We start from the raw sequence: 113,239 nt of genomic DNA, 5'->3' as shown, positions 1-113,239 counted from the left end.
CAGCGCCCGCAGCTCGGCCAGCGTGTCCCGGGTCTGGGTGACCGCCTCGTCGATGGTGATGCCGGCTGCCTCCGGATCCGAGGCGAGCTGCATCCGGGCTCGGCTGAGGTCCATCGCCAGCCGGACCAGGCGCTGCTGTGGGCCGTCGTGGATGTCCCGTTCCAGCCGGCGTAGCGCGGAGGCCTCGGCGGACACCGCGGCCCGCTTCTGCTCCTCCAGCACGGTGATCCGGTCGCGCATCTCGGCCACCCCGGTCAGCATGGCCTTGGCGAAGCTGGCCTGCAGCAGTGCGCAGCCCCGCACCACGATCGGCAGGGTGATCAGGAAGAACACCCCGAGCGCGGTGTACAGGCCGATCCGGGCGGTGGTCGAGTCGCCCAGGCCGAGCAACTGCGCCAGGTCCTGGTCACCCTCGCCGTCGGCCCGGGGCAGCGCCCAGTCGTACGCCCAGTAGAGCGAGCCGGCGATGGCCGCGGCCCACCAGGCCATCGTCACCACGAAGGTGGAAACCGCCGCGATCAGCCGCAGGATGCCGTGTGCCAGGTCGAGCCAGGACTGGGCGTCCCGTATCGGCACGAAGATCCGCCGCCAGGCGTTCGCGCCGGCCTCGGGCAGCCGGTAGTGCGGCCGGATCCGAGGTTGGTGGAGGACCGCGGGCAGCCGCAGCCGCTCGACGTCGGCCAGCCCACGGGCGGCGTACAGGGTGCCGCTGAGGATCGGTAAGCCGATCACCGTGACCACCAGGCCGATGCCGACCGCGAGGCCGACGACGAGGAGGACGAAGCTGGCCACCGCCAGGGGCAGGCCGAGCACCACGTACCCGGAGTCGACGAAGAGTTGGCGGGGGATGCTCGGTGCCAGCGTCGGTCGGTCGCTGGTGGCGGCAACGGCGGTCATGCCCAAAGGCTAGGCAGCCGGGCGCGGTGTCCCCATCCCGAAACCCCGTCTCTCCTCCGTAGTGCTGCCCCTACCACCGCCGGGACGCCCCGGACAGGACCGGCGCGGGATTGGTCAGAGAAGTCGGGATTGAGCAATAATCGCCCCGGCGGTGAGCGGACCAGGCCGTTCAATCGATCTTGTGGGATGGAGGTGCTGGTGAGGTCGCGCCACGCAGCGGCAAGATCGCGATTTGTGCACGTCTTCACAAGCGCCTACGCTGTGACTCCGACGCGCCCTGCTAGCACAGCCGGCAATCTCGGTCGCCAGCGGGAGTCCACAAACGGCCGACCAGCGGAGTTGGCCGAGGATCGCACCGCACGGAGTCTCATGAGTCAGCACCGTCACCCAGGCGCGCCCGGCCGCGCCGGTGCCGTACCGGCGCTCCCGGACCTGCCCGAGGCGACCGTCGCTCGGCTCCCGGAGTACCTGCGCGCGCTGCACAACCTGGCCGACACCGGGCACGAGACGGTCTCCAGCGAAGGCCTCTCCGCCGCCGCCGGCGTCAACTCCGCCAAGCTCCGCAAGGACCTCTCGCACCTCGGCTCGTACGGCACCCGGGGCGTCGGCTACGACGTCGCGCTGCTGATCGAGCAGATCGAGTATGTGCTCGGGCTCACCCAACGCCGGGCTGTCGCCCTGGTCGGCGTGGGTAATCTCGGTCACGCTCTGGCCGGCTACGACGGCTTCGCCAGCCGAGGCTTCCGGATCGCCGCACTGCTCGACGCCGATCCCTCCCGGGTCGGTGAAGAGATCAACGGCCTGGTGGTCCGGCATGTCGACGACCTGCCGACGGTCGCCGCCGAGGAATCCCTGGCGATCGGCGTGATCGCCACCCCGGCCGCCGCCGCCCAGCAGGTCGCCGACCAACTGGTCGCCGTCGGTGTGACGAGCATCCTCAACTTCGCGCCGTGCGTACTCTCGGTTCCGGAGGGGGTCGACGTGCGCAAGGTCGACCTCGCCATCGAGCTGCAGATTCTGTCCTTCCACGAACACCGCAAGGCGTCGCTGACCGCGCTGCCCGCCACCGGCGGGTCCGCTCTCACCGCCCTGCCCGGCGGGTTCGCGGCCACCGACACCCAGGAGGCGATCGGCACGTGAAACTGCTTGTCGTCGGCGCGTCCTACCGGACCGCCCCGGTCGCCACGCTGGAGCAGCTGGCCGTGCCCCCCGCTGACCTGACCCGCACCCTGGACCGCCTGGTCGCCCAGCCGTACGTGGCCGAGGCGGTGATCGTCTCCACCTGCAACCGGGTGGAGGTGTACGCCGCCGTGTCCGGTTTCCACGGTGGGCTCGGCGACATCTGCGCCGTACTGGCCGAGCAGGCCGGCAGCACGCCGACGGGGCTCGCCAGCCACCTGTACGTGCACTACGACACCGCTGCCGTGGACCACGTCTTCCGGGTCGCCACCGGTCTGGACTCGATGGTGGTGGGCGAGGCGCAGATCCTCGGCCAGCTGCGCGACGCGTACCACTGGGCCACCGGCGCCGACTCGGCCGGCCGGCTGCTGCACGAGCTCATGCAGCAGGCGCTGCGGGTCGGCAAGCGGGCGCACGCCGAGACCGGCATCGACCGGGCCGGCCAGAGCGTCGTCACCGCCGCGCTGGAGCTGGCGGCCGGGCACTTCGACGGCGACCTCGTCGGCCGTCCGGCCCTGGTGGTCGGCGCTGGCGCGATGGGCTCGCTCGGGGTGGCCACGCTGTCCCGGCTGGGTGCCGGGCCGCTCATCGTCAGCAACCGGGGTGCCGACCGGGCCGTCCGCCTCGCCGAGTCGTACGGGGCGAGCGCCGCGCCGATGACCGAGCTGGCCGACACTCTCTCCACAGTGGACATCGTAGTGGCCGCCACCGCGTCCACTGAACCGGTCCTCACCCGGGCGGTGGTCACCACGGCGCTGGCCGAACGCGACCCGGCCCGGGGCCCGCTGGTCCTGCTCGACCTGGCCGTCCCGCGCGACGTCGAGGAGGGCGTCGCCGAGCTGCCCGGCGTCGAGGTGATCGACATCGACCGGATGGCGGGGCTGCTCGCCGACGGTCCGGCAGCCGCCGACGCCGCAGCCGTCGAACGCATCGTGCTCGGCGAGGTGGAGGGCTTCCTCACCTGGTTGCGCGGCGCCGACGTGGCGCCCACCGTGGCCGCGCTGCGCGGCCGTGCCGACGACGTGGTCAGCGCCGAGCTGCGCCGGCTGGCGCAGCGCCGCCCCGACCTCGGCGACGACCTGCGGGCCGAGGTGGCCCGCACCGTGCACCGGGTCGTGCAACGGCTGCTGCACCAGCCCACCGTCAAGGTCCGACAGCTGGCCGCGGAGCCCGGCGGCGACCAGTACGCCGCACTGCTGCGCGAGCTGTTCGACCTCGAGGTGCCGCAGACCTCACCGGTCGACACCGTCCCCGACGTGCTGACCCCCGACCTCGGCCTGGCGCTCCCCGGCACCGGCCCGGGGTCCGCTGCCGACAGCGCCGAACCGACCCCACCAACCGGAGGTGCGCGATGACCGCCCCCCTGCGCCTCGGCACCCGGGGCAGCACCCTGGCGATGGCCCAGTCCGGCCAGGTCGCCGAGGCGGTGACCGCCGCCACCGGCCGCCCGGTCGAGCTGGTCGAGGTGGTCACCGCGGGCGACCGCTCCACCGCGCCGGTGCACCGGCTGGGCGTCGGGGTGTTCGTCTCCGCCCTGCGCGACGCGCTCACCGCCGGGACGATCGACTTCGCGGTGCACTCGTACAAGGACCTGCCCACGGCCGGTGCCGGCGGGCTGCACATCGCGGCGGTGCCGGCCCGGCAGGACCCGCGCGACGCGTTGGTGGCCCGCGACGGCCGCACCCTCGCCGAGCTGCCGCCCGGCGCCACGGTGGGGACCGGCGCGCTGCGCCGGATCGCCCAGTTGCACGCCCTCGGCCTGCAACTGGAGGTCACCCCGATCCGCGGCAACATCGACACCCGCCTCGGGCGGGTGCTCGGTCCGGACGCCGACCTCGACGCGATCGTCCTGGCCCGGGCCGGTCTGGCCCGCATCGGCCGGACCGATGCGATCACCGAGACGTTGGACCCGATGCTGATGCTGCCCGCCCCCGCCCAGGGTGCGCTGGCAGTGGAGTGCCGGGTCGACGACCAGGACCTGGTCGGGCTGCTCGCGCTGCTCGACCACGCACCGTCGCGTGCCGCGGTCACCGCGGAACGCGCGTTTCTGGCAACCCTGGAGGCCGGGTGCAGCGCACCCGTCGCCGCCTATGCCGAACTCGCCGAAGGCGAGACCGGCGATGAGATCTACCTGCGCGGGGCGGTGATCAGCCCGGACGGCACTCGTGACCTCCGGCTGTCCCGCACCGGAACGCCCGCCGACGCGGCGGAGATCGGTAAGGCACTCGCCGCCGAACTCCTCGACCTCGGCGCCGACTCGATCCTCGGCCACGAAGGACACACCGGCCCGGGGACCCAGCAATTTGGGAGCACAGAATGACCCGCACCCGTAAGCCCGTCGGCCGTATCGCGTTCGTCGGGGCTGGCCCCGGTGACCCGGGCCTGCTGACCCGTCGGGCCCACGACGCCCTGGTCGACGCCGACCAGGTGATCTACGACCGGGGAGTCCCCGAGTCGTTGCTCGCCGTCGTGCGCGCCGAGGCCAGGAACGATGCCGAGTTCACCCCGGCCGAGGGCGCGCCGGGGGACGTGGCGAAGGTGCTGATCTCCGCGGCCCGCTCCGGGCTGAACGCGGTGCACCTGGTCGCCGGCGACCCGTTCGGGCACGACTCGGTGGTCAAGGAGGTGCAGGCGGTGGCCCGCACCGCCGCCCACTTCGAGGTGGTGCCCGGCGTCGGCCAGGCCGAGGGTGTGGCCACCTACGCCGGGGTGCCGCTACCGGGTGTGCGTACCGCCGCCGACGTCGAGGACGTCAGCGCGCTGGACTTCGAGGCGCTGGCCACCGCGGTCGGCCGGGGCTCGCTCGCGCTCGCCGTGGACGCCGGTGACCTCGCCGCCGTCCGGGACGGGCTGCTCGCCGCCGGGGTCGACGGCACCACCGGCGTCGGGGTGACCGGCGACGGCACCGGCGAGACCCAGTACACGACCACGTCGACGGTGGACAGCTTCGTGGCCGCCGCGCTCGGCTTCACCGGCCGGGTGGTGCTCACCGTCGGTGTCGGGGTGGGGCAGCGCGACAAGCTGAGCTGGTGGGAGAACCGCCCGCTGTACGGCTGGAAGGTGCTCGTACCCCGCACCAAGGAGCAGGCCGGCGCGATGAGCGCCCGACTGCGCGCGTACGGGGCGATCCCGTGCGAGGTGCCGACCATCGCGGTCGAGCCGCCGCGTACCCCGGCGCAGATGGAGCGGGCCGTCAAGGGCCTGGTCGACGGCCGGTACGCCTGGGTGATCTTCACGTCGGTGAACGCGGTCCGCGCGGTGTGGGAGAAGTTCGCCGAGCACGGCCTGGACGCCCGGCACTTCGGCGGCGTCAAGATCGCCTGCATCGGCGAGGCCACGGCGGACGCGGTCCGCGCGTTCGGCATCCAGCCGGAGCTGATCCCCGCCGGCGAGCAGTCCTCTGAGGGTCTGCTGGCCGAGTTCTCGCCGCACGACGAGATCCTCGACCCGGTGGGCCGGGTGCTGCTGCCGCGCGCCGACATCGCCACCGAGACGCTCGCCGCCGGGCTCACCGAGCGCGGCTGGGAGGTCGACGACGTGACCGCGTACCGGACGGTGCGGGCCGCGCCGCCGCCCGCCGAGATCCGCGACGCGATCAAGTCGGGTGGCTTCGACGCGGTGCTCTTCACCTCGTCCTCCACCGTGCGCAATCTGGTCGGTATCGCCGGGAAGCCGCACGCCCGGACAGTTGTTGCCGTCATTGGGCCCAAGACAGCGGAGACCGCGACGGAGTTCGGCCTGCGGGTCGACGTCCAGCCGCCGCACGCCTCGGTGCCCGACCTGGTGGAGGCGCTCGCCGCCTACGCCGTCGAGCTGCGCGAGAAGCTGGCCGCCATGCCGGCCAAGCAGCGCCGCGGCTCGAAGGTGCAGGGGCCGACCGCCCTGCGCTTCCGGTAGTCGTTCGAGGAGGCCCTTCCATGTCGTACCCCGAGATCCGGCCCCGCCGGCTGCGCCGCACCCCGGCGGTCCGCCGCCTGGTGTCCGAGACCCGGGTCGACCCGGCCGAACTGGTCGTGCCGATGTTCGTCAAGGAAGGGCTCACCGAGCCCCGGGCCATCTCGTCGCTGCCGGGAGTGCTTCAGCACTCCCGGGACTCGCTGCGCAAGGCGGCGGTCGAGGCCGTCCAGGCCGGTGTCGGCGGGATCATGCTCTTCGGCGTACCGGAACAGCGCGACCCGACCGGCTCCGGCGGCATCGACCCGGACGGCATCCTCAACGTCGCCATCCGGGACGTGGTGGCCGAGGTGGGTGACGCCACCGTCGTGATGAGCGACCTGTGCCTCGACGAGTTCACCTCGCACGGACACTGCGGGCTGCTCACCCCCGACGGCGCTGTCGACAACGACGCCACCCTGGCCGCGTACGCCGAGATGGCGGTGGCCCAGGCCGCCGCGGGGGTCGGCATGGTCGGGCCGTCCGGGATGATGGACGGCCAGGTCGGTGTGGTACGCAAGGCCCTCGACGCCGCCGGGTACCAGGACGTTTCCGTGCTGGCGTACGCCGTGAAGTACGCCTCCGCCTTCTACGGCCCGTTCCGTGAGGCGGTGGAGTCGGCGCTGGAGGGCGACCGGCGCACCTACCAGCAGGACCCGGCCAACCTGCGGGAGTCGCTGCGCGAGGTCGCGCTCGACGTCGCCGAGGGCGCCGACCTGGTCATGGTCAAGCCGGCGCTGCCCTACCTCGACGTGGTGTCGGCGGTGCGGGCCGCTGTGGACGTCCCGGTCGCCGCCTACCAGGTCTCCGGCGAGTACGCCATGGTCGAGGCGGCCGCCGCCAACGGCTGGATCGACCGGGAGCGGGTGATGCTGGAAACCCTCACCTCGATCAAGCGGGCCGGCGCGCAGGTCATCCTCACCTACTGGGCGGTCGAGGCCGCCAACCTGCTGCGCGAGCGCTACTGACGCCGGCTGGCGCACCCGTGCCGGGCGCGTCCTGACCACCTCGCCCTGGGCCGCGTGGGTGGCGCGGTGAGTTTTGCCGAACCACTGGTTCGTCGGTCAACCGACCACGGACCAGTCGGCCACGCCGGCTTGCGCAGCGTAATCATCTGCCAATCACCCAACACCCCCTCCCGCCCTTTGCTCTGCACCCACCACGGCGACACCTGCGCTCCGTCACTGGCGCATATCGAACTGCAGAGCAAAGGGGGCGGCCACTGTGGTGGGCGGCTGGCAGCTGGAATTAGGTTCCCCCTGGTCGAGCAAGGGGTCGGGCTCGGTCTGGTGCTGCCGGTCCGACCGAGCAGCATGAGTCCGTGACTCCGCGTGATGGCGATACGTGTCGGGGCTCGGAACACGGACAGTGATCTGCCAGCCATGGGAGTTATCCACAGGCCAGCTCGTTGTCCACAGCTGAGGCACTCGGGATTGCCGCCCAGCCCCACCAGGCGGAACGGTGAGGACATGAGCGATTTCTCGGCCGAGCCCGTCCTGATCACCGAACCTTCCGACGCGCTCTGGCCAGCCGCCGGAATCGTCCGTGCGGTCCGCCGCCGTGCTGACCTGAGCCAGCGCGAGCTGGCTCGGTGGGCGGGCGTGCACCATGCCACCATCGGCAGGATCGAGGCCGGGCGGATGGTGCCGAGCATCGTCCTGCTCCGGCGCATCATCAGCGTGGTGGGCTGCCGGCTGGCCGTGGTGGATGAATTCGGTCGGGTGTTGAAGCCGATGCGTGACTGGCAGGACACTCGCAACGGCGCGGAGCGTCGCTACCCGTCGCACCTGGACACCATCCTCGCCCCGGAGCCGGGCGAGTGGTGGGGGGACATCTACGGGCTGGCTCGCCCGCCGGAGACGTTCTATCGCGACAGGGCGGTTCGCGACGCGATGCGCCGACGCAGCCAGTGGGAGGTGCGTGTGGCCCAGCATCGGCACCTGCCCCGGCCGCCCTGGCCGCCGCGCGGAGTGCTCTGACCCCGGCACGAGAGAGGCCCGCCGACCCGGAACGGGTCGACGGGCCTCGCCGGAACGCGCGACGTCAGTCGTCGTTGATGATCGTGCCGACCGCGAGCGGGTCGGCCAGCCGCAGGCCGGGTACGCCGGCAACCAGCAACGTCAGCTTCTCGTCCGACTCCCGCTTGCGGTCACCCCGCACGGTCACCGGGAACACCACCGATGTCTGCCCGGCCGCCAACACCTTGCAACCGGCGTACGCGTCGAAGTCCGAGCCGACCTGCGCCGTGACGCCGACGGTCGCGGCGCAGAGCAGCACCGGCTGCGACAACGGCCGCGACACGGTGGCGGTGAAGGTGAGCTGCCGGGTGCCCTGGTCGCCCTCGACCACCGTCGCGTCGGCGACTGTCAACGACGCCCGGGACCGGAAACGGGCCACCTGCGGGTCGTGGTCACTGGAACCCCGTGACCCGTCGCCGGTGAACTCCGCCGGCCAGTCGGCGTTGATGTGCGCCGCCCGCACCTGCACCAGGTCGCCGTAGAACGCGTCGTTCACGAACAGGTGGTCCAGCGTCTGCGCCTGCCCCTCGAAACTGTACGAGTAGGCGGAGGACGGCACCTCGGCGACGAGGTTGTCCCACAGGTTGTGCAGACCCGCCTCGTACAGCGGGGCGAGCTGGTCCGACGGCGTGGGCTGGTCACCCGTCGCGATCGGGTCGTCCGGGCGGGGGAACACGTTCAGGTCCCCGCCGTAGACCACCCGGGCGGACCCGTCGGCCGCCTCGATCGCGGTGACGATCGCCGCACCGTAGCGGGCCTGCTCCCGCCGCTGCCCGACCCGGCTGTCCGGCCCGGACGAGTAGTGGTTGCTGAGCGCGTACAGGGTGAACCGTTCGGCGGAACCCGGCGCGGCGGCAACGCTGAACTTGCCCAGCTGCGGGGCACGGGTGAAGACGTTGGTCCCGTCCCGGCCGGTCGAGGTGTCCACATCCGACGGCAGCACCGCGTTGAGGGCCTTCGGGTTCTGCACATCGGCGTTGGTCGGCAGGCCCGGAGCCCGGTACTGAACGGTCGGTGCCGAGCCCAACAGCGGATCGTTCGCCGTCGCGGCGGCCAACGACAGCCGGTCCGTGCGGTACAGGAACGCGGCGGTGATACCCCGGGCGTCCGCGCCGGTGCGGTCATAGGCAGCGGCGTACGCGGGCCCACCCGCCGCCGCCACCGTGAGCGCCAACTCCTGGATGCTGTCCGGGGCGCCGTCGGCGTTGTTGGTGTCGCCGCAGCTCAACGCGGCCCCGGAGACCGTGCAGATGTCCTGGTCCTCAGCCTCCTGCACCAGGATCAGGTCCGGCGCGTGCAGATCCTTGACGATCTGGTCGGCGAGCGCGGCCAACTGCTCGCGGTACTCCGCCTCGCTGCCCGGGACGTAGTCGAACGGCGGGGTGACGCCAGGGCAGCCGGCGTTACCGGTGAAGTCGCAGCCGTCGAACGGGTCGTCCCGGTAGTCGTACAGGTTCTCCACGTTGTAGGTGGCCACTGCCACCTCCTGGGACCGGTCGGCCGGCTTGGGCGGGTTGTTCCTCGACGGGTCGGCCCCGGCGGCGAACTCCGCCCGCTCGACCTGTACGCCGTACTTCTCGAACGAGTAGTAGACCCCGCCCACCGCGTCCGCCCGCAGCGTGTCGAAGGTGTGCGCCGGCGGGAGCAGCGCGGCGCTGTCCCCGGCGGTGGCCTTCACGCCCATGCTGCCGAGCAGCGTCCGCTGGCCGTTGCCGTCGTCGAAGCGGCGCGTCGGGTCGTTGTCCAGCGGGTGCGAATCGCGGAAGACCCGCCGGGAGTACGGGTCGGCGCGGTCCAGCAGCGGGTCGTCACGGTCGACCACCCACAGCTCCGCGTCGGCGGTGGAGGAGAAGACGTCCCGGCCGCTCACCGCGCCGCTTCCCGCGCGGACCCGCATCCGGGAGCCCTCGTGCCGCTCCCAGAAGCGCTGCGCGTCGGTCAGCGCGGCCGGCGGGACGGCGTCGGTCACCGCGACAGCGGTGTCCACGGCCAGGCCACCGCCGATCCGGCGGACCAGCGACGCGCCGGAGAGTTGGGTGAAGTTGTAGTACTCCGACACCCGGGCCCGCAGCACGACCTCGTCGCCGACCGTCGGCACGTAACCGCCGATCAGCGAGGTGAACGCGCCCATGAACACGAAGATCCCGTCGGAACTGGTCGGGTCGTCGTCGGTGTCACCAACGCGGCTCTGCAGGAAGAACCCGTGCTGATCCGCCCCTGCCGACGTGCGGGCCAGGGTCAACTGGGTGATCACGCCGCGGACGTCGTACATCGTGCTGCTCGTGCCGTTGCCGCTCGCCGGCGCGAGCGGTGACCGATCGGCGGGCCCGGACTCGGCGTCGGTGGTCGGACCCTGCACCTCGCCGACGGTCAGCTCCCGGGTCACCTGCACGGCCAGCGCGCAACTGGCGGTGCCACCGCCCGCGTCGGTCGCGGTGAGGGTGACGGTGTACGCCCCGGCGGCGAGGTCGGCGCTCACCCCGACAGTGGCGCGGGCGGTGCCGCCCACCCCGTCGGCCGGGGTGAACGCGGTACGGGTGATCGAGCCGGCCGACGGGGTCGGGCTGACCGCTGTCACCGCCAGGTCGACGATCGTGTCGTCCGGGTCGGTGCCGGTCACCTCCCGGCTCGCCGCCGTGCCGGCCGCGGTGACAAGTGCGCCGCCGCAGGTCAGCGTGGCCGGTACGTCGACCGGGCCGCCGCCGTCCACGGTGTGCGCGCCCAGCCCGTCGAACGTGTCGACGGGGAAGCCGGCCCACTGCGCGGCAGGGTCGAACGCGTCCGACGGGTCGGTGTCACCGGCGGTCACGCTCGGCATCCGGCGCAGGGTGTTGTCAGCGGTGCTGGTGACGCCGGCACCCCACTCGGTGCCCGGGTCGACGCCGACCTGCCCGATCGAGTCGAGCACCGTGCTGCCCCGGCGCAGCACGATCGCGTCGTCGCCGTTGAAGAGGCTCGCCCCGGTGGTCTGATCGGCCTGGGCGAGGATGGCGGCCCCGGCCGAGGCGCTGGCGAACACGAACGCGTCGCCGGCCGGCACGCTGCCGGTCAGGGCGATCGTGGTCGCCGTGGTGGAGCCGTTGAAGGAGAGCTGCAACTGGTAGCCGCCGGCCGTCAGGTCGATGGCGGAACCGGTGCCGTTGAACAGCTCGATCGCCTTGTTGTTCGACGAACCCTCGACGTACTCCGAGATGAACAGGTCGGTGGGCGCGGCGCTGGCCGCGGTGGGTGCGACGCCGAGCGCCGTGACAGTCACGGCGACGGTGGCGGTCGCGAGCGCGGCGATTGAGCGGCGCGGGCGCATAGGGCCTCCACGATGGGTGGACGGGGTCAACGCACGTTAAGGTGCGCGACTGTCCACCGTCCATCCCCTAATGGACAGTTTCGTGAATTCCTCACCGTGGCGGATCGAGGCGGTGCACCAGCTCAGCGACGTCGACGCTGTATTCGCACCAGTCCCGGTCCGGCCGGTAGCCCAGCTCCGCGTTGACCTTGAGCATCGCCTCGTTGGCCTGGGCGTTCCAGGTCTGCACCTCGATCAGCTCCGGCTCGGCGGAACGCAGCTCCAACAGCATCCTGGCCTTGATCGCCCGATCGATGCCGTAGCCCCGGTGATCCTGCGCGACGATCGTGTCGTACTGGTCGGCGCGGGTCGGGTGCTGCGCCGGCACCACCACCTCGGTCAGACCGGCCACCTCGCCGCTCTGCTCGTGCCGGGCGAGGACGATGTACGGCTTCATGCCCCGCCGGTGCAGCGTGTCGAGGCTGTCGCGCAGCCGCTCCGGGTCGTACGAGCTGGGGCGCAACTCGCCGTCGTCGACGTCGCGCACCTCGGCCTTGGCCCGCGCGTACGCCCCGAGCAGGTCGTCCGGCGGCCCGCCCGGGAAGAACTCCACCTGGTAGCCCGCGCTGATGCCGGTGGCCATCTCGGCCAGCTCGGCCCAGTCCACCGCGGTCAGGTCGAGCACGCTGCGGGTCTCCACGTACTCCCGGTTGAAGCCGAGCGACTCGTAGAACCCGACGGCGGGCGTGTCGCCGACGACCTCGACCCCGATCGACTGGAAGCCCTCCTGGTAGACCCGTCGCGCGGCGCGCAACACCAGGTCACGGCCGAGGCCGGTGCGCCGCACGGACGGGTGCACCAGCACCTCGAGAACACCGATGTCACCCAGAAGGAGGACGTGCACCTGGCCGAGCACCTCGCCCGTGTCGCCCGGAGCGGTCGGCTCGGCCTGGGCGATCCAGGAGATCCGCCGCTCGCCGGGCATCACCTCGGCGAGGTATTCCCGCAGCGAAGTCTCCCGCCAGGGCGGGTCCTGCGGCAGATCAGCCGCCAGGACCGCGTTCAGCGTGGCCAACAGCGACGCGATCTCGGCGGACGACGCGGTCCTGGGGTCCCACTCGCGCACCATCACCCGTCTAGCTTGCCGCTAACAGAGGCCTGGGGGAAGTGTCCAGTTCTCCAACGTATCGAGACGATCACTTCATGACCGACTGGCCCGTCCGTACCGGTTCGCGGTGTCGTAGACGTCCTGGGCGTAGCGCCGTACATCGTTGTAGGAGAGGATCGCGTTCCACCAGTCGCCCGGGATGCTGAGGTTCCGACCGCCCTTGCAGAGGTAATTTCCCGCTGCCAGGGCGGCGTCGTCCAGATCGTGCGGGTCCTTGCGGCCGTCGTTGTCGGCGTCCGCGCCGATCTCCTGCCAGGTGGTCGGGATGAACTGCATCGGTCCGATGGCGTGGTCGAGGGTCCTGTCCCCGTCGAGCGCGCCGTCGTCGGTGTCGATGATCCGCATCCGACCCTCCTTCCCGTCCAGCGGCAGCCCGATGATGGGGGGCAGCGCCTTGCCGTCCTGCCCCAACCGCGCGCCGTTGGCCGAGCCGTGCCCCGATTCGACCTGACCGATAGCGGCCAGCGTGGTCCAGCTCAGCGCACAACTGCGGTTGGTCTGGGCGAGCACCAGCTCGGCGTAGCCGTACGCCTGCATGGCGATCGCGGGGACACCGACCTTGGCGCCGACCTGCTGCGCCCATCCGGCCAGGGCGTCCGACGGCCGGCCGCCGGTCACCGTGCCGGGCGGCAGCCCGGTGCCGGGCAACCCGGCGCTGGGCAGTGGGATGGTGGGCAACGGGCCGGTGGGCAGTGGCCCGGTGGGTAGTGGCCCGGTGGGCAGGCCGGACGGTGCCGCCGTCGGTGCGACAGCGCCCGGCGCGGCCGAGGCGTCGACCGCCACCGGACGCGGTGCGCGGATCGTGGCCGGCACGAGCAGCGCCCCCGCTGCGGCGGTCGCCGCCACCAGCGCCAGCAGGAAGACGCCGGGCAGGGTCAGCCGACCACTGGGCCGGCGGGCCCAGGCCCGGGCAGCCCGGGTGGCGGCTGCTGCCGCCTGGCGCGGCGGCATACGTACCGCGTGCGCGAACTGCACCCGCCGCCGACGGGCCGGGTCGGACGCCGGCACCGCCGGCAGCTCATCCACAGTGGTCTTCGCCAGATCCGTCGCACCAGCGGTGGCCCCGGTCTTCGCGTCGCCGGCCTTGACCGTCCCGGTCTTCGTGGTCTCGGCCTTCGCGTCGTCCGACTTGACCGTCTCGGCCTGCGTGGTCTCGGCCTTCGCGTCGTCGGCCTTTGCGGTCTCGGCCTTTACTTCCTCGGCCTTGACCGTTTCGATCTTCGCGTCGTCGGCCTTGGGCGTCTCGGCCTTTGCGTCAGCGCGTTTGGGCGTCGCCGCCGCGGTCTTGGGAGCCGCGGTCTTGAGGGCCTCGGTCTTGGCCTCGGGCGCGGTCGGCGGGGCGGGCACAGTGGCCGGTGGGGTGGCCGCCGCGCCCTTCGAACGTGCGCTCAGCCAGGGGCGGCGCGGGCGGGGCACCGCGCGCACCGGATCGGGCGCGGCCCCGGAACCTTCCAGTGGCCCCTCCAGCGGCGCGGCCGGTCGTAACGGTTGCACACGCGTGTCGTCCTCGCCGTCCACCACCTGTCGAGTATCACCCATGCTCCGCCAACCGTCAGACCACGTACCCTGGGTGGCATGCCCCGGTACGAGTTCCGCTGCCGCGCCTGCGGCGACACCTTCGAGGTCAACCGTTCGATGGCGGCGGCCGGTGAGCCGGCCAACTGCCCGCAGGGACACGCCGACACGGTCAAGCTTCTTTCCGCGGTCGCGGTCACCGGCCGGGGTGGTGCCGCCGGTGGTGCCCCGGCCCCCGCCGCCGGTGGTTGCTGCGGCGGTGCCTGCGGCTGCTGATCGGGCCAATTCGCCGCCGCCTGATGGTCCGGCCTTGCCGGGAGCGGGTCCGAGTGGCACGTTGAGGCGGCATCTGCCCGGCCGTTCTCACGATGCGTGATCGCTCGAACTCAGGCAGCATGAACCCGACGTCACGGGCGGAGGTTCCTCGCATGTCGCCACGGATCCAGCTCCCGAGCGGTTGGGTGACCTTCGTGTTTACCGATATCGAGGGCTCGACCCGGCTGGCCCAGCTGCTGGGCCCGGACTACCGCCCGGTGCTCGCCGAGCATCGACGGTTGCTGCGCCGCACGCTGGCCAGCACGGGTGGCGCGGAGCTGCTGACCGAGGGCGACTCGTTCTTCCTGGCCTTCGAGGACGCCACCGCGGCGATGACCGCGTGCCTGACCGCCCAGCGGGCACTGGCCAGCCACGACTGGCCCACCGCCGAAGCCGCGCCGCGGGTGCGGATGGGCCTGCACACCGGCTACGCCGAGCCGCGCGACGGCGAGTACGCCAGCCCCGAGGTGCATCGGGCCGCCCGGGTGGCCGCCGCCGCGCACGGCGGGCAGGTGCTCTGCACGGCGTCCACCGCACGTCGGGCCGAGCCGATGCCGCCGGGTGCGACACTGCTCGACCTCGGTCTGCACCGGCTACGCGGCTTCGACGACCGGGAACGACTGTTCCAACTGGTCGCCCCGGGTCTGGAGCGGCAGTTCCCCCGGCCCCGCACTGCCGACGCGGTGGCGCACAACCTGCCCACCCAGGTGACGTCGTTCGTCGGTCGGCAGGCCGAACGCATCGAACTGGGCCTGCTGGTGCGGCAGCACCGCCTGGTCACCGTGCTGGGCGCGGGTGGCGCGGGCAAGACCCGGCTCGCTGTGGAGTTGGCCAGCGGAGTTGTCGAGGCGTACCCGGACGGGGTCTGGTTCGTCGACATCGCCTCGGTGACCGACCCGGGGCTGGTGGCGTTCGCCATCGCCGCCGTGCTGGGCCTGCGTCCCGAGCCCGGCCGGCCGATGCTGGACACCCTCGTGGAGTACGCGGCCAACCGCCGGATGCTTGTCGTACTGGACACCTGCGACACCCAACCGGCCGCCTGCGCGGAGGTGATCGCGCGGTTGCTGTCCGGCGGGAGCGGCGTGCGGGTGCTGGCGACGAGTCGTGAGTCGTTCAGCCTGCCCGGCGAGGTGGTGTGGCGGATTCCGCCGCTCTCGGTCGACCCGCGCGCCGACGGTGTGGAGAGCGACGCGGTGGCGCTGCTGCTGGACCGCACGGCGGCGGCGCGCGGCGGGCGGCAGCCGGACCCGGCCGAGTCGGCCGATCTGCGTCGAGTGGTGCAGCGGCTGGACGGCCTTCCGCTCGCCATCGAGTTGGCGGCCGCCCGGCTGCGGGTGCTCTCGGTCGGCCAGCTCGCCGAGCGGCTGGACGATGTCCTCGGCACCCTGGACGCCGGCCGGGAGGACCCCGATCCGCCGCCGGTGGAGCGGGGCTGGTCCGGCAACCAGCAGGACACCGTGGACCTGGTCGCGGCGGCGGCTGGCGCGTCGCCGCCCACCCCGGCGAGCCGGGCGGTGCAGCGCTCGGCCACCGAACGGCATCTGACCATGCAGGCCACCGTCACCTGGTCGTACCGGACGTTGGGGCCCCGGGCCGCCCGCCTGCTGCGGTGGCTGGCGGTCTTCGCCGGCCCGGTGGATCTGGAGACGGTGGAGTGGCTGCTGGGTGACGATCCGCTGGACCCGCTCTCGGTCCTGGTGGACAAGTCGATGGTGTTGGCCGAGCCCCGGGCTGCCGGCAGCACCTACCGGATGCTCGACCCCATCCGGGCGTACGCGGCACGTCGGCTGGTCGAGGCGGGTGAGGAACAGGCCGCTCGGGACCGGCACGTCGCCTGGTCGGCCCACGCGTTGGACCGGGCCCACCTGGGCCAGGACGGCCGGCCGGTGACGCTGTCGTTGTATTCCCTCGACCCACTGGCGGGCGAGCTGCGCGCCGCGTTGCGGTGGTGCGCCACCGGTGGCAGCGCCCGCGCCGGTCTCGGTCTGGCGGGCGGGCTGGACCAGTGGTGGCTGGAGCGGGGCCTGGCCCGGGAGGGGCGGCTGTGGCTGTTCCGGCTGTACGGGCGGATCGCGGAGACGGGGGAGCGGATCCCGGAGGCTGAGCTGGCGGCGGCGTACCACATGCACTCGCTGCATGCCAGCGCCGATGGCGAGTTCGCCGAGGAACTGCGCTACTCGCAGCGGGCGGAGGCGGCGGCCCGGCAGGCCGGTGACGCCGGTCTGCTGGCCCGGGTGCTCGCCGGCCGGGCCGCGCCGCTGGTGGACATGGGGCAGTTCGTCGAGGCCGAGCGGGTGTGCCGGGAGGTCATCGACTGGGCGCACGGGCAGGACGTGGTCGGCGAGGCGCTGTTCGCGGTGTTCAGCCTGGCTGAGCTGCTCTGGCGGCGGGGTGCCCTGGAGGAGGCGGCGGAGCTGTTGGGCGCGGTGCGTCCGGTGGAGGCGGCCCGGCCGGTGGAGCGCGGCCGGCGTTCGGTGGACATGTTGCTCGGGATGGTCGCGTTGGCCCGCGGCGATGTGATCGCCGCCCACGAGCACCTGCTGGTGGCGTTGCGTTCCCGGATGGGCCACGGCTACCACGGCCGGGCGTGTGACACCTTGAACGCGATCGCGGTGCGCTGTGCGATCGGCGGGGAGCGGTTGACCGCCGCCCGACTGTTCGGTGCCGCGCAGGCGACCCGGGCGAGCATGCGGGCCACCCCGGGGATCTTCGGCGGTTACTGGGCCGAACAGCAGGGGGAGTTGCGCGCGGTGCTGGGCGACGCGGCCTTCGACGACGCGTACGGCGAGGGTGCCGAACTGGGGCTGGACGAGGCCGCCGCGCTCGCACTGGACGTGGAACACCCGGACCTCGCGGCGGATTCGACCCGCTTCAGTACGGGCCTGTCCCAGCCGACCCCGCGCCGTCCCGCCGACCCCGACCGCCACCCGGCCACCCGCACCGAAGGCGCCTGACCCACCCTTGGCCCCCCACTTGGTTGATCATGAAGTTATTGCCAGAAACGCCGGGCGCACGGGCAATAACTTCATGATCACCGCGGGTTGGGTGGGGTCAGGGGTCGAGGGTGGGGTTAGAGGCGGGCTTTGGCTTCGGCTTCGGCCTTCATGCGGGCGGCGCGGTCGATGTCGGCCTGCTGGACGGCTGCCACCGAACCGAAGATGCTGACCGCCTGGTAGTAGGTCCAGGCCAGGCTGTAGCAGGCCGGCCGGACGACCGAGTTGTACGTGGCGCAGACGCGCTTCAGGTCTTCGTAGAAGGCGCTGTCGAGGCGGGACTTGTTGGCGGGGAACTGGCCGACCGCCTTGTAGTTGCGGTAGCCGAAGTCGTGCCGGTAGCAGCCCAGGTTGAAGGTGAACCCGAGCGGGTTGTCGGGGCTGGACGAGCAGTAGTCGGTGGACCAGTTGAAGTTGTACTCGGCCCAGGGGGCCCGGTTGACCCGGGCGCTGTTCCACGAGTTGTAGCTGGACGCGCTGGTCTGGGTCCAGCTGGACAGCACGGAGAGCTTCTGGGCGGGGGTGACGGCGGCGGCGGGGGAGGCGATGGTGAGGGTGGCGAGCAGCGCTAACGCGCCCGAGGCGAGCAGGGTGGCGAGACGTCGGGGCACGGGTTACCTCCGCGGGGGGTGAGCGGTGGGACGGAAGTTACCGGCGGGTTACCGGATGTCGATGAGTGTCGATCAGCTGATCAACTGCGCGGTATGTGCCTCGCCAACTATTGGTGACATGCGTTGAAACAGACGAATGCCCCGGACGCGCGTGGCGTCCGGGGCATTCCGAAACCGGGTCAGCGCAGCACGAAGGCTGGCGGGCTCGTGGGGCTCTCGTTGGCGGTCCGGTCCAGGGCGGTCAGCTGGTAGGTGTAGCGCCGGCCGGGCTCGGCCGAGGTGTCCACCCAGGACTGGCTGGCCCCGGCCGTGGCGCGGACGGTGCCGACCAGGTGCGCCGCGTCGGCGGTGGCGCACCGCCCGGGCACCGTGGTGCCGTCGAACCGGTAGATCGCGTACGCGGTGGCGGTGCCGAGCGGGCCGACGCCGTCGGCGGGCTGCCGCCAGGTGAGCCGGACCCCGTCGGCCTGCCGGGTCGTCCTGGTGACCACCGGGAAGAGCAGCGGGCGGGCCGGCAGGTGGGGCATGGCCGGCACCAGCGCCGGGCGGGAGTAGTGCTCAGCCGCGTAGATGTCGGTGGCACCGAGCCGGTTGGCGCGTACCTGCACGGCGGAGAAGTGCACGTTGCCCTGCACCTCCGGGTACGACCGGTTGAGCGTCAGGTGGTCGGACAGCTCGCGCGGGTTCTGCCAGAACGACCCGTATGCCGGGTCGCCACTCTTGTAGTCGGCCTGGCCGATGTAGAGCTGTACCCGGGTGCCACGCACCGTCTCGGCCCACCACGGCACCAGGCGCGCGTAGTCCGCCGCCGGGTACTGGCCGATGTACCAGTAGAGCTGCGGCACCACGTAGTCGATCCACTCCTGCTTGATCCATTTGCGCGTGTCGGCGGAGATGATGTCGTACGACTGGCTGCCGGTGGTGTCCGAGCCGAGCGGGTCGGCGGTCTTGTTGCGCCAGATGCCGAACGGGCTGACCCCGAACTTCACCCACGGCTTCGCCGCCTTGATCTTGCGGTTCATCTCCTGGATCAACAGGTTGATGTTGTCCCGCCGCCAGTCGGCCCGGTCGGTGAAGCCCCGGTTGTGGGCCGCGAAGGTCGCGTCGTCCGGCACCTGGTAGGTGCCGCTCGGGTAGGGGTAGAAGTAGTCGTCGAAGTGGACGCCGTCGATGTCGTACCGCTTGACCGCGTCCATCATGGCGGTCTGGACGAACTCGCGGACCTCGGGGATTCCCGGGTTGTAGTAGAGCCGGCTGCCGGCCACGCCGGCCGGTGGGTAGGCGAACGTCCACTCGGGGTGCTGCTGGGCCGGGTGGCCGGGGGCGAGCTGGGCCAGGTCGGCGCCCGCGCCGCCGGGGGCCGGCATGGAGACGCGGTACGGGTTGAACCAGGCGTGGAACTCCAGGTTCCGTTTGTGCGACTCGTCGACCAGGAAGGCCAGCGGGTCCCAGCCGGGGTCCTGGCCGCGTACCCCGGTCAGGTATTCCGACCACGGCTCGTACGGCGAGGGCCAGAGCGCGTCGGCGGTGGGCCGGACCTGCACCACGACGGCGTTGTGGTTCAGCCGACCGGCCAGGTCGAGCAGTTCGCGGTACTCGGCCTGCTGCGCGGCGATCCGGTCCGGCGCGGTCTGGGACGCCTTGCTGGGCCAGTCGATGTTGACCACCGACGAGATCCACATGGCCCGGAACTGCCGCTTGGGGGTGGCCGGGTCGGTGGCGCAGGCGGCGGTGGTGGTGTCGGCCGCGCTGGGCGCGGCGCTCGCGGGGGTGGCGCTGACGAACGTGCCGAGCAGGGCTGCGACCAGCCCGACGGCTCCGATTCGGGTGGATTTCATGCGGTGTGTCCCTTCGGTGGGGCTCCCGGATGTTCACGCGGGGCTCGGCAAGATTCGCCGTCGGTGTCCGCGTTACTGGTAGGAAATTTTCACAATCTGGCGGTCGCCGCAAGAGTTCGGGGTTGACCAATCGCGCCGCTGGGTAGCAACGGCGGTCACCGGCCGCCACGGAGGTGGTCGCACGGTGGGAGGGGTGACCGGGTGTCCGTGCTGCGCACAAAACCAATCAAGGACGTGATAGCCCAGGGTGAGGCGGACGGCAGCGACGGCCAACTGGGGCTGAAGCGACGGCTCGGCGCGATCGACCTCACCGGCTTCGGCATCGGCATCGTGATCGGCACCGGCATCTTCACCCTCACCGGGATCGAAGCCCGGGACAGCGCCGGGCCGGGCGTGGTGATCTCCTTCGCCATCGCCGGCGTGGTGGCCCTGCTCGCCGCCCTCTGCTACGCCGAACTGGCCTCCAGCGTGCCGACCGCCGGCAGCGCCTACACCTACGCGTACGCCACGATGGGCGAGATCGTCGCCTGGATCATCGGCTGGGACCTGCTGCTGGAGTTCGCGCTCGGCGCCGCGGTGGTGGCCCGGGGCTGGTCCGGCTACCTTGCCGAACTGCTCGACCTGCCGACCCGGTGGTTCGGCGAGGAGGGCAGCACCGTCAACGTGGGCGCCATCGCCATCGTGCTGATCCTCGGCGTCGTGGCGATCGTCGGCATCCGCGAATCCGCCCGGATCACCAACCTGCTGGTGCTGGTCAAGGTGGCCATTTGCGTCTTCGTGGTGGTCGCCGGGCTGTTCTTCGTCAAGGCCGCCAACCTCACCCCGTTCATCCCGCCGGCCGAGCCCGCCGGAAGCGGCGACGACGGCATCAAGCAACCGGTCACCCAGGCGCTGTTCGGGCTGGAGCCGTCGGTCTTCGGCTTCGTCGGGGTGCTCAGCGCCGCCGCGGTGGTCTTCTTCGCGTACACCGGGTTCGAGGCCGTGGCCAACCTCGGTGAGGAGACGCGCAAGCCCAAGCGGGACCTCACCCTGGGTCTGCTCGGCACGCTGCTGATCTCCACGCTGCTCTACATCGGCGTGTCGCTCGTGGTGGTCGGGATGGTGCCGTACACCGAGATCGACCGGGGCGCCCCGATCGCCTCGGCCTTCGAGTCGGTCGGCGCGGGCTGGGCGGCCGTGCTGGTCTCCATCGCCGCGGTCGCCGGCCTGACCAGTGTCATCCTGGTCGACCTGGTGGCGATGGGCCGGATCGGTTTCGCCATCGCCCGGGACGGGCTGATCCCACCCGCGATCGCGACGGTGCACCCGCGCTGGGGGACCCCGTACCGGATCTCGGCGATCATGACGGTGGCGGTCGCGCTGCTGGCCGGATTCCTGCCGCTGTCCGCGCTGGCCGACCTGGTCAGCATCGGCGCGCTCTGCGCCTTCGTGCTGGTGTCGGTGGCGGTGCCGATCCTGCGTCGGCGGCGTCCGGACCTGGAGCGGCCGTTCCGGGTGCCGTTCTCGCCGGTGCTGCCGATCATCTCGGCGTTGGCCTGCCTCTACCTGATGCTCAACCTGTCGGTGGAGACCTGGCTGCGGTTCCTGGCCTGGATGCTGCTCGGCGCGTTGATCTACTTCGGTTACGGCTACCGCCGCAACCGGTTGGCCCGACACGAGCCCGCAGTCGCCCCGGGTCCCCGCGAGCCGGCCGCCGACAGCTGATCCGACGGGACGAGGAAGGGCCTCTTGCCGCTGCGAGGGGCCCTTTTCCCTGTCGCTGGTACCCCTGGCAGCGGGGGCGCTGACGGTATGGTGCGCCCGTCACCTCGGGGAGGTTGCGGCGTGCGACACAGACTCAAGGACGTGGCCGAGCGAGCCGGCGTCTCCGTGAAGACCGTCTCCAACGTGGTGAACGGCCACGCCCATGTCCGACCGGACACCCGGGCGCGGGTCGAGGAGGCCATCAGCGAACTCAACTACCGGCCCAACCTCTCCGCCCGGCACCTCCGCAAGGGGCGTACCGGCGTGATCGCGCTAGCCGTTCCGGAACTGGACATCCCGTACTTCGCCGAACTGGCCCGCTACGTGGTCAGCGCCGCCGCCGAGCACGGCTGGACGGTGCTGATCGACCAGACCGGCGGCCGGCGGGAGCAGGAACGGGTCGTCGCCTCCGGCATCACCGGCCACCTGATCGACGGGCTCATCATCAGCCCGCTGGGGCTCAGCGCGGCGGACCTGGCCGGGCTGGACGGCACCCCGATGGTGCTGCTCGGCGAGCGGATCGCAGACGGCCCGGCGGATCGCGTGGTGATCGACAACGTGGCGGCGGCCCGGGAGATCACCAACCACCTGATCCGGTTGGGGCGTCGCCGGATCGCGGCCGTCGGCGCGCAGCGCACCGACGAGGGCGCCAGCGCCCGGCTGCGCCTGGCCGGTTACCGGGACGCGCTGCGCGCCGCCGGGCTCGACCACGACCAGGCCCTGGTGGCGTCCGCGCCGGCCTGGCACCGCGCGGACGGCGCGGCCGCGATGCGCGGCCTGCTCACCTCCGGCGTACGCCCCGACGCCGTCTTCTGTTTCAACGACACGCTGGCCCTCGGTGTCCTGCGCGCGCTGTACGAGGCCGGCCTGCGGGTGCCCGAGGACGTGGCGGTGGCCGGCTTCGACGACATCGAGGACGGCAGGTTCGCCATCCCGGCCCTGAGCACCGTCGCCCCGGACAAGGAGCAGATCGCCCGGCTGGCCGTCCAACTCCTCGCCGACCGCCTGAACGGCAATCCCGCCCTCCCTCCCACCCAGCGCCTCGAGGCCCCCCACCGCCTACACCTCCGCGAATCCACCCGGACCGGTTAGTCGAAGAAGCGGGCCAGGTGGGATTGGGGTGCCGGGTCGGCGTCCGGGGGGAGGGGGGTCAGGTCGGCGAAGATCGAGGCACCGTCGCAGCCGGCGTGCAGTGGGTACCAGCGCGGGGTACCCGGGGGCCGGAGCTGGCAGATCCCCTTGAACGTCTGCACGTCCATCAGCCGCACGTGGGTCGGGTCGGCCACCGCGTTCACATGACCCCACCAGGGGCTCATCACGTGCAGCACGCCGCCGGGGCGGAGCACCCGATGACACTCGTCGACCAGCGGCAGGAAGTCGATCAGGTGCTCCAGGATGTGCACAGCGAAGAGGACGTCCACCGAGTTGTCGGCGAGCGGTAGTGAGCCGGACAGGTCCGCGACGGCGTCCACGCCGGGCGCCGGGTAGATGTCCAGCCCCAGGTTGCTCGACCACTGCTTGGTCGGCCCGCAACCGAGGTCCACGACCACCGGCGCCCGCCCGCCGATGCCGACCCGGCACCAGACGCCGTAGACCCCGGCGAGCCGCCCCACCAGGTCCCGCACCAGCTGCAGTTGGGCGGGCTCGGCCACCTCGCCGCTCAGATGGGCCACTCCCCGGTCGAAGCGCACCTCGACCGTCAGGTCCCGCAACCGTTCATCGTGGCGGACCTGGTCCGCCCATGCCTGGGCGAGGAATTCGTCGATCGCCCGCAGCCGGTCGGCCGAGGGTGGAGTCTGCGCCAAAGCGACCATTCGGGTCACCTCCCGCCGCGCGATACCCGCAATCGCGCCCGTTATGCCCCTCTCGTCCACCTCGCCGCTCGCTGGGTCGAGGCCATCCGTGTGCGTGTCGCGGGATGCGGGCGCGGCCGTATCACCTCGCCGCTCGCTGGGTCGAGGCCGCCCCACGGGCGTGTCGCGGGATGCGGGCCCGGGCCGCAATCATCTTGATGCCACACCGGCATCAAGATGTCTCACGGGCATCATGCTCAACGCAGACACCGGCTTCGCGCCGGCACCGGCTTCGCGCCGGCACCGGCTTCGCGCCGGCACGGGTCCAGCCGCGAGTCAGCCGGAGATGGTGCGGCGGCCGCCGCGCATCCGCTGGCGAGGCGGCGGGTCGGCGGGCTTCGGCCGTTTGAGGTGATAGCGGTGCAGTTCGTGGTTGCCGGGCAGGGACGGGTCCTCGCTCATCGCGACCAACTCCCAGCCCTGGTCGCCGGCCCGGTTCAGGTGGGCCAGCGAGGTGTCACCGTAGGGCGTCACGTCGACCATCGAGCCGTCCGGGCCGTACCAGACGAAGACGACCTCCCAGCCGAGGTCGTTGGTCGCGGCCTGGCGGCGGCGGACCAGCAGCGCGTACTCCCACTTGAGCATGGCGTCATTCTCACCCCGCGCCGGCCCGCCGGCACGGATCAATCCTCGGCGATCCGCCCGGCGTCCACCCGCAGTCGCCGGTTGGTCTCGATGGCGGCCAGCATCCGCCGGTCGTGGGTGACCAGCAGCAGCGTTCCGGGGTAGCTGGCCAGCGCCGATTCGAGCTGCTCGATGGCGGGCAGGTCCAGGTGGTTGGTGGGCTCGTCCAGCACCAGCAGGTTGACCCCACGGCCCTGGAGCAGGGCCAGCGCGGCCCGGGTCCGCTCACCGGGGGAGAGGGTGGCCGCCGGTCGGGGCACGTGCGCCGCGCGCAGGCCGAACTTCGCCAGCAGGGTCCGCGCGTCGGCCGGCGACATGTGGGGTACGGCCGCGTGGAACGCGTCGATCAGCGGCGCGTCGCCGAGGAACAACCCGCGGGCCTGGTCCACCTCGCCCACCACCACGCCGGGCCCGAGCGAGGCGGTGCCCTCGTCCAGCGGCAACCGCCCCAACAGCGCGGCCAACAGGGTGGACTTGCCCGAGCCGTTGGCCCCGGTCACCGCGACCCGGTCCGCCCAGTCGATCTGGAGGTCGACCGGGCCGAGGGTGAAGCCACCCCGGCGTACCACGGCACCGCGCAGCGTGGCCACGACGGCGCCGGCGCGGGGCGCGGCGGCGATCTCCATCCGCAGCTCCCACTCCTTGCGGGGCTCCTCGACTACCTCCAACCGCTCGATGAGCCGTTCGGTCTGCTTGGCCTTGGCAGCCTGCTTCTCGCTCGCCTCGCTGCGGAACTTACGGCCGATCTTGTCGTTGTCGGTGGCCTTGCGGCGGGCGTTCTTCACGCCCTTCTCCATCCAGCCGCGCTGGGTGCGGGCCCGCGCCTCCAGGCCGGCCTTCGTGTCGGCGTACTCCTCGAAGTCCGCGCGGGCGTGCCGGCGGGCCACCTCGCGCTCCTCCAGGTAGGCCGCGTAACCGCCGCCGTAGTGATTGACCTGCTGCTGCGGCAGGTCCAGCTCCACCACCCGGGTCACCGTGCGGGTGAGGAACTCCCGGTCGTGGCTGACCAGCACCGTGCCGGCCCGCAGCCCGGTGACGAACTCCTCCAGCCGCTCCAACCCGGCCAGGTCCAGGTCGTTGGTCGGCTCGTCGAGCAGGAACACGTCGTACCGGCTGAGCAGCAGCGACGCCAGCCCGGCGCGGGCCGCCTGGCCGCCGGAGAGCCCGGTCATCGGGTGGTCCAGGTCGACAGCGAGCCCCAGGTCGGCGCTCACCTGCTCGGCGCGTTCCTCCAGGTCCGCGCCGCCCAGGGCGAGCCAGCGCTCCAACGCGTCGCCGTACGCGTCGTCCGCACCCGCCGCCCCGGCGGTCAGCGCCTCGGTCGCCGCGTCCAGTGCCGCCTGCGCGGCGGTCACCCCGGTCCGGCGGGCCAGGAAGTCGCGGACCGTCTCACCCGGCCGCCGTTCCGGCTCCTGTGGCAGGTGTCCGACGCTCGCGGTGGGTGGGCTGAGCCGCACGCTGCCGGCCTCGACCGGCAACAACCCGGCGAGGGTACGCAGCAGCGTCGACTTGCCGGCCCCGTTCGGCCCGACCAGCCCCACCACGTCGCCGGGGGCGACCACCAGGTCCAATCCGGCGAAGAGCGGGCGGTCGCCGTGCCCGGCGGCCAGGTCCTTGACGATCATCGTGGCGCTCATCAGGACGGCAGCCTATCCGGCCGCCCGCATACCAACCGCCGGCAGCGGGCAGACTCAACGACGTGGTGACCACACTGGCGATCGACTGCGGCGGCGGGGGCATCAAGGCGTCCGTGCTCGACGAGGCGGGAACGATGCGGGCCCGGCCGTTGCGGGTGCCCACCCCGTACCCTCTGCCGCCCGCGTTGTTTGTCCGGACCCTGCTGGATCTTGGCGGGCGCCTGCCGACGGCGGACCGGCTCACGGTCGGCGTACCCGGGATGATCCGGCACGGCGTGGTGGTGAGCACCCCGCACTACGTGACCCGCAACGGCCCCCGCACCCGGGTCGACCCGGACCTGCTCGCCGAGTGGTCCGGCTGGGACGCGCGCGGCGCGCTGGCCGACGCCTTCGGGGTGCCGGCGCTGGTGCTCAACGACGCCGAGGTGCACGGCGCCGGGGTGGTCGCCGGCACCGGTTGCGAGCTGGTGCTGACCCTGGGGACAGGGCTGGGCAGCGCGCTCTTCGACGGCGGGGTGCTCGCACCGCACCTGGAGCTGTCGCACGCGCCGGTGCGGTGGGGCACCACCTACGACACGTACGTCGGCGAGCCGGAACGTCGACGGCTCGGCGACGCCTTCTGGTCCCGGCGGATCCGGCAGGTGGTGGACGGGCTCCGCCCGGTGTTCCGCTGGGACCGGCTCTACCTGGGCGGGGGCAACTCCCGACTGATCCGGCCCGAGCAGCTGGCCCGGATGGGCGACGACGTGGTGGTGGTGCCGAACACGGCCGGGATCGTCGGCGGCGTCCGCGCCTGGGAGCTCTCCGCCGGACGCCGGGACGCCCGCACCTGACCGTTCGACGCCCGTCGGCGGCCTTCGGCGGCCGGAACTGACCCGATCTCGACCTCGGGAACAGTCGCCAAACTTCCAGCGTTGTGCCAGCGTCGGAACAGGTGACGGTGCGACCCGAGGAGGTGGCAGATGGATCTTCTGGCGGACTACCGGCGGGCGACCATGTTCTTCGAGACCGGTGACCCCAGCGGGGCAGCCCGACTGCTGGAGCCGATCATCGACGCCGAACCCGGCAACGCGGCGGTCCGGCAGTTGCTGGCCCGGGCGTACTTCCAGTCGGCCCAGCTCAGCCGGGCCGAGGAGCACCTGCGCGAGCTGATCGAGCGGGACCCCAGCGACCACTACGCGCACCACGTGCTCGGTCGGACGCTGGAGCGCCTCAACCGGCACAACGACGCGCTGCGGCACCTGCGCATCGCCGCCGCGATGTACGCGGCCAACGACGACTACCGGACAGCGCTGGAGCGGGTGGAGACCCGCCTGGGCGGCAGGCGCTGAGCCTGACCCGGTGACGAGTGCGGGGGCGGTCCCACGGGGCCGCCCCTTCGTCGTCGTCGGGCGACCCGCCGGACGCGCCTAGGATGGCGGACATGGGACCTGACCGGCCGGGGGCTGCGGCATGAAGCTCAAGCTGGACCTGCACGAGATCTTCAACAAGGGCCACGACATCGACCGCGCCCTGCGCGGGATCATGGACGAGGCGGTGGCGAAGAAGGCCACCCTCGTCGAGATCATCCCGGGTAAGGGGTCCGGCCAGCTCAAGAAGCGGGTGCTGCGGTTCCTCGACCAGAAGGACGTCAAGCAGCTCTACCACCGGGTGGAGAAGGACTCGAAGAACTTCGGCCGACTCTTCGTCCACTTCCGCTGGAAGTAACGGCCAACGGCCGGTGTTCTGCGGCGACTGGCCATATGGCCATCGACCTTGGTTTAGGTAGATCGCGTCGAAGTTAGATTCCATCTAGCTTCGGAGGGATCGGTTCGGTTGGGCGTCGGATGGATCTTCGTCGTGAGGGGCGGCGATGCGTCTGCGCCAATGGTCGGATACCGGGCGGGTGACGGACGAGCAGGTTACCGAGTCGACGCGGTGGACGATTCACGGTGAGCGGGTGGTGGACGGTAGCCGCCGGGCGCGGTTGAGCATTGCCGACGTGGAACTGTCCTTCGGCGGGGCGACGAGAAGTTCCACTACAGCGACGGCTCTCACAAGTGGATTCCGCCGGACCCCGACTACGACCAGGAAGTCTGGGACGAGCAGATTCGCCGGCACAAGCACGGCCACCTGCGAAACGAGCGTCCGAAGATCCGGATTCAGCGGCTGATCTTATGGTCAGAGGCTGGCGGTGAGGAGGCCGCACACGGTCAGCGGCAGCACCGCGGACAGGGTGCCCACCACGGCCGACGAGCGGATCCGGGTGCGGGCGATGAGCCCCGCGAGCATGGCCAGGCTGACCAGCAGCGCGAGGAACAGTGCGGGCGTGGCCACGTAGAGCCCGAAGAGCAGCGCCCGCGACCGTTCGGAGTCGCATGCTTCGCCGCAGCCCACCGGGACCGACCCGGAACGCGTGCTCAGAAACAGGCCGAACGACACGACGACGGCCGCGTACCAGCCAGCCAACACGAGGAAGGAGGTGCGCGCGTCAACCCGGTGGGTGCGTGACGGTGCCAGAACCATGAGCGGAGTATCCATCGTCGCGCGCCTCGGCTGAAGGACCATAGGCGTCAGGTCTGATCTCGGCGACCATCGTGTCCGCGTCCTCGAACGACTCGACAGTGCGGAACCCTTCGGCGGCGTAGAGCCGCGCGGCGAAGTTCGCCCGCTCCACGCTCAGCGACACAGTGCTGATGCCACGCGCTCGTGCGGCCTGCAGAACGGCGCGCAGAAGCGTACGGCCCACACCCCGGCCCCGCCAGGTCTTCACCACGCCGATAGTCAGCTCTGGCACGTCGTCACTCACGTACCCGTAGCCCGGATCGGCGGCGGTGAGGAATCGAAACCAGGCCGCGCCGACTGAACGACCAGTCGGGTCGACCGCAACCAGGCCGAAGTCGTCCGGCCGCATCCACCCGGTGACGTAGTGGGCCAGCGCGGGATTCGCCAGGATCTGCTCGCGGGACCAGTTCCGCTCAGGCAACCAGTTCACGGCCTCCACGAGCATGTCGATCAGGAATTCGGAATCAGCCGGGGTGGCCGTGCGAATGCCGAGGTCAGTCACCGCCGAAGCCTCGCACACGACTCGGATCAGGTCAGCCCTGTGGGCGCTGCGCCCAGAAGAGCGTGTGCCCGCTGTTGCCCTCCGGGACGAAGTCCTCGGCGATGATCGTCAGCCCCGCCTGGTGCAGCCACGAGCCGTAGCTGGACGCGTCGGCTTGGCTCCACCACATGGTGGCGGGGCCGCCGAGCCAGTTGTCCTCGGTGCCTGTCCAGGCGTCGGTGCCGACCGTGGTGACCAGCCAGCCGCCGGGGCGTAACCAGGTGGCGATGCTCTCGATGAGCTGCGGCTGGTCGGCCAGGGGCATGTGGATGAGGGCGTACAGGCAGACCACGGCATCGAACGAGGCCGGCGGCAGGTCGAGCCGGGTGGCGTCGGCGCGGAGAAAGGTGCCGTCGGGCACCACGCGGCGCGCCCGCTCGATCTGCACGTCGCTGATGTCGACGCCGGTGACGTGGTGTCCGGCGTCGGCGAGGAAGCGGGCGACCGGCACCCCGCAGCCGCACCCGAGGTCGAGGACCGCTGCCGAGGCAGGTAGGCGCTGGTGCAGGTCGGCGAGCCAGGGCGCGTACTGACCGTCGTCGGCGTCGTCCGGTCGATAGTGGTGGGAGAGCGCGTCGTACCCCCGCCGGACCAGGTCACGCTCATCACCCTGGGTCATTCCCGGAGCGTTTCGAGGTCCCGCCAGCGGTAGAGGTCGCGCAGCAGGGAGATCTCGGCGCCGTGATGGATCAGCTCCCTGTTGACGTGCAGGACGATTCCCTCCATGGGGAACCGCTCCGAACCCACTGTGGGCGGGTTCTCCAGGTCGGCGTCCGAGAGGTCGCGGACGCCCGCGTCCCATCTCGCGTACATCTCGTCGAGCTGTTTCAGCGCCTCGTCGGCGGTGCCCGCATAGGGGAATGTCTGGTAGTCGACGTCCTGCCCGCCGAAGTGCCATGCGACCCGATAGCCCAGGCAGGAGACGATGATGTGCGCCATCCGCCAGGCGATCGTGGTCATTGGCGCGGGCACCGGGGCAGTGGGAGCGCCGTCCATCGTCCAGGTCCCCGAACCCGCTGACATGGGTGCTGCCGACGTGCCACGGGGGCGAATGCTCCAGCAGTCACGCACCGGCTCCCAGAGGTACTCCTCATCGGCGAGGCCGTGCAGCCTTGGTCGCAGGTTCTTCTGCCAGTGCCGGTCCAACTGGTCCGCGATGCGCTCGCCCCGTGTCATGTCCGCACGCTACCGACAGCGGAGGCCGCTGTGCCGCCCGTGCGGTCGCCAGCGTCGAGCGCCTCATCGCGAAGATCCGCGCAACATCAGGGATGTTGGTGTCTCCCGCAGGTCGGAGGCAGCAACATCCGGGAAGTTGCGCGGATCTAGACGCCACGCGATCGCCGAGCGGCGTCGGTCGGTGGTCCGGCGTGGCCTATCGCCGCGCCGGACCACCTTACTTCCGTCAGAGGGAGTAGGTGCGGGCGACCGCCAGCATCTCCGAGCTGTGCGACCCGACGACGCCGACGGCCGGCGGCCGGGGGCGGAAGCCGGGCAGCTCGTCCAAGCCGTCACTGGCGTCCATTGCCCGCAGCGCCACCTGCCCGGCGATCGGCCGCACCGTCAACGTGACCTCGATGCCCTCGGCCGGCGGGGCGTGGAACACCAGCCCGAAGCCCCACTTGCCGTCCCGGGGCTCCACCGGCACCGACCGCCCCGCCACCTCGGCGCGCAGCACCGTGGCGGTCGACGTGTCGACGTGCAGTGTGGCGATCCGGGCGACCCGCTGCGGGGTGAGCCGCAGCCGCAGGGTGCGGTCGCTACCGTCGGCGGCGTCGGTCTGCACCAACTCCAGCTTCGGCGCCGGCAGGTTCGCCGCCTGCGCCGGGCCGGCCCGCAGCTCAGCGTCGCCGAGCCCGGGGAAGTCGTCGCCGACGTCGGTCACCCCGTCCACGTAACCGTCGGTCCACGGCTGCGGGTCGCTCTCGTGGCTGAGCCAACGGGCCTGACCGGTGCCGGCGTCCATGGCGTACATCAGGTGGGTCGGCACCGGGTGGGCGGCGTCGAACCGGTCCACGGCCAGGCCGACCCCGGCGAGCACCACCGTCGCCACGGCGGCCGCACCGGTCGGCAGCACCGCGAGCCGTCGGGCCCGCAACGCCAGCATCCCGCGCTGGCCGCCGGCCTGCGGGTGCAGCAGGTCGACCACCGGCAGGGCGACCAGGCCGAGCAGCACCGCTACCAGCGCGGCCACCCCGCCCATCGCCATCCCCAGCGCGGGGAAGAGCAGCACCACGGTGGGCAGCAGGATGACCACACCGACGGCCGCGGCGGCCGTCACCGCCACCACCGGCCACGGCCCGGTCTGGCGGGTACGCAGCGCGACAAGCCCGCCGACGGCGCCGGCCAGCGCCGGCAGTGTGGTGAGGTACGCCCCGCCCGGCACCGCAACGGCGAGCAGTACCCCGAGCACTGCCAGCCAGGCCAGCCCGCCGACGGCGAGCGCGGCCGGGCCGATCCGGCGGCGGGTCAGCGCGTACCAGGCGAACAGGATGGCGGCGGCGAGCGCCACGACGGACAGCCGGTACCAGATCGGCCGGTACGGGTCGAGCAGCTCCGCGTACCCCGGTCGGATCGTGGTGATCGCCAGCCAGAGCAGTTGGGCGGCGACCGGCGCGGCGATGATCGGCACCAGGGCCAGCGCGAAGCCGGCGGCCAGCCGGCCGGTACTGGCCCGGCCGCTGCGGCGGGTCAGCCAGGCCAGGGCGGCCACCGCGGCCACCGCGAGCAGTGCCAACGGCAGGGTCAGGGTGCCCGGGTAGCGGACCAGCCCGCCGGGGACGGGGAAGTAGGTGGCGTCGTGCCCGGAGCGCAGGTCGGTCAGGTCGGTGCCGCCGAACTCCCGGGCCAGGCCCAACGCGTTGTCCCCGTGCTGCTGGAGGCTGCCCCGGTCCAGGGCGGCCGGAGTGTCCAACGGCGTGTGGTAGATCGCACCGCCGTCGATGTACGCCGAGTTCAGCCCGACGAACTTCTCATCGAGGAAGGCGGTGAAGTCGGTGTCGTTGGGCAACGCGCGGTAAATCTCCACCGCGAACGAGGTGCCGACGGGGTGCGGGGCGGCCCGACCGAAGATGTCCACCAGCTTCGCGTTGTTCCGGGACGTCTCGAACATGATCACGGGCCCGGTGGAGCCCCGCGCCTCCAGGTTGAGCACCACCCCACCGTCGGCGGCGAGCGGATGACTGGCGGCGAACGCGGCGGCCCCGCAGAGGCACGCCTCCTCGGCGTCGGTCAGCACGAAGACGATGTCGTTGCGGGGTCGGGGGCCGGTGGTCAGCGCGCGCGCCACCTCCAGGATGGCCGACGTGCCGGCCGCGTCGTCGTTGCCACCCGGCCCGGTCTGCACCGAGTCGTAGTGGGCGACCAGGAAGACCCGACCCGTCGAGTCGGTGCCGGGCAGCCGGGCCACCACGTTGCGGACCCGGGCCACTGTCGCGCCGCCCGCCGCGCCGCTGAGCTGACCGGCCTCCGGCGCCACGGTGTCCTGCACCTCGGTCTCCAGGCCCAGCCCGCGCAACTGCTGCTCAAGGTGCGCGCGGACCTGCTCGTTGGCCTCGCTGCCGGCGACGTGCGTCCGGGCGGCGATCACCTGGACGTCCTCGTACGCCCGGTCGGCGCTGAACGCGTCCGCCGGCGCGTCGGTCGGCCTGGGGGTCGGGGTGCGCAGGTCGAGCAGACTGCCGGCGCCGAGCGCGGTCAGCGCGACAATCGCCGCCGCGGCGGCCACGAGCCGCCGGCGTGGCCGGGTCAGCGCGCGGTCGGCAGGGGGTACGCCCGGATTCGGACGGGGCGGCGTGCCCGTCTCGGCCGGGGTGGTGGGTGCGCCCACGGGGACTCCTCGGGGGGTGGTGGGGCCTGGGGTGGGACCATCCTGCCCGGCAACGGTCACGGATGGGATGGCCGGTCGCCCGACGTCCGCCAGCCGCCCGGTTTGTCATCGGTCGGGCAGTGATGCGGCCCATCCCCGCCCGCGCCGCAGGCGTCGTGTTGTGTGCGACCGTTGTCTAATACAGGATCAGCAGGGCACTCGGAAGGAGCCCGACATCACCAGCGAACTCCCGCGTCTCGCGGCGGTGGCCCGGCCGCACCGGGGGGCCGGCTTGGCCGGTTCCCCAGTTGTGCCGTACCCGCACGGTGGCCTGGCGCGGCACGCCAACCTCCCGCCGGCTGAGCGGTTGCGGGTGCTGCTGGTCGAGGACGACGAGGGCGACGCCTTCCTGGTCGGTGAGCTGCTCGCCGAGACGAACTCGATGATCGACCTGATGGTCGCCACCAGCCTCCGCGAGGCCCGGCAGCGGATCGGCGACGTCGACTGCGTCCTGCTCGACCTGGGCCTGCCGGACGCGCAAGGGCTGGACGGGTTGCGCCAGTTGCTGGAGATGGCCAGCGGCGCCGCTGTCTGCGTGCTGACCGGCCGCACCGACGAGCACCTGGGCGTGGTGGCGGTCGCTGAGGGCGCACAGGACTACCTGGTCAAGGGCCAGGTCGACGGTGTGCTGCTGACCCGGGCGCTGCGCTACGCCGTGGAGCGTAAGCGCGCCGACGAGAACGCCCGCCGCCTGCGTGAGGTCGAGCTGCGCCAGGCCGAGTCGGCCCGCCTCGAACGTGGCCTGCTGCCCCAGCCGTTGATGACGACCGACCAGGTGACGGTGCACACCTTCTACCGGCCCGGCCGGCACGCCGCGTTGATCGGCGGGGACTTCTTCGACGTGGTGCAGACGCACCCGGACCGCCTCGACCTGATCGTCGGCGACGTCTGCGGGCACGGGGTGGACGAGGCCGCGCTCGGGGTCGAGCTGCGGGTGGCCTGGCGGGCCCTCGTGCTCGCCGGGGTGCCGGACGACGAGGTGCTGCCCGCCCTGGAGCAGGTGCTGATGAGTGAGCGCCGCCTCCAGGAGATCTTCGCGACGGTGGCTTCCGTCAGACTGGATCTGGACGCCAACCGGGCTACCGTCCGACTGGCCGGGCACCCGCCACCGCTGCTGCTCTCCGGCGGTCGGGTCGCTCCGGTGCCCGCCCCCGGCGGCCGGCTGCTGGGCGTACGACCCCGCCGGCCGATCGCCTACGACCTGGAGTTCGACACCGATGACTGGTCTCTGCTGATGTACACCGACGGCCTGATCGAGGGGCGGGTGGATGCCGGCGACGAACGGCTCGACGTGCCGGGCCTCAGCGGGTTGCTGGGTGAGCCGGCGAACCGTTCGGTGTCGCTGCCCGAGCTGCCGGCCTGGCTGGTCGGCCGAGCCGAGCAGCTCAACGGTGGCCCGCTCGCCGACGACGTGGCCATGCTGCTGGTCAGCCGGGGTGGTGGCCGGTGAAGCCGGTTGTCGGCGGCTGGAGTCTGCGCCGCCGGGTGATCACCCTGCTCACCGTGGTGGGCCTGTTGCTGATCGGCCTGGCCGGCGCGGAGGCGGCGGTGGCCGCCCGCAACCGCACCCAGATCGACGCCGTGCTGAACCAGACCGGTCCGTTGCGGGTGCAGTCGCAGGAACTGCTCAACGCGCTGCTCGACCAGGAGACGGCGATCCGGGGGTACGCGGTCAGCGGCGACCCGGCCGACCTGACCCCCTACGAGGAAGGGCTGGATCAGGAGAAGAGCGTTGTCGCCTCGATGCGGACGCTGCTCGACGACTATCCACAGATCGGCCATGAGCTGCGGATGGTCGAGGAGCAGACGGCGCAGTGGCGGCAGTCGGTGGCGGAGCCGGTGATCACCACCACCGAGCAGAGCGGCACCCGCGCCGGCCAGGCGTTGGTCACCGAACAGGCCCGGCAGCAGTTCGACCAGGTGCGGTCGGCGGTGAACGATCTCCAGGAGGAGATCCTGGCCGCCCGGGAGCAGGCCGCCGCGAACGTGCGCACCAGTAGCAACGTGCTGGTCGTCCTCCTGATCGTGGCCGCGCTGGTGGTGGTCGTGGCCGGGGCGCTGCTGGTGCTGTCCCTGGACCGCATGGTCATCCGGCCCCTGATCGGGCTGGCCGGCCAGGTCCGCGAGGTCGCCGAGGGTGACTACCAGCACGGCATCGCCACCACCGGCCCGCCGGAGTTCGTCCGGCTCGGCGAGGACGTCGACGCGATGCGGCAGAAGATCGCCGCCGACCTGGCCGAGGTCCGGGCCGCCCGCGAGCGCATCGAGTGGGTCAACAGTCAGCTCCAGAAGCAGGCCGAGGAGCTGACCCGGTCCAACCGTGACCTGGAGCAGTTCGCGTACGTGGCCTCCCATGACCTGCAGGAGCCGCTGCGCAAGGTCGCCAGCTTCTGCCAGCTGCTCCAGCGCCGGTACGCCGGGCAGCTCGACGAGCGGGCCGACCAGTACATCGCCTTCGCGGTGGACGGCGCGCAGCGGATGCAGCGCCTGATCAACGACCTGCTCGCGTTCTCCCGGATCGGGCGACTCACCACCGGTTTCGTCGAGGTCGACCTCAACAAGGTGATGGGCGACGTGGCCGGCCAGACCGAGGCCGCCCGGCAGTACGCCGACGCCGAGCTGACCTGGTCCGAGCTGCCGGTGATCTCGGGTGAGGAACCGCTGCTCACCAACCTGCTGGCCAACCTGGTCAGCAACTCGATCAAGTTCCGCCGTCCGGACGTGCCGCCGAAGGTGCACATCTCGGCCCGGTTGGTGGGCGCCGAGTGGGAGATCACCTGTCAGGACAACGGCATCGGGATCGAGCCGGAGTTCGCCGACAAGATCTTCGTGATCTTTCAGCGGCTGCACTCGAAGGACGCGTACCCGGGCACCGGCATCGGGTTGGCGATCGTCAAGAAGATCGTCGAGTACCACGGCGGTCGAGTCTGGGTGGACACCGACGTGCCGGAGGGCACCGCGATCCGGTTCACCCTGCCGGCACTCCCCGGGGACGTCGAGGCGGCCACCGCAGCCGAGTCCGAAGCGCAGCCGAACGCCCTGACCGTGGGCGACTCGACGGCCTCGACCGAGGCTCCGGCAGCGCCGACGGAGCAGGCGGGCGAGGCGGACCAGCCGGACCGGGCCGACGAGGCGACGGAAAGCGGTAGAACGGGTGACATGAGGGAGACGGTGGGATGACCGCGCCGGCGGATGGCAAGAGCCCGATCGAGGTCCTGCTCGTGGAGGACGACCCGGGTGACGTGCTGATGACCCAGGAGGCGTTCGAGGAACACAAGCTGCGCAACCGGCTGACCGTCGTCTCCGACGGGGCCGAGGCGCTCGCCTACCTGCGCCGGGAGGGCCAGTACGTCGACGCGGTGGCGCCCGACCTGATCCTGCTCGACCTCAACCTGCCCCGGCGCGACGGCCGGGAGGTGCTGGAGGAGATCAAGAAGGACGAGACCCTGCGTCGGATCCCGGTGGTGGTGCTCACCACCTCGCAGGCCGACGAGGACATCCTGCGCAGCTACCAGCTGCACGCCAACGCCTACGTGACCAAGCCGGTGGACTTCGAGCGCTTCATCTCGGTGGTCCGTCAGATCGACGAGTTCTTCGTCAGCGTGGTCAAGCTGCCGCCGCGTGGCTGACACCCTGCTGGACGACGTCGGCGACCTGCTCCGGGAGGCCGCCGACCAGGTCGTGCTGCCCCTGTTCCGCAAGCTCGACGACGACGACGTGTCGGAGAAGGCGCCCGGAGAGGTGGTCACCGTCGCCGACCGCCGGGCCGAGGAGCTGCTCTCGGCGGGGTTGCGGCGACTGCGGCCGGGCTCGATGGTGGTCGGCGAGGAGGGCGTCGCCGACGACCCGGGGTTGCTGCGGCACCTGCGCGACGGCGGGGACGTCTGGCTGGTCGACCCGGTCGACGGCACCGCCAACTTCGCCGCCGGTCGCCGCCCGTTCGCCCTGATGGTGTCGTTGCTGAGCGACGGTCGGCCGAGCGCCGGTTGGATCCTCGACCCGCTCGCCGACACGCTCGCCGCGGGTTGGGCGGACGAGGGCACCCTGCTCAACGGTCGGCCGGTCGACGGCGCCGGCGCGGTGCCGCCGCTCGGCGAGCTGCGCGGCGCGGCGATGACCAAGTTCCTGCCGCCGGAGACCCGTGATCGGGTCCGCGCGGGCGGTCGGCGGCTCGGTGAGCTGTTGCCCGGCCTGCACTGCGCCGGTCGGGAGTACCTGGACATCCTCACCGGCGAGCAGCAGTTCGTCCTCTTCTGGCGCACCCTGCCCTGGGATCACGCCCCGGGCACCCTGCTGGTCCGGGCCGCCGGGGGTGTCGCACGCCGGTTCGACGGCGTCGACTACCACCCGGCCGACGACGGCCGCGGTCTGCTGGTGGCGGCCAACGAGCAGGTCTGGGCCGAGGTGCACGACGCGCTGCTCACCACCTGATCAGCGCGCTGCGCGAGCGCGTCGGGACGCTGCGTCGACATCGGGACTGCTGGCGGGTCAGGGGGCTGGTCACCGGCCCACAGTCCGGTATCGTGACCGGCGGTCTCCGCCAGCAGGCCGCCGACCGGCGTCGCCGTGCAGTGTCAATCGGGGGCCGGCGGTCTACGGAAGGACGCTTTCGTGCCCAGGACCAGGCTCAGCCCGCGGCTCGGTCGCCGCGCTCTGTTCGCCCTGCTCGCCGCCGTCGCGCTGGTGCTCGGCGGTGCCGTTGCGCCCGCGTACGCGGAGCCTGGCGAGGGCGGCAGCAAGAAGCTGCAGGACGCGCTGGAGCTGACCGCCCGGGGGCACATCGAGGCGAAGGCCAAACTGGACAATTCCAAGCGTCGCCAGACGGCGCTGACCGGCGAGCTGACGACGCTGGAGGGTCGGCTGGTCGGGCTCAGCGCGCAGGTGGGTGAGGTGGCCGCCCAGTCGTACCGGGTGGGTCGGCTGAGCGCGGTCTCGATGCTGCTGAACACCGCCACGCCGGAGGCGTTCCTGCAACGCGCCGGTGACCTCGACCTGATGGCCCAGCGGGACAGCAAGCGGCTGCGTGACCTCACCGAGGCCCGGCAGCAGGCGCAGCAGGCCAAGGTCGCCATCGACGCCGAGGTCCGCGAGCAGCAGAAGCAGCTCGCCGTGATGGCGAAGAAGAAGAAGGAAGCCGAGGAGGCGCTGGCGGAGGTCAGCTCCGGCGGCAGCAACGGTTTCAGCGGTGGCAGCTCCGCCTCGGCGAAGCCCGCGCCGCGTAACTCCGACGGGTCGTGGCCGCCGGAGTCCTGCTCGGTGAAGGACCCGACCACCTCCGGGTGCATCACTCCGCGCACCCTCAACGCGCTCAAGCAGACCCAGGCGGCCGGCTACAAGCGGCACGTCTCCTGCAAGCGCAGCGGCGGCAGCGGCGAGCACCCGAAGGGCAGGGCCTGCGACTTCTCGGCCGCCACGAACGGCTTCGAGGACAAGAACGCGACCGGCGGCGACAAGGCGTACGGGGACAGCCTGGCCGCCTGGCACGTGCGCAACGCCGACCGGCTGGGCGTGCTCTACGTGATCTGGTATCGGCAGATCTGGCATCCCGGCACCGGGTGGCGTTCGTACAGTGGCAGCGGCTCACCGGCGGCGTCCCACACGAACCATGTTCATCTCTCGATGTACTGACCCGAAGCACCAGCTTCGCTGCGTACCATCGCGACGATGAGCTCCCCACCGTCCGACGTAGCGGCCCTGCCAGCACACCCGGCCCCGCCCGTGCCGACAACCGGCCGGGCGCTGCCCAACGGCCTGGCCGCCTTCCTGGTCTTCTTCTCCAGCGGTGCCGTGCTGGTGCTGGAGACCGTCGCGCTGCGCCTGGTCGGCCCGTACGTCGGGGTGACCCTTCAGGTGACCAGCTCGGTGATCGGCATCGCGTTGGCAGCGATCGCCTACGGGGCGTGGTCCGGCGGCTGGCTTGCCGACCGGCGCAACCCGCGAGGTCTGCTGGCGCCGGCGTTGGTGCTGGCCGGCATCGCCACAGCTGTCACCCTGCCCGTCGTCCGGTACGCCGGTGAGGTGCTGCGCGGTGGTGCGGCCAGCGGCATCCTGCTGCTCGTCGCGCTGGCGGTGTTCGTGCCAGCCGCGTTGCTGGCCGCGGTCACCCCGTTGGTGGTGAAACTCCAGCTCGCCGACCTGCGCCGCACCGGCCAGGTGGTCGGTCGGCTCTCCGGGATCGGCACCCTGGGCGGCATCACCGCAACCCTGCTCACCGGGTTCGTGCTGGTCGCCGCCCTACCCAGCACCGTCATCCTGCTGGCCCTGGCGCTCGCGCTCGGGCTGGTCGGCATCGGCCTCGGCTGGTACCTGCGCCGCCAGGAGCCCACCGAGCTGCCCGGTCCGGCCCGGGCCCGGGCCGCGCTGGCCGTGCTCGGCCTGGTCGGGGCGGGGCTGAGCACCGTGGCACCCAACCCGTGCGACATCGAGACGGCGTACCACTGCGCCCGGGTCACCTCGGACCCGGCCCGGCCCAGCGGGCGGACGTTGCTGCTCAACTCCGCCCAGCACTCGTACGTGGACCTCGCCGACCCGAAACACCTGGAGTACGCGTACACGAAGTGGATCGGCGCGGTCGCCGACGTCGCCGCGCCGGCCGGTCAGCGCCTCGACGCGCTGCACCTGGGCGGCGGTGGCTTCACCGTGCCCCGCTACCTGACCGCCACCCGGCCGGGTACCGACAACCTGGTGTTCGAGATCGACGGCGGGCTGGTCGAGCTGGGTGAGCAGGAACTGGGCGTACGGCCGGGGCCGCAGCTGCGGGCGGTGGTGGGTGACGCCCGGATGCTGGTCGCCGGCGAGCCGACCGACAGTCGTGACCTGGTGGTCGGTGACGCCTTCGGGCACCTGGTGGTGCCCTGGCACCTGGCCACCCGGGAGATGGCCGCCGACGTCCGGCGGGTGACCCGCCCCGGCGGCGTGTACGTGCAGAACGTCATCGACTACCCGCCGCTGCGGTTCATCCGCGCCGAGCTGGCCACGGTGGCCGCCGAGTTCCGGCACGTCGCGTTGATCGCGCCGCCGGAGGCGCTCGCCGAGGAGCAGGGCGCGAACTTCCTCATCGTCGGCTCCGACGCGCCGCTGCCGCTGGAGGGCGTCCGGGCCCGGTTGGACGAGGTGGACCAAAAGGTCAGCCTGCTCAGTGGCGCGGCGCTGACGGACTTCGTCGGTAGCGCGATGGTGTTGACCGACGACTACGCCCCGGTGGACCAACTGCTGGCCACCGCCTGAACGGGTGACATCCTGACCGATTCCGATCGCCCAGGTGTAGGTGGGGCGTTCCTGGGCAACAACGCTCACCATGGGTGGTGGGGACCGGAACGGCGCGCAGCTGCTCGATGAGCGGTACCGGCTGATCGAGCAGCTCGGCGCGGGCGGGATGTCGGTGGTCTGGCGTGGCTACGACGAGGTGCTCGGCCGTCAGGTCGCGGTGAAGGTGCTGGCCTCCCGGCTGGCCAGCGACCGGGCGTTCCGCCACCGCATCCGGATCGAGGCGCAGGCCGCCGCGCGGCTCTGTCACCCCAACATCACCAACGTGTACGACTACGGCGAGTCCGAGCAGGTCGGGCTGACCGTGCCGTACGTGGTGATGGAGCTGGTCGACGGCGGTTCGTTGGCCAGCCGGTTGGGCCGGGAGAGCCGGCTGCCGTGGCGGGAGGCGGTGACCATCGGCGCCGAGGTCAGCTCGGCGCTGGCCACCGCGCACGCCCGCGGTGTGGTGCACCGCGACGTCACCCCGGGCAACGTCATGCTCACCTCGACCGGGGTGAAGGTGGTCGACTTCGGCATCTCCGCGCTGGTCGGGGAGAGCGAGAAGGGCCCGGACGGCGCGCTGTTGGGCACTCCCGCGTACCTCGCCCCGGAACGGCTGGACAACGGCCAGGTCTCCCCGGCCACCGACGTGTACGCCGTGGGGCTGCTGCTCTACCGGATGCTCACTGGCCGGCTGCCGTGGCAGGCCAGCACCACCACCCAGATGCTGCGCGCCCACATGTACAACGACCCGGACCCGATGCCCCCGGTGCCGGGACTGCCGGACGAGGTGACCGACCTGGTCCGGCGGTGCCTGGCCAAGCAGCCCGGTGACCGCCCGCCGACCGCCGAGCTGGCCCGGACCCTCGCCGAGTCGGCCGGGATGCTGGCGGCGGTGCCGGTCTCGCCGGCCGCCGGAACGGTGGACCCGGAGACGCTGGCCAGCGCGGGGACCACGATCCTGCCCTGGTCCGCGGCGACCGACGCGTTGCCGTTGTCGCGGACCCGCAACCGGGCCCGGCGGGGGCAGCGGCGTCGTCGGCGGGTGGAGGCCGGGGTGGCCGCCGTCGGGCTGATCGCGGTCACCGGGGCGATGTGGGGGTTCACCTCGCGCAGCCCGGCCAGTGGTGAGGACCGGCCGACCACCGAGGCGCGGATGGGTCTGCCGACGACGGTGCCCTGCGAAGTGGCGTACGCGCTGCGCAGCGACTCCGGCAAGGACTTCGCCGCCGAGCTGATCCTGACCAACAGTGGCAAGCAGGAGTTGCGGGACTGGACGATGAGCTTCACGTTCCCCGGCCAGCAGACGGTGACGAAGGCGGATCCGACGCCGGTGCAGCAGCAGGGGAGGACCGTGCTGATCCGGCCGGCCGCGCAGCGCACCACCCTGGCGCCCGGCGCGGCCGAGAAGCTCACCCTCACCGGGAAGTACACCGGCGCGAATCCGCTGCCTGTCGAGTTCCGGCTCGGTGACGCGACCTGTGGGGTGCGTGTCTCCGGGGTGGCCGGCAGCATGCCCGCCGCCGTCGCGCCGACCAAGGCGGCCACCACTGCGAAGGCCCCGCCGAAGAAGACGACGGCACGCAGCGGTGGCGGTTCGGGCGGCGGTGCGACGAAGGCGAAGCCGCCGAAGGCTCCCGCGAAGCCGGGCAAGGGGAAGGGACCGGGCGGGGGTGGTCCGGGAAAAGGCTGAAGGACCCCGGTGGCCACGGGGTGAAGGGCCCCAAGGGCCACGGCCGCGACACCTGACCGGTCAGCGCAGGCCCGCGAACCGCTGCACCTGGTCGATCCCGCCCTCGACGATGAGCACCCCGCCCTGGGGAAGCGCGGTGTCGTCGGAGGTGTACCGGAAGCGCTCGCCCGGCAGCTTGGCGCCGACCACGCGTACCCCGTAGCGCTCCTCAGGTCTCAGGTCGATCAGGGTGCGTCCGACCAGGGATTCGGGCACCCGGACGGTGGCGATCGCGAAGTCGTCGTCGAATTCGATGAAGTCGAGCAATCGGCTCACGATCAGGTGGGCGACCCGGTCCCCGGTCTCGGCCTCCGGGAAGATCACGTGGTGCGCGCCCACCGACGCCAGGATCTTGGCGTGCTTCTGCGAGGTGGCTCGGGCCCAGATCTGCGGCACACCCAGCTCGACCAGTGCCAACACGGTGAGCACACTCGCCTCCACCGAGGCCCCGATGGCCACCACGGCCCGTCCGAAACCGGTGATGCCCAGTTGCCGCAGCGCACCGTCCTCGGTCGAGTCGGCCTGAACCACCCGGTCGAGCTGCGCCGACCAGCGCTGTACCTTCTCCGGGCTGCGGTCGATGGCCAACACCTCACGGTTCATCCGGCTCAGCGACCCGGCCAGGTGGCAACCGAACCGACCCAACCCGATCACCACGATGCCGCCGTTGTCCGCCTGTCTCATCGACGGCCCTCCTCGCTGCTAGGGCCTTTTTCAGAACCCGCTCTTATGAAACAAGCCCTAGCCGACAATTGGTTGCTCCTGTGGATAGCGGTAGAGCCGGCGTCGGGTGTTCAGGGCGATCGCCGACCCCAGGGTGAGCGTCCCGACCCGGCCGATGAACATCAGTACGGTCAGCACCAGTTGGCCGCCGGTCGGCAGGTCGGCCGCCAGACCGGTGGTCAGGCCGGTGGTGCTGAACGCCGAGGTGATCTCGAACAGGGCCGAGACGAAGCGGGTGCCCTCGGTGAGCAGCAGCAACAGCATGGTTCCGGCCGTCACCAACGCGACGCTGAGCAGCGCCACCGTGACCGCCTGCCGTTGGCTTGCGGTGGCCACCCGCCGGTGCCCGATCGTCACGTCGGGCTCCCCCCGCAGTTCCGCCCAGATGGTGAACGCGAGCAGGAAGAACGTGGAGACCTTGATGCCTCCGGCCGTGCTGGCGCTGCCGCCGCCGATGAACATCAACACGATCAGCAGGGGGTAGCTCTCCTCCTGGAGGGCGGCGATGTCCAGGACGCTGAAGCCACCGGTGCGACTCAGTGCGATCTGGGAGAACGACGCGAGGATCTTGCCCGGTACGTCGTACTGGCCGATCGTGTCCGTGTTGGTCCACTCGGCGGCGAGCAGACCCATGAAGCCGACCAGCAGCAGCACCACGCTGCCCCAGATGGTCAACTTCGTCGCCACCGCCCAGCGCGTCGGCTGCCGCCACTCGCGGACCGCCTCGAACAGCGCGGGAAACCCGAGCCCGCCGACGATCGCCCCGAGCGCCAGGGGCAGCGACACCCACGGGTCACGGCTGAAGGCCAGCAGGCCGTCGGTGTAGAGCGCGAAGCCACCGTTGTTGAACGCCTGCACGGCGTGGAAGACACCCGACCAGAGGGCCTGCCCGAACGAGTAGTCGTAGGCCAGCCAGAGCCGACCGGTGACCAGCACGGTCATCACCGCCTCGCAGGCGAAGACGGTCAGCGCGATCCGGCGGAGCAACCGGCCCACCTCGGCGATGCCGAACTCCGCCGTCTCGGCCTGCACCAGCAGCCGGTTGCGCAGCCCGAGCTGACGGGAGACCACCAGGATGACCAGCGCCGCGACGGTGAGGATGCCGAGGCCGCCGAGCTGGGTGAGCAGGGTGATCACCACCAGTCCCCAGCCGGACCAGTAGTTCGGCGTGTCGGTGATCGCCATACCGGTGACCGACACGGCCGAGGTGGCGGTGAAGAGCGCGGTGACCACTGGTGCGTGCTGGTGCTCGACGGTTGCCCAGCGGGCCATGAGCAACCCGGTCCCGAACAGGATCGGCACCAGGAACGCGAACGGCACCAGCCGCACGGGGTTGCGGAGAAACCGGCGCACCAGACAATCTTCCTGTCCGCCCACCGCTCTGGAGCGGGAACGGGCATTCCGGAGATTCACCTGCCCCCGCCGACGCTGCCCGCCCGGCGCGGACCACGACGGGCCCGGCGGCGGCCGAATGGGGCGAATGGCGCGGGGCGACACACGGCTCGGGTGGTCCGTGGAGGTTCGGGCCATCGAGAACGTGGACTGCCGGCTGGTAGTGCGGGCCGTTGTAACCCTCGGCCACCTCATTCCTGTTACTTGTGTGTTTCCGCCACATAGCTCGTGGGTGACGTCACTTCTAGCGTGAGCCGTCACAAAGAAGTTCTCTCCCTCCGAGTCCTCATGTGGAGTCGCAATGACGGTCCGGACGACGCGGCGGGTGTTCCTCTCCGCCGCCACGATGATGGCCGCGGCGTTGGCCGCCACGGCCTGTGGTAGCCCGCAGGACACCGCCACCGGCGGCGGCGACAGTGCCGCGCCGGTCAAGGTCGGCCTGGTGTACTCCCAGTCGGGTGCCCTGGCCAGCTACGGAAAGCAGTACATCGAGGGGTTCAAGGCGGGGCTGGACTTCGCCACCGACGGCACCGGCAAGGTCGGTGACCGGAAGATCGAGCTGACCGAGGTGGACGACGCGGGCGACCCGGCCAAGGCGGTCTCCGCGGCGAAGGACCTGATCGGTAAGGGCACGAAGATCATCGCCGGTTCCACCGCTTCCGGCGTGGCGCTCCAGGTCGCGCCGATCGCGGCGCAGAACAAGGTCCTGTTCATCTCCGGCCCGGCCGCCACCGACGCCGTGACCGGCGCGAACAAGTACACGTTCCGCTCCGGCCGGCAGTCCTACCAGGACGTGGTGACCGCCAAGTCGTTCATCGGCGACCCGACCGGCAAGAAGGTGGTGGTCTTCGCCCAGGACGGCGCGTTCGGCGACGCCAACGAGGCCGCCGTCAAGGCCGTCATCGGTAGCGCCGGTGCCACCGTGAGCAGCGTCCGGGCCCCGGCCAGCGCCACCGAGTTCACCCCGTTCGCCAGCCAGATCAAGGCGGCCAAGCCGGACCTGCTCTTCGTCGCCTGGGCCGGCACCACCGCCCCGGCCATGTGGCAGACCCTCGACCAGCAGGGCGTGCTCTCGTCCACCACCGTCGTCACCGGCCTGGACATCCGCGCCTCCTGGCCGACCTTCGGCGCCGCCGGCGCGAAGATCTCCTTCCTGTCGCACTACTTCGACGGCGCCAGCGACACCGAGGCCAGCAAGGCGCTCAAGGCCAAGGTGAACACCATCGACCTGTTCCACCCGGACGGCTTCGCCGCCGCCCAGATGGTGGTCCGCGCGGCGCAGGAGGGCGGGGACGACGTCGACAAGATGGTCACCGCGCTGGAGGGCTGGAGCTTCGACGGGGTCAAGGGCAAGATGACCATCCGCGCCGCCGACCACGCCCTGCTCCAGCCGATGTTCCAGGCCAAGCTCACCGGCAGCGGCACCGACTTCACGGCGACCGCGCAGAAGAGCCTCACCGGTGACGAGTCGGCGCCGCCGGCCGTGGCGATGAAGGGCTGACCCATGCTCGCCACCCGCGGTCTGACCTGGCGGATCGGTGAGGTCGCCATCGTCGACAGCGTCTACCTCGACCTGGCGCCCGGGGAGTTCCTGGGCGTGATCGGGCCGAACGGCGCCGGCAAGACCTCACTGTTCAACTTGATCACCGGCCTGCGTCGGGCCACGGAGGGCCGGATCACCCTGGACGGGCAGGACATCGGCGCGCTCGCGCCGCACCGGCGGGCCCGCCTCGGTCTGGGCCGTACCTTCCAGGCGTCCTCGGTCTTCGGCTCGCTGAGCGTGCGGGAGAACGTCCGGCTCGCCGTGCAGGCGCACCGCGGGGGTTCGATGGCACTGTGGCGGCGGGCGGCGGCCGACCGGGAGGTCGCCGCCGCCGCCGACGCGGCGCTCGACCGGGTCGGCCTCGCCCACCGGGGTACGGCCCTCGCCGGCACCCTGGCCCACGGTGAGAAGCGCAAGTTGGAGATCGCCCTGCTGCTCGCCGGTGAACCGCGGGTGATGTTGCTGGACGAGCCGATGGCCGGGGTCAGCGCAGAGGACGTGCCCGAGCTGGTCGCCGTCATCAAGTCGTTGACTGGCGACGGCGGCCGGGCGGTGCTGATGGTCGAGCACCACATGGACGTCATCCTGGAGTTGGCCGACCGCATCGCCGTCATGCACCACGGCGCGCTGCTGGCCTGCGACACCCCGGAGACGGTGATGGCCAACCCCACAGTGCAAGAGGCCTACCTGGGGGAGTCGCTCTAATGATGGAACCGATTCTCAGTGTGGAGGACCTGTCGGTCCGGATCTCCGGGCTGCACATCCTCCAGGGGGTGTCCTTCACCGTCGCCCCGACCGGCGTGACAGTCCTGCTCGGCCGCAACGGCGTCGGCAAGACCACCACGCTGCGCGCGATCGTCGGTCTCACCCCACCCGCCGGGGAGGTGCGCGGCACCATCCGGATGGGTGCGCAGAGCCTGCTGGCCCGCCCCACGCACCGGCTGGTCCGCGGTGGGCTCGGCTACGTGCCCGAGGACCGCTGCGTGTTCGCCGGCCTCACCGTGGCCGAGAACCTGCGGCTCGCCGAGCGGCGTGGCACCACCCCGGCGTACGACAAGGTTTTCGCGCTCTTCCCGGAGCTGGACCGGCGCGGACGGCAACGGGCCGGTTCGCTCTCCGGCGGGCAGCAGCAGATGCTCGCCATCGGCCGGGTGCTGCTCAACGACAACCGGCTGCTGCTCGTCGACGAGCCGACCAAGGGGTTGGCCCCGAAGGTGGTGACCGAGGTGGCCGAGGTGTTGGAACGGGTCGCGGAGTCGGTGCCGGTGCTGCTCGTCGAGCAGAACCTGGCAGTGGTCCGTCGACTGGCCCGCGCCGCGGTGGTGTTGGCCGCCGGCAAGGTCGCCTGGACCGGCGACGCCCATGAGCTGCTGTTGGAGACCGCGTTGACGAAGTCGCTGCTCGGTGTCGGCTCGGCGGAGGTGTCCGCGCCGAGCGCGAGGAGTGAGCTTGCGAGCCCCGCAGTCGCGAGGAAGGACCAGCTCTGATGGGGACCGTGATCCTGTTGACGTTGACCGGGCTGGGCCTGGCGGCGCTGTACTTCCTGGTCGCCTCCGGTCTGTCCCTGGTCTTCGGCCTGGCCGACGTGCTGAACTTCGCGCACGGGCTGTTCCTCGGTGTGGGCGCGTACGGCACCTGGTGGGCGGCGGGCAACCTGCCGGGCGCCGGCCCGGACGGGTTCGGCTTCGTGTTCGCTGTCGCCTTCGGAGTGGCCGCCGGCACGCTGGTGGCGATCCTGGTCGAGCTGGTGCTGATCCGCCCGTTGTACTCCCGCACCATCGAGCAGGTGCTGGTCACCGTCGGCCTGTCCCTGGCCGGGGTGGCGTTGTTGCAGGCCACCTGGGGTGCCGACGCCCGGCCGTTCCCACGTCCGGACTGGACCCGGCAGGTGACCGGGATCCTCGGCGCGCAGGTGCCCAACGGCGGCCTGCTGCTGATCATCGCGGCGGTGCTGGTGCTCGGCGCGATCCTGGCGTTCCTGCGCTGGACCCGGTACGGCCTGGTGATCCGGGCCGGGGTGGAGAACCGGGAGATGGTGACCGCGCTCGGCATCGACGTCCGCAAGGCGTTCACCCTGGTCTTCGCGATCGGTGGGGCGGCGGCCGCGCTCGCCGGCGCGCTCGGCGGGGTCTACTTCGGCACCGTCTCGCCCGGACAGGGCGGCTCACTGCTGATCTTCGCGTTCATCGTGGTGGTGATCGGCGGGATGGGCTCGGTGGTCGGTTCCGCGTACGCGGCGGTCGTGGTCGGGCTGGTGCAGCAGTTCGTCAACTACTACGGCACGTCCGGGCTGGGCGACATCTGCGTGGTCGGGCTGCTGGCCGTCGTGCTGCTGCTCCGCCCCCAGGGCATCGCCGGAAAGGTGGCAACGGCATGACGGTGATCGACGCGCCTCGGGCGCAGGTGCCCGACGAACTGAGTCCGCAACGGGGGCGGTGGCACCGGGTCCGGCCGTTCCTGCCGCTGGTAGCGCTGGTGGTGCTGGCCATCCTGCCGTACTCGACGATCTCCCTGCCCGGGATCTTCGAAGGGCCGGTCAACTCGCCGGGCACCCTGCAACTGCTCGCCATCTGCCTGATCTTCGGCGGCTTGGCGGCTGGGTACGACCTGCTCTTCGGCCGCACCGGGATGCTCTCGTTCGGGCACGCGCTCTACTTCGCGGCCGGCGTCTACGGCACCGACATCCTGGTCACCCGGGCCGGGCTGCCGCTGTGGCAGGCGGCGCTGCTGACGATCACCGGCGGTACCATCCTCGCCGCGCTGCTCGGCGCGGTGGCGCTGCGGACCGTGGGCATCGCGTTCGCCATGGTCACCCTCGCGTTCGCCCAGGTCGGGGCGATCCTGGTGGCCCGCGACTTCGGTGGGCTGACCGGCGGCGAGGAAGGCCTGCCGCTGGACGTGTCCGGGTTGCCCGCCGGGCTGGTGGGGGTGACCAACACGGTCAACCTCTACTGGCTGGCACTGGCGTACCTGACGCTCGTGGTTTTCGTGGTGCACCGGGTGAGCGGGTCGCCGACCGGGCGGGTGCTCGCCGGGCTGCGCGACGACGAGCGGCGGATCGGCGTGCTCGGGCTGGATCCGTACCGCTACAAGCTGGTGGCGTTCACCCTGGCCGGCGGGTTGGCGTCGGCGGGCGGGGTGGTCTACGTCCTGATCGTCGGCGGCGCGTCGCCGCACATCACGTCGTCCGAGCTGACCCTGTCGCTGCTGGTGATGGTGGTGCTCGGCGGGCCGGGCACCCGGTGGGGGCCGGTGCTCGGCGGTGTCCTCTACATGTACCTGGACCACCGGCTCACCGCGTTCGGAACCAGCGACGCGGTCGACAACCTGCCGGCGGTCCTGAGCCGCCCACTGAGCCAGCCCCTGTTCGTCCTAGGCACGGTATTCATCTTGGCCGTCTACTTCTTCCCCGGCGGCATAACCAGCCTGGCCCCCCGCCTGTCCCACCTGACCCGCGCCCTCCGCCCCCGCCCCTAACCCCCACCCCGCCCGCCCCTAACCCCCACCCCGTCGATCATGAGGTTATTGTCGCGACACGCCGCGTCGGAGGTCGCTAACTTCATGATCGACGGGGTTCTGTGGATGGGGAGGTAGCGGAGATGGACTCGCGGGTTGCGGTTGTCAGTGGGGGCGGGACCGGGATCGGAGCGGCTGTGGCGGCAGCGCTCGCCCGGGACGGGTACGACGTGTTGATCGTCGGGCGGCGGGGCGACGTGGTGGCGGATGCCGCCGCGCGGATCGCCGCGGACTGCGGTCGTCCGGACGCTGTCACCGCCGTCACCGCGGACCTGACCGACCCGGAGCAACTCGACCGGGTACTCGGAGCGGTCGGTGACCGGCCGGTCGACGTGGTGGTCAACAATGCCGGCGGCTACCTGAGCGGGGACACCGACACGTTGGCCGGGACGGCCGCGTACTGGCGGGCGAACCTGGACGCCAACGTGCTCACCGCGGTGCTGCTGACCGAGGCGCTGCGCCCGGCTCTGCGTCGACCCGGCGGGCGGGTGATCCTCATCAGCTCGATCTCCGCACAGCGGGGCGGCGGTGGGCCGTACTCGGCGGCGAAGGCGGCTCTGCACGGCTGGGCGTACGACCTGGCGGCGCAGCTCGGTCCGGAGCAGATCACCGTCAACGTGGTCAGCCCCGGCTACGTCGCCGAGACCGAGTTCTTCGGTGACCGGATGACCGCCGAGGGGCACGCGAAGCGGGTGGCGGCGACCCTGGTCGGGCGGGCCGGGCTGCCGGACGACATCGCCGAAGCGGTCCGCTATCTCGCCAGCCCGACGGCCGGTTTCGTCACGGGTCAGGTCCTGGGCGTGAACGGCGGCTCGGTCCTCGGTCGCTGACCGGGCCCCACCCCTGTTGATCAAGGGAGATGCGTCAGGATCCGGCACGGGAATGACGCAAACCTCTTGATCAACAGGGGGATGACGGACGGCGCTGGTAGAAATGCCGGGTGGAGACAGCAGAGCGGGCAGGCGTACGGGACCGGGCCGAGGCGGTGCTGCGCCGGCTGGCCGGTGACCACGCCCGGCTGCGCGAGGATCAGTGGCGCGCCATCGAGGCGCTGGTCGTCGACCGGCGACGGGTGCTGTGCGTCCAGCGGACCGGCTGGGGCAAGTCCGCTGTCTACTTCGTGGCCACCGCCCTGCTCCGGGACCGCGAGCACGGCGACCAGGCCGGGCCGACGGTCATCGTCTCGCCGCTGCTCGCGCTGATGCGTAACCAGGTCGAGGCGGCTGCTCGGGCCGGCATCCGGGCCCGCACGATCAACTCGGCGAACCTCGACGAGTGGGACGAGATCACCGCCGAGATCCAGACCGGCGCGGTGGACGTGCTGCTGATCAGCCCGGAACGGCTCAACAACCCGGACTTCCGCGACAGCGTCCTGCCGAAGTTGGCCGCCACCACCGGTCTGCTGGTGGTCGACGAGGCGCACTGCGTCTCCGACTGGGGGCACGACTTCCGGCCCGACTACCGGCGGCTGCGGACGTTCCTCGCCGAGTTGCCCGAGCGCACCCCCGTGCTGGCGACCACCGCCACCGCCAACGCCCGGGTCACCCAGGACGTGGCCGAGCAGTTGGGCGACGCCCTCATCCTGCGCGGCACGCTGGACCGCGAGTCGCTGCGCCTCGGGGTGCTCGACCTGCCCAGCCCCGCACACCGGCTGGCCTGGCTCGCCGACCACCTGGACCAGCTCCCCGGCTCGGGCATCATCTACACGCTGACCGTGGCGGCAGCGGGGGAGACCGCCGAGTTCCTGCGCTCGCGGGGCTACCCGGTCGCCTCCTACAGCGGGCAGTCCGACGACGCCGACCGGCGGGCCGCCGAACAGGACCTGCTCGACAACAAGATCAAGGCGTTGGTCGCCACCAGTGCCCTGGGCATGGGCTTCGACAAGCCCGACCTGGGCTTCGTCGTCCACCTCGGCGCACCACCCTCGCCCATCGCGTACTACCAGCAGGTCGGCCGCGCCGGCCGCGCCGTCGAGCACGCCGAGGTGCTGCTGCTGCCCGGCGTCGAGGACGCCGCCATCTGGCGCTACTTCGCCTCCCTGGCGTTCCCGCCGGAGCAGCAGGTCCGCGCCGTGCTGGCCGCCCTGCACACCGACCGTCCGCTCTCCACCCAGGCCCTCGAACCCCTCGTCGACCTGCGCCGGGCCCGGCTGGAGCTGATGCTCAAGGTGCTCGACGTGGACGGCGCGGTCCGCCGGGTGCGCGGTGGTTGGCTCGCCACCGGCGAGCCGTGGGTCTACGACGAGGCCCGGTTGCGCCGCGTCGCCGAGGCACGCACCGTCGAGCAACAGGCCATGCGGGAGTACGCGACCACGTCCGACTGCCGGATGCGGTATCTACGGGAACGCCTGGACGACACCGGGGCGGCCGACTGCGGCCGGTGCGACAGGTGCGCCGACCCCCTCTTCGCCGCCGACGTGTCGACGGCCGCGCTCGCCGCCGCGCAGACCTTCCTGGGCCGCCCCGGTGTGGAGATCGCCCCGAAGAAGCTGTGGCCGACCGGGCTCGACGCGGTCGGCGTACCCCTCAAGGGCCGGATCGCCCCCGCCGAGCAGGCGCTGCCGGGCCGGGCCGTCGGGCGCCTCTCCGACCTGGGCTGGGGTGGTCGGCTGCGTGAGCTCGTCGGCCCGGACGCACCGGACACGCCGGTGCCCGACGACGTCGCCGGCGCGGTCGTGGAGGTGCTGAAGGCGTGGGCGCACGGCGACGACCCGTGGCCCCGCCGGCCGGTGGCGGTGGTGGCCGTCGGTTCCCGACGGCGGCCCCGGCTGCTCGGCTCACTCGCCGAACGGATCGCCACCGTTGGCCGGCTGCCGCTGCTCGGCGAGGTCACCACGGCAGGCCCCAGCGGCCCGTCCGGGCCGCGCGGCAACAGCGCCCAACGGGTACGCGCGCTGCACGACACCTTCACCGTGCCCACCGACCTGGCCGACGCGCTGGCCGGGCTGGACGGCCCGGTGCTGCTCGTCGACGACCTGATCGACTCGGGTTGGACGATGACGCTGGTGGCCCGTGCGCTGCGCCGGGCCGGTGCGACCGACGTGCTCCCGCTCGCCCTCGCCGTGGCCGGCTGACCCCGCTGCCGCTGCCGCTGCCGCTGCTGCCGTTACCGGTGACGGCCAGGCGGTGCCGCGGGGTCGATGGTGCAGCTCCGCTCGGTCGGCGGAAAGTTCCCGGGTGCCGGTGAATGCGACAGTCGCCACGCCGTCCGGGCGTCGGCCTGGACCTGCCGGCGGCGGCGGTAACGTGGGCAGCATGACCGACCAGCAGCCCGTCACCCGCGGCGTCGACGCCGTCATTGACGTGACCGCCGGCCACCCGCTGGGCGCTGGCGGTGCCTGAACAGCTCTCCGCGGTGCCGGTCCCGGACCAGGCGGCTGCGGCTCCGGTCGTCGACGAGGTTCCCGCCGGGCCGGACCGGAGCACTCTCCGGCTGGCGCTGGTGGTTGGCGGGCTGGTGCTCGCGGTGCTGCTCGGTTTCGGCCTCGGCCGGCTCAACGCAACCGGCGCCGCCACCGGCAGCCCTTCGCTGGCGGCCGAGCACACCGATCCGCCGGGCGTCGCGCCGCACAACCACGGCTCCGCCACAGCCGCCGATCAGGGCGCGGCCATCGAGGCGGGTGGTCTGGCAGTCGGCTCGGCCGGGCTCACCCTGGCGCCCCTGGGCACCGAGTTCGCGGCGGGCCGCGCCGGTCAACTGCGCTTCCAGGTGCACGACGCGCAGCGCCGGCCGGTCACCCGGTTCGCCATCGTGCACGACAAGCCGATGCACCTCATCGTCGTCCGGCGGGATCTGACCGGTTACCAGCACCTGCACCCGACGATGGCGGCGGACGGCACCTGGTCGGTGCCGTTGACCCTCCCGCAGCCCGGGGTCTGGCGCGCGTACGCCGACTTCACCGTCGTTGCCGACGACGGCACGCAGACCGCGGTGACCCTCGGCACGGACCTGGTCGCGCCCGGCGACTACCGACCCCGTCCACTGCCGGAGCCGGCCACCTCGACGACGGTGGACGACTTCACCGTGGGCTTCCAGGGCACCCCGCAGCCCGGGACGACAGTGCCGCTGACCTTCCGGGTCGACGGTGCCGGTGGTGCCGCCGCGCTGCAGCGATACCTCGGGGCGTACGGGCACCTGGTGGCGTTGCGCGAGGGTGATCTCGGCTATCTGCACGTGCACCCGGAGACCGAGCTGGTGGACGGTCAGATCAAGTTCTGGCTGACCGTTCCCGGCCCGGGCCGCTACCGCCTCTACCTCGACTTCCAGGTGAACGCCAAGGTCCAAACCGCCGAATTCACCCTAACCACCCCCTAACCACCCCCTAACCACCCCTAACCGCCCCCCGGCGCTCTCGGTGTTGATCATGAAGTTATTGCCTCCCGGCGCGGCGTGTCGTGGCAATAACTTCATGATCAACGGCGCTGGAGGGCCGGGGTGAGCGCTGGGGCGGTGTGGGTTAGCCGGCTCGGCGGATGGGGCGGCGGGCCAGGTAGCGGAGCAGGTCGCGGATGTGGTGCTTCTCCTCGGCGGGGACCGTCGGGTCGGCCAGCCGGTCGAGGATGGCCCGGACGTCGGCCTCGACCGGGCCGTCGTCGTGGCGTCGGCGGGGTGCGGGGCCGGCGTCCGGCAGCCCGAGTGCGCGGAACGCGGCGGCGACCGGCAGATCCAGGGCGGCGCAGAATCCGCGCACCTTGGCCAACTCGGGATAGTCCTGCCAGTCACCGGCCAGCCAGCGGAACACTGTGGAGCGCCCCACGCCCGTGTGCGAGGCAAGATCAGTCACGGTCCAGCCGCGTTCGTCACGAGCGTCATCGATAGCGCGCCGGACGAAGCGGGCGAAGGCCATCTGCGGTGATACCTCGGCTGATCCCATCCCTGTGTGTCTTCCCCTCCCACCGGAGCACCGGGACGATGCGCCTTCCGAGGGTAGTACGCCCACAGCCGGAAACAATTGACTGACCGCACAAACTGTCCCGTGGATGAGACTTTTCTCTGCAAATGTGTGTGCAGAACGAAAATTGCATCCGGCGATCATCATCGTTCTTCGATTAAGCTCGGTCCCCGTCCCGACAGGGCTCTCTGCCAGCCGCGTCCGACTGGACCACCGCCGAGGAGCACCATGGCCGAACCGAGTCGCCCCCAGCCGTACCAGCCTGGTGCGGTGAGCCTGTTCTTCGTCGCCAAGGCCGGCGTCTTCGCGGCCGCGTTCTGGATCTGGTTGCTGGTCCTGGTGCTCCGCACCGACTCCGCTACCGGTCTGCAGGTGCTGGCCGCCACCGGCACCATCACCACCACGCTGGTCGCGGTCCTGCTCGGTGCCCGGATGGCGTTGCAACACAACGCCGCCGTCCGGCACGCCGAGGTGAAGAAGCTGCTGGTGGACATCTCCTGGAACGCCTTCGCGGCAGCCGGCAACGCCGAGGCCGGCGGCAAGGTCGTACCGTTCCCGATCGCACCGGGCGACGGGGAGCGGGCCGCCCATCGGCCCGGCGCCGACCGGGTGTCGGTCCACGACCGTGGTGCCGGCGAGCGCAACGGTGGCCGGGACCGTCGGCGTTAGCCAGCCGGGCCTGGCCGGCGCTAGGAGCCGGACGCCTCGTCGGCGGCCAACAGGGTCTCCAGTCGGGGCGTGACCTGCCACTGGTCCACCAGCTCGCGGTACTCCGCGCGCTGCGCCCCGGTCGCCCCGGCACCGGTACGGCGCGCGCGGATCAGCAGGTTGCGGGGCGTGTGCTGCGAGTCCACGAACTCCACCACCTCGGCCCGGTACCCGTGCAGCCGCAGCAGTCCGGCGCGCAGGGCGTCGGTGAGCACGTCGGCGAATCGCTCGCGCAGGATGCCCTGCCGGGTCAGCAGCTCGTACGGGGCCGGGGCGGGGTGGGCGCGCAGCTGCTTCGCCAGATCGTGGTGGCAGCACGGCGCGGCCAGCACCCAACGGGCCTCCCAGCGCACCGCGCGGGCCAGCGCCTCGTCGGTGGCGGTGTCGCAGGCGTGCAGTGCCAGCACCAGGTCGGGGGTGGGGTCGACGACGGCGTCGGCGATCGTCCCGGCCACGAAGCTGACCTGGTCGGCCCAGCCGAGCCGCTGCGCCAACTCGGTGTTGCGCCGCCGCTGGTCCTCGCGGACGTCCACGCCGACCAGCTGGACGTCGAGCCCGCGACTCGTCAGGTAGCGGTACGCGGCGAACGTCAGGTAGGCGTTGCCGCAGCCCAGATCGACCACCCGTAGCGGACCGGTCAGGTCGTCGGGCAGGGTCGCGGCCAGGGCTCGCAGGAACGCGTCCACCTGACGGCGCTTGGCCGCCGAGCCGCCGATCTCGGCGAAGATGGGGTCACCGGGGTCGAGGAGGTACTCCTTCGTCCGGTCGTTTCCGGCCGGCGTCGCCGCCGGGCGGGACGTCGCGGCCCGGTGCACCTGCGCTTCGCCGGACTTGGTCACCCGCAGCTGGAGCGTCGCGTCGGCCGTCTCGACGTGCCAGTTGCCGAACGGCTCGGCCAGCAGTTCGTCGACCGCCGCGGCGGCCTCCGAACCGGCGGCGATGTTGCGGGTGTACGGGCGAGCGCCGTCGGACGTGGTGATCTGGATCCGGGGCCCGGCCTTCAGCGTCACCGGCCGCAGTTCGGCCCGCTCGACGGTGGGGCGACGTCCGCGGCGGCGTCCGGCGGCGACCGCCCGGGTCAGCGCGGGGTCGAGCAGCAGCGCCCGAACCTCGGTCAGGGCGGCGTCCAGTGGTTGCGGCATCGTTCCATCTTCAGCAGGCGGGGTGGGAGACGGGAACATCCCCCACGCCGCGCGAGGCGGTGCGGGGGATGTCAGGTGTGGCTGGTCGTCAGTCGGCGGTCGCCTCGGCCGGCGTACCCGCACCGGAACCGCTACCACGGCGGCGTCGGCGGCGGCGCGGCTTCGACGGCTCGCCGTCGGACGCGGCGGTCGGCTCGGCGGGGCCGGCGTCGGCGGAGATCACCGCGGTGGTCTCGCCCGCGACCACCTCGCCGGCGCGGCGGCGACGCCGGCGGCGGGGGGTACGGGTGCCTTCCTCGGCGGCATCGGCAGCGGGTGCGTCGGCGGCGGCCGGCGTGCCGGCGTCGGAGCGGTCGCGGCGACCATCGCCCCGACCACGACGTTCGCCGCGACCCTCACCACGGCTCTCACCGCGTCGGGAGCCTCGGCCGCCGCTGTCGCCCCGGCGGGAGCGGGTCGTCCCACCCAGGTCCTCTTCGATCTCGGCGGACAGCCCGGCCCGGGTGCGCTCGGCCGTGGGCAGGGTGCCGCTGACCTCGGTGGAGATGTGCAGGTCGGTGTAGAGATGCGGCGACGTGTGGTACGTCTCCGGTGGCTCCGGCATCTCCAGGCCGAGGGTCTTGTCGATGATCCGCCAGCGCGGCATGTCGTCCCAGTCGACGAAGGTCACCGCGACACCCGTCGCGCCGGCCCGGCCGGTACGACCGATCCGGTGGGTGTAGGTGTCCTGGTCTTCCGGGCAGTCGTAGTTGATGACGTGGGTGACGCCGGTGACGTCCAGCCCGCGGGCCGCCACGTCGGTGGCGACCAGGATGTCGATCTTGCCGGCCCGGAAGGCCCGCAGGGCCCGCTCGCGGGCACCCTGGCCGAGGTCACCGTGGACCGCGGCGACCGCGAACCCACGGAAGTCGAGGTCCTCGGCAACCCGGTCGGCGGCCCGCTTGGTGCGCGTGAAGATCATGGTCAACCCACGCCCCTCCGCCTGGAGGATGCGCGCCACCACCTCGACCTTGTTCATCGAGTGGGTGCGGTAGACCAGCTGCTGGGTCTGCGGCGATGGGCCGGTCTCGGCGGTGTGCCCGGCGTGGATCGTCATCGGCTGACGCAGGAAACGCCGCGACAGGGTGACAATCGGGTCCGGCATGGTGGCCGAGAAGAGCATCGTCTGCCGGTCTTCCGGAAGCATCGCCAGGATCTTCTCGACGTCGTCGAGGAAGCCCAGGTCGAGCATCCGGTCAGCCTCGTCGAGGACGAGCGCGCGCACCCGGTCCAACCGGAGGTGCTTCTGCTTCTGCAGGTCCATCAGTCGCCCGGGCGTGCCGACCAGAATCTCGACACCCTTGCGCAGCGCGTCGATCTGCGGCTCGTACGCCACGCCACCGTAGATCGGCAGCACCCGGACGCCGCGCGTCCGGCCAGCGGCGGCCAGGTCCTTGGCCACCTGGATGCCCAGCTCGCGGGTCGGGACGACGACAAGTGCCTGGGGGACGCCATCGCCGCCCTCACTCGGCGCGAAGACGCGCTCCAGCAGTGGGACGCCGAAGCCGAGGGTCTTGCCGGTGCCGGTGGGTGCCTGACCGATGAGGTCGACGCCGCGCAGCGCGATCGGGATCGCGTACTCCTGGATGGCGAAGGCGCGGGTGATGCCAGCCGAGGCCAGCGCCTCGACGGTCTCGGCGCGGGCGCCGAGTGCGGCGAACGTGGGGGCCTCCGGTCGGACCGGGGCGGTGGGGGCCAGTTCCTGGCCGTCCAGCAAATCTTGAGTCAGGTCGCTCATGTGGATGTGGGGGTGCCCTCTCGTGGGTGCGCCCGTCCTGTCCTCAGGGCGCGTTCGGTATGACGCGGGCCACACGGTCGGCGGCAGATTGCCGAGCTGGACCGGGCCGCACGCGCGCCGCAGGCTGAGCTTCGATCAGATCGGCGCCCACGGCAACTGCTCTATGCTACCTGAACAGGCAAGCCTGCGTCCCGATTCCCGGGCGGCCATCCGCCACGCGGGGCAAGCAAATGTGATCTACGTCACAACGCGTGCCCTGGATTGCGGGCGCGCACCCGGTAACCTGCCGCTCGTGTCCGCCTCCGCCGTCGTCGATCTTCTGGGTCTCGTCGCCTTCGGCGAGCTGCTGGCCTTCGAGCGGATGGCCGGCGACGCCCGCCTCGCTCCCGACCTGCGCCGCCGGGCCGCGCTGAACGAGATGGCCGCGGCCGAGATCGCCAACTACCGACGCCTCGCCGACCGGCTCAGCGAACTGGGCGTACCGCCGGAGGACGCGATGGCACCCTATGTCGAGCCGGTGCAGGCGTACCACGACTCGACCGAGCCGCGGGACTGGGCGGAAGTGGTCACCAAGGCGTACGTCGGTGACGCGATCACCGACGACTTCGTCCGCGAGATCGCCGACGCGCTGGCGGAACCGGACCGGGCGTTGGTGCTGGACGTCCTGCACGACTTCCGGTACGCGGACTTCGCCGCGGCGGAGATCCGGATGGCCGTCGCCGACGACCCCCGGGTGGCTGGCCGACTCTCGATGTGGGCCCGGCGGCTGGTCGGAGAGGCGTTGTCCCAGGCCGGCCGGGTCGCCGCCGAGCGGGCCACGCTCACCGCGCTGATCGCGCGGGACGGCCGGGTCGACGTGCCGGGGCTGTTCGGCAGGCTCACCGCCGCGCACACCGCACGGATGACCGCCGCGGGGCTGAACAACTGACCGGTCGACTGCTCGGCGCACGCCTGAGCATCGGCTGGTCGGAGTCGGTGCCGGCCTGCGGCAGGTGGGCCGGGCGCCGACCTGCCGCTAAGGCCGGACCGGTCAGCGGACGGTGAAACCGACCGCCCGGGGCGACGCCTCGGCGATCTCGACGTAGGCGACCTTCTCGACGGGAACGATGACCCGCCGGCCCTTCTCGTCGGTCAGGGAGAGCGTGCCGCCGTTGCCGGCGAAGGCGTCGGTCACGATCTGCTCGATCTCGGCCGGCGACTGCGCGCTGTCCAGAACCAGCTCGCGCGGCGCGTACTGCACGCCGATCTTGACCTCCACTGTGCCTCCTCAACTGGGGCGAAAGAACCGCCCTGCGAAGGCTATCCGATCACGGGGTCGACGGTCAGGCTGACTCACCTTGCAGCGGGAAGCTCGCGATGCCCCGCCACGACAGCGCAGCCACCAACGCCTCGGCCTCGGCCTTCGGCACCTGCCGCCCGCCGGCCAGCCAGAACTGCGCGGCCGTCTCGGCGGCCCCGACCAGCCCGGAGGCGAGCAACTCGGCGTGTGCCCGGCTCACCCCGGTGTCGGAGATGATGGTGTCGGTGATCGCCGCGATGCAGCCCTGCTCGACCCGCTCCACCCGCTGCCGCACCGCCGGGTCGTTACGCAGATCCGACTCGAAGACGAGCCGGAACGCCTCGCTCTCGTGGTCGACGAAGTCGAAGTACGCCCGCACCGACGCGCTGACCCGCTCCTTGTTGTCGCTGGTGCCGCGCATCGCATCCTGCACCTGAGCGACGATGGCGTCACAGTGCGTGTCGAGCAGCGCCAGGTAGAGATCCATCTTTCCGGGAAAGTGTTGGTAGAGCACCGGCTTCGAGACCCCGGCCCGCTCGGCGATGTCGTCCATCGCGGCGGCGTGGTAGCCCTGCGCGACGAACACCTCCTGCGCCGCAGCGAGAAGCTGCTTACGACGCGCGGAGCGGGGCAGGCGGGTTGGCCGGCCGGCGGTCTGTGCACCGTTCCCCGCAGCGGTCATGGGATCCTCCGAGTTCTCCGTACGAGCCGGCATTTTCCCCCCAGACCGGGCGAGGCCCGTGACCTCCGTTGTGGAAATGGCCCGCCGCTGTAACTTATCGCCACTCTCGGCACACGGTAGCCTCAGCGGGGGCGACCAAGGAGCGCGCGGTGAGTGAAACAGGGCAACCCGGAGCCGCCACCCCGGGAGAGCACGGTGACGGAGCGGGTCAGCACGACGACCCGGGCCGTTCCGTCAGCGGGTGGGCGCCACCGGCGGGAGGGTGGCCCCGAGCCGCCGACCGCGAGGACGCCCGGGATGAGGCGCCGCGCTGGCAGCCCGACCCCGCGTCCGGCTGGCGGGCCGCCTCGGCGCGACACGGTGACCTGCCATCGCCGCTGGTCGGACGACCGGACGACCCGGAGCCGCCGGCCCGCGCCAACGGCCACCGCGTCAACGGCGTGCATCCCCCGGACGATGTCAACGGCATCCACCGCCCCGGTCTCGAACCGCCGGCGGGACGCCAAACGCCGGTGAGCGCCCCACCCGGGCTGCCCGCCGAGAATCGCCCCGGGGCGGCCAGCGACCGGCTCGTGGTGCCCGCCCAGCGTCCCGCGCCGTCGGCGGAGCAGGGTGTCGCCGAGCCCGACCCCGGCCCCGCCCCGCAGCCCACCGTCGATCCGGCCGCCGCACACCGGGCCCGCTGGGCCGAACCCGGTTTGCCCACCTCGGCCCCACCTGCCGTCCAGGTGCCGCCCGTCGGCACCGCGGCGTCGGGTTTCGAGGTGCCGCCCGGCTTCCACGCTCCGAGTGCCGAGCGGCTGGCCGCCGACGACAGCCCGAGCGCGCCACGCGACTGGCGGGACCCGCTCGCACCGGACCACGCGGCGAGTTCGGGACGCACCCCGGGCCCGGCCGGGCAGGCCGACGACGCCGAGCCCGGTCGCGCTGCCGAGGGTTCCCGGCCGGCCGACCCGCACCGGGCCGGGGACGTCCACCGTCCCGGGGACACCCACCGGGCCGGGGAGTCGTCGGCCATCGAGCCCGACTGGTCGGGGCCGAGCTGGAACCGTCCGAGTTGGGGTGGGGGATGGGCCCCGCCCTGGTCCCGGCAGGACGACGAGCCGGCAGCCCGGGACGAGTCGGCGCCGGGTTGGGTCGCCGAGCCCAACCAGCCGTACGAGCCGGTGCGTGCCGAGGTGCCCCGCCCGTACGAGCCGGTGCGCGCCGATCCGGCCCGTGGCTACGAACCCGGCCGGGGCGAGTCCGAGTCCGCGCCGGAGCCTCCCGCCGAACCGACGAGCGCGCCACCCGCCGACCGGCCGTCCTGGGCTGGTGGCGGTGCGACGCCAACCAGCGGTCCGCCCGCCGACCGGCCGTCCTGGGCGGCGTCCGGGGCGACCGGCAGACCTCGGGCCGACCCGCCGTCCTGGGCGGGTGGGGGCGACCCCGACCCCACCAGCGCGCCGCCCGCGCGGCCCTCCTGGGCGGCGTCCGATCCGACCCCACCCGGTCCGCCGCCGGTGCGGCCGTCCTGGGCCGGCGGGTCCGAGGCGGCGACCAGCGTGCCTCCGGTACGACCGTCCTGGGCCGGCGGGTCCCCACCGCCCGCGACCAGCGCACCGTCGACGCGGCCGTCCTGGGCCGGGGGTTCCGATCCGGCACCGGCCAGCTCACCGCCCACGCGGCCCTCCTGGGCCGCCAGCCCGTCACCGGCCGACCCCTCGGTACCGGTCGACGCGCCGGCCGGACCGCCGCCGGCACCGGCCGGACCACCTCCCACGCTGGCCGACGCGCCACCGGCCCCGGCCGGCCCGTCGCTGGTGTCAGAGCGCCCGTCCTGGACCGGCGGATCGTCTGCGGCGAGCAGTTCCCGGGCCGAGCGGCCGGACTGGTCCGAGGGTCGGCTTCCCGCGACCCCTGTCGAACGCCCGTCCTGGCCGGCCAGTCGATCGGCCAGCACCGGCGCGGGCGACGGCGGTGAGCCGCCCGGCCGGTCACGGCCCGCCGAGACCCGGCCGACCGCCCCGTTCCGGCTCCGGCCGGCGACACCCGAGCCCGGTCCGTCGTCCGTCGAGTCGCCCCAGCCGGCCGCGCCCGCCAGCGACCTGCCCTCGAAGGACGTCACACCGTCCGCCGCCGCAGCGGTCCCGCCCGCCGCCACGGAGGGTTCCGGCCGTCCCGGTCAGCCCGCACCGTCGTCCGTCTCTCCGTACGCGGCGCGCCGATCCGCCCCGGACCCGACGTCGCCGGCCGACGACGGCCGGCAGTCGGCCCCGAGCGCGGTGGTGCTGCCGCAGCGCGTCCCCGCGGAACCGGACGTGCCCGTCGTGCCGGAGCCGCCAGCCGTGGAGCCCCCCGCCGAAACCCCGGAACTCGCCCGCATCGCCACCCACCTGCGTCGGGACGACGAGCCAGCCCCGCTGCGGGAGCGCCCCGAGGGGTTCGACGTCAACGCCATCCTGGACGCCGTCCGGGAGGTGGCAGGTGTCCGCGACGCGGCCCTGCGCCGTACCCCGGCCGGGGCGCACAGCCTGCGACTGGACCTGGCCGACGGCGCCGACCCGGCCGAGGTGAGCCGGCAGGTGGCCCGGCTTCTCCAGGAGCGGATGGGGTTGGCCGCGGCCCCGCAGAACGTGCCCGGCCTGCCCAGCACGCCGCCTCCGCCGGTGCGCCGCCGCGCTGCCGAACCCCGACCGGCTGAGCGGCGTACCCCGGAAACTCAGAACGCCGGCGAGGTTCGGGCGGCCACGTCGCCGACGGCCGCCCGCCCGAGCGGTGGCCGACCCGAGGCCGGCCCGGAACAGCGGACCAGCACGGACCCGACGCGTCGGCGGCGGTCGAACGCTCCGCATCGGGGCCGGGCGACGGTGGAAGAACCCGGATCGGTCTCCGCCGCGCCGGCCGGCGCGGCGACCGGTAGCCCGGCGACGCTCGGCACGTCGTACTCCGGTGGTCAGGTGACCACGACGGAGTCCGCGCCGTCCCGGCCGCTGGAGACCGGCGGCGTCCCAGGGCCTCGGGTGGTGATCGACCACGTGCAGGTCAGCACCTTCGGCCTGGACGCGAACGTCGAGGTCCGGCTGCTGGCCGGGGGCGACAGCGCCTCCGGGTACGCCACCGGGCCGGCGGTGGACGGCTACGTGCTGCGGCTCTGCGCGGTGGCGGCGGCCGCCGCCGTGGACGAGTTGTTGCGTGGCGCGGACAACGCCGAGCGGGGGCGCTGCTTCGTCGAACACGCGGCGGTGGTGCCGTTCGGCAACTGCGAGGTGGCCACCGTGGTGGCGTTGCTGGTCTGTGAGGGCTGGGTCGAGCAGCTCGCCGGGTCGGCCCTGGTCGCCGGTGATCCCCGTCAGGCGGTGGTCCGGGCGACGTTGGCGGCGGTCAACCGTCGGTTGGAGGCGCTGCTGTCCTGAGTGGTCCGGGGCAGACTGGAGCAATGAGACGCGCCACCCTCTGGCCGGACCACCTGCTCCCCGACGACCGCGTCCCGCCACCGTGGCCGGGCCGGGAAGTCCGCCTCGACGGCCGGGTCACGTACGTGCGGGACACCCCGGCCACCGCCGCTGGCGCACAGCCGGCGCTGTACGTGCACGGGCTGGGCGGGTCGTCGCAGAACTGGACGGACCTGGCCGGGCTGCTCGCCGACCGACTGGACGGTCAGGCCATCGATCTGCCCGGCTTCGGCCGGAGCGAGCCGGGCCCGCGTTACACGATTCCGGCCTTCGCCGATCTGGTGGTCCGCTGGATCGAGCACTCCGGTAGGGGGCCGGTGCACCTGTTCGGCAACTCGCTCGGCGGCGCGGTCGCGGTCCAGGTCGCCGGGCTCCGGCCGGACCTGGTCCGCACCCTCACCCTGATCTCCCCGGCGCTGCCGTTCCTGGACTTCCGGCGCTCGTTGCAGGGGCGGATGCTGCCGGTGCTCGCCATTCCGCGTGGTGAAAGGCTGGTCGCCCGGCACCTCACCCAGCTCGCGCCGGAGGTGATGGCCCAGCAGGTGCTGGAGGCGTGCGTCGCCGACCTCAGTCGGATCTGTGATCAGCGTCGGGCCGAGGCGCTGGAGGAGATCCGGGTGCGGTACGAGGCCGAGCACTACGCCGCCGCGTACGTCCGGACGTTCCGTGGGCTGGTCTCCAGCTTCCTGCGGGCGTACCTGCCGGGGCCGGGGTCGCTGTGGCGCCTCGCCGCGGCGGTACGCGCACCGACCCTGGTGGTGGGCGGCCGGCAGGACCGGCTGGTCGACGTGCGGGTGGCGCCGCAGACCGCCCGGGTCATTCCGGACAGCCGATTGATGATGCTTGGCGGTGTCGGCCATGTGGCGCAGTTGGAGGTTCCCCGGCTGGTTGCCCGCGCGGTGATCGGCCTGCTCGCCGAAACGGCTGACGCGGTGGGGCGCTCTGATCTGGCAGGCTGACCCGGATGCCCAGCTCAGCCCTCCACCCTGTGCGCCGTCGACGGCGTTTCGCGTTGCTCGCCCAACTGGTGGCGGTGGCGGTGGCCGTGGGTGCGGCGGCGACGGTGGTCGCCGAAGGGCGCGGCGGGCAACCCGGTGACGAGCGGCTGGCCGCGGAGGAGGTGGGCACGCCTGCGCCGCTGGTGGCCGGGCCGCTGCCGCCGTCGGCCGCCCCGTCGCCCGTCGACGCGGTTTCGCCCAGTCCGTCGCCGGTGTTGCGGTTGCCCGGGCCGGTTCCGAGCGCCGGTACGGGCAGGTTCGGCTACGACGCGCGCTCCGGCCCGGTGCTGGGTCGGGCGGGTGAGGTGCGGCGGTACCGGGTCGCTGTGGAGTCGGGCAGCGCCGAGGACGCCGCCGAGTTCGCCGATGCGGTCCAGGTGGCACTGGCCGGGCCGGGCAGTTGGGTCGACAGCGGCAGGTTGCGGCTTCAGCAGGTGCCCGGGGCTGCGCCTCGTGACTTCACCGTCTACCTGGCCACCGCCCGTACCGCGGGGCGGATGTGCGCACAGGGTGCGGTGGACATCCGGATCAACGGTAAGCCGTACACGTCCTGTCGGGCACCGGGCAAGGTGATCATCAACCTGGATCGGTGGCGGTTGTCGGTGCCGCACTACGTCTCGGCCGGTGTGCCGTTGGCGGTCTACCGCACGTACGTGGTCAACCACGAGGTGGGCCACCAGCTCGGGCATCGGCACGAGCGTTGCCCCGGTGCGGGCCGGGCGGCGCCGGTGATGATGCAGCAGACGCTTTTCCTCAACGGGTGCCGGGCCAACCCGTGGCCGTATCTCAACGGGCGTCGGTACGCCGGCCCGGCGCTCTGAGCCGATCAGCCCGACTCGCCAATATCCGTCCCCATCAGGCGTCTTGCGGCAATAGCGATAAAAACGGTTAAAAGCCCGAATAATCTGGCAGGCTCGACGGTATGACGCCGTCGTCCCCTTACGGCCCGGCCCGGCCGCCCGACCACCGCTCGGCGCGGCGGGATGAGCGTCCCACGTTCGTCCGAATGCACCGACGGCGTCGCCGCAGCATGCTGCTCGGCCTGCTCGTGCTCACCGTGGGCATCGGCGTGACGGTGAGCCGGGGCGGCGAGCCGGCCGCCGAGCCGCCGGCCGCCACCCAGGGCGGAATGGGCCACGGCGGTGGGGTGGCCGCGCACCCGACGCCCACCAGCTACCCGTCGGTCGGAGCGGGACGCTTCACCGCCGCCGACGGCGAGACTCCCGTGCACGGCACGGACGGTCCGCTGCGCCGTTACCGGGTCGTCGTCGAACGCGACGCCGGCCAGGACCCCGACGTCTTCGCCGCGACTGTCGACGAGGTGCTGGCCGACCCGCGTAGTTGGATCGCCTCCGATGAGCTGCGGGTGCAACGGGTGGCCGACCCGGAGGACGCCGACTTCACCATCTACCTGGCCACCCCGGTCACCTCCGAGCGGATGTGCGCGGAGGGCGGGTTGACCACCGAGCGCTACACCTCCTGTCGCCTGCCCGGTCAGGTCATCATCAACCTGGCCCGCTGGATGGAGGCGGTCCCCGACTACGGCGCTTCCCTGGACACCTACCGGACCTACGTCATCAACCACGAGGTGGGTCACGAGTTCGGCGAGGACCACGAGGCGTGCCCCGGCCCGGGGGAGCCTGCTCCGGTGATGCAACAGCAGACGTACGGCCTGGAAGGCTGCGTCGCCAACGCCTGGCCCTACCTCGACGGCCGTCGCTACGCGGGGGACATCGTCCCCTGATCGGCGGGCTCGTCGGTTATTCCCGCTCCCGCATAGCGGACCACGTGTCGTCAGTCATGGCCGAGTGGGGCTCCCGCGAGCAACAATGGCGCGGTTCACACCGCCGATCCCGGGGAGTCCACCGTGTCGTTGCCCCCGCTCGTCGAGCCCGCCGCCGAGCTGACCGTAGACGAGATCCGCCGCTACTCACGTCACTTGATCATCCCGGATGTCGGGGTGACCGGGCAGAAGCGGCTGAAGAACGCCCGGGTGCTCTGTGTCGGCGCCGGTGGCCTCGGGTCGCCCGCCCTGCTCTACCTCGCCGCGGCCGGGGTCGGAACGCTCGGCATCATCGACTTCGACACCGTCGACGAGTCCAACCTCCAGCGCCAGGTCATCCACGGCGTGTCCGACGTCGGCCGGTCCAAGGCCGAGTCCGCCGCCGCGTCGATCCGCGAGATCAACCCCCTGGTCAACGTGGAGATCCACAACACCGCGCTGGACCGGGAGAACGTCCGCGAGATCTTCGCCCAGTACGACCTGATCGTCGACGGCACCGACAACTTCGCCACCCGCTACATGGTGAACGACGCGGCGGTGCTGCTCGGCAAGCCGTACGTCTGGGGTTCGATCTACCGTTTCGACGGTCAGGCGTCGGTGTTCTGGGCCGAACACGGCCCCTGCTACCGCTGCCTCTACCCGGAGCCGCCGCCGCCCGGCATGGTTCCCTCCTGCGCCGAGGGCGGCGTGCTGGGGGTGCTCTGCGCGTCGATCGGCTCGATCCAGGTGAACGAGGCGATCAAGCTCCTCACCGGCATCGGTGAGCCGCTGGTCGGCCGCCTGATGGTCTACGACGCCCTGGAGATGGAATACCGCAAGATCAAGGTTCGGAAGGACCCGAACTGCGTGCTCTGCGGCGAGAACCCCACCGTCACCGACCTGCTGGAAGACTACGAGGACTTCTGCGGCGCGGTCTCCGAGGAAGCCCAGGAGGCGACGCTCGACGCGACCATCACCGCGCTGGAGCTGAAGGAGTGGCAGGACGCAGGCAAGGACATCTTCCTCGTCGACGTGCGTGAGCCGGCCGAGTACGAGATCGTCCGGATCCCCGGCGCCACCCTGATCCCCAAGGGCGACATCCTCTCCGGTGAGGCCCTCGCGAAGCTGCCGCAGGACCGGCAGATCGTGCTGCACTGCAAGTCCGGCGTCCGCTCGGCGGAGGCACTCGCCGCCCTCAAGGCGGCCGGGTTCAAGGACGCCGTGCACGTGCAGGGTGGCGTGCTCTCCTGGATCAAGCAGATCGACCCGTCGCTGCCCGCGTACTGACGATCGGTCCGGGGCGGCCCGTCCGGCCGCCCCGGCAAATCGACGCAGATGACGCCGGGCGGCCGTCCGGCCGGAGCGACGCAGCCATCCGGGGCTGGCCGATTCTCTGAGGCGGCATCGCGTCTGCGCAGGTAGCGTCTCCGCCGTGGTCGACTTGGAAGCCGCGATCGGGTTCGTCGTGGCGCATGGGGATGCGGTGGAACGCGCCCGCCTCTCCTGGCTCCGCAACGGCACCCCCGTGCCCGCCGAGTTGCTGGAGACCGCCGAGGTCGGCCAGTCACCGGACGGCGGCTGGCCGGCCACCTGGGGCGGCCCGATCGCCTCGATCGACGCCACCTGCTTCCGGCTCGCCGAGCTCGACGACCTGGGCGCGCTCGGTCGTCCCGCCGCCCGCCGAGCACTGGACTGGCTGGCGTCCCGGCAGCAGGCCGACGGCGGTTGGGAGGAGGACGCGTCGCTGGCCGACTCGGCACCGGAGTGGGCCCGGCCCGGTGACCCGGAAGCCGGGTTCCTGGTGTCGGCCAACGCCGGTTTCTGGCTTACCGTCGCCGGCCTGGACGCCCGAGCCTCGGGTCCCCTCGACCACCGTGTCGGTGGGGCGTACGCCGGGGTGGTGCAGGCGGCGGCCCACTCGCTCGCCGCGCGGCTGCGACCGGACGGCAGCTGGCCGTCGTTCCTCGCCGCCGGCTGGCTGAGCGCGGCAGTGCTGCACCGGCAGGAGATGTTCCAGGAGTCGGCGCGGATCCAGGTGGTGCTCGCCGAGCGGATGCCGAAGATGTCCCCCGGCGAAGTGGCGTGGTTGGCGGCCACGCTGCGCCGCGCCGGCGTCGACCCACAGGACTGGACCATGGTGCGGGCGCTGCGCCGGCTGACCGAGACCCAGCGCAGCGACGGCGGCTGGGAGAGCGACGACGGCCACCAGTTCGACGTGCACACCACGCTGGCCGCGATCCGGGCGGCCCGGCCCGCGCCGCCCGGCTAGAAGCTGCTGCCGCTAGCGCAGGTGCCCGTCGCCGGTGACGACGTACTTGGTGCTGGTCAGCTCGGGCAGGCCCATCGGGCCACGCGCGTGCAGCTTCTGGGTGGAGATCCCGATCTCCGCGCCGAAGCCGAACTCGCCCCCGTCGGTGAACCGGGTCGACGCGTTCACCATCACCGCCGCCGCGTCCACCCGGGCGACGAAGTCGCGGGCCGCGCTCGCCGAATCGGTGAGGATCGCCTCGGTGTGCCCGGTGCCGAAGCGGCGGATGTGCGCGACCGCCGCGTCCAGCGAGCCGACCACCGCCACGGAGATGTCGGCGGACAGGTACTCGGTGGCGAAGTCCTCGTCGGTCGCCGGGACCACGGCGGCGGAGTACGCGGCCACCTCGGGGGAGCCGTGCACTGTCACCCCCGCCTCGGCGAACGCGGCCAGCACCGGCGGCAGGAACGCGTCGGCGATGCCCGCGTGCACCAGCAGCGACTCGGCGGTGTTGCAGGTGGAGAGGCGCTGCGTCTTGGCGTTCAGCGTCACCGCGACGGCCTTCGCCACATCGGCGGCGGCATCGACGTAGACGTGGCAGTTGCCCACCCCGGTCTCGATCACCGGCACCGTCGATTCCTCGACCACGGTGCGGATCAGCGACGCGCCACCGCGCGGAATGAGCACGTCGACGAGCCCCCGGGCGCGCATCAACTCCTTGACCGAGTCACGGGAGCTGGCGTCGAGCAGCTGCACCGCGTCGGCGGGCAGGCCGGCCCCGGCAACCGCGTCGCGCAGCACCGCGACCAGGGCGGCGTTCGAGTGTGCGGCCGACGACGACCCGCGCAGCAGCGCGGCGTTGCCAGACTTGAGGCAGATCCCGGCGGCGTCCACCGTCACGTTGGGTCGCGCCTCGTAGATGATGCCGACCACCCCGAAGGGCACCCGGATCTGGCGCAACTCCAGGCCGTTGGGCAGGGTGGACCCGCGGACCACCTCGCCCACCGGGTCGGGCAACGCGGCCATCTCACGCAGCGCGTCGGCGATGCCGGCCACCCGACCCGCGTCGAGCGCGAGCCGGTCCAGCACGGCCGCGCTCAGCCCGGCCTCGCGGCCGGCCGCCAGGTCCGTCCCGTTCGCGGTCAGGATCTCCGGGGTACGCGCCACCAGCGCGTCGGCCATCGCCACCAGCGCGGCGTCCTTGACGGTACGGGTGGCCGTGGCCAGGTCGGCGGCGGCGTCCCGCGCCCGCTTCGCCTGCTCGACGACGCTCATCGATTGCTCCTCAGCTGGGCAGTTGGCTTACAGCAGCACGAGGTCGTCGCGGTGGACGACCTCTCGTTCGTACGCCGGGCCGAGCGCCGCGGCGAGTTCGGACGTGGAGCGGCCGAGCAGGCCGGGCAACTCCACCGCGTCGTAGTTGACCAGCCCGCGGGCGACCGACGCGCCGGCGGTGTCCACCAGGTCCACCGGGTCGCCCGCCGTGAACGTGCCGTCCACGGCGGTGATGCCGGCGGGCAGCAGCGACTTGCGCCGCCCGACGACGGCGGCGACAGCGCCCGGGTCGAGGTGCAGCCGCCCCCGGGGCGAGGTGGCGTGGGCCAGCCAGAACAGCCGGGCCGTCGGGCGTCGCCGCTGCGGGTGGAAGAGCGTGCCGACCGGTTCGCCGGCCAGTGCCGGCGCGGCCAGGTCGGCGGCGGTGAGCACCACCGGGATGCCGAAGCCGGTGGCGATCCGGGCCGCCTCGACCTTGGTCACCATGCCGCCGGTGCCGACGCCGGCCCGGCCGGCCCCGCCGATCGTGATGCCGGCCAGGTCCGTGTCGTCGCGCACCTCGGCGATCCGGGTCGAGTCGGGCCTGGTGGGGTCGCCGGTCCAGAGCGCGTCCACGTCGGAGAGGAGCACCAGCAGGTCGGCGTGGACCAGCGCGGCCACCAGGGCGGCCAGCCGGTCGTTGTCGCCGAAGCGGATCTCCTGGGTGGCCACCGTGTCGTTCTCGTTGACGATCGGCACCGCCCGTAGGTCGAGCAGCTTGCGCAGCGTCCGGTACGCGTTGCGGTAGTGCGCTCGCCGGGTCACGTCGTCGACGGTGAGCAGCACCTGCCCGACGGTGCGGCCGTGCCGGGCGAAGCTGGCCGCGTACCGACCGATCAGCAGCCCCTGCCCGACGCTGGCGGCGGCCTGCTGGGTGGCCAGGTCGCGCGGGCGTCGGGACAGCCCGAGCGGGGCGAGCCCGGCGGCGATGGCGCCGGAGGACACCAACACCACCTCGCGCCCTTCGGCGGTGAGCCGACCGAGGGTGTCGACCAGCGTGTCGACGCGCTCGTCGGCCAACCCGCCGGTGGCGGTGGTCAACGAGGAGGATCCGATCTTGACGACGACCCGCCGGGCCGTCGTGACTGCGTCGCGCACCCGACCATTCTGCGTGGTCACGGAGGCGTCGCCCGGTGGCGTTCCCATATGGTGGCGGATTGTGACTCCTGACGAGTACGTCGAGGCGGTGCTCGACCTGGTCGAGCGGATCCCGGAGGGCCGGGTCATGTCCTACGGCGGGGTGGCCGACGCGCTCTCCGAACGCTCGGGGCGTGCCTCCGCCCGGTTGGTCGGCAACATCATGGCCCGGCACGGCGGCTCGGTGCCCTGGCACCGGGTGGTGACAGCGAGTGGTCGGCTGCCCCCGGGGCACGAGCGGGAGGCGCGGGCGCGACTGCGCGCCGAGGGGGTGCCGCTGCGGGGCGAGGGGGTGGACGTCGCGGCGGCGGCCTGGTCGCCGGAGGAGGAGTGGTGACCATCTGCGGGGGGTGACCGGTGACGGCGGGGCGTGCCACACCGACGGTGCCCCGCCCCGGGCGGGGGCGGGGCACCGTGCGGTCGTCAGAGTGGCAGTGGGGACCGCACCTCGTTGTCGTGGCGTTTCAGGTCGGGCCACTGGCGGTCCGCGGCGTCGCAGTGGACGACGAGGAACCTGCGGACGATCGCGTCGGGCGCCGGCTGGCCGGGCACCAGAAGCACGAACGTGTAGCGGCGCGATTCACCGGCCGGCACCCCGGGTAGCAGGCACGACGGTTGATCGGCCGAAGGCTTCGGGTTCGGGTCGCAGCGGGACCAGTCCCCGCCGGCCCGTTCGCCGCCCTCGAGGGAGTGGAACGCGACCTGGGCCGCGTCGACCGGCCCGGCGTTGGTGACGGTGAAGACCATGGTGAGTCGGCGTCGGCTGTCCGCTCCCGCAACGTCTTCGAGCTGGTGCGTCATGGTCACCCGTAGATCGGTGAGCCGGGGGTCCCTGCCGAACGTCGTGGGACCGTTCGTCTGGCTGAACCGCTGCCCGTTCCACCGGTACGTCCGTACCTGCTCGCGCCGCAGGTACTCGGGGGTGCCGCAGCACGGCACGATGTCGGCCACCCGCACCTCGACCGACCCGGCCGGGGTGGTCTCCATCCCGAGAATGTCGTCGAACCCGTCACCGGTCCGGACCACCCGGCCCACCGTCACGATCCGGCCGTCCCGGTCCCGGTCGAAGGCCACCACCTGCTTGGCCGACGCCTCGCCGTACCGGCAGGCGACGATGGCGACGGTTTCGTCTGCCCCGTCACCATCGAGGTCACCGTGCTCGAACGCGTGACTGGTCAGCGTCGACACGTAGGTCTTCGTCGTGTCGGTCCGCAGCCGCACGTCCGAGGTGGCGCAGCCACCCGCCGCGATGTCCGACGGCCAGCTCGGCAGGTCGATCCGGGCGGCGAGCAGTTGGGCCCGGCTTATCCGCCCGTCCGGGCCGGCCGGGGCTTCGGCGCTCGGCGTCACCGAGCCGGTCGGCGGTGGTGTCGGCGGTGCCGAGGTCGACGGGGTGGTGGGTTGGACCGATTCCGCCGGCACCGGCGTGTTCTGGGCGTCGCGCAGCGCGGCGTTGGCGACGACGGGGGCTACCACCAGGACGACCGCCGCCGCGGCCACCGCCGCCGCCGTCATCCGTCGGCGTCGGCGCAGGACGTGCCGGGCCTGGTCGGGGCCGGGGCCGGTGACGTGGGTGACCACGTCGTTGCGGTACGCGGTGAACCGCTCACGCAGTCGCGGGTCGAGGTCAGACATCGCACACCCCCTCGGTGTTCTCGTCGAGCAGCCCGGCCAGGGCTGTCCGGCCACGGTGCAACCACGACTTCACGGTGCCCTCGGCCACCCCTTCCTGAGCGGCGATCTGGCTGATCGGGAGGTCGGCCAGGTAGTGCAGGATGACCGCCCGGCGGTGGTTGGCGGGCAGCTGCGCCAGCGCCGTGTCGATCGCCACCCGGTCGGGGGTCGGACCGGCCACCTCCGCCTCGGTACGTCGCTGCCGCAGCAGGTGGTTGCGGGCGGTACGCAGGCGTCGCCAGCGGCTGCGGGCCAGGTTCCAGGCGACCTGCCGGACCCAGGCCACCGGGTCGTCGTACCGGACCAGTCGGTCCCAGCGGGCCAGCGCTCGGCAGAATGCCTCCTGGGCCAGGTCCTGCGCGTGTCCCAGATCCCCGGTGTACGCACTGAGTTGGGCGGTCACGCTGCCGAAGTGTGCGTGGTAGAAGTCGTCGAAGGTGATCGTCGCCGCGACCGTCGCACCGGCTGTCCAGGCCGCCGGTGGCTCATTGGCCCGGGCTCCCATCGTTGCTGCCACTGTCCCTCCCCGTCACCGCCGGGCTGGTCCGCCCTGGGCACCGGTAACACTCCGAAACAGTGACGGCGGTTGCGGGCCCGTGCTGCCGCCAACCTGACTGTTCGGCTGTGCGCACCAGGGCCGGCAGGTTGGTCAGGCCTCGAAATAACGTGAGTAACATTCAGCCCCATGAAAACGCCGCCGGGCGCCGGCTCGTCAGCCACCGGCTCGCTGCCCCGCTCGGTGCACGCCGGCTACGCGCTCGGTTCAGTGGCGACCGGCGCGTTCGGCACCGTGCCCGGTCTGCTGCTGCTGCCGTACCTGACCGACACCCTGGGCGTGGCCGCCGGGCTGGCCGCCCTGCTGGTGTTGCTGCCCAAGGCCTGGGACGTGCTGGTCAACCCGGTCGCCGGGCGGATCTCCGACCGCACCCGGTCGCGGTGGGGGGCCCGCCGCCCGTACCTGCTCGTCGCCGGCCTCGCGCTCGCCGTCCTGTTCGCGTCGATCTTCGCCGCGCCCTTCGGTAACGGCTCGGCCGCCGCGGCGTACGTGGCGTTCGCCTTCCTCGCCACCGCCACCGCGTTCGCCTTCTTCCAGGTGCCGTACGTGGCGATGCCGGCGGAGCTGACCGACGACTACGCCGAGCGCACCCGGTTGATGACCTGGCGGATCGCGGTGCTGGCACTGGCCATCCTGGTCTCCGGAGCAGTCGCGCCGCTGGTGGTGGGCGCCGGCGGTGACGGCGTCGCCGGGCACCGCTGGATGGGCCTGTTCGTGGCGGCGCTGATCGCCCTCGGCGCCCTCGGCGCGTTCCTGGGCACCCGGTCCGCGCCCACCGGCACGGTGGGGGAGAGCGAGCCGACCCTGCGCGCCCAACTCGCCGTGGCCGGCGCCAACCGCCCGTTCCGGGCGCTGCTGATCTGCTTCGTGGTGCAGTCCGCCGGGGTGGCGACGATCCTCGCCGGGGTCAACTACTTCGCCGGGCAGATCCTGCGCGACGACAGGAGCGGGCCGACCCTGCTGTTCGTCTGCTTCGTCGGGCCGGCGCTGCTGGTGATGCCGATCTGGACCCGGGTCGGTGCCCGGCTGGGCAAGCGGACCGCGCTGGTCGTCGCCTCGCTGATCCTCGCCGTCGGCGCGTTCGCACTGGTCGCCGCGCCGGTGCTGCCGCCGGTCGCCGTCTATCTGGTGGTCGCGCTGATCGGCGTGGGGTACGCCGGCCAGCAGGTCTTCGCGCTGGCGATGTTGCCGGACTGCATCGCCCACGAGACGGCGCGCACCGGTCGACGACAGGCGGGCGTCTTCACCGGGCTGTGGACCGCCGGGGAGACCTTCGGCCTGGCGCTCGGTCCCGGCATCTACGGACTGGTGCTGCAACTGTCCGGCTACGTCTCCTCCGACACCGGCTCGGCGGCCGCCCAGTCCGACACGGCGAGGCTGGGCGTCCTGCTCGGCTTCACGCTGATCCCGGCCCTGCTGATCGCCCCGCCGGTCCTCCTGCTCCGCCAGTACACCCTCACCGCTCACAGCGACCGGGTCGATCATGGGGTTGTGCTGGGGGACAAGGCGTTGACCGTCACGAGAAGGGCACCGTATCTCCATGATCGACGAGAACAGGGTTGAGGCCGGGGCACTTTCCGCTGCCGGGGTCGCCGCGGAACGGGTTCTTGAAGAGGTACGGGCGCTGCGGGCCGGTGACGCGCCGACCCACGGGGGACGGCTCTTCGCGTACGTCTACGACCCGGCGGTACCGGGGTTGGACGAACTGGCCGCCGCCGCCCACCGGGAGAGCGCCCACGTCAACGGGTTGGACCCGACCGCGTTCCCGTCCCTGCTGGCAATGGAGAACGCACTTGTCGCCGCCGCCGGCCGGGTGCTGGGCGCTGGCCCGGGCACCACCGCCCCCGACGTCGTCGGCAGCGTCACCAGCGGCGGAACCGAGTCGCTGATCCTCGCCGTCAAGACCGCCCGCGACGCCCACCCGGAGATCGCCGAACCCCGGATCGTGGTGCCGTCGAGCGCACACGCGGCCTTCGCCAAGGCGGCGCACTACCTGCGGGTGGCGCTGGACGTCGTGCCGGTCTCCCCGCAGACGCTGCGCCCCGACCCGGCCGCGGTGGCCGCCGCCATCCGCCCGGAGACGGTGCTGGTCGCCTGCTCCGCGCCGTCGTACGCGCACGGGGTGGTGGACCCGGTCGCCCAGATCGCCGCCGCCGCCGCCGAGGCCGGGGTGCGCTGCCACGTGGACGCCTGCTTCGGCGGCTGGACCCTGCCGTACCTGCGTCGCCTCGGGGAGCCGGTACCGCCGTTCGACTTCGCGGTGCCCGGCGTCACCTCCGTCTCGGTCGACCTGCACAAGTACGCGTACGCGCCGAAGGGGGTGTCGGTGCTGCTGCACCGGGACGCCACGCTGCGCGCCCCGCAGTACTTCGCGTACGCCGACTGGCCCGGCTACACGATGATCAACCCGGTGATCGCGTCGACCCGCTCGGGCGGCCCGATCGCCGCCGCGTACGCCACGGTGCGGCACCTCGGCGACCACGGCTACCTGCGGCTGGCCGGCGTCACCCGGGACGCGGTCGCCGGGCTGGCCGACGCGGTCCGCGCCGTCGACGGGTTGCGGCTGATGGCCGAACCGGAGTCGACAGTGGTCTGCTTCACCGCCACCGAAGGCGGCCCCGACCTGTTCGTGCTGGTCGACGAGCTGACCGCGCGGGGCTGGCACACCCAACCCCAGCTGTCGTACGCCGGTCTGCCCGCCAGCGTGCACCTCACGGTGACCGCGGCGGTCGCGCCCCGGGTGGCCGAGTTCGGGCCGGACCTGGCCGAGGCGGTGGCCGCCGCCCAGGCGGCCGGCCCGGTCGCACTCCCGCCCGAGCTGACGGCGCTGGCGACGTCGTTGACCCCGGACGCGCTCACCCCGGAGCTGGTCGCGGGTCTCGCCGCCGGGCTGGGCATGGGCGGCGAGACCGACGGTGCGCCGCTGCCCGAGCGGATGGCGGTGGTGAACACGCTGCTCGACGCCGCGCCCCCGGCACTGCGCGAGCGGCTGCTCGTGGAGTTCGTCGGGCTGCTGCAACGCCCCACCTGGTGACCGGAGCGCCGGCCGCCACGTACGCCCCCGTGACGTACGTGGCGGCCGGCGACCGGAGCCTCCCGCTCGATGGAGACGGATCCGGTGGCGCGGGCGCTCAACTGGCGGGCAGCTGCAAGGTGGTGGCCGCGGTGTTGTCGCCGGGCGAACGGTCGGCTGGGAACTTTCCGCTCACGTTGGCCCGTACGGTGAGCGCGAAGCCGGTGAGGGTTCGGGCCGGTCCGCCCGGCGCGATGTTCACCGTGACGGCGATCTGGTACGACCGGGTGCCCCCGAGGGGGATCGGCCCGTCGCCGGTACAGGTCATCGTCTTGAGGTCGTCGGTCCGGCCCTGGTCGAAGCAACCCCCGATGTTCGTGCCCTTCAGACTGATCGTCGCCTCGACGGGAAGTACCACGATCAGATCCCCGGCGTCGTACGACCGGGTGCCGGGGTTGCCCATCGTGACGTCGAGCGTTCCGGTGTAGGCGGTGTCGGACGCCTCCAGAGTGAGGGAGCGCGGGGCGCTGATCGACAGGTCGACGTACCGGGTAGGGGTTGGCGTCGGCTTCGGCGTGGGACGGGGACTCGCCGACCGACTGGCCGTTGGGCTGGGGGAAGCGGTCGCGCTCGGCGTCGATGAACCGCTCGGCGGCGTGGTGGGTGATCCGCTGGTGGGACCGTTCATCACGGCGTCCGGCTGGAGAGTGGGAAGGTCGGTCGCCGGCGAGGGCGCGACGACGTCGGTGGGCGGCGGAGTGGCCACGGGCTGAATCAGACTCACGCCGCCGACCGCGACGAGTGCCGCTGCGGCGATCCCCGACGACACGACCCGATTCCGCAGCCGGCGGTACGCCCGCCGACGCGGCACGTCCGGATCAGGCTCGCCGACCTGCTGGAAGCTGGCGGTGCTCAGTTCGTCGAAGGCAGCCGCCAGCCAATCAGCTCGCTCGTTGCGCTGTTCCATCTAGTCCGCCCTCCTTCCGGTCGGGCCGCCGTCGACCGTCGCGGGTTGTCGGCTTGAGAGTTCGGACTCCTGCTCGGCCAGACGATCGGCCAGGGTGGTCCTGGCCCGGTGCAGCCAGGACTTGACAGTGCCGGCCGCCACCCCGCAGTCCTCGGCGATCTCACTGATGGTCAGCTCGGCCAGGTAGTGCAGCACCACTGCGCGCCTCTGGTTCGCAGGCAGGGCCACCAGCGCGGCGGCCAGTGCCACCCGATCCGGACCGGGCCCGCTGACCACCTCCACCCGCTGACGCAGGCTGAACAACCGGGCGGTGCGCAGGCGGCGCCACCGGCTGACCGCGACGTTCCAGGCGACCCGACGGATCCAGGCCACCGGGTCGTCGTACCGGGAGATCCGGTCCCAGCGTGGCCAGGCCCGGCTGAACGCCTCCTGCACCAGGTCCTGTGCTTCGTTCATGTCCCCGACGAACGCGTACAGCTGCACCACCAGTGGCTGGAAGTGACGCCGGTAGACCTCGTCGAAGCGGGGACCATCGTCGTGCGGGACCGCTCCGCTCACCTCGATGTGCAGACGCGCGGGAGCCGTCACCGGATCGGGTGCGGCGGGGGTGCGCGGCCGCAGGAACCCCTGCGGCCGCGCCTCCATCGAGGACATTCGGTCAGCCGGCGGTGACGGCGAAGGTGGCGATGTTGTCGGCCGGGTCGACGTCGGGCGGCAGACCGCCCCAACCAAAGCCGGCGTACAGCTGCACCGAACCGGTGCCGAGGTCACCGGGAGACACCTCGGCCGGTGCCCAGATCAACAGGGCTATCGTCCGCTCCTCACCGGGCATGAATTTCCCGCCGGCCACCATGCAGTGCGCCGTGCAAACGTCCGCGGGTTCGGTGCCACCGATATCGACCCCACTTGGCAAAGTCGGAGCGAGCCAGTACGCGTCGTGTGCCGCGTCGCCCGCGACCCGGATGGTCATCGGCACCCGCCCGAACCAGCTGCCGTCCTCCTGCCGCGTCATGGTGGCTGAGCCGGCGCTCACGGTCGCGTCCGTGAGGATGTCCCGTACGTACGGGCGGGGGGCGCGCAGCGAGCCCGTCGTCGAGCGGAACAGCGCGGAGAAGTCTGCCGTGTCGTTCGCGGGGTTCCGGTCCCCGGTCTCGACGGTGACCTTTCCGCCGGGGGTGACCATCGCGTACGGCCGGGTGGTGGTGAGCACCCGGAAGTCTACGGTGAACGTTCGCCGCTCACCCGGCTGAAACGCGCCGCCCGGAACGCCGCAGTAGATCGTCCGGGCCGGCTGTGGCACCCCGAAAATGCAGGGATCGGCGGGGTCGAGCCCGTCGAAGGCGCCAGGGACCGGTTCGGTGACCGCCAGGTTGAGGTACGCCGCGTCGCGGCCGCGGTAGTTGACGGTCACCCGAAGGCTGCCCGCGTACCCCCGGTCGGTCGGCTCGAGCACCAGCCGACCGACGGAGACCGCCGTGTCGCCCGGGCCGGCGACCGCCGGCCCCGACAGACCGGTCAGCGCGACCCCCGCGCCCAGCACACCGGCCAGCAGCCGGCGCGTGATGGTTCTGGTCATTCGTGTCTCCCCGTTCCCCGTAGTGCCGCCCCCTGGCTCCGGTGGCGGTGATGCGAGCAAGACACCCGACGGGCCCCGCAACGGTTGCAGGCCTCGCGCCCGCCGGGTTGTCAGGTGCGTGACAGGCGGCGGGGCTCTGCGCACCAAGGGGGATCGTGACTGGCCCCAACGGGTACCCGCCGGAGCTGTGATTGACTGTTCGACGGGGGTAGGAGAGGGGGCGGTCGTGCAGCTGCCGGCAGTGCTCGGTGAGCCGATCCGGTTCGTGCTGAACTGGGGGCGCCGCTACTCGCTCTGGGTGTTCAACTTCGGTCTGGCCTGCTGCGCGATCGAGTTCATCGCCACCAGCATGGGTCGGCACGACTTCATCCGGCTCGGCGTGATCCCGTTCGCCCACGGCCCCCGCCAGGCCGACCTGATGGTGGTCTCTGGCACGGTGACCGACAAGATGGCGCCGGCGATCAAGCGGCTCTACGACCAGATGCCCGAGCCGAAGTACGTCATCTCGTTCGGCGCCTGCTCCAACTGCGGCGGCCCCTACTGGGATTCGTACTCGGTGACCAAGGGTGTCGACCAGATCATCCCGGTCGACGTGTACGTGCCCGGCTGCCCGCCCCGACCGGAGGCGCTGCTGCACGGCATCCTGCGCCTACAGGAGAAGATCGCCGCCGAGCAGTCCGGCATCGGGGGTGTCCCGCAGCGGGACGTGCTGGCCGCGCCGCTGGACGCCCCGCCCCGCGAGGCCGCCGCGCCGCGCCCGGTCGAGTCGCTCACCGCCCCGCCGGTACGCCCACCCGCCGCGAGCTGAGCACGACCGGCCGCCACCCGGAACTGGTCCGGGCGGCGGCCGACGGCCGGGTCGTTCGCCGCCGGTTATGGACCCGCCGCACTAGCCTGCGCAGTATGAGCAGCTCAGCGGACCAGCGCTCCGCCCACATCGTCGACGTGCTCACCGAGGAGTTCGGCGCGTCGATGGCGATCGACCCGGCCGCCTTCCGCCGCAAGTTCCGCAAGATGGCGGCTTCACCGTTCGCCTTCTACCGGGGCAGCGCCGCGCTGTTCTACGCCGACCAGCTCGGCGACTTCGCCGACGACAGGTATCTCGACGAGTTGACCAGCCGGGTGTGGATCCACGGTGACCTGCACGCGGAGAACTTCGGCACCTACATGAACGCCTCCGGGCAGCTGGTGTTCAACGTCAACGACTTCGACGAGGCGTACGTCGGGCCGTTCACCTGGGACCTGCGCCGGCTCGCGGCCAGCGTGGCGCTGCTCGGCTACGGCAAGGCGCTCTCCGACACCGCGATCGGGGAGCTGGTGGCCGGTTTCGCCAGGTCGTACCTGACCGAGCTGCGGGCCATCGCCGCCGGCGGTGACGACGCGATCGGTTCGATCACGCTGGACAACGCCGACGGGGTGCTGCGCCGGGTGCTGCAGCGGGCCCGGCTCAACACCCGCGTCGACCTGCTCGCCGCCCAGACCACCATCGACAACTACGAGCGACGCTTCTCCATCGGCGACGGGGTCTTCGAGATCGACGCCGCCACCCGGGACCTGGTCAGCGCCGCCTTCCAGGACTACCTGGGCACCCTGCCGGCCGCCTCGACGCAGCTGCGCCCGGTGGCGGCGCGCATCAAGGACGTGGTGCTGCGCAAGGGGGTGGGCATCGGCTCGGCCGGGCTGCCGTCGTACAACCTGCTGCTGGAGGGACACACCCAGGCGCTGGAGAACGACGTCGTCATCTACATGAAGCAGGCGCAGGTCCCGGCCGTGGCGCGGTACGTCACCGACGACTCGGTCCGCGGCTACTTCCAGCACCAGGGACACCGGACCGCCGAGTCGCAGCGGGCGTTGCAGGCGCACGCCGATCCGTGGTTGGGCTTCACCGAGCTGAACGGGGCCGGTCAGCTCGTCGCCGAGGTCTCCCCGTACGCCGCCGACCTGGACTGGTCGGACGTGAACGAGCCGGAGGAGCTGACCGGGGTGCTCGTCGACCTGGGTCGGGCGGTGGCCCGGATGCACTCGGTGGCCGACGACGAATCCAGCCACGACCTGGTGGACTACTCCACCGAGGAGGCCATCGTCGCGGCGGTGGACGCCGACGAGGCGGGCTTCGTCGAGCACCTGGTGGACTTCGCGCACGCGTACGGGGTGCGTGCCCGACAGGACCACCAGCTCTTCGTCGACCTGTTCCGCAATGGTCGGCTGCCGGGGATCTGATCGGGTGCGGCGTCGCTCAGGACGCGAACTCCAGTACCACCTTGATGTCGTCCGGCCCGGGTGTGTACGCGTCGGCGTACCGGCTCACCGGCACCCGGCGGGTGAGGAGTGATTCGAGCCAGACCTGGTCGGCGCGGGCGAGTGCCTGTGCGGCCATGCTCCAGTGCCGCCGGTTGGCGTTCACCGAGCCGAACACCACGTTGTTCTCCAACACCAGGGACCGGTTGAGCGCCCCGGCGTCGAAGTCGATGCTCCGGCCGCCGCTGGAGACTCCGGCCAGACAGACGATCCCGTTCGGTGCCGCCTTGCACATGACGTCGAGGACCACTGTGGGCGCGCCGGTGCATTCGATCACCACGTCCGGCTCGAACGGCAGATCGTTGACCGGCACCGCGTGGTAGGTGGCGCCGAGCCCGGCGACCAGCTCGGGCTTCGGCCCTTCGGTGGCCCGGTCCAACACGTGCACGGTGAGCCCGCGCTGGGTGCCGAGCAAAGCGGCCAGCAACCCGATCGGGCCGGCTCCGGTGACCAGGACCGTCCGCGGCTGCCACTCGGCTCGATGCCCGATCCGCTCGATGTGGTCCCAGGCCTTCGCCACCACGCTGGTCGGCTCCAACAGCACGCCGACCTGGGCCAGCGTCGGGTCGAGCTTGACCGCGTACTGGTGCTCGATCCGCCAGCGGTCGCGGGCGAAGCCGGGCAGCGCCTTGATGCCGTGCTCGGTGTACTGACCGTTGCGGCACATGTCCCACTCGCCGACCGCGCAGTTCGGGCAGGGGACCGGGTCGGGGTGCCGGACGATCCCGGCCACCAGGTCGCCGGGTTGCAGGGTGCCGCTCACGTCCTCGATCACCCGGCCCAGCGACTCGTGCCCGATGATCAGGCGGTCCGTGCCCGGCGGCGCTTCGCCGTACTCCCCGGCGATGATCTCGTGGTCGGTGCCGCAGATCCCCACCGCCAGCGCTTCGACGAGGACGGCGCCCTCCTCGGCAGGCGGTTCCGGCTGATCCTCGACGAGGTTCAGCGAGTTGGCGACCCCGGGTCTCACCGTCACAGCGCGCACGCCCTCATCTTTCCCCGTCGGGACGCGCACCGCGCCCAAAGCCGCCAGATCGGCTGGCGTCGGCGGCGGGCAGGTGTGGGCCCGGCCGGCACTAGGATCAGCGGCATGACTCCCGAAGAGGTCGGCGCTCGACTGGTCGCGCTGCTCGCGCCGGTCGCGGTGACCCCGTCGGTCTCCGGCGGGCAACGGTTCGCCCGGGCCACCGTCGACGTACCTCCGGCGAGCTGGCTGGCCGCGGTGTCCGCCGCCCGTGACGACACCGAGTTGGCCTGCGACTTCTTCGACTGGCTCTCCGCCGTCGACGAGTTGGCCGACGGCTTCGACGTGGTGGCGCACCTCTGGTCGAGCCGACTGCGCCACGGCGTGCTGCTGCGTACCCGGGTGCCGCGCGACGCACCCACCGTCGACTCGGTGGTCGACGTCTACCCCGGTGCCGCCTGGCACGAGCGGGAGACGCACGAGATGTTCGGCATCGACTTCGCCGGCCATGGGGAGTTGCTGCCGTTGCTGTTGCCCCCGGAGTTCGAGGGCCACCCGCTGCGTAAGGAGTTCGTGCTCGCTTCCCGGGTGGCGAAACCGTGGCCGGGTGCGAAGGAACCGGGCGAGTCGGAGGCCGGCGGAGGGCGTCGACCGATCCGTCCGCCGGGCGTTCCCGCTCCGGGCGAGTGGGGGCCCACGCCCACCCCGGCTGGCGCCGGTGGCGTGGGGGAGGGCCCACGTGGTGGCACCCCGGCCAGACCGGCCGGTGAGCGTCCGGCCCGGCCCGCCCCGGGGGCCCGTCCGGCGCGTACTCCCCGGCCTGCCGGCACCGCCGACGCCCCGGCTCCCGCCGACCAGCCCACGCCCGACGCGGGCCCGGCCGTCGAGCCGGCGCCCGACGCGGGCCCGGCCGTCCGGCCGGTGTCTGGCGCGGGGCCGGCCGCGTCGGGTGGCGAGCCGGTCGCGGACCCGCCGGGTCGCGCCGGCCGCAGCGACCACGACGGGGGTACGCCCTGATGCCGCTCTGGGTGGAGTTGGTGCTCCGGATCGGCGGCGTGGTGGTCGCGTTCCTCACCCTGCCGTTGCTCGTCGGCCAGGCCGAGCACAAGGTGATGGCGCACATGCAGGGCCGGCTCGGCCCGATGTACGCGGGCGGCTTCCACGGTTGGGCGCAGCTCGTGGCCGACGGGGTCAAGTTCGTGCAGAAGGAGGACATCACGCCGCGCGAGGCGGACCGGGCGGTGTTCCGGCTGGCGCCGGCGGTGGCCCTGGTGCCTTACCTGCTGGTGCTGCTGGTCATTCCGCTCGGCCCGGACGACCTGGTCGGGCAACCGTTGGACATCGGCCTCTTCTTCGTGCTGGCGGTGGTCGGCGTCGGTGTGGTGGCGGTGCTGATGTCGGCGTGGGCGTCGGCCAACAAGTACAGCCTGCTCGGTGGGCTGCGCGGGGCGGCCCAGTTGCTCGGTTACGAGCTGCCGCTGGTGCTGGCCGCCGCGTCGGTGGCGATGGCTGCCGGCACGCTCAGCCTGTCGGGAATCGTCGAGGCGTGGCAGCCGTGGTGGCTGCTCTGGCAGGCACCCGCGATGATCATTTTCTTCGTCGCCGGGCTGGCCGAGATCCGTCGGCCGCCGTTCGACATGCCGGTGGCCGACTCGGAGCTGGTCTTCGGCTACATGACCGAGTACACCGGCCTGCGGTTCGCGTTCTTCCTGCTCGCCGAGTACGTCGGCATCGTGGTGATCGCCGCGCTGACCACTGTGCTGTTCCTGGGCGGTTGGCAGGGCCCGTTCGCCGATGATCAGCTCGGCTGGCTCTGGACGCTACTCAAGATCTTCGCGGTGTCCTTCGTGATCATCTGGCTCCGGGTGTCCTATCCCCGGCTGCGCGAAGACCAGCTGCAGCGCCTCTGCTGGCTGGTGCTGGTCCCCGCGTCCCTGGCTCAGCTGGTCCTCACGGCGGCCGTCCGCATCGCCCTCTGACCTAGCGCGGCAGTGCCTGGTCTCCGCGCGGCACTGCCCGGCCCTCGCGCGCCGGGTGATCGCGCTCGATCCTGGTTGCAGTGGTGTCGGTCGGCGCGGACAACCACTACATCAGTGATCGAGCGCGATCATCCTGCGCGAGTCGGACCGGATCGCTCGACGCGGCGCTATGAGGTGGTCCCGAGAGCCGCTTTCGAGCTGATGTCGTAGACGAATCGTTCGCTGCCGCTGCCGCTGCCGCTGCCGCTGCCGCTGCCGCTGCCGTTGCCGCTGCCGTTGCGGCCGAGATACCGCCCGATGTCACAAACGATTCAGCTCGAAAGCGCCCTTACCCCCAATCCCCGCCCAGGCCCAAGACTGGCGAGCCCGGCCGCCCTCACGTCCCACGCCTGACGACCCCACGCCCCACGCCCGACCCCCGGCGCCCGACCGCCGACGATCCGCGCAACTTCCCCGGTGTTGCTGCCTCCGGCAGGCGGGAGACACCAACATCCCTGATGTTGCGCGGATCTTGACGACGGGCCGGGCGACGAGCGACAAGCCGAGCGACGAGCCGGTGAGAGGTGGGCCGCTCAGCGCAGCGGGGTGTGCGCGGGGTCGACCGGCTCGGCGGGGGGTGGTGGCGGGGTGCCGTCGCCGAAGGGGCGGCCACCGAGCGTTTCCCGGCCGTGCGGGGTGAGCCAGTTGGACAGGTCGGGGCCGAGCGGAACGATTCCGGTCGGGTTGATGTCGCGGTGCACCTCGTAGTAGTGCCGCTTGATGTGGTCGAAGTCGATGGTGTCGCCGAAACCGGGGGTCTGGAACAGGTCCCGGGCGTACGCCCACAGCACCGGCATCTCGCTCAGCTTCTGCCGGTTGCACTTGAAGTGGCCGTGGTAGACGGGGTCGAAGCGGACCAGCGTGGTGAACAGCCGCACGTCGGCTTCGGTGATGGTGTCGCCGACCAGGTAACGCTGGTCGGTCAACCGCTCGGTGAGCCAGTCCAGCCGGTCGAAGAGCTGGTGGTACGCCTTGTCGTACGCCTCCTGGCTGCCCGCGAACCCACACCGGTAGACGCCGTTGTTGACGTCCCGGAACACCACCGCGTTGACCTCGTCGATCTGTTCCCGCAGGTGCTCGGGGTAGAGCTGCGGGGCGCCCTCACGGTGGTACGCCCCCCACTGCGTGGACAGGTCCAGGCTCATCTGCGCGTAGTCGTTGGTCACCACCTGCCCGGTCGGCACGTCCACGATCGCCGGCACGGTGATGCCGCGCTCGTAGCCGGGGAAGCGCTTGAAGTACGCCTCCTGGATGCGCTCGATGCCGAGCACCGGGTCCCGCCCGTCCGGGTCGAGGTCGAAGGTCCAGCTCCGGGCGTCGTGCGTCGGGCCGGCGACCGCCATCGAGATGGCGTCCTCCAGACCGAGCAACCGCCGCACGATGATCAGCCGGTTGGCCCACGGGCAGGCCCGGCTGACCGCCAGCCGGTACCGGCCCGGCTCGACCGGGTATCCGTCGCGCCCGTCCTCGGTGATCCGGGTGGCGATGTACCGCTGGTCGCGGGTGAATTCGCCGCCCGGCTCGACGTACTTGCCGCCTTGTTCCTCGCCCACGTCGCCCTCCCGGTCTGGTCTGTGTCTCTACCCAATCCTCGCGGATCTACGGCGCATCGTGGTCCCGGATACCCTGCCGGCATGACGGACGTGGAGGCGGCGGCCCGGCGGTTCATCGCCGATGTGTGGAACGCCCGCCGAGAGGAGTCGGCGTACGAGCTGGTCGCCGAGGACTGCCCAGGGCTGGGCGGCACCGGGCCGGAGGCGACGCTGGCCTGGCACCGCGAGCGCCGGGCGGCCTTCCCGGACCTGCGCTACAAGATCGTCGACGTGGTCGCGGCCGGTGAGCGGGTGGCCGTGCACTGGCGGGCCGCCGGCACCCACGTCGGCCAGTTCGGGCCGGTGCCGCCGACCGGGCAGGTGGTCAGCTACTCAGGGGCGACGTTCCTGCGCTTCGACGCGGCGGGCCGGATCGTCGAGGTGTGGAGCTGCAACGAGTTGTTCCAACTGTTGCAACAACTAGGTGTCGAGATGCTCCCGCCGACCGTCGTCAACGGACCCGGGGCGTGAGCGCGCCGATCGGCGGGTGACAGTCAGCCCCGCGATCGTGGACCTGTGGGTGGTGGTCGCGCGCACCGGGGCCACAGGGCAGGATGGTCGACATGAGCGACCCCAGCGAGCGTGGTGACACCAGCGAACGCGGCCTTCCCGGCGCGGGCCTGGTGAAGGGGCTGGCGGTCACCCTCAAGACGATGACCAGCCGTTCGACCACCCAGCAGTACCCGGACGTCGCCCCCGACCTGCCGCCGCGCTCGCGCGGGGTGATCGCGTTGTCCGAGGAGAACTGCACGGTCTGCATGCTCTGCGCCCGCGAGTGTCCGGACTGGTGCATCTACATCGACTCGCACAAGGAGGAGGTGGCGGTGCCCGGCGCCGCCCGCCCCCGCCAGCGCAACGTGCTCGACAAGTTCGACATCGACTTCTCGCTCTGCATGTACTGCGGCATCTGCATCGAGGTCTGCCCGTTCGACGCGCTCTACTGGTCGCCGGAGTTCGAGTACGCCGAGTACGACATCAAGGACCTGCTGCACGACAAGGACCACCTCGGTCAGTGGATGGCCACCGTTCCGCCGCCGCCCGCGCACGACCCGAACGGCGAGCCGGCCAAGGAGGAGACCTCCGCCGCCCGAAAGGCCGCCGCCGCACGTCCCGCTCCGCCAGCGGTACGCCCCGACGCCGACCAGGACCCGGCGTCGTGACCGCCCGAGCCGGAGGGGCGGCCCGGTGACCGGCGCGGATGTGCTGCTGCTCGCCCTCGGCGCGGTGGCGGTCGGCGCCGGCGTGCTGGTGGTGACCACGAAACATCTCGTCCGGGCGGGGCTCTACCTGGTGGTGTGCCTGGGCGCGTTGGCCGGTGACTTCCTGGTGCTCAGCGCCGAGCTGGTGGCCTGGGTGCAGGTGCTGATCTATGTGGGCGCGGTGGTGGTCCTGCTGCTGTTCGCGGTGATGCTGACCCGGGCTCCGATCGGCGCCTCCGACGACCTGGACCGGCCCGGCTGGCCGGCCGCGCTGATCGGTGGTGGCGCCGGGCTGGGGCTGACCGTCCTGCTGGTCGACGCGTACCGCTGGAGCACCGTCACGCTGCCGCCCGCCGGCACCGCCGAGCGGCTGGGGGAGCAGATCTTCCAGTCCTGGGTGTTGCCGTTCGAGGTGCTCTCGGTGCTGCTGCTCTCCGCTCTGGTGGGCGCGATCGTGTTGTCCCGGCCGGACATCGGCCGCCCCGGCCCACCCGGCGACGGCCGGGCGGCCGACCTGGTCGACAGCGAGCCCGGGGGGCGCCGGTGAGGCCGGTCATCCCGTACGTCACCGCCGCGCTGCTGTTCGGCCTCGGCGTGTACGGCGTGCTGCGTCGCCGCAACGCGGTGCTGGTGCTGATGTCCGTCGAGTTGATGCTCAACGCGGTCAACCTGATCCTGGTCACCGCGGACACCACCGCCCGCGCCGTGCTCCCGCACTCGGGGCAGGTCTTCGCCCTGTTCGTCATCGTCCTCGCCGCCGCGGAGATCGGGGTGGGGTTGGCGATCGTCCTTCAGCTCTACCGGCTGCGCGCGTCCGTCGCCGTGGACGACGTGCCGTTGACCGAGCCGTCGCCGCCGGTCGGTGGGCGTGAGCCGGCCGTCCTTGATGCGGAGGCGGGCCGGTGAGCGGGCTGCTCGGGGCACTGCTGCCCGCCGTACCGCTGGTCGCCGGGCTGCTCGGCCTGTTGCTGCCGGCGGCCTCCCGGCGCGACAGCGCTACCGGCGGCGACCGGGCCCGAACGGCAGCCGTGACGCTCGGCGTTGCCGGTGCGGCAAGCGCGCTGGCGGTGGCCGTCGCGCTGCTGCTCACCGTCGACGGGCCGACGGAGACGTCGGCCACCTGGGTCGACATCGGCGGGCTGGTGGTGACGCTCGGCGTACGGCTGGACGGCGCCGCCGCGCTGGTCGCGGTCGCGGTCACCGCTGTCGCCCTGGCCGTGCAGGTCTACTCGATCGGCTACCTGCGGCGCGGCCCGCACGACGATGTCGACGTCGATCACCGCTACCCGCCGTACGCCGCCCAGATCAGCCTCTTCACCGGTGCCATGTTGCTGGTGGTGGTCGCCGGTGACCTGATCATGTTGTTGGTCGGCTGGGAGGTGATGGGCCTCTGCTCGTACCTGCTCATCGCCCACGACCGCCGGCTGGCCGGCGCGCCCGCCGCGGCCATGAAGGCGTTCCTGGTGACCCGGGTGGGTGACGTCGGGTTCCTGCTCGGCATCGCGCTGCTGGGCGTGTCGACGGGCAGCTTCCGGATCGCCGACGTGCTCGCCCACGACCACTCTGGCGCCACGTTGACCGCCGCCGGCCTGCTGCTGCTCGCCGGTGTGGCCGGCAAGAGCGCGCAGTTCCCGCTGCACACCTGGCTGCCGGACGCGATGGCCGGTCCGACCCCGATCTCCGCGCTGATCCACGCCGCGACGATGGTCGCCGCCGGGGTGTACGCGGTGGCCCGGCTCTACCCGCTGTTCACGGCAGCGCCGGTGACGCTGACAGTGCTGGGGGTGCTCGGCGCGATCACGCTGCTGCTCGGTGCGCTCGCCGCCACCGCCCAGGACGACATCAAACGCGTGCTGGCCTGGTCGACCGTGTCGCAGTTGGGCTACATGACCGGGGCGCTGGCGGTCGGCTCGCCATCGGCCGCGCTGTTCCACCTGCTCACCCATGCCGCCTTCAAGGCGCTGCTGTTCCTCGCCGCCGGCGTGGTGATCCACGCCGTCGGCACCACCCTGATGTCGGAGATGGGCGGGCTGCGGCGCAGCATGCCGGTGACGTTCTGGTGCACTGTGGTGGGCCTGGGTGCGTTGGCCGGGGTGCCGCCGTTGGCCGGTTTCTGGAGCAAGGACGGCGTACTGACGGTCGCCGAGTCGGCGGCGTTGGAGGGCACCGGCCCGGCGCCGTCCTGGGTGGGCTGGCTCGTCTGGGTCGCCGGGCTGGTCGGCGTGGCCGTCACCGCCTGGTACGCCGGTCGGCTGCTGCTGCGCGCCTTCTTCGGCGCTGCGCGCCTGCCCCTGGTTCGGCCGCACGACCCGCCGGCGGTGCTGCGCTGGCCGGTGGTGCTGCTGGCCGTGCCGGCCGCGCTGCTCGGCCTGGCCGGGTTCGTCGGGGCGTTCGCCGACCGCCTGCGGTTCCCCACCGTCCCGGTGGCGGGTTCCGAGGACGGCCTGGTCCACCTGGGATCGGGGGTGCTGCTGCCGCTCGCGTTCCTGCTGCTCGGCGCCGGGCTGGTGACGCTGGGCTGGCGTCGTGACCGGGCGGCCGACCCGGCCGCCGCGCTGGGTCCGCTGCGGTCGGTCTTCGCCAGCGCGTTCCGGCTCGACGATGTCCAACACACCCTTGTCGTACGCCCCGTCCGCGCGCTGGCCCGTGTCGTGCGCACGGGCGACGAGGTGCTGGTGGACGGTGCTGTCGAGGGCAGCGGCCGAGCCGCGTCCGGTCTGGGTGCGGGGCTGGCGGCGCTGCACCGCGCGGCGCTGCCCCGAGCCGCCGCCGGTGTGCTGGCCGGCGCGCTGCTGATCGGCCTGGCCGCCGCCGTGATCGGGGTAGTCGAATGACGTTTGGGCAGGTTTTGCTGGTGGCCGTCCTGGCGGTGCCGGCGGTGGGCGCGGTCGCGGTGGCGGCGACGCCCCGGGACCGGGCGGCCCGCCTGGTCGGCACGGTCGCGGCGGCGCTGACCCTGCTGGCCGCGGTACCGCTGGTGTTCGGCCGTCGGGACTGGCTGGTCTGGTCGGGCGACGAGCCGGCGGTGCGTCCGTGGCACCAACTGGACCTGCCGTGGGTGCCCGGTCTGGAGTTGCGCTTCCACCTCGGCGTCGACGGCATCTCCTGGCCGCTGGTGGTGCTGACGGCGCTGCTCACGCTGCTCTGCTGCGCGTACACGGTGTGGCGGGTGCCCGGCGGCGGCAGCGGCCGGGCGTTGGTCGCGTTGCTGCTGGTGGTCGAGGTGGGCATCCTGGGTACCTTCCTCGCCCTGGACCTGGTGCTGTTCTTCCTCTTCTTCGAGGTCGTCCTGCTGCCGATGTACGCGATCATCGCCGGCTGGGGTGGCGCGGACCGGCGTCGGGCGGCCCGGAAGTTCGCGCTCTACACGCTGTTCGGGTCGGTGCTGCTGCTGGTCGGCGTGTATGTCGTGGTCGCCGCCGCCGGCACCGCCGACCTGGTGACGCTGACCGGTGGGGTGGGGCTGTCCAGGGGCACCCAGCTGGCCGCGTTCACACTGTTGGCGTTGGCGTTCGCGGTGAAGAGCCCGCTGTGGCCACTGCACTCCTGGCTGCCCGACGCGCACACCCAGGCACCCACCGTGGGCAGTGTCGTGTTGGCCGGTGTGCTGCTCAAGATGGGCACGTACGGTCTGATCCGGGTCGCTGTCGGGGTGGCGCCGGAGGGTGCCCGTTGGGCGGCACCGGTGCTCGGCGTGCTGGCCGTCGCCGCGATCCTGATCGGTTCGCTGGTCTGCCTGGCCCAGTCGGACGTGAAGCGGCTCATCGCGTACTCGAGCGTGGGGCACATGGGTTTCGTGCTGCTCGGCGTCGCCACGCTGACCGCCACCGGCATCCAGGCGGCGCTGATCGGCAACGTCGCGCACGGCGTGATCACCGGCCTGCTGTTCTTCCTGGCCGGGGCGGTGAAGGACCGTACCGGCACGGGTGCGCTCACTGAGCTGTCCGGGCTGCGGGAGACCGCGCCCCGGTTGGCGGGTCTGCTCGCGTTCGCGGCGATCGCGTCGCTGGGCCTGCCCGGGCTGGCCGGCTTCTGGGGTGAGGCGTTCGCGGTGGTCGCCGCGCTGAAGGTGGGCGGCCCGCTCTGGACCACCCTCGGGGTGCTGGCGGCGGTCGGTGGGGCGCTCACCGCCGCGTACTTCCTGCGGTTGCTGCGCCAGGTCACCCACAACCGACCGAGCCCCGCCGTCGGGCAGGTGGGCTCCGGCCTGGCCGGCGCGGAGTTGACCGCCTGGGTGCCGCTGGTGCTGCTCGCGTTGGCCATCGGGCTGGCGCCGACACTGGTCCTCGGCGTCGCCGAGGCGCCCGTCGACGCCCTCATCGGGGTGGTCAAACCATGAACGTCGTGCAGAGCGTGGACAGCGTCGCGCTGCTGCCGGCCTACCTGGCTGCCGGCACGGCCGTGCTCGTCCTCATCACCGACCTGCTCGTGGCGCGGCCACGGGCCACCATCGCGGTGGCCGCGCTCGGCGCGCTCGGCACCGCCGTCGCCTCCGCGCTGGTCGGGGCGGGTGCCGAGCGGCGCACGTTCTGCGTGGGCGCCGACTGCTCGTGGATCTTCGGCGGTCGCGCGGCACTGGTCGGCGTGGTGGTCGCACTGCTGACGCTGGGTGTGCTCGGGCTGTCGGTGCCCGCGCTGCGGGCTGGGCGCTCACCGGTCGGGGAGTACGCCTTCCTGCTGGCCTGCTCGATGACCGGCGGCGTGGTGCTCGGCGCGGCCGGTGACCTGATCACGCTGATCGTCGCCCTGGAGACGTTGACCCTGCCGCTGTACGTGCTGGTCGGCCTGCGTCGGGGGAGCCTCGCCAGCGCCGAGGCGGCGTTGACCTTCTTCGTGGTCAGCGTGGTGGCGACGACGCTGACCCTGCTCGGCGCGGCGCTGCTGTACGCGGTGACCGGCGGGCTGCACCTTGACCGGCTCGGCGGGTTGCTCGCCGAGCAGCCTGAGCTGCGGGATCTGCCGTTGACCACCGCCGCGGTGGCGGTGCTGCTGGTCGGGTTGGCGTTCAAGGTGGCGGCGGTGCCGTTCCACGCCTGGGCGCCGGCCACCTACGACGGTGCGCCGCTGCCGGTGGCCGCGTACCTGTCCACGGCGTCGAAGCTGGGTGGCCTGGTCGCCCTGCTCGCCGTGGTGCAGCGGGCGCTGCCCGCCGATCAGACCGGTCCGGTGTTGGCTCTGCTCGCGGTGCTCACCATGACCGTCGGCAACCTGGTCGCCCTGCGGCAGCGGCGGACCGTCCGGCTGCTCGCCTGGTCGTCAGTCGCGCAGGCCGGCTACATCCTCGCCCCGTTGGGAGCGTTGGCCCTGGCCGCCGGCCGCACCGACGAGGCCCGGTCCGCCGCGTACGCGGCCGCCGTGGCGTACGCCGTCTTCTTCGTGGTGTTGGAGCTTGCCGCCTTCGCCGGGCTGACAGCCCTGCGGCCGGCGGGCGCGGACGGCGGCACGGTGGACGACCTGCGCGGCGCGGCCCGCCGGCATCCGTGGCGGGCTGCGGCGTTCGGTCTCGCGCTGATGGGTCTGGCCGGTCTGCCGCCGGGTCTGGCTGGCCTGTTCGCGAAGGTGACAGTGGTCCGGGCGCTGCTGGACGGTGGCGCGGCGTGGCTGGCGCTGGTGGTGGCGCTGAACGCCGTGATCGGCCTCGCCTACTACCTGCGGGTGACCGCCGCGCTGTGGGCGCCGACGCCCCTCGCCACCCCGAACGTCGGGGGCGCCGCGGCCGTACCCGTGGTGGGTGTGGTGGCGGTGGTGCTGGCGGTGGCGACGGTCGCCGCCGTGGTGCTCGGCGTCGCCCCGCAACTGGTGCTTGACCTGGCCGGTCGCTGACTCCATCCCGCGCCGGTCTCAGTCAACTCTCAGCGTTGAGACGGATGGTTGGTGGGTACCGGGTTGTTACACCGGTCAGCGGATCCCGGCGATCCGTGCACCGAAGGAGACATCGTGCACCACAACCGTCTGAAGACCGCAGCGCTGCTTGGCCTGCTCAGCGCCCTGATCCTGGCGGTGGGCTACTGGTTCGGCGGCAGCGGCGGCCTGGTCATCGCCGTCGTCGTGTCTCTGGTCATGAACGGCGTCACCTACTTCTACTCCGACAAGCTCGCGCTGCGCTCGATGGGGGCGCAACCGGTCAGCGAGGCGCAGTTCCCCGAGCTGTACCGGATGGTCCGGGAGTTGGCCGCCGACGCCCGGCAGCCGATGCCGCGCCTCTACGTCAGCCCGACCGCGCAGCCCAACGCGTTCGCCACCGGTCGTAACCCGCAGCACGCGGCCGTCTGCGTGACCCAGGGCATCACCGAGATCCTCGACTACCGCGAACTGCGTGGTGTGATCGGGCACGAGCTGTCCCACGTCTACAACCGGGACATCCTGATCTCCAGCGTGGCGGCCGGCCTGGCCAGCATCATCACCCTGCTGGCGAACCTCGCCTTCTTCATCCCGCTGGGCGGCGGGGACGACGAGGACCGCCCGAACCCGGCTGTGTTGCTGCTCACTCTGATCCTGGGCCCGATCGCCGCCACGGTGATCCAGTTGGCGATCAGCCGGAGCCGCGAGTTCCAGGCGGACGCCTCGGGCGCCGAGTTGAGCCGCGACCCGCTGGCCCTGGCCAGCGCGCTGCGCAAGATCGACGCGGTGGCCCGACGCCGGCCGTTGCCGGCCCAGGGCCAGCTCACCAGCACCGCCCACCTCATGATCGCCAACCCGTTCCGGGGTGGCGGCATGGCCGCGCTCTTCTCCACGCACCCGAAGATGGAGGACCGTGTGGCCCGGCTGGAGCAGATGGCCCGCAACTCGGGGCCGGTCCAGTTCCAGCGCTGACCCGCTGATCGACCGCCTCCGCCCGTACCCGGTCGCGCCGGGTACGGGCGGACTGCGGTATTTCCGTTGTCTACCCGCCCGGCGGTGGCGTTAGGGTCATAACGGCTCACGCTCATTACACCCTCGGGAGGTTCACGGTGACCGCGCTGCGTCAGTACCTGGGTGTCTGGCGGATCCCCGGGGCGCCCATGCTGCTGGTCACCGGCATCATCGGGCGGCTCGGAATCGGCATGACCCCCCTGGCGCTGCTCCTGGTGGTCGAACAGGTGACCGGACGCTACTCGCTGGCCGCCATCGCGGGCGGCATCTACGCCCTCGCCGGTGCCGCGCTCAGCCCGATCGCCGGACGGATCGCCGACCGGGTCGGTCCCAGCCCCGTCCTGCTGCTCACCGCCGTCGCCCACCCGCTGGCGCTCATCGGGTTGCTGCTGGCCAGCCGCTCCGGCGACGACGCTCTCCCCGTCATCTACCTCGCCGCAGGCGTGGCCGGCGCCACCTACCCGCCACTCACCGCCGCCATCCGAGGCGCCTGGAACGACCTGACCGGCCCCAACTCCGGCCGTTCCCACCTCCGCAACACGGCACTGGCCGCCGAGACCACCCTCTTCGAGATCGTCTTCGTCCTCGGCCCACTGCTCGTCGCCGGCTTCGTCCTCGTCGCCGACGCGTCGGCCGCGCTGATCGGTGCGGCAGTGGTCACCCTGGTCGGCACGACCGCCGTGGCCCTCGGCCGGGTCATGCGCGGCTGGCGCCCGCACCCGCGCGAACACCACGCCCGCGGGCTGGGCCCGCTGCGGGTTCCCGGCTTCCCGGCCCTGCTGATCTGCGTGGCCGGCCTGGGCATCGCGTTCGGTGCCGCCGGGGTGATCGTGCCGGCGTTCGCGAGCGACCACACCACCGGCGACCCGGAGAGCCTCGCCGGCTTGCTCCTCGCGGTCTGGGGGATCGGCAGCGCCCTCGGTGGGTTCTGGTTCGGCCTCCGCAGGCCAGCACCGAACATGACCCGGCAGTTCGCCCTCCTGCTCGCCGCGCTGGCCGCCACCTTCGCCGTGTTCGCGGTGATGCCCACCCCACTGGCGTTGGGTGTCGCCCTGGTCGCTGGCGGGGCCACCATCGCGCCCGCGCTGACCCTGGAGAACACCCTGGTCGGCCGGATTGCCCCGACCGGCATGCTGAACGAGGCGTACACCTGGGTGGTCACCGTCGCGGTCGCGTCCAGCGCGGCCGGCGGCTCGGTAGCCGGCGTGATCGTGGACCACGCCGGCGGCGTCCGCTGGGCGTTCCTGTTCGCCGGGGCGGCGGTCGCCGTCGGTGCCGTGGTCGCCGCACTGCCCGCCGGGCCCATCGCCCGCGCGGAAACCACAGCGGTACGCACCGAACAGCCCGTCCCCGCCTGACCGGCGGTCTTCCGTGCGGGCTTGTCTTCCGTACGGTTTGGTCCGCTCGCCGGCGGTGCGGGCTTGGTCCGCTGGCCGGCGGTGCGGGCTTGGTCCGCTGGCCGGCGGTGCGGGCTTGGTCCGCTCGCCGGCGGTGCGGGCGGCTTGATCCACTCGGGTTCCTGGAAATCGGGCTGTCCCCGCGGGGCGGATACGCCGATTTCAAGGAACCCGAGGAGGCTGCGGTCGACGGGTACGGTCAACAGCCGGCCCGGGCATGCCGGGTAAGGCCCGGGTACCTCCCGGGCGTGACCTTCTCGATCGCCGCATGGTGACGGCGTACCGGCCAGCTGGGGGTGGGGGCCCTGACAGCCAGACCTGCGGTCGGCAGTCCGGAGAAATGCCGACCCGCGACGACCCCATGGGCGAAGCCGCCCGGCAGGTGCTCGCGGCAAACCCCCCCGCGTAGGCGTCGGATGCATGCCGGTTGGTGACGGTCCAGGTTTCGGCCCCACCTCAGCCAGCCCCGCTGGTCGGCGTCAGCTTGAGAGCGGCGGTCGTCGCCTTACCTGTAGTTGTTGAACTGAAGGGCGACGCCGAAATCCTCGCCCTTCAGCAGCGAGATGACGGCCTGCAGGTCGTCGCGCTTCTTGCCGGTCACACGCAACTGGTCGCCCTGGATCTGCGCCTGCACGCCCTTGGGACCCTCGTCGCGGATCTTCTTGCTGATGGCCTTGGCCTTGTCCGCTTCGATGCCCTGGATCACCTTGCAGTCGATCTTGAAGATCTTGCCCGACGGGCGCGGCTCCCCAGCATCCAGCGACTTCAGCGAGATGTTCCGCTTGACGAGCTTCTCCTTGAACACGTCCAGCGCGGCACGGACACGCTCCTCGGTCTCCGCCTGAAGACCGATCGCCTCCTCGCCCGACCAGGAGATCTCAGCGCCGGTGCCGCGGAAGTCGAACCGCGTCGCAAGCTCCTTCTCCGCCTGCCGAAGGGCGTTGTCGACCTCCTGACGGTCAACCTTGCTCACGATGTCGAACGACGGGTTCGCTGCCATGTTTCTGCTCCTGCTGTCCGGCGGTCTGGGCCTGCCGTCGGCCGCCGACCAGCGGCACGACCCCCTGACGGTACCCGGTTGCGTCGGTGCCGGGGGGAGCCGCTATTCTTGCTTCCGCCGCCGCGTTGCGACGCGGTGGGGTGCCCTGGCGGGTTGCCCGAGCGGCCAATGGGAGCGGACTGTAAATCCGTCGCGAAAGCTTCAGAGGTTCGAATCCTCTACCCGCCACCAGGTGCAGACACGGCCCTTGACCAGCAGAGATGCTGATCAGGGGCCGATGTCGTTGATCTAGCCGAGTCCGGCTGAGTCCAGTCGTTGACGACTGGTTGTGGGCAGATGGTGGGCAGGTCGATCTTGCCTCTCACAGCTCCTCTGAGACTGCGAACGTACGTGCTCCGGGGGAGTTGGCGGCCCGGCGCGAGCCGACCTGGAGTAACCGGCTGAGGCTGCTGCCGGGCCTACCTGGCTGCGGAGGCAGCCCGGGGGCAAGCCAGTCCCGGGGTTGGACTGGCGCGGCAGTCGGAAGCCCTGGCCCTCGATCAGGTCGACCTGCCGGCTTCCGTGTCGCCTGCGTGGTCGTGCTGGCCCTGGATCAGTGAGGTTCGGGGCAGCGGTCCGGCGGTAGTCGGTGGCTCTCCGCCCCGGCGCCGGAGGCGGCCGGGGCGGCTTGCCGCCGGCCGGCTTACCGCCCGCGCCGCGCGGAGCGCGGCGCCTTGTTCCGTGCCGAGCTGGTTCAGGCAGCCAACGCGGGGGAGCCCTTCGACCCGGCCACCGGGCGCCCGGTCTCCGAGGCCAGAACCAAGAACCCCACCACCTGGTACGCCCATAGCCGCGCGTACGTCGAGATGAAGTGGCCCCGGGCGGCGGCCAAGACCCGGCGCTCGATCGTCGAAGCGCTGACCTCGATCACGGTGACGCTGACCCGCCCGGCCAAGCGCGGCCGACCGACTGACGCGCTGCTCCGTGAGGCTCTGTACCTCTACGGACTCAACCCGCGCCGCTGGTCCGACGAGATCCCGCCCGAACACGCAGGGGCGCTCGCCTGGCTGGAAACCGCGTCCCTCCCGGTCGTCGAGCTGGACTCGCCCGCCATGGTCCGCCGCGTCCTCGACAGCCTCTGCGTACGCCTCGACGGCAAGCCCGCGGCTGCCTCCACCGTCCAGCGGAAGCGGGCCACCTTCTACAACGTGCTCGGGTACGCCGTCGAGCTGGAGCTGATCGCCTCCAACCCGGTCGACCGGGTCCAGTGGACCGCGCCCGAGGTCGCACAGTCCATCGACCGGCGGGTGGTGGCGAACCCGGCCCAGGTTGCCACGCTGCTAAAAGCGGTGAAGTCTCTCGGCAAACGCGCCGACAAGGTCACCGCGTTTTTCGGCTGCCTCTACTACGCGGGGATGCGTCCCTCGGGAGCCGCGGACCTACGGCGGGAGGATTGCGACCTTGCCGGCCGGTGCGCCGCCTGCGGGGCCGACTTCGACGACCTGGCGGTGGTCGAGCCTTCCCGGACCTGCGAGCACGAGAAGATCGAACATCGCTGGGGCCGCCTGGTGCTCGCCGGCACGTCGCCGCGTGCCGGGTCGCACTGGACTGATGATGGCGGCTCCCACGAGCGGCGCGGACTCAAGCACCGGGGGAGGGCGGAGACTCGGACGGTCCCGATCCCGCCCCGGCTCGTCGAGCTGCTGTGCGCGCACGTCCAGAATCACGGAGTCGGTCCGGACGGTCGATTCTTCCGGGGCCTGCACGGTGGGCCGCTGTCCGAGTCGGTCTATGACCGGTGGTGGAAGCTCGCCCGCGAGAAGGCACTGACCGAATCGCAGGTTGCCTCGCCGCTCGTCCGCCGGCCCTACGACCTACGGCACGCGGCGGCCTCGCTCTGGCTGAACGCTGGCGTCCCGCCGACCGAGGTCGCCCGGCGCCTGGGCCACGGCGTCGCCGTCCTGCTCCGCGTCTACGCCAACTGCATCGACGGCGGAGACGACACCATGAACGACAAGATCGGCGAGGCTCTGGCGTGACCCTGCCAGAGTCAGCCGGTGGAGTCGGTGCCTTGGGTGGCTACGTCTGTGGCGGTCAAGCGGCGGGCCTCGGCAAAAACGCGAGCGTGGATCTCCGCTTCGGTTTCCTCGCCGTACTCCAGCGTGTCGTACACATCGTCGAGCATGACCAACTCCTCGGCGAGGGGTGTGCCGTCATGTCCGATGACCGAATGGGTCCAGCGAGCCAGCTCGCGCGGGGAGAGGGCGCCGACGAGAAGCTTGGTAGCCATGATGCGTACGGCGGCGTCCTCAACATCTTCGCTGCCTCTGGGGTAGAAGGTCAGGCCAATCTCGTCGAGGGTGGGTTCAAGCCACTGGAGCAGATCCTGATCGGTAGCGGTGGGCGAGACCCCGGCCAGGATGCACAACGAGGGGCTGTCAACGCCTGCCACGAGGCAGTCACAGGCAGCCTCGATTACCTCGGCTGCCGTGCCCTGCCCGATGCTCCAAATGGTGGCGGCGTCCTGGAGGCGGGTCAGAGCATCCTCGTTGTGCATCGGTACATGGTCCGTTATCAGCGTGGCGCTGTCTCCGAGATATCGGCGCGCCGGCCGGATGTGTTCGGCGTTTCGCCGGCTGAGATCGTCCGGCTGTGGTGTGCGGTGCGAGCACTCGCCCTGACCGGGAATGATGCCGGCATGTCTTCACCCGCACCGGAGCGCGACTCACCTGCTGGAGATCACTTCATCAAGATCTGGTTCAAGTTCGTGCCGCGGGAAGGGTGGCTTCCTTACGACACCGAGGGCCTGTGGGGTGTCGCTGCGGGCCCGGACACGGCTCGCATTTGCAACGTTCCGTTCCTTCAAGACGGCGTTGCTGAAGGCGACCTGGTGCGCTTCACCCTGAGTCCGGACGGACTTTGCTGGGCAACCGGGCGGGTCGAGGCGTCGGGCAACTGCACGGTAAGGGTCCTGCCCAACCCCCGTGGACCGCTCGGGCCAAGTGCTCAAGCTGTCTACGACCGCCTGGCGCCCTTCGGCCTTGGCGGCGAGACGTTCAGCAAGGAACTCCCACTTGTCGCCTTCACCTTGCCGGCAGGTGCAGACCTCCCGACCATCAAGGCCACCCTGCAACAAGGCGAGGCAGAGGGCTGGTGGAGCTTCGAGGTCGGTTGCGCGACCGACGAATGGAGGGCGGCCTGAAACATCAGGCGTCTCCTGGCACCGTGCCGTGGGCGTGGGCACATGGTGGGCGGCTGGTCGGCCGGCGTCGGCGAGGCGGCGAGAAACAGCAGTTCAGTGGCACTGACTCAGCCAAGATTACCGACGCCCTGTAAATCCGTCGCGAAAGCTTCAGAGGTTCGAATCCTCTACCCGCCACCAGGTGCAGACACGGCCCCTGACCAGCAGAGATGCTGATCAGGGGCCGTTGTCGTTGATCTAGCCGAGTCCGGCTGAGTCCAGTCGTTGATGACTGGTTGTGGGCAGGTGCTGGGCCGGTCGATCTACTCCTGCCGGTCGACGTCGGACCTGTTCCGTACCAAGGCCCTGGCGCACTCGTTCCGCGCCGAGCTGGTCCAGGCGGCCAACGCGGGGGAGCCGTTCGACCCGGCCACGGGCCGCCCGGTCTCGGAGGCCAGAACCAAGAACCCCACCACCTGGTACGCGCACAGCCGCGCGTACGTCGAGATGAAGTGGCCTCGGGCGGCGGCCAAGACCCGGCGCTCGATCGTCGAGGCGCTGACCTCGATAACGGTGACCCTGACCCGCCCGGCCAAGCGGGGCCGACCAACTGACACCCTGCTCCGTGACGCGCTGTACCTCTACGGTCCCAACCCACGCCGCTGGTCCGAGGAGATCCCACCCGACCATGCGGCGCCCGCGAGAAGGCGCTGGCCGAAGCTCAGGTTGCCTCGCCGCTCGTCCGCCGGCCCTACGACCTGCGGCACGCGGTGGCCTCGCTCTGGCTGAATGCCGGCGTCCCGCCAACCGAGGTCGCCCGGCGCCTGGGCCACGGCGTCGCCGTCCTGCTCCGCGTCTACGCCAACTGCATCGACGGCGGCGACGACACGATGAACGACAAGATCGGCGACGCTCTCGGCTGACGTTGCCGCTGGCCTGGGCAGTGTCCCTGCTGAGCGTTGAGGTGGACGAGGTGCGCTAGAAGGAGAGGGTGGAGTTGCCCGCACCGCACGACTCAACCCGCTCCGAGGTCCGCGTCACGGTTGGTTCAATTCCAGCCAGTGATAGTCCCGTGCCAGAGCTGCGCCTCTGGGGTATCCGTCGGTCAATCGCCCTGGCTGTCGCAGCTGCGTTGCTGTTAGTCGGGGGCCTAATAGCTGCGGCGCTCGGCTTCGCTGGTTGGCCTGGCCTTGAGCAGGGTGCAACCGTCACAGCGGCCACGCTGTTCGACCTCTTGAAGCTTGTCTTCGCCGTTGTGGCGGGCATCGGTGGTGTCGCAGCCCTGGTGGTCGCCTACCGTCGGCAGCGGGTCGCGGAGCACACCAACAGGCTCGCGGAATTCGCTCACCAACTGGCGCACACTGCTGATCTGCGTGCCGAAGTCACCAAGGCTCTCGCTGTGGCCGCCGACGATCGGGCAAAGATCGAGACTGACCGCAACGGTGTCCGCCTGTTCAACGAACGCTTCGCCAAGGCGTCCGAGCAACTCGGGTCGGAGAAGGCGGCGGTACGTCTGGCCGGCGTTTACGCCATGGCCGGTCTTGCTGATGACTGGGGTGAAGGGCGGCAGACCTGCATCGAAGTCCTCTGCGCCTACATCCGTATGCCCTACACGCCGCCGCCGGAGATTCCGAGCGAAGCGCCGACGCAGGGCAATGACCCGGTGCCGATGGTGGACGCACAGACGGCCCGGACCGCTAGTGAGGAGCGGGAGGTACGTCATACCGTCATCCGGCTTATCGGCAGGCATCTGCGTCTAGCCGAGGAGGAGCCGACATCATGGCGCGGTCTCGACTTTGACTTCACTGGCGCAGTCTTTGACGGTGGCGACTTCTCGGATGCGACGTTCAGTGGCGGGCTGGTGTCCTTTGATAGGGCGACGTTCAGTGGCGGGCTGGTGTCCTTCGATAGGGCGACGTTCAGTGGCGGGCTGGTGTCCCTCGATAGGGCGACGTTCAGTGGCGGGGAGGTGTCCTTCGATAGCGCGACGTTCAGCGGTGGGCGGGTGGACTTCACCGTGGCGAGGTTCAGCGGCGGGAAGGTGCTCTTCGGCGGGGCGGCGTTCAGGGGCGGGCGGGTGAACTTCGGCGTGGCGGCGTTCAGTGGTGGTGAGGTGTCCTTCGGCGGGACGGCGTTCAGTGGTGGTGAGGTGCTCTTCGGCGGGACGTTGTTCGATGGTGGGCGGGTGGAGTTCGGTGGGGCGACGTTCAGCAGTGGGCGGGTGTTCTTCGGCATGGCGGCGTTCAGTGGTGGTGAGGTGTCCTTCGGCGGGGCGGCATTCAGTGGTGGGAAGGTGTCCTTCGACCTGGCGTTGTTCGATGGTGGGCGGGTGGACTTCAGTGGGGCGACGTTCAGCGGCGGGCGGGTGTCCTTCGCCGGGGCGACGTTCAATGGTGGGGAGGTGTGGCTTGACAAGGCGTCCATCGACGTGCCGCCTGAATTCGGCGATTGGCCTGGTGGGGCTCCTCCCGACGGGCTGTCTCTGCCGAAGGCGTGAGCGGGGGCACATGGTGGGCGACCGACAGGCTTGCGCTACCGGCTGAGGAAGAAGAAGCAGCTCAGGGGCGCTAACCCGACCAAGCGCGCTGACGCCCGGGAAATCCGTCGCGGCGGTTGGCGGCGGTCTTGGCTGTATCGATGGCTGTAGAGTTGATCTATGACAGCCGTCGAGAAAGCGAATGCAGGACGCTTTCGCGATGCGAGGTCCTGGCTGACCGGCTTGTCTGCTGGCGAGATCCTCGTCCGTTGCCCACGCTGTGCCGGACGGGCATCGGTCCGTCCTGACCCTGAATCGGCCGACAGTTCCGATTTCTGGCTTCGTCGTCGGCTCAGTTGTCTGGGCTGCGCGTATACGGATTTCTGGGAGGCTCCTCGCCTAGCAAACAACGCGCGCGCATTGCCTGAGTTCTCGGGCCCGAACGACCCGTACTTCGGTCTACCCCTCTGGATTTCGATCGAGTGCCGTGGGCGAGTGCTCTGGGCGTACAACGCCGAGCACCTGGACCTGCTGGAGGCGTACGTGTCCGCTAGGTTGCGGGAACGCGGCCAGTACATGGGAAGCCAGACCCTGGTTGAGCGCTTGCCCGCGTGGATCAAGGATGGCAAGCACCGCGCCGAGGTGCTGGACGCAATAGGACAGCTGCGGGCGCTACTTGCCTGACCGCCGGCAACCGGCCGAAGTTGCAACAGCGATGGCGCGGGCGGTGGTAGAGCGGTCTTCCGGATCGGGCAGTCGTAGACGTCCGGGGAGGCTGGTTGCCCGTCCGTTCGGCGCTATTGATCTTGCTTCCCACCGTGCGCCGGTCGGCCGGCCTACTGTGTCGTCGTGCCGGGATCCGACGATGCCACTGACACACACGTCAAAGTTCGTTCGCGACGCCGTCGTATCTGGCTGCTGTCGGTTGTCGCCGTTGCCGCCTGCTGTTTCGGCGTACTCAAGGTGAGAGACGCCCCTGCGACCGAGGCGCAAGGCTATGTGTCTCAGATCAGCGTGCGCGGTTACGAGCGGGTGCACGACTACACCGATCCTGGTACAGCACCCGCCGAGCAGCGCGCCGCGGTCGCGATCTTCGTCGGCCCTCCGGACGACGACGCCGTCGCCCGCGTGTCCGGACCAGGGCTCGTTGTCGGCGCCCCAGCAACGGATCCGGCCTTCCCTGACTTCGAAATGATCGGCTACGGCCGTTGGCACGGCTGTTTCGTGCACGTCGACCGCTGGAAGGCGAGTCATCCACCCATGTCGTACCAACTGACGACCGAGCAGCTGACCGCGTTCCGGGCGGGACAGCTGTCCGTGCTCTCCATCGCTGTTGGATGTGGCGGTGGGTGATCGCGCGCTCCGGGCGGCCTCGCGAGTCCTTACCGCTTCCATGCCGCCTTGCCGTGGGTGTCTTGTTGTTTTGCTTCGAGGGCAACGGGCCTGCGGTCGAAGTCGTCTGACCGCCTGACCCTCCCGGTCAGGGACTTCACGACCGGGGGCGAGCCTGAGTGGGTTGCCGCCGAGGTGGGGGCGTCGCGGTGGTCGGTGCTGGTGCGCTTGGCGGTGGGCCGGCGCTCACATCGAAGGCGACTTCGCCACACCGGTGCCGATTGCATCTGTAATCATCGATGAAAATTCCACGCCTAGCTGCGCATATCCTGCCCGTGGTCAGTGTTTGTTCTGCTGACCACCAAACTGAAATGAACCCGACGAGGTACTGGCGGGATGGCGGAGAGCCGGTATGGTGGTCGATGGCCGGATCGGAGGCGCACGTTCGTCGCGGACTGTGGAGCGTTGCTGACGGTGACCGTCGTACCGGATGTGGCAGTGCCTACAGCTGGACCCGAATTGCGGTGAAGGTCGCATTCAGCGTTGGGTGAAACGGTTAAGCGACCTGCAGGCTCGTGATCTGGCCCGGTGCGTTGGGGGCGGTAGGCCGAACGGCGGGAAGTAACAGACGGTGGGGCCAGTCGGGCGACCACCACTTCTCTGGCTGCCCGCGCTGTGGCACGATCGTGGAACCTCCATCAACGCTGTACATCTCCCGACAGGAGCGATCATGTCTGGTCGAAGGCTAGGCCGACTCGGTGGGTCTCTCCTCCTTGTTCTTGCTGCCGCTGCCATCGTCGCCTTCCCCGCTGGCCTCTATGACAGCAGTGCTCGCGGAGCTCAGGCCATCGATCTCATCTGGACCGTCGCTCCGGAAGGCACTATCGTCGGCAGCGGTCGCTGACCCGTTCAGCTCACCCCAAGCCAAGGGCGGTAAACCGCAGGCGCCGTAGGGAGCGGTATGGCTCCGCGTGATCGATCGCGACGTCGTTCGGCGGATCGTGCATGGTTCATCACCGCGCCACTGGTGTTCTTCGCCGCGATCTGTTCCATCGTCACGGGGCTGGTGTCGTCCCAGCCCTTCGGTGACTGGCTCCTCGCGCTCCTGTTGCTGGTCGCCATGGCCGCCGTGGGCATGCCGGTCCTCAACTTTGTGGTCCGGCGGCAGTCGTTCGGGATGACCCTGACCGAGATTCCGCTGGTACTAGCGCTGTTCCTGCTGCCACCGCTGACCGTCGTCGCGATCTACACGGTGGCGTCCATGCTCACGCAGACGCGGCACCGGTTCGCGCCTGTCAAGTTCTGGTTCAACGTGGCAAAGGCTGCCGCCGGGACCTCTCTCGCCGTCCTCCTCCTTCAGGCGCTACCGCCCTCGAAGGAGGTGGACGACCCCGGCACCTGGCTGAGTCTCTTCGCGGCCGTGACCGCGGTGATCCTGGTCAGCCTTCTCGGCATCGTCGGCGTGCACACCCTTTTACAGGGTTGGCAGGCGGGACGGGACTCTCTCCGTACCGCACGTCCCGCTCTGCTCACCGCGGCGATCAACGTCTCGCTCGGTCTGATCATCCTGATCGCCGTCACCACCACCTGGTGGTCGTTGGTGCTGCTGGCCGCTCTCGGTGCGGCGCTGGTCCTGGTCTACCGCTCCTACGCGGAGTTCTTCCGGCAACACCGGACGCTCGCCGCGATGTACGACCTCACCCGCGCTATCGGGGAGCGCGGCCAGGACGGCACCCTCGTCGATGCGCTCCTGGGTCGGGTCCGGGCCCTGATGCAGGCCGAGTACGCCACGCTGTGGCTGCCCGCCCAGGGCCGCCATCCTGAGGTGCTGCTCACCGCCCGGGTCGACGACTCGGGTCTGTTGGACGTCGTACCCACGCCGGCGTCCCTTCGCCAGCGCGCGTCGGACGAGGGGCGGACCATCGCGGTGGGGCGCGCTTTCGACGAGAAGGCGAACGAGCGTCAGGCGCTGAGCCACGGCAAGATCAAGGACGTCATCGTGGTGCCGCTTCGGTCCGGCCAGGCGGTCATCGGCACCCTGGAGGTCGCCAACCGGCTCAGCGACGTCGGTCATTTCACCCGTGGCGACATCCCCATCTTCGAGACGGTCGCCGCGCACGCGGCAGTGGCCCTGGAAAACTCGCGACTGGTCGACCGGCTGCGGCACGACGCGCACCACGACACGTTGACCCGGCTGCCCAACCGGCGACGGATCACCGGAGCGCTGGACGAATCGGTCAAGATCCGCGCACCGGGCGAGGTGGTGGCGCTGCTGCTCTTCGACGTCGGCGGGCTGCGCCAGGTCAACGAGTCCCTGGGTCACGCCGCCGGCGACAAGGTCCTCACCGAGGTCGCCAACCGGTTGCGGGCCAGCGCACCGTCGTCGGCTCTGGTGGGCCGAGCCGGCGGGGACGAGTTCCTGGTGACGCTGCGGTTGGAGAGCGCCGAGGCCGCGCTCGAGTTGGCCGCCCAGCTGCGCGACCAGATCCGCGACGAAATGGTCTTCGACGCGCTCACTCTCGACGTGAACACCGCCGTCGGGGTGGCCGTACACCCGGATCACGGCAGCGACGCGGCGACCCTGCTGCTTCGGGTCGACCTCGCGGCCACCGCGGCCAAGTCGGTGCCGGGCAGCGTGCAGCTGTTCAACCCCGCGCTGGAGTCCCGCTCACTGCGCCGGCTGGGCCTGGCCGGCGATCTGCGCCGAGCACTGGACCAGGACGAGCTGGAGGTCTACTTCCAGCCCAAGGTGACACTGCGGGACCGGCGCCTGGTCGGTGTCGAGTGTCTGGCCCGCTGGGAGCACCCCGCGCACGGCACCGTCGCACCGGAGGACTTCGTGGCGGTGGCCGAGCACACCGGCCAGTTGAGCCGGCTCACCGAGGTGGTGCTGCGCGAGGGCCTGCGCCGCAGTCGGGACTGGGCCCTGGCCGACCAGCCGCTGCCCATCGCGGTCAACCTCTCGGCTCGTACGCTCATCGACCAGCACTTCCCGGACCGGGTCCAGGAGTTGTTGACCGAGTACAAGGTGCCGGCACAGCGCCTCACCCTGGAGATCACCGAGTCTGGGGTGCTGGACGGCACGGACCGGCCCATCCCCACCCTGAAACGGCTGCGGGATCTCGGCGTACGGCTGTCGGTGGACGACTTCGGCACCGGCGACTCGTCCCTGGCGCATCTGCGGCGGCTGCCGGTGCACGAGGTGAAGGTGGACCGCTCCTTCGTGCAGGGCATGGCGACCGATCCGGGGGACCTGGCGATCGTCAACGCGGTGGTGACTCTCTCCCAGCAGTTCGGCCTTGCGGTGGTGGCCGAGGGGGTGGAGAGCGAGCTGACCCTGGAGCTTCTCCAGGACATCGGTTGTGAGATCGGGCAGGGTTTCCTGTTCAGCAGGCCGCTGCCGTACGAGCGGTTGGCTGCCTGGTTCGGTGCCCAGGTCGAGCCGGAGACGATCTCCAACGGGGAGCTGCCGCGCCTTCGAGTCGTACCCTGAGCAGTGCGCGGACGATCACGGGGGATCCGATTTCACCTGTCGAGCCGGGCCGTGTACTCTTACTCCTGCGCGCCCCACGGGGAGATCGCGCAGGCCCCCTTAGCTCAGTCGGCAGAGCGTCTCCATGGTAAGGAGAAGGTCTACGGTTCGATTCCGTAAGGGGGCTCGAGGGTTCAGCTGGACCCATCGCAGCGGTGTAGCTCAGATGGTAGAGCAAGCGGCTCATAATCGCTGTGTCGCCGGTTCAAGTCCGGCCACCGCTACTCTCGTCTTCCGGGCTAGTTGCCGGTGGTCGTAAGAATGGGCGCTTCTGGCGCCCACTTTGCATGTCCGCGCTGTCAGCGTCTAGGCTGGCGCGTCGTAGTTGTTTCCGTTAGCGAGGAAGGCACTCCGCCGTGGCGAAGGCTACCGATGTCCGGCCGAAGATCACTTTGGCGTGTGTGGAGTGCAAGGAGCGCAACTACATCACGCGCAAGAACCGGCGCAACGACCCCGACCGCATCGAGCTGAAGAAGTTCTGCCCGCGCGACGGTCGGCACACGGTCCACCGCGAGACCCGCTGATCGTTGGCCGGCTTCGGCCGGCCACCGTCGAGGCTTTTCTGATCGCCGATCTGACCGGTTTGGTGCGGCTCCGCCGCCGCCTACCGATCAGGTCGGCGATTGGGCTTTCCGTGTAGGTTCGCCGCATGCCTCTGGACGCCTCCTTCGTCGGCCGGACCTATCCGCCGACCGCCCCCTACCAGGTGGGCCGAGAAAAGATCCGCGAGTTCGCCACCGCCATCGGCGCCACCGATCCGGCCCACCACGACCCGGAGGCCGCGCAGGCGCTGGGCCACCCCGACGTGGTGGCTCCGCCGACCTTCCCGGTGATCGTCACGATGGCCGCGAGCCGCCAGATCATCGAGGACCCGGCCCTGGGTGTCGACTACAGCCGCCTGGTGCACGGCGACCAGCGGTTCGCGTACACCAGGCCGGTGTTCGCCGGCGACGAGCTGGTCTGCACCAACACCATCGAGGACGTCAGCACCCGGGGTGGGCACGGCTTCCTGACCACCCGCACCGACGTGAGCACCGTCGGCGGGGAGCCCGTGGTGGCGGTCTGGGCCAGGTATGTCATCCGTGGGGAGGCGTGAGATGGAGTTGCCAGCACAGACGTTTCGGGTGACCCGTGCGGACCTGGTCCGTTACGCCGGCGCCTCGGGCGACTTCAACCCGATCCACTGGAGCGACCGGGTCGCCACCTCTGTAGGTCTGCCCGGGGTGATCGCCCACGGCATGTTCACCATGGCGCTGGTCGGCCGGGCAGTCACCGAGTGGGCCGGTTCGCCGGACGCGGTGGTGGAGTACGGCGTGCGGTTCACCCGGCCGGTGGTGGTTCCGGACGATGACCAGGGGACCGAGATCGAGGTCACCGCGCGGGTCCGCGAGGTGACCGAGGACGGCCTCACCCGCCTGGAGGTGACGGCCACCTGCGTGGGGGAAAAGGTGCTGTCACAGGCGCGGGCAACCATCCGGTCGGCGCGTTGAGCGGAGCCCGCCACGCGTGGCGGAGAGACCGGTTGGGAAAGTCGGGCGGCTACCCGTACACTGGTCCGCCGTGGGGCAAGTGACCCCTGCTCGGTCGTCTGTGGCCGCGTGGGGCGAGTGTTGCCGCATAGGGGTGTAGCTCAATTGGCAGAGCAGCGGTCTCCAAAACCGCAGGCTGCAGGTTCAAGTCCTGTCACCCCTGCGCCTCAGGCCTGACCGTTCCCGTGGGTCGCGCCGCCAGCTCGGCGGCGTCCGGCCCGTGGTGGTGGCATCGGCGGGGTGGTTCCGAGGCAATCGGGCCCTCCGGCTGATCCACCGGCCGCGGCCCGTCGCGGGACGGTTGGGTCCGGCCGGCGTGACCAGCGCCGCGTACGCCACTCGGCGTGCGACCCAAGATTCCGCGACGGAGGGCGAAGTGGCCGACAACAAGCGGCGCGACGACGACGGCGACGATCGTCTGGACGACGAGATCGTCGACGACGTGGCCGACGACGACGCCTCCGGCGCGGACGAGCCGGTTTCCCGGGGCGGCACCGCCACGCGGTCCCGCGCCCGGGCGGAGTCGGCGGACAGCCGGCCGACCACCCGGTCGGAAACGGGTCGGGTGGGCGTCTTCGGGCGCATCGCCCGGTTTTTCCGCGAGGTTGTAGCCGAACTGCGTAAGGTCATCTGGCCGACCCGCAAGGAGTTGCTGACCTACACCGCCGTGGTGGTGGCGTTCGTCGCGGTGATGCTGACGATCGTGGGTGTGCTGGACTTCGGCTTCGCCAAGGTCGTGTTGTTTGTCTTTGGCAACTCGGACTGACCGGCTGCCTCCAGCCATAGTGACGGAAGTGAGCGAGCGTGCCTGAGTACGACGAGACCGCCGGACCGGTGGACGAGCAGTCCACGGTCGCGACGGCGGCTGGTGACGAGTCGGTTGAGGCCGCCAGCGAGCCGGATTTCCCAACGACCGAGCCCGCACCGGACGAGGACTACGACCCGGTCGCGGAGCTGAGGCAGAAGCTGCGCTACGCGCCGGGTGACTGGTACGTGGTGCACTCGTACGCCGGCTACGAGAACAAGGTCAAGACCAACCTCGAGACCCGGATCACGAGCCTCGACATGGAGGACTTCATCTACCAGGTCGAGGTGCCGACCCGGGAAGAGGTCGAGGTCAAGAACGGTAAGCGTTCGCAGATCCAGGCGAAGGTCTTCCCGGGTTACATCCTGGTCCGGATGGAGCTGACCGCCGAGTCCTACTCGTGTGTCCGGAACACCCCGGGAGTGACCGGCTTCGTCGGCGCCACCGACCGGGCTGACCGGCCCGCTCCGCTCTCGCTCGACGAGGTGCTGAAGTGGCTGGCGCCGGCCGTCGAGACCGAGCAGAAGAAGGCGAAGCCGGAGATCAAGGTCCTCGACTTCGAGGTGGGCGACTCCGTCACCGTCACCGACGGCGCGTTCGCGTCGCTGCCGGCCACGATCAGCGAGATCAACGCCGACCAGCAGAAGCTCAAGGTGCTGGTGTCGATCTTCGGTCGGGAGACTCCGGTGGAGCTCAACTTCAACCAGGTCGCCAAGATCTGACTGGTCGTCGGCGGCGGGTCCGGCCCGCCGCCGACGTCGGCGTACGCGCTCCCGCTCGACCTCGGCGGACGAGTGGGCTGCGGCCTGCGCTACCCTTGAATGTCGCCGCTGTCCCATCGCGCTGACCGTGCGCGCCCGAGGGCGGCGACAGCCGCATTTTCCCAGCTCCAAGCCCCAGGAAGTGACATGCCTCCGAAGAAGAAGCTCGTCAAGACGTTCACGCTTCAGTTGCCGGCGGGCCAGGCCACGCCGGCGCCGCCGGTCGGCCCCGCGCTCGGCCAGCACGGCGTGAACATCATGGAGTTCTGCAAGTCCTACAACGCGCAGACCGAGTCCCAGCGGGGCGACATCGTCCCCGCCGAGATCAGCGTGTTCGAGGACCGGTCCTTCACGTTCGTGCTGAAGACCCCGCCCGCCGCCCGGCTGCTGCTCAAGGCCGCCGGTGTGCAGAAGGGGTCTGGCGTTCCGCAGTCCGACAAGGTCGGCGCGGTCAGCCGCGGCCAGCTCCGTGAGATCGCCGAGAAGAAGATGGCCGACCTCAACGCCAACAGCATCGAGCAGGCCGAGAAGATCATCGCCGGCACCGCCCGGTCGATGGGCATCACCGTCAACGACTGACGTCGGCCCAGGCCGTCGACCCAACCGTGGGAGGGCCCGCGCCGAGCGGCCCGCCAGAGACCACAGGAGTAATCAGCAATGCAGCGCAGCAAGAGCTACCGCAAGGCCGCCGACGTCATCGACCGGTCGAAGCTCTACACCCCTTCCGAGGCCGTGAAGCTGGCCAAGGAGACCACCAACGTCAAGTTCGACGCCACGGTCGAGGTCGCCATGCGCCTCGGCGTCGACCCCCGCAAGGCGGACCAGATGGTCCGCGGCACGGTCAACCTGCCGCACGGCACCGGTAAGACCGCCCGCGTGATCGTGTTCGCCAGCGGCGCGAAGGCCGAAGAGGCCGCCGCCGCGGGTGCGGACGAGGTGGGCACCGACGAGTTGGTCGCCCGGATCCAGGGTGGTTGGCTCGACTTCGACGCGGCGATCGCCACGCCGGACCAGATGGCCAAGATCGGCCGGATCGCGCGGATCCTGGGCCCGCGCGGTCTCATGCCGAACCCGAAGACCGGCACGGTGACCATGGACGTCACCAAGGCTGTGCAGGACATCAAGGGCGGCAAGATCACCTTCCGGGTGGACAAGCACTCCAACCTGCACCTGATCATCGGCAAGGCCTCCTTCACCGAGGGCCAGCTGGTGGACAACTACGCAGCGGTGCTCGACGAGGTGCTGCGCGCCAAGCCGTCCGCGGCCAAGGGCAAGTACCTCCGCAAGGTCATCCTCACCACCACGATGGGCCCGGGTGTCCCGGTCGACCCGAACCTGGTGAAGAACCTTCGGGAGGACCAGGCCGAGGCCTGAGTCGACAGTTCGCTCCGCCGGGGCGCCGCCACGACCGTGGCGGCGCCCCGGCGCGTTCGAGGTGTGGCAGGCTCGGCCCATGCGGCTGGAGAACGTCTGGTTGCGGTACCACCGGCGGGGGCCGTGGGTGCTGCGGGGCATCGATGTGCGGATCGGCCCCGGCGAGGTGGCGATCGTGTCGGGCCGCAACGGGGTGGGCAAGTCGACACTGCTCCAGGTGGCCGCGGGGGTCCTCCGTCCGGGACGAGGCCGGGTCTCCGGCCGGCCGGCGCGGGTGGGCTGGGTGCCGGAGCGGTTCCCCGCCGACCAGCCGTTCACGGTGACCCGCTATCTGACCGGGATGGCCCGGGTGGCGGGGCTGGGCAGGGCCGCGGCCGACGAGGCGGTGACCTCCTGGACCGACCGGCTCGGGCTGTCCGCCTTCCGCTCGGTCCGGCTGCCGGAGCTGTCCAAGGGCACCGCGCAGAAGGTCGGCCTCGCCCAGGCGATGCTGCGCCCGCCGGGCCTGCTGGTCCTGGACGAGCCGTGGGAGGGGCTGGACGCCACCACCCGTGAGCTGGTGCCCGAGCTGATCGCCGAGGTGCTCGCCGCCGACGGGTTCGTCCTGGTGAGCGACCACCGGGGCGAGACGGTCCGGCTGCCGGACGCGCGTCGCTGGTTGGTGGCCGACGGGTCGCTCTCCGAGGAGACGTCGTCGACGGACGAGACGATCGCCGTGGTCGAGGTCGCGGTGCCGGCCGCGCGGGTCGCCGGCACCGTCGCCCGGTTGCGCGCCGAGGGCCATCACGTTCTTCGGGTACGCCCCGACGCCGCCGCTGCCGTACCCCAGGCCGGACCCACCGAGCCGCTCCGGGCAGCGGGTGCCGCCCCACCCGCCGAGCCGTCGATCGGGGTGACCGAGCAGCCGGGGGCCGCCGACGCGGTGGTCGAGCCGGCAGCGGGGGAGGCCCGGTGAACGCCCTGATCCGGATGCGGTTGGCCGGTTTCCTGCGTACCGGCCGGGCGCTGGCACCGCTGCTCGCCGGCCTGATCACGCTCGGCACCCTCTACGGCGGTGGCCGTGCCCAGCCGGCGGAGGCGTACGGCGTCTCCGCTGTCGTGCTCTTCCCGGTGCTCGCCTGGCAGACCAAGATCCTGTTGGACGTCGAGCCGGACGTGCAGCGTCGGCTGGCGCAGGTGACGGTAGGGGCGGCGCGGGAGCGGCTGGCCGGGCTGCTCGCGGCAGCGGTGGCGGCGCTGGTGACGGTGGCCGTCGCGTTGCTCTTCCCGTGGCTGGTGGGCGGGGTGTCCGGCCCGGTCGATCCGGGGGACCGGTCGATTCCGGTCGGGCTCGCGCTGGGGCTGTGGGCGCACCTGCTGGTCGTACCCGCTGCTGTTGCCCTTGGTGCGCTGGCCAGCCGGGCGTCGGTGGGTGGCGCCGGGTACGGCATCGCGGTGTTGGTCCTCGGCGGGGTCGGCGCCCTGGTGCTCGGTCTGACCGGTTCGGTGGCCCCCTGGCTGGCGCCGCCGATCATGGCGGCGGCGCGCACGACCGGCGGCGAGGCCGCCGTGCTGACAGTGCTGGGGCTGAGCGGGTGGGCGCTGGCCTGGAGTGGTGCGGTGATCGGCGGCTACCTGTGGCGGCGGCGGGCCCAGGGCTGACCGCCACCGGCGTCGGTGGCCCGGCTCACAGGCCGCGATTTGGTGCTGGTGACCCGGGCGCGTAGTCTTCAACAGTCATCCGTGTTCTCATGGATGAGGAACCACCCAGAGACCGCTGGTCACCGTGCTCCGGCACGGTCGAAGGTCCCGCGACAACGGGCGACCCGCGTAGGGCGGCAAGCGTAACTCGGCAGTGCACGTGGTCCGCCGACCACGATCTGCCGGCCCTCGCCCCGTGCGCCCTGCGCCGGGGCTTTTTCGTTGTCGTGCTGCCTCCGCCCCCGTTCCGGCTTCGGCCGAGACGGGGACCAGCCTCGAGTAACGAGAGAGGAGGGACATGGCGGACAAGCCGATCCGGGCCGACAAGGCCACGGCCGTCGCTGAGCTGACCGAGAGCTTCCGCAGCTCGGGCGCCACCGTGCTGACCGAGTACCGCGGTCTGACGGTTTCCCAGCTCACCCAGCTTCGGCGCTCGCTCGGCGCCGATACCAGCTACACGGTCGCGAAGAACACGCTGGCCAAGCGTGCTGCGACGGACGCGGGCATCACCGGCCTCGACGAGCTGTTCACCGGTCCTACCGCGCTGACTTTCGTTTCGGGCGACGTCGTCGAGGCGGCGAAGGGGCTTCGCGACTTCGCGAAGGCCAACCCGAAGCTCGTCATCAAGGGCGGTGTCTTCGAGGGCAAGGCCATTTCCGCGGCCGAGGTCACGAAGCTTGCCGACCTGGAGTCCCGCGAGGTGCTGCTGGCCAAGCTGGCCGGCGCGATGAAGGGCAACCTGAGCAAGGCCGCGGCCCTGTTCCAGGCCCCGCTGTCGAAGACCGCCCGTCTGGCGGCTGCACTGCAGGACAAGCGCGAGAAGGAGGGCGCCGAGGCGGCCTGAGGCCCCCACGGCGCACCAGTTCTTACTTAACAGAAACAGGAAAGGACGCCAGACATGGCGAAGCTCAGCACCGACGAGCTGCTCGACGCGTTCAAGGAGATGACGCTGATCGAGCTCTCTGAGTTCGTGAAGCAGTTCGAGGAGACCTTCGAGGTCACCGCCGCTGCTCCGGTCGCGGTTGCCGCTGCCGGCGGTGGCGCCGGTGGCGCTGCTGCCCCGGCCGAGGAGGAGAAGGACGAGTTCGACGTCATCCTCGAGGGCGACGGTGGCAAGAAGATCCAGGTCATCAAGGTCGTGCGTGAGCTGACCGGCCTGGGCCTCAAGGAGGCCAAGGACGCGGTCGAGTCCGCGCCGAAGGCCATCCTGGAGAAGGTCAACAAGGAGACCGCCGACAAGGCGAAGGCCAAGCTCGAGGGCGAGGGCGCCAAGGTCACCCTCAAGTGACCTGACGTTCCACCTACGCGTACCCGGCTCGTGAGCTGGGACACGATTCGCGTGGCGGCGGGCGGTGATCCGACAAGGATCACCGCCCGCCGTATTGGTGGTGTTGGCTCCGA

The 113,239-nt window shown here is 71.6% G+C and carries 102 protein-coding genes, 4 tRNA genes and 2 pseudogenes (1 of these 108 only partly in view); 76 read left to right on the top strand and 32 right to left on the bottom strand.

Annotated features, from left to right (window positions below; all coding sequences use genetic code 11):
• Positions 1-897, bottom strand: the 5' portion of a protein-coding gene (locus tag QSK15_RS26745) for a sensor histidine kinase (RefSeq protein ID WP_285796858.1). Its footprint begins 408 nt before the window's first position; the window shows 897 of its 1,305 coding nt (coding positions 1-897); its start codon is at positions 895-897; its stop codon lies beyond the left edge, outside the window.
• 369 nt (positions 898-1,266) lie between these two features.
• Here QSK15_RS26745 and QSK15_RS26740 point away from each other — a divergent pair, with 369 nt between their 5' ends.
• From QSK15_RS26740 to QSK15_RS26715, 6 genes are all read left to right on the top strand, one after another.
• Positions 1,267-2,037, top strand: coding sequence for a redox-sensing transcriptional repressor Rex (locus QSK15_RS26740; protein WP_030329747.1), 771 nt, complete (start codon positions 1,267-1,269; stop codon positions 2,035-2,037).
• Positions 2,034-3,431, top strand: a complete 1,398-nt coding sequence (locus QSK15_RS26735; protein WP_285796857.1) for a glutamyl-tRNA reductase — start codon at positions 2,034-2,036, stop codon at positions 3,429-3,431. The genes QSK15_RS26740 and QSK15_RS26735 overlap by 4 nt, the downstream gene beginning before the upstream one ends.
• Complete coding sequence (gene hemC / locus QSK15_RS26730) at positions 3,428-4,396, top strand: hydroxymethylbilane synthase (protein ID WP_279519860.1); 969 nt, start codon at positions 3,428-3,430, stop codon at positions 4,394-4,396. The genes QSK15_RS26735 and hemC overlap by 4 nt, the downstream gene beginning before the upstream one ends.
• Complete coding sequence (locus QSK15_RS26725; protein ID WP_285796856.1) at positions 4,393-5,973, top strand: bifunctional uroporphyrinogen-III C-methyltransferase/uroporphyrinogen-III synthase; 1,581 nt, start codon at positions 4,393-4,395, stop codon at positions 5,971-5,973. The genes hemC and QSK15_RS26725 overlap by 4 nt, the downstream gene beginning before the upstream one ends.
• A gap of 20 nt (positions 5,974-5,993) precedes the next feature.
• Positions 5,994-6,977 (top strand): porphobilinogen synthase, encoded by a 984-nt coding sequence (gene hemB, locus QSK15_RS26720; protein ID WP_285796855.1) that lies wholly within the window; start codon positions 5,994-5,996, stop codon positions 6,975-6,977.
• 501 nt (positions 6,978-7,478) lie between these two features.
• Complete coding sequence (locus QSK15_RS26715; protein WP_285796854.1) at positions 7,479-7,988, top strand: helix-turn-helix transcriptional regulator; 510 nt, start codon at positions 7,479-7,481, stop codon at positions 7,986-7,988.
• Positions 7,989-8,052: 64 nt separating this feature from the next.
• Here QSK15_RS26715 and QSK15_RS26710 read toward each other — a convergent pair whose 3' ends face one another.
• The 3 genes from QSK15_RS26710 to QSK15_RS26700 all read right to left on the bottom strand — a co-directional run bounded on the left by QSK15_RS26710 (position 8,053) and on the right by QSK15_RS26700 (position 14,017).
• A complete protein-coding gene (locus tag QSK15_RS26710; protein ID WP_285796853.1) occupies positions 8,053-11,331 on the bottom strand; it encodes a lamin tail domain-containing protein in 3,279 nt (1,092 codons plus the stop codon).
• A 91-nt stretch (positions 11,332-11,422) separates the two neighbouring features.
• Positions 11,423-12,439 (bottom strand): GNAT family N-acetyltransferase, encoded by a 1,017-nt coding sequence (locus QSK15_RS26705; RefSeq protein WP_285797145.1) that lies wholly within the window; start codon positions 12,437-12,439, stop codon positions 11,423-11,425.
• A 72-nt stretch (positions 12,440-12,511) separates the two neighbouring features.
• On the bottom strand, positions 12,512-14,017 hold the full coding sequence (locus tag QSK15_RS26700) for a lytic transglycosylase domain-containing protein (protein ID WP_285796852.1): 1,506 nt from the start codon (positions 14,015-14,017) through the stop codon (positions 12,512-12,514).
• A gap of 36 nt (positions 14,018-14,053) precedes the next feature.
• On the opposite strand from QSK15_RS26700, the gene QSK15_RS26695 reads away from it, so the two are divergent.
• Entirely contained in the window at positions 14,054-14,269 is a 216-nt protein-coding gene (locus QSK15_RS26695; RefSeq protein WP_279519856.1) for an FmdB family zinc ribbon protein, read from the top strand.
• A gap of 152 nt (positions 14,270-14,421) precedes the next feature.
• Positions 14,422-17,262 carry an ATP-binding protein gene (locus QSK15_RS26690; RefSeq protein WP_285796851.1) on the top strand — a complete coding sequence of 947 codons (2,841 nt, stop codon included), beginning with the start codon at positions 14,422-14,424 and terminating at the stop codon, positions 17,260-17,262.
• Between the two features lie 116 nt (positions 17,263-17,378).
• Here QSK15_RS26690 and QSK15_RS26685 read toward each other — a convergent pair whose 3' ends face one another.
• Together QSK15_RS26685 and QSK15_RS26680 are read right to left on the bottom strand one after the other, a co-directional pair.
• A complete protein-coding gene (locus QSK15_RS26685) occupies positions 17,379-17,912 on the bottom strand; it encodes a phospholipase (RefSeq protein WP_285796850.1) in 534 nt (177 codons plus the stop codon).
• A 179-nt stretch (positions 17,913-18,091) separates the two neighbouring features.
• Positions 18,092-19,750 carry a glycoside hydrolase family 10-like protein gene (locus QSK15_RS26680; protein ID WP_285796849.1) on the bottom strand — a complete coding sequence of 553 codons (1,659 nt, stop codon included), beginning with the start codon at positions 19,748-19,750 and terminating at the stop codon, positions 18,092-18,094.
• Between the two features lie 201 nt (positions 19,751-19,951).
• On the opposite strand from QSK15_RS26680, the gene QSK15_RS26675 reads away from it, so the two are divergent.
• Together QSK15_RS26675 and QSK15_RS26670 are read left to right on the top strand one after the other, a co-directional pair.
• A complete protein-coding gene (locus QSK15_RS26675; protein WP_285796848.1) occupies positions 19,952-21,454 on the top strand; it encodes an amino acid permease in 1,503 nt (500 codons plus the stop codon).
• A gap of 120 nt (positions 21,455-21,574) precedes the next feature.
• Positions 21,575-22,585, top strand: a complete 1,011-nt coding sequence (locus tag QSK15_RS26670; protein WP_285796847.1) for a LacI family DNA-binding transcriptional regulator — start codon at positions 21,575-21,577, stop codon at positions 22,583-22,585.
• Here QSK15_RS26670 and QSK15_RS26665 read toward each other — a convergent pair.
• From QSK15_RS26665 to QSK15_RS26655, 3 genes are all read right to left on the bottom strand, one after another.
• The gene (locus tag QSK15_RS26665; RefSeq protein ID WP_285796846.1) at positions 22,582-23,307 is read right to left on the bottom strand and encodes a methyltransferase domain-containing protein; all 726 of its coding nucleotides are present in this window, start codon (positions 23,305-23,307) and stop codon (positions 22,582-22,584) included. The genes QSK15_RS26670 and QSK15_RS26665 overlap by 4 nt on opposite strands.
• Positions 23,308-23,622: 315 nt before the next feature.
• A complete protein-coding gene (locus QSK15_RS26660) occupies positions 23,623-23,931 on the bottom strand; it encodes a hypothetical protein (protein WP_030329764.1) in 309 nt (102 codons plus the stop codon).
• 38 nt (positions 23,932-23,969) lie between these two features.
• On the bottom strand, positions 23,970-25,607 hold the full coding sequence (locus QSK15_RS26655) for an ABC-F family ATP-binding cassette domain-containing protein (RefSeq protein ID WP_285796845.1): 1,638 nt from the start codon (positions 25,605-25,607) through the stop codon (positions 23,970-23,972).
• Positions 25,608-25,669: 62 nt separating this feature from the next.
• Here QSK15_RS26655 and QSK15_RS26650 point away from each other — a divergent pair, with 62 nt between their 5' ends.
• The 4 genes and pseudogenes from QSK15_RS26650 to QSK15_RS26635 form a co-directional block, all read left to right on the top strand.
• A complete protein-coding gene (locus QSK15_RS26650; RefSeq protein WP_203120100.1) occupies positions 25,670-26,440 on the top strand; it encodes an ROK family protein in 771 nt (256 codons plus the stop codon).
• Between the two features lie 129 nt (positions 26,441-26,569).
• A complete protein-coding gene (locus tag QSK15_RS26645; protein WP_285796844.1) occupies positions 26,570-26,938 on the top strand; it encodes a tetratricopeptide repeat protein in 369 nt (122 codons plus the stop codon).
• A gap of 121 nt (positions 26,939-27,059) precedes the next feature.
• On the top strand, positions 27,060-27,314 hold the full coding sequence (locus QSK15_RS26640; RefSeq protein WP_030329768.1) for a Smr/MutS family protein: 255 nt from the start codon (positions 27,060-27,062) through the stop codon (positions 27,312-27,314).
• A gap of 178 nt (positions 27,315-27,492) precedes the next feature.
• Positions 27,493-27,606, top strand: a pseudogene (locus QSK15_RS26635) (NUDIX hydrolase); the annotation flags it as partial.
• Between the two features lie 161 nt (positions 27,607-27,767).
• Here QSK15_RS26635 and QSK15_RS26630 read toward each other — a convergent pair.
• The 5 genes from QSK15_RS26630 to QSK15_RS26610 form a co-directional block, all read right to left on the bottom strand.
• Positions 27,768-28,112, bottom strand: a complete 345-nt coding sequence (locus QSK15_RS26630) for a hypothetical protein (protein WP_285796843.1) — start codon at positions 28,110-28,112, stop codon at positions 27,768-27,770.
• Positions 28,078-28,653: a GNAT family N-acetyltransferase gene (locus tag QSK15_RS26625; RefSeq protein ID WP_285796842.1), complete on the bottom strand. Its 576-nt coding sequence runs from the start codon at positions 28,651-28,653 to the stop codon at positions 28,078-28,080. The genes QSK15_RS26630 and QSK15_RS26625 overlap by 35 nt, the downstream gene beginning before the upstream one ends.
• A 31-nt stretch (positions 28,654-28,684) precedes the next feature.
• Complete coding sequence (locus tag QSK15_RS26620; protein WP_285796841.1) at positions 28,685-29,311, bottom strand: class I SAM-dependent methyltransferase; 627 nt, start codon at positions 29,309-29,311, stop codon at positions 28,685-28,687.
• Positions 29,308-29,868: a DinB family protein gene (locus QSK15_RS26615; protein ID WP_285796840.1), complete on the bottom strand. Its 561-nt coding sequence runs from the start codon at positions 29,866-29,868 to the stop codon at positions 29,308-29,310. The genes QSK15_RS26620 and QSK15_RS26615 overlap by 4 nt, the downstream gene beginning before the upstream one ends.
• A 226-nt stretch (positions 29,869-30,094) precedes the next feature.
• On the bottom strand, positions 30,095-32,518 hold the full coding sequence (locus QSK15_RS26610) for a M28 family peptidase (RefSeq protein ID WP_502889653.1): 2,424 nt from the start codon (positions 32,516-32,518) through the stop codon (positions 30,095-30,097).
• A 289-nt stretch (positions 32,519-32,807) separates the two neighbouring features.
• Here QSK15_RS26610 and QSK15_RS26605 point away from each other — a divergent pair, with 289 nt between their 5' ends.
• The 7 genes from QSK15_RS26605 (at position 32,808) to QSK15_RS26575 (ending at position 41,498) form a co-directional block, all read left to right on the top strand.
• Positions 32,808-34,007: a PP2C family protein-serine/threonine phosphatase gene (locus tag QSK15_RS26605; RefSeq protein ID WP_285797143.1), complete on the top strand. Its 1,200-nt coding sequence runs from the start codon at positions 32,808-32,810 to the stop codon at positions 34,005-34,007.
• Positions 34,004-35,737, top strand: a complete 1,734-nt coding sequence (locus QSK15_RS26600) for a sensor histidine kinase (RefSeq protein ID WP_285796839.1) — start codon at positions 34,004-34,006, stop codon at positions 35,735-35,737. The genes QSK15_RS26605 and QSK15_RS26600 overlap by 4 nt, the downstream gene beginning before the upstream one ends.
• Positions 35,734-36,186 carry a response regulator gene (locus tag QSK15_RS26595; RefSeq protein ID WP_285796838.1) on the top strand — a complete coding sequence of 151 codons (453 nt, stop codon included), beginning with the start codon at positions 35,734-35,736 and terminating at the stop codon, positions 36,184-36,186. Before QSK15_RS26600 ends, QSK15_RS26595 begins: the two co-directional genes overlap by 4 nt.
• On the top strand, positions 36,179-36,988 hold the full coding sequence (locus QSK15_RS26590; protein ID WP_285796837.1) for an inositol monophosphatase family protein: 810 nt from the start codon (positions 36,179-36,181) through the stop codon (positions 36,986-36,988). Before QSK15_RS26595 ends, QSK15_RS26590 begins: the two co-directional genes overlap by 8 nt.
• Before the next feature lie 180 nt (positions 36,989-37,168).
• Positions 37,169-38,185, top strand: a complete 1,017-nt coding sequence (locus QSK15_RS26585) for a coiled-coil domain-containing protein (RefSeq protein WP_285796836.1) — start codon at positions 37,169-37,171, stop codon at positions 38,183-38,185.
• 36 nt (positions 38,186-38,221) lie between these two features.
• A complete protein-coding gene (locus QSK15_RS26580) occupies positions 38,222-39,784 on the top strand; it encodes a fused MFS/spermidine synthase (RefSeq protein WP_285796835.1) in 1,563 nt (520 codons plus the stop codon).
• Between the two features lie 70 nt (positions 39,785-39,854).
• Positions 39,855-41,498, top strand: coding sequence for a serine/threonine-protein kinase (locus QSK15_RS26575; RefSeq protein WP_285796834.1), 1,644 nt, complete (start codon positions 39,855-39,857; stop codon positions 41,496-41,498).
• Positions 41,499-41,558: 60 nt separating this feature from the next.
• Here the strand turns inward: QSK15_RS26575 and QSK15_RS26570 are convergent, their stop codons facing one another.
• Positions 41,559-42,221: a potassium channel family protein gene (locus QSK15_RS26570; protein WP_285796833.1), complete on the bottom strand. Its 663-nt coding sequence runs from the start codon at positions 42,219-42,221 to the stop codon at positions 41,559-41,561.
• A gap of 57 nt (positions 42,222-42,278) precedes the next feature.
• Positions 42,279-43,613, bottom strand: a complete 1,335-nt coding sequence (locus QSK15_RS26565) for a TrkH family potassium uptake protein (RefSeq protein ID WP_285796832.1) — start codon at positions 43,611-43,613, stop codon at positions 42,279-42,281.
• Between the two features lie 340 nt (positions 43,614-43,953).
• Here QSK15_RS26565 and QSK15_RS26560 point away from each other — a divergent pair, with 340 nt between their 5' ends.
• The 8 genes from QSK15_RS26560 (at position 43,954) to QSK15_RS26525 (ending at position 53,025) form a co-directional block, all read left to right on the top strand.
• On the top strand, positions 43,954-45,153 hold the full coding sequence (locus QSK15_RS26560) for a substrate-binding domain-containing protein (RefSeq protein ID WP_285796831.1): 1,200 nt from the start codon (positions 43,954-43,956) through the stop codon (positions 45,151-45,153).
• A 3-nt stretch (positions 45,154-45,156) separates the two neighbouring features.
• Positions 45,157-45,900 (top strand): ABC transporter ATP-binding protein, encoded by a 744-nt coding sequence (locus QSK15_RS26555; RefSeq protein ID WP_124770928.1) that lies wholly within the window; start codon positions 45,157-45,159, stop codon positions 45,898-45,900.
• Positions 45,900-46,682 (top strand): ABC transporter ATP-binding protein, encoded by a 783-nt coding sequence (locus tag QSK15_RS26550; RefSeq protein WP_285796830.1) that lies wholly within the window; start codon positions 45,900-45,902, stop codon positions 46,680-46,682. Before QSK15_RS26555 ends, QSK15_RS26550 begins: the two co-directional genes overlap by 1 nt.
• Positions 46,682-47,572: a branched-chain amino acid ABC transporter permease gene (locus QSK15_RS26545; RefSeq protein WP_210859659.1), complete on the top strand. Its 891-nt coding sequence runs from the start codon at positions 46,682-46,684 to the stop codon at positions 47,570-47,572. Before QSK15_RS26550 ends, QSK15_RS26545 begins: the two co-directional genes overlap by 1 nt.
• Positions 47,569-48,672 carry a branched-chain amino acid ABC transporter permease gene (locus QSK15_RS26540; RefSeq protein ID WP_285796829.1) on the top strand — a complete coding sequence of 368 codons (1,104 nt, stop codon included), beginning with the start codon at positions 47,569-47,571 and terminating at the stop codon, positions 48,670-48,672. Before QSK15_RS26545 ends, QSK15_RS26540 begins: the two co-directional genes overlap by 4 nt.
• Positions 48,673-48,794: 122 nt before the next feature.
• A complete protein-coding gene (locus tag QSK15_RS26535; protein WP_285796828.1) occupies positions 48,795-49,541 on the top strand; it encodes an SDR family NAD(P)-dependent oxidoreductase in 747 nt (248 codons plus the stop codon).
• Between the two features lie 110 nt (positions 49,542-49,651).
• Positions 49,652-51,784, top strand: a complete 2,133-nt coding sequence (locus QSK15_RS26530) for a RecQ family ATP-dependent DNA helicase (protein ID WP_285796827.1) — start codon at positions 49,652-49,654, stop codon at positions 51,782-51,784.
• A 260-nt stretch (positions 51,785-52,044) separates the two neighbouring features.
• Entirely contained in the window at positions 52,045-53,025 is a 981-nt protein-coding gene (locus QSK15_RS26525; protein WP_502889652.1) for a DUF8832 domain-containing protein, read from the top strand.
• Positions 53,026-53,167: 142 nt separating this feature from the next.
• On the opposite strand, the gene QSK15_RS26520 is transcribed toward QSK15_RS26525, so the two are convergent.
• Complete coding sequence (locus QSK15_RS26520) at positions 53,168-53,584, bottom strand: helix-turn-helix domain-containing protein (protein ID WP_030329791.1); 417 nt, start codon at positions 53,582-53,584, stop codon at positions 53,168-53,170.
• A 246-nt stretch (positions 53,585-53,830) separates the two neighbouring features.
• Between QSK15_RS26520 and QSK15_RS26515 the strand changes: the two genes are divergently transcribed.
• The gene (locus QSK15_RS26515; RefSeq protein ID WP_285796826.1) at positions 53,831-54,271 is read left to right on the top strand and encodes a hypothetical protein; all 441 of its coding nucleotides are present in this window, start codon (positions 53,831-53,833) and stop codon (positions 54,269-54,271) included.
• 20 nt (positions 54,272-54,291) lie between these two features.
• Here QSK15_RS26515 and QSK15_RS26510 read toward each other — a convergent pair whose 3' ends face one another.
• Complete coding sequence (locus QSK15_RS26510) at positions 54,292-55,452, bottom strand: class I SAM-dependent methyltransferase (RefSeq protein ID WP_285796825.1); 1,161 nt, start codon at positions 55,450-55,452, stop codon at positions 54,292-54,294.
• An 88-nt stretch (positions 55,453-55,540) separates the two neighbouring features.
• Positions 55,541-57,229, bottom strand: coding sequence for a DEAD/DEAH box helicase (locus QSK15_RS26505; RefSeq protein ID WP_285796824.1), 1,689 nt, complete (start codon positions 57,227-57,229; stop codon positions 55,541-55,543).
• 292 nt (positions 57,230-57,521) lie between these two features.
• On the opposite strand from QSK15_RS26505, the gene QSK15_RS26500 reads away from it, so the two are divergent.
• Positions 57,522-58,157, top strand: a complete 636-nt coding sequence (locus QSK15_RS26500) for a ferritin-like fold-containing protein (protein ID WP_285796823.1) — start codon at positions 57,522-57,524, stop codon at positions 58,155-58,157.
• 102 nt (positions 58,158-58,259) lie between these two features.
• Here QSK15_RS26500 and QSK15_RS26495 read toward each other — a convergent pair whose 3' ends face one another.
• Together QSK15_RS26495 and QSK15_RS26490 are read right to left on the bottom strand one after the other, a co-directional pair.
• Positions 58,260-58,487, bottom strand: a complete 228-nt coding sequence (locus QSK15_RS26495; protein ID WP_030329796.1) for a DUF3107 domain-containing protein — start codon at positions 58,485-58,487, stop codon at positions 58,260-58,262.
• A 64-nt stretch (positions 58,488-58,551) separates the two neighbouring features.
• Positions 58,552-59,190, bottom strand: a complete 639-nt coding sequence (locus tag QSK15_RS26490) for a TetR/AcrR family transcriptional regulator (RefSeq protein WP_030489514.1) — start codon at positions 59,188-59,190, stop codon at positions 58,552-58,554.
• A gap of 1,199 nt (positions 59,191-60,389) precedes the next feature.
• On the opposite strand from QSK15_RS26490, the gene QSK15_RS32635 reads away from it, so the two are divergent.
• From QSK15_RS32635 to QSK15_RS26460, 6 genes are all read left to right on the top strand, one after another.
• On the top strand, positions 60,390-62,585 hold the full coding sequence (locus tag QSK15_RS32635; protein ID WP_502889657.1) for a hypothetical protein: 2,196 nt from the start codon (positions 60,390-60,392) through the stop codon (positions 62,583-62,585).
• Between the two features lie 23 nt (positions 62,586-62,608).
• Complete coding sequence (locus QSK15_RS26480; RefSeq protein WP_285796822.1) at positions 62,609-63,583, top strand: alpha/beta fold hydrolase; 975 nt, start codon at positions 62,609-62,611, stop codon at positions 63,581-63,583.
• Positions 63,584-63,588: 5 nt separating this feature from the next.
• Entirely contained in the window at positions 63,589-64,443 is an 855-nt protein-coding gene (locus QSK15_RS26475; protein ID WP_285796821.1) for a DUF3152 domain-containing protein, read from the top strand.
• A 185-nt stretch (positions 64,444-64,628) separates the two neighbouring features.
• Positions 64,629-65,366 carry a DUF3152 domain-containing protein gene (locus QSK15_RS26470; protein ID WP_352232223.1) on the top strand — a complete coding sequence of 246 codons (738 nt, stop codon included), beginning with the start codon at positions 64,629-64,631 and terminating at the stop codon, positions 65,364-65,366.
• 123 nt (positions 65,367-65,489) lie between these two features.
• Positions 65,490-66,671 carry an adenylyltransferase/sulfurtransferase MoeZ gene (gene moeZ, locus QSK15_RS26465; RefSeq protein ID WP_285796819.1) on the top strand — a complete coding sequence of 394 codons (1,182 nt, stop codon included), beginning with the start codon at positions 65,490-65,492 and terminating at the stop codon, positions 66,669-66,671.
• 94 nt (positions 66,672-66,765) lie between these two features.
• Entirely contained in the window at positions 66,766-67,653 is an 888-nt protein-coding gene (locus QSK15_RS26460; RefSeq protein WP_352232234.1) for a prenyltransferase/squalene oxidase repeat-containing protein, read from the top strand.
• 12 nt (positions 67,654-67,665) lie between these two features.
• Here QSK15_RS26460 and QSK15_RS26455 read toward each other — a convergent pair whose 3' ends face one another.
• Positions 67,666-68,907, bottom strand: coding sequence for a glutamate-5-semialdehyde dehydrogenase (locus tag QSK15_RS26455; RefSeq protein WP_352232222.1), 1,242 nt, complete (start codon positions 68,905-68,907; stop codon positions 67,666-67,668).
• Between the two features lie 27 nt (positions 68,908-68,934).
• Positions 68,935-70,092, bottom strand: coding sequence for a glutamate 5-kinase (gene proB / locus QSK15_RS26450; RefSeq protein WP_285796817.1), 1,158 nt, complete (start codon positions 70,090-70,092; stop codon positions 68,935-68,937).
• Between the two features lie 13 nt (positions 70,093-70,105).
• On the opposite strand from proB, the gene QSK15_RS26445 reads away from it, so the two are divergent.
• Positions 70,106-70,420 carry an MGMT family protein gene (locus QSK15_RS26445; protein WP_285796816.1) on the top strand — a complete coding sequence of 105 codons (315 nt, stop codon included), beginning with the start codon at positions 70,106-70,108 and terminating at the stop codon, positions 70,418-70,420.
• Between the two features lie 86 nt (positions 70,421-70,506).
• On the opposite strand, the gene QSK15_RS26440 is transcribed toward QSK15_RS26445, so the two are convergent.
• Both QSK15_RS26440 and QSK15_RS26435 read right to left on the bottom strand, forming a co-directional pair.
• A complete protein-coding gene (locus tag QSK15_RS26440; RefSeq protein WP_285796815.1) occupies positions 70,507-71,718 on the bottom strand; it encodes an EF-hand domain-containing protein in 1,212 nt (403 codons plus the stop codon).
• Entirely contained in the window at positions 71,711-72,274 is a 564-nt protein-coding gene (locus QSK15_RS26435; RefSeq protein ID WP_285796814.1) for a SigE family RNA polymerase sigma factor, read from the bottom strand. Before QSK15_RS26435 ends, QSK15_RS26440 begins: the two co-directional genes overlap by 8 nt.
• 168 nt (positions 72,275-72,442) lie before the next feature.
• Between QSK15_RS26435 and QSK15_RS26430 the strand changes: the two genes are divergently transcribed.
• Both QSK15_RS26430 and QSK15_RS26425 read left to right on the top strand, forming a co-directional pair.
• The gene (locus QSK15_RS26430) at positions 72,443-73,876 is read left to right on the top strand and encodes an MFS transporter (protein ID WP_285796813.1); all 1,434 of its coding nucleotides are present in this window, start codon (positions 72,443-72,445) and stop codon (positions 73,874-73,876) included.
• Entirely contained in the window at positions 73,854-75,347 is a 1,494-nt protein-coding gene (locus QSK15_RS26425; RefSeq protein WP_285796812.1) for a pyridoxal phosphate-dependent decarboxylase family protein, read from the top strand. The genes QSK15_RS26430 and QSK15_RS26425 overlap by 23 nt, the downstream gene beginning before the upstream one ends.
• Before the next feature lie 97 nt (positions 75,348-75,444).
• Here the strand turns inward: QSK15_RS26425 and QSK15_RS26420 are convergent, their stop codons facing one another.
• The 3 genes from QSK15_RS26420 to QSK15_RS26410 are packed head-to-tail and all read right to left on the bottom strand — an operon-like array spanning position 75,445 to position 77,869.
• Positions 75,445-76,293 (bottom strand): hypothetical protein, encoded by an 849-nt coding sequence (locus QSK15_RS26420; protein WP_285796811.1) that lies wholly within the window; start codon positions 76,291-76,293, stop codon positions 75,445-75,447.
• Positions 76,294-76,947: an RNA polymerase sigma factor gene (locus tag QSK15_RS26415; protein ID WP_285796810.1), complete on the bottom strand. Its 654-nt coding sequence runs from the start codon at positions 76,945-76,947 to the stop codon at positions 76,294-76,296.
• Positions 76,948-76,951: 4 nt separating this feature from the next.
• On the bottom strand, positions 76,952-77,869 hold the full coding sequence (locus QSK15_RS26410; protein ID WP_285796809.1) for a hypothetical protein: 918 nt from the start codon (positions 77,867-77,869) through the stop codon (positions 76,952-76,954).
• Positions 77,870-78,095: 226 nt separating this feature from the next.
• Here QSK15_RS26410 and QSK15_RS26405 point away from each other — a divergent pair, with 226 nt between their 5' ends.
• Both QSK15_RS26405 and QSK15_RS26400 read left to right on the top strand, forming a co-directional pair.
• The gene (locus QSK15_RS26405) at positions 78,096-78,677 is read left to right on the top strand and encodes an NADH-quinone oxidoreductase subunit B (RefSeq protein WP_285796808.1); all 582 of its coding nucleotides are present in this window, start codon (positions 78,096-78,098) and stop codon (positions 78,675-78,677) included.
• Positions 78,678-78,772: 95 nt separating this feature from the next.
• Positions 78,773-80,089, top strand: a complete 1,317-nt coding sequence (locus QSK15_RS26400) for a DUF2252 domain-containing protein (protein WP_285796807.1) — start codon at positions 78,773-78,775, stop codon at positions 80,087-80,089.
• Between the two features lie 16 nt (positions 80,090-80,105).
• Here the strand turns inward: QSK15_RS26400 and QSK15_RS26395 are convergent, their stop codons facing one another.
• Entirely contained in the window at positions 80,106-81,152 is a 1,047-nt protein-coding gene (locus tag QSK15_RS26395; protein WP_285796806.1) for a glucose 1-dehydrogenase, read from the bottom strand.
• A gap of 105 nt (positions 81,153-81,257) precedes the next feature.
• On the opposite strand from QSK15_RS26395, the pseudogene QSK15_RS26390 reads away from it, so the two are divergent.
• Positions 81,258-81,854, top strand: a pseudogene (locus QSK15_RS26390) (NADH-quinone oxidoreductase subunit C); the annotation flags it as partial.
• A gap of 293 nt (positions 81,855-82,147) precedes the next feature.
• Positions 82,148-83,110 carry a complex I subunit 1/NuoH family protein gene (locus QSK15_RS26385; RefSeq protein ID WP_210861411.1) on the top strand — a complete coding sequence of 321 codons (963 nt, stop codon included), beginning with the start codon at positions 82,148-82,150 and terminating at the stop codon, positions 83,108-83,110.
• A 572-nt stretch (positions 83,111-83,682) separates the two neighbouring features.
• Here QSK15_RS26385 and QSK15_RS26380 read toward each other — a convergent pair.
• Positions 83,683-84,702, bottom strand: a complete 1,020-nt coding sequence (locus QSK15_RS26380) for a glutathione S-transferase family protein (protein WP_285796805.1) — start codon at positions 84,700-84,702, stop codon at positions 83,683-83,685.
• Positions 84,703-84,783: 81 nt separating this feature from the next.
• Here QSK15_RS26380 and QSK15_RS26375 point away from each other — a divergent pair, with 81 nt between their 5' ends.
• The 9 genes from QSK15_RS26375 (at position 84,784) to QSK15_RS26335 (ending at position 94,150) form a co-directional block, all read left to right on the top strand.
• A complete protein-coding gene (locus QSK15_RS26375; RefSeq protein ID WP_285796804.1) occupies positions 84,784-85,212 on the top strand; it encodes an ester cyclase in 429 nt (142 codons plus the stop codon).
• A gap of 92 nt (positions 85,213-85,304) precedes the next feature.
• Positions 85,305-85,901, top strand: coding sequence for a NuoI/complex I 23 kDa subunit family protein (locus tag QSK15_RS26370; protein WP_285796803.1), 597 nt, complete (start codon positions 85,305-85,307; stop codon positions 85,899-85,901).
• A 25-nt stretch (positions 85,902-85,926) separates the two neighbouring features.
• Positions 85,927-86,487: an NADH-quinone oxidoreductase subunit J family protein gene (locus QSK15_RS26365; RefSeq protein ID WP_285796802.1), complete on the top strand. Its 561-nt coding sequence runs from the start codon at positions 85,927-85,929 to the stop codon at positions 86,485-86,487.
• Positions 86,484-86,846 carry an NADH-quinone oxidoreductase subunit NuoK gene (gene nuoK / locus QSK15_RS26360; protein WP_285796801.1) on the top strand — a complete coding sequence of 121 codons (363 nt, stop codon included), beginning with the start codon at positions 86,484-86,486 and terminating at the stop codon, positions 86,844-86,846. Before QSK15_RS26365 ends, nuoK begins: the two co-directional genes overlap by 4 nt.
• Positions 86,843-88,774, top strand: a complete 1,932-nt coding sequence (locus QSK15_RS26355) for an NADH-quinone oxidoreductase subunit 5 family protein (RefSeq protein ID WP_285796800.1) — start codon at positions 86,843-86,845, stop codon at positions 88,772-88,774. Before nuoK ends, QSK15_RS26355 begins: the two co-directional genes overlap by 4 nt.
• The gene (locus QSK15_RS26350) at positions 88,771-90,279 is read left to right on the top strand and encodes a complex I subunit 4 family protein (RefSeq protein ID WP_285796799.1); all 1,509 of its coding nucleotides are present in this window, start codon (positions 88,771-88,773) and stop codon (positions 90,277-90,279) included. Before QSK15_RS26355 ends, QSK15_RS26350 begins: the two co-directional genes overlap by 4 nt.
• Complete coding sequence (locus tag QSK15_RS26345) at positions 90,276-91,763, top strand: NADH-quinone oxidoreductase subunit N (protein ID WP_285796798.1); 1,488 nt, start codon at positions 90,276-90,278, stop codon at positions 91,761-91,763. Before QSK15_RS26350 ends, QSK15_RS26345 begins: the two co-directional genes overlap by 4 nt.
• Before the next feature lie 114 nt (positions 91,764-91,877).
• Entirely contained in the window at positions 91,878-92,753 is an 876-nt protein-coding gene (gene htpX, locus QSK15_RS26340) for a zinc metalloprotease HtpX (protein WP_285796797.1), read from the top strand.
• Between the two features lie 137 nt (positions 92,754-92,890).
• Positions 92,891-94,150 (top strand): MFS transporter, encoded by a 1,260-nt coding sequence (locus tag QSK15_RS26335; protein WP_285796796.1) that lies wholly within the window; start codon positions 92,891-92,893, stop codon positions 94,148-94,150.
• A 544-nt stretch (positions 94,151-94,694) separates the two neighbouring features.
• On the opposite strand, the gene QSK15_RS26330 is transcribed toward QSK15_RS26335, so the two are convergent.
• On the bottom strand, positions 94,695-95,189 hold the full coding sequence (locus tag QSK15_RS26330; protein ID WP_030329827.1) for a YajQ family cyclic di-GMP-binding protein: 495 nt from the start codon (positions 95,187-95,189) through the stop codon (positions 94,695-94,697).
• 147 nt (positions 95,190-95,336) lie between these two features.
• On the opposite strand from QSK15_RS26330, the gene QSK15_RS26325 reads away from it, so the two are divergent.
• Both QSK15_RS26325 and QSK15_RS26320 read left to right on the top strand, forming a co-directional pair.
• Positions 95,337-95,420: transfer RNA gene (locus QSK15_RS26325), tRNA-Tyr, on the top strand.
• A 482-nt stretch (positions 95,421-95,902) separates the two neighbouring features.
• Positions 95,903-97,207, top strand: coding sequence for a tyrosine-type recombinase/integrase (locus QSK15_RS26320; RefSeq protein WP_285796795.1), 1,305 nt, complete (start codon positions 95,903-95,905; stop codon positions 97,205-97,207).
• Between the two features lie 11 nt (positions 97,208-97,218).
• On the opposite strand, the gene QSK15_RS26315 is transcribed toward QSK15_RS26320, so the two are convergent.
• Complete coding sequence (locus tag QSK15_RS26315) at positions 97,219-97,725, bottom strand: hypothetical protein (RefSeq protein WP_285796794.1); 507 nt, start codon at positions 97,723-97,725, stop codon at positions 97,219-97,221.
• A 6-nt stretch (positions 97,726-97,731) separates the two neighbouring features.
• Here QSK15_RS26315 and QSK15_RS26310 point away from each other — a divergent pair, with 6 nt between their 5' ends.
• From QSK15_RS26310 to rplL, 21 genes are all read left to right on the top strand, one after another.
• The gene (locus QSK15_RS26310; RefSeq protein WP_285796793.1) at positions 97,732-98,370 is read left to right on the top strand and encodes a DUF4265 domain-containing protein; all 639 of its coding nucleotides are present in this window, start codon (positions 97,732-97,734) and stop codon (positions 98,368-98,370) included.
• Positions 98,371-98,637: 267 nt separating this feature from the next.
• Positions 98,638-99,138: a hypothetical protein gene (locus QSK15_RS26305; RefSeq protein WP_285796792.1), complete on the top strand. Its 501-nt coding sequence runs from the start codon at positions 98,638-98,640 to the stop codon at positions 99,136-99,138.
• Positions 99,120-99,272: a site-specific integrase gene (locus QSK15_RS26300; protein ID WP_285796791.1), complete on the top strand. Its 153-nt coding sequence runs from the start codon at positions 99,120-99,122 to the stop codon at positions 99,270-99,272. The genes QSK15_RS26305 and QSK15_RS26300 overlap by 19 nt, the downstream gene beginning before the upstream one ends.
• 149 nt (positions 99,273-99,421) lie before the next feature.
• The gene (locus QSK15_RS26295) at positions 99,422-100,846 is read left to right on the top strand and encodes a pentapeptide repeat-containing protein (RefSeq protein ID WP_285796790.1); all 1,425 of its coding nucleotides are present in this window, start codon (positions 99,422-99,424) and stop codon (positions 100,844-100,846) included.
• Between the two features lie 399 nt (positions 100,847-101,245).
• Entirely contained in the window at positions 101,246-101,509 is a 264-nt protein-coding gene (locus QSK15_RS26290; RefSeq protein WP_285796789.1) for a hypothetical protein, read from the top strand.
• A gap of 165 nt (positions 101,510-101,674) precedes the next feature.
• A complete protein-coding gene (locus QSK15_RS26285; RefSeq protein WP_285796788.1) occupies positions 101,675-102,178 on the top strand; it encodes a hypothetical protein in 504 nt (167 codons plus the stop codon).
• A gap of 940 nt (positions 102,179-103,118) precedes the next feature.
• Positions 103,119-105,650 carry a putative bifunctional diguanylate cyclase/phosphodiesterase gene (locus QSK15_RS26280; protein WP_285796787.1) on the top strand — a complete coding sequence of 844 codons (2,532 nt, stop codon included), beginning with the start codon at positions 103,119-103,121 and terminating at the stop codon, positions 105,648-105,650.
• 93 nt (positions 105,651-105,743) lie between these two features.
• A tRNA-Thr gene (locus QSK15_RS26275) sits at positions 105,744-105,816 on the top strand.
• Positions 105,817-105,840: 24 nt separating this feature from the next.
• Positions 105,841-105,913, top strand: a tRNA-Met gene (locus QSK15_RS26270).
• 132 nt (positions 105,914-106,045) lie between these two features.
• Positions 106,046-106,213, top strand: coding sequence for a 50S ribosomal protein L33 (gene rpmG / locus QSK15_RS26265; RefSeq protein ID WP_007073056.1), 168 nt, complete (start codon positions 106,046-106,048; stop codon positions 106,211-106,213).
• A 125-nt stretch (positions 106,214-106,338) separates the two neighbouring features.
• Positions 106,339-106,785, top strand: coding sequence for a MaoC family dehydratase N-terminal domain-containing protein (locus tag QSK15_RS26260; RefSeq protein ID WP_030329856.1), 447 nt, complete (start codon positions 106,339-106,341; stop codon positions 106,783-106,785).
• Position 106,786: 1 nt separating this feature from the next.
• Positions 106,787-107,179: a MaoC family dehydratase gene (locus QSK15_RS26255; RefSeq protein WP_285796786.1), complete on the top strand. Its 393-nt coding sequence runs from the start codon at positions 106,787-106,789 to the stop codon at positions 107,177-107,179.
• 129 nt (positions 107,180-107,308) lie between these two features.
• Positions 107,309-107,381 (top strand) — tRNA-Trp (locus QSK15_RS26250).
• Between the two features lie 213 nt (positions 107,382-107,594).
• Positions 107,595-107,984 carry a preprotein translocase subunit SecE gene (gene secE, locus QSK15_RS26245; protein WP_030329860.1) on the top strand — a complete coding sequence of 130 codons (390 nt, stop codon included), beginning with the start codon at positions 107,595-107,597 and terminating at the stop codon, positions 107,982-107,984.
• Between the two features lie 38 nt (positions 107,985-108,022).
• Entirely contained in the window at positions 108,023-108,745 is a 723-nt protein-coding gene (nusG, locus tag QSK15_RS26240) for a transcription termination/antitermination protein NusG (protein WP_285796785.1), read from the top strand.
• A 186-nt stretch (positions 108,746-108,931) separates the two neighbouring features.
• Positions 108,932-109,363, top strand: coding sequence for a 50S ribosomal protein L11 (gene rplK / locus QSK15_RS26235; protein ID WP_030329864.1), 432 nt, complete (start codon positions 108,932-108,934; stop codon positions 109,361-109,363).
• A gap of 78 nt (positions 109,364-109,441) precedes the next feature.
• Positions 109,442-110,158 (top strand): 50S ribosomal protein L1, encoded by a 717-nt coding sequence (gene rplA / locus QSK15_RS26230; protein ID WP_285796784.1) that lies wholly within the window; start codon positions 109,442-109,444, stop codon positions 110,156-110,158.
• A 79-nt stretch (positions 110,159-110,237) separates the two neighbouring features.
• The gene (locus QSK15_RS26225) at positions 110,238-111,113 is read left to right on the top strand and encodes an ABC transporter ATP-binding protein (protein ID WP_285796783.1); all 876 of its coding nucleotides are present in this window, start codon (positions 110,238-110,240) and stop codon (positions 111,111-111,113) included.
• Complete coding sequence (locus QSK15_RS26220) at positions 111,110-111,799, top strand: hypothetical protein (RefSeq protein ID WP_285796782.1); 690 nt, start codon at positions 111,110-111,112, stop codon at positions 111,797-111,799. The genes QSK15_RS26225 and QSK15_RS26220 overlap by 4 nt, the downstream gene beginning before the upstream one ends.
• A gap of 337 nt (positions 111,800-112,136) precedes the next feature.
• On the top strand, positions 112,137-112,682 hold the full coding sequence (gene rplJ / locus QSK15_RS26215) for a 50S ribosomal protein L10 (protein ID WP_030329872.1): 546 nt from the start codon (positions 112,137-112,139) through the stop codon (positions 112,680-112,682).
• A gap of 54 nt (positions 112,683-112,736) precedes the next feature.
• Positions 112,737-113,126 (top strand): 50S ribosomal protein L7/L12, encoded by a 390-nt coding sequence (gene rplL, locus QSK15_RS26210; RefSeq protein WP_285796781.1) that lies wholly within the window; start codon positions 112,737-112,739, stop codon positions 113,124-113,126.
• Positions 113,127-113,239: the final 113 nt, after the last annotated feature.

This window comes from Micromonospora sp. NBRC 107095, from assembly GCF_030269705.1.
GTDB classification, from domain to species: domain Bacteria; phylum Actinomycetota; class Actinomycetes; order Mycobacteriales; family Micromonosporaceae; genus Micromonospora; species Micromonospora parva.
This window is presented reverse-complemented; position numbering and strand designations above follow the sequence as displayed.

What these genes read in the sequence shown, in the direction of transcription:
- QSK15_RS26740 (WP_030329747.1), top strand. Translation starts at nt 1,267, where the DNA reads ATGAGTCAGCACCGTCACCCAGGCGCGCCCGGCCGCGCCGGTGCCGTA.
- hemC (WP_279519860.1), top strand. Translation starts at nt 3,428, where the DNA reads ATGACCGCCCCCCTGCGCCTCGGCACCCGGGGCAGCACCCTGGCGATG.
- QSK15_RS26725 (WP_285796856.1), top strand. Translation starts at nt 4,393, where the DNA reads ATGACCCGCACCCGTAAGCCCGTCGGCCGTATCGCGTTCGTCGGGGCT.
- hemB (WP_285796855.1), top strand. Translation starts at nt 5,994, where the DNA reads ATGTCGTACCCCGAGATCCGGCCCCGCCGGCTGCGCCGCACCCCGGCG.
- QSK15_RS26715 (WP_285796854.1), top strand. Translation starts at nt 7,479, where the DNA reads ATGAGCGATTTCTCGGCCGAGCCCGTCCTGATCACCGAACCTTCCGAC.
- QSK15_RS26710 (WP_285796853.1), bottom strand. Translation starts at nt 11,331, where the DNA reads ATGCGCCCGCGCCGCTCAATCGCCGCGCTCGCGACCGCCACCGTCGCC.
- QSK15_RS26705 (WP_285797145.1), bottom strand. Translation starts at nt 12,439, where the DNA reads ATGGTGCGCGAGTGGGACCCCAGGACCGCGTCGTCCGCCGAGATCGCG.
- QSK15_RS26700 (WP_285796852.1), bottom strand. Translation starts at nt 14,017, where the DNA reads ATGGGTGATACTCGACAGGTGGTGGACGGCGAGGACGACACGCGTGTG.
- QSK15_RS26695 (WP_279519856.1), top strand. Translation starts at nt 14,054, where the DNA reads ATGCCCCGGTACGAGTTCCGCTGCCGCGCCTGCGGCGACACCTTCGAG.
- QSK15_RS26690 (WP_285796851.1), top strand. Translation starts at nt 14,422, where the DNA reads ATGTCGCCACGGATCCAGCTCCCGAGCGGTTGGGTGACCTTCGTGTTT.
- QSK15_RS26680 (WP_285796849.1), bottom strand. Translation starts at nt 19,750, where the DNA reads ATGAAATCCACCCGAATCGGAGCCGTCGGGCTGGTCGCAGCCCTGCTC.
- QSK15_RS26665 (WP_285796846.1), bottom strand. Translation starts at nt 23,307, where the DNA reads ATGGTCGCTTTGGCGCAGACTCCACCCTCGGCCGACCGGCTGCGGGCG.
- QSK15_RS26660 (WP_030329764.1), bottom strand. Translation starts at nt 23,931, where the DNA reads ATGCTCAAGTGGGAGTACGCGCTGCTGGTCCGCCGCCGCCAGGCCGCG.
- QSK15_RS26655 (WP_285796845.1), bottom strand. Translation starts at nt 25,607, where the DNA reads ATGAGCGCCACGATGATCGTCAAGGACCTGGCCGCCGGGCACGGCGAC.
- QSK15_RS26645 (WP_285796844.1), top strand. Translation starts at nt 26,570, where the DNA reads ATGGATCTTCTGGCGGACTACCGGCGGGCGACCATGTTCTTCGAGACC.
- QSK15_RS26640 (WP_030329768.1), top strand. Translation starts at nt 27,060, where the DNA reads ATGAAGCTCAAGCTGGACCTGCACGAGATCTTCAACAAGGGCCACGAC.
- QSK15_RS26630 (WP_285796843.1), bottom strand. Translation starts at nt 28,112, where the DNA reads ATGGTTCTGGCACCGTCACGCACCCACCGGGTTGACGCGCGCACCTCC.
- QSK15_RS26620 (WP_285796841.1), bottom strand. Translation starts at nt 29,311, where the DNA reads ATGACCCAGGGTGATGAGCGTGACCTGGTCCGGCGGGGGTACGACGCG.
- QSK15_RS26615 (WP_285796840.1), bottom strand. Translation starts at nt 29,868, where the DNA reads ATGACACGGGGCGAGCGCATCGCGGACCAGTTGGACCGGCACTGGCAG.
- QSK15_RS26595 (WP_285796838.1), top strand. Translation starts at nt 35,734, where the DNA reads ATGACCGCGCCGGCGGATGGCAAGAGCCCGATCGAGGTCCTGCTCGTG.
- QSK15_RS26580 (WP_285796835.1), top strand. Translation starts at nt 38,222, where the DNA reads ATGAGCTCCCCACCGTCCGACGTAGCGGCCCTGCCAGCACACCCGGCC.
- QSK15_RS26575 (WP_285796834.1), top strand. Translation starts at nt 39,855, where the DNA reads ATGGGTGGTGGGGACCGGAACGGCGCGCAGCTGCTCGATGAGCGGTAC.
- QSK15_RS26570 (WP_285796833.1), bottom strand. Translation starts at nt 42,221, where the DNA reads ATGAGACAGGCGGACAACGGCGGCATCGTGGTGATCGGGTTGGGTCGG.
- QSK15_RS26560 (WP_285796831.1), top strand. Translation starts at nt 43,954, where the DNA reads ATGACGGTCCGGACGACGCGGCGGGTGTTCCTCTCCGCCGCCACGATG.
- QSK15_RS26555 (WP_124770928.1), top strand. Translation starts at nt 45,157, where the DNA reads ATGCTCGCCACCCGCGGTCTGACCTGGCGGATCGGTGAGGTCGCCATC.
- QSK15_RS26550 (WP_285796830.1), top strand. Translation starts at nt 45,900, where the DNA reads ATGATGGAACCGATTCTCAGTGTGGAGGACCTGTCGGTCCGGATCTCC.
- QSK15_RS26545 (WP_210859659.1), top strand. Translation starts at nt 46,682, where the DNA reads ATGGGGACCGTGATCCTGTTGACGTTGACCGGGCTGGGCCTGGCGGCG.
- QSK15_RS26540 (WP_285796829.1), top strand. Translation starts at nt 47,569, where the DNA reads ATGACGGTGATCGACGCGCCTCGGGCGCAGGTGCCCGACGAACTGAGT.
- QSK15_RS26535 (WP_285796828.1), top strand. Translation starts at nt 48,795, where the DNA reads ATGGACTCGCGGGTTGCGGTTGTCAGTGGGGGCGGGACCGGGATCGGA.
- QSK15_RS26520 (WP_030329791.1), bottom strand. Translation starts at nt 53,584, where the DNA reads ATGGGATCAGCCGAGGTATCACCGCAGATGGCCTTCGCCCGCTTCGTC.
- QSK15_RS26515 (WP_285796826.1), top strand. Translation starts at nt 53,831, where the DNA reads ATGGCCGAACCGAGTCGCCCCCAGCCGTACCAGCCTGGTGCGGTGAGC.
- QSK15_RS26510 (WP_285796825.1), bottom strand. Translation starts at nt 55,452, where the DNA reads ATGCCGCAACCACTGGACGCCGCCCTGACCGAGGTTCGGGCGCTGCTG.
- QSK15_RS26505 (WP_285796824.1), bottom strand. Translation starts at nt 57,229, where the DNA reads ATGAGCGACCTGACTCAAGATTTGCTGGACGGCCAGGAACTGGCCCCC.
- QSK15_RS26490 (WP_030489514.1), bottom strand. Translation starts at nt 59,190, where the DNA reads ATGACCGCTGCGGGGAACGGTGCACAGACCGCCGGCCGGCCAACCCGC.
- QSK15_RS26480 (WP_285796822.1), top strand. Translation starts at nt 62,609, where the DNA reads ATGAGACGCGCCACCCTCTGGCCGGACCACCTGCTCCCCGACGACCGC.
- QSK15_RS26475 (WP_285796821.1), top strand. Translation starts at nt 63,589, where the DNA reads ATGCCCAGCTCAGCCCTCCACCCTGTGCGCCGTCGACGGCGTTTCGCG.
- QSK15_RS26470 (WP_352232223.1), top strand. Translation starts at nt 64,629, where the DNA reads ATGCACCGACGGCGTCGCCGCAGCATGCTGCTCGGCCTGCTCGTGCTC.
- QSK15_RS26455 (WP_352232222.1), bottom strand. Translation starts at nt 68,907, where the DNA reads ATGAGCGTCGTCGAGCAGGCGAAGCGGGCGCGGGACGCCGCCGCCGAC.
- proB (WP_285796817.1), bottom strand. Translation starts at nt 70,092, where the DNA reads ATGGGAACGCCACCGGGCGACGCCTCCGTGACCACGCAGAATGGTCGG.
- QSK15_RS26440 (WP_285796815.1), bottom strand. Translation starts at nt 71,718, where the DNA reads ATGTCTGACCTCGACCCGCGACTGCGTGAGCGGTTCACCGCGTACCGC.
- QSK15_RS26430 (WP_285796813.1), top strand. Translation starts at nt 72,443, where the DNA reads ATGAAAACGCCGCCGGGCGCCGGCTCGTCAGCCACCGGCTCGCTGCCC.
- QSK15_RS26425 (WP_285796812.1), top strand. Translation starts at nt 73,854, where the DNA reads ATGATCGACGAGAACAGGGTTGAGGCCGGGGCACTTTCCGCTGCCGGG.
- QSK15_RS26420 (WP_285796811.1), bottom strand. Translation starts at nt 76,293, where the DNA reads ATGGAACAGCGCAACGAGCGAGCTGATTGGCTGGCGGCTGCCTTCGAC.
- QSK15_RS26415 (WP_285796810.1), bottom strand. Translation starts at nt 76,947, where the DNA reads ATGTCCTCGATGGAGGCGCGGCCGCAGGGGTTCCTGCGGCCGCGCACC.
- QSK15_RS26410 (WP_285796809.1), bottom strand. Translation starts at nt 77,869, where the DNA reads ATGACCAGAACCATCACGCGCCGGCTGCTGGCCGGTGTGCTGGGCGCG.
- QSK15_RS26400 (WP_285796807.1), top strand. Translation starts at nt 78,773, where the DNA reads ATGAGCAGCTCAGCGGACCAGCGCTCCGCCCACATCGTCGACGTGCTC.
- QSK15_RS26385 (WP_210861411.1), top strand. Translation starts at nt 82,148, where the DNA reads ATGCCGCTCTGGGTGGAGTTGGTGCTCCGGATCGGCGGCGTGGTGGTC.
- QSK15_RS26375 (WP_285796804.1), top strand. Translation starts at nt 84,784, where the DNA reads ATGACGGACGTGGAGGCGGCGGCCCGGCGGTTCATCGCCGATGTGTGG.
- QSK15_RS26370 (WP_285796803.1), top strand. Translation starts at nt 85,305, where the DNA reads ATGAGCGACCCCAGCGAGCGTGGTGACACCAGCGAACGCGGCCTTCCC.
- QSK15_RS26350 (WP_285796799.1), top strand. Translation starts at nt 88,771, where the DNA reads ATGACGTTTGGGCAGGTTTTGCTGGTGGCCGTCCTGGCGGTGCCGGCG.
- QSK15_RS26345 (WP_285796798.1), top strand. Translation starts at nt 90,276, where the DNA reads ATGAACGTCGTGCAGAGCGTGGACAGCGTCGCGCTGCTGCCGGCCTAC.
- QSK15_RS26330 (WP_030329827.1), bottom strand. Translation starts at nt 95,189, where the DNA reads ATGGCAGCGAACCCGTCGTTCGACATCGTGAGCAAGGTTGACCGTCAG.
- QSK15_RS26315 (WP_285796794.1), bottom strand. Translation starts at nt 97,725, where the DNA reads ATGCACAACGAGGATGCTCTGACCCGCCTCCAGGACGCCGCCACCATT.
- QSK15_RS26310 (WP_285796793.1), top strand. Translation starts at nt 97,732, where the DNA reads ATGGTCCGTTATCAGCGTGGCGCTGTCTCCGAGATATCGGCGCGCCGG.
- QSK15_RS26305 (WP_285796792.1), top strand. Translation starts at nt 98,638, where the DNA reads ATGACTGGTTGTGGGCAGGTGCTGGGCCGGTCGATCTACTCCTGCCGG.
- QSK15_RS26280 (WP_285796787.1), top strand. Translation starts at nt 103,119, where the DNA reads ATGGCTCCGCGTGATCGATCGCGACGTCGTTCGGCGGATCGTGCATGG.
- QSK15_RS26260 (WP_030329856.1), top strand. Translation starts at nt 106,339, where the DNA reads ATGCCTCTGGACGCCTCCTTCGTCGGCCGGACCTATCCGCCGACCGCC.
- QSK15_RS26255 (WP_285796786.1), top strand. Translation starts at nt 106,787, where the DNA reads ATGGAGTTGCCAGCACAGACGTTTCGGGTGACCCGTGCGGACCTGGTC.
- rplK (WP_030329864.1), top strand. Translation starts at nt 108,932, where the DNA reads ATGCCTCCGAAGAAGAAGCTCGTCAAGACGTTCACGCTTCAGTTGCCG.
- rplA (WP_285796784.1), top strand. Translation starts at nt 109,442, where the DNA reads ATGCAGCGCAGCAAGAGCTACCGCAAGGCCGCCGACGTCATCGACCGG.
- QSK15_RS26225 (WP_285796783.1), top strand. Translation starts at nt 110,238, where the DNA reads ATGCGGCTGGAGAACGTCTGGTTGCGGTACCACCGGCGGGGGCCGTGG.
- rplJ (WP_030329872.1), top strand. Translation starts at nt 112,137, where the DNA reads ATGGCGGACAAGCCGATCCGGGCCGACAAGGCCACGGCCGTCGCTGAG.
- rplL (WP_285796781.1), top strand. Translation starts at nt 112,737, where the DNA reads ATGGCGAAGCTCAGCACCGACGAGCTGCTCGACGCGTTCAAGGAGATG.